103 protein-coding genes and 2 pseudogenes (1 of these 105 only partly in view) are annotated in these 114,696 nt (G+C 62.5%); 42 read left to right on the top strand and 63 right to left on the bottom strand.

From position 1 onward, the window contains the following. The 6 genes from pgsA to LU684_RS14040 all read right to left on the bottom strand — a co-directional run. Nucleotides 1-497, bottom strand: the 5' portion of a protein-coding gene (pgsA, locus tag LU684_RS14065) for a CDP-diacylglycerol--glycerol-3-phosphate 3-phosphatidyltransferase (protein WP_016488197.1). It extends 64 nt beyond the left edge of the window; the window shows 497 of its 561 coding nt (coding positions 1-497); its start codon is at nt 495-497; its stop codon lies beyond the left edge, outside the window. A gap of 33 nt (nt 498-530) precedes the next feature. Next, a complete protein-coding gene (uvrC, locus tag LU684_RS14060; RefSeq protein ID WP_060516982.1) occupies nt 531-2,354 on the bottom strand; it encodes an excinuclease ABC subunit UvrC in 1,824 nt (607 codons plus the stop codon). 6 nt (nt 2,355-2,360) lie between these two features. Continuing rightward, the gene (gene gacA, locus LU684_RS14055) at nt 2,361-2,999 is read right to left on the bottom strand and encodes a response regulator transcription factor GacA (protein WP_023047491.1); all 639 of its coding nucleotides are present in this window, start codon (nt 2,997-2,999) and stop codon (nt 2,361-2,363) included. Nucleotides 3,000-3,062: 63 nt separating this feature from the next. After that, nucleotides 3,063-3,452: a helix-turn-helix domain-containing protein gene (locus tag LU684_RS14050; RefSeq protein ID WP_016488200.1), complete on the bottom strand. Its 390-nt coding sequence runs from the start codon at nt 3,450-3,452 to the stop codon at nt 3,063-3,065. 120 nt (nt 3,453-3,572) lie between these two features. Then, nucleotides 3,573-4,004 carry a GNAT family N-acetyltransferase gene (locus tag LU684_RS14045; protein WP_016488201.1) on the bottom strand — a complete coding sequence of 144 codons (432 nt, stop codon included), beginning with the start codon at nt 4,002-4,004 and terminating at the stop codon, nt 3,573-3,575. Between the two features lie 60 nt (nt 4,005-4,064). Then, nucleotides 4,065-4,451 (bottom strand): DUF488 domain-containing protein, encoded by a 387-nt coding sequence (locus LU684_RS14040; RefSeq protein WP_023047493.1) that lies wholly within the window; start codon nt 4,449-4,451, stop codon nt 4,065-4,067. Nucleotides 4,452-4,578: 127 nt separating this feature from the next. Here LU684_RS14040 and LU684_RS14035 point away from each other — a divergent pair, with 127 nt between their 5' ends. Next, the gene (locus LU684_RS14035) at nt 4,579-6,195 is read left to right on the top strand and encodes an inorganic phosphate transporter (protein ID WP_232894744.1); all 1,617 of its coding nucleotides are present in this window, start codon (nt 4,579-4,581) and stop codon (nt 6,193-6,195) included. Nucleotides 6,196-6,272: 77 nt separating this feature from the next. Here LU684_RS14035 and LU684_RS14030 read toward each other — a convergent pair whose 3' ends face one another. From LU684_RS14030 to LU684_RS14020, 3 genes are all read right to left on the bottom strand, one after another. Beyond that, the gene (locus LU684_RS14030) at nt 6,273-6,968 is read right to left on the bottom strand and encodes a glutathione S-transferase N-terminal domain-containing protein (protein WP_016488204.1); all 696 of its coding nucleotides are present in this window, start codon (nt 6,966-6,968) and stop codon (nt 6,273-6,275) included. Nucleotides 6,969-7,055: 87 nt separating this feature from the next. Then, nucleotides 7,056-7,553, bottom strand: coding sequence for a PaaI family thioesterase (locus LU684_RS14025; protein WP_016488205.1), 498 nt, complete (start codon nt 7,551-7,553; stop codon nt 7,056-7,058). 57 nt (nt 7,554-7,610) lie between these two features. Further along, the gene (locus LU684_RS14020) at nt 7,611-8,993 is read right to left on the bottom strand and encodes an amino acid permease (RefSeq protein WP_016488206.1); all 1,383 of its coding nucleotides are present in this window, start codon (nt 8,991-8,993) and stop codon (nt 7,611-7,613) included. Between the two features lie 256 nt (nt 8,994-9,249). Between LU684_RS14020 and gcvA the strand changes: the two genes are divergently transcribed. Further along, nucleotides 9,250-10,146, top strand: coding sequence for a transcriptional regulator GcvA (gene gcvA / locus LU684_RS14015; RefSeq protein WP_016488207.1), 897 nt, complete (start codon nt 9,250-9,252; stop codon nt 10,144-10,146). A 235-nt stretch (nt 10,147-10,381) separates the two neighbouring features. Continuing rightward, nucleotides 10,382-11,632, top strand: coding sequence for a 2-aminoadipate transaminase (locus tag LU684_RS14010; RefSeq protein ID WP_095115672.1), 1,251 nt, complete (start codon nt 10,382-10,384; stop codon nt 11,630-11,632). Nucleotides 11,633-11,635: 3 nt separating this feature from the next. Here the strand turns inward: LU684_RS14010 and LU684_RS14005 are convergent, their stop codons facing one another. Continuing rightward, a complete protein-coding gene (locus LU684_RS14005; protein ID WP_016488209.1) occupies nt 11,636-11,938 on the bottom strand; it encodes a hypothetical protein in 303 nt (100 codons plus the stop codon). Between the two features lie 140 nt (nt 11,939-12,078). Between LU684_RS14005 and LU684_RS14000 the strand changes: the two genes are divergently transcribed. Together LU684_RS14000 and fusA are read left to right on the top strand one after the other, a co-directional pair. Continuing rightward, entirely contained in the window at nt 12,079-12,504 is a 426-nt protein-coding gene (locus tag LU684_RS14000) for a hypothetical protein (RefSeq protein ID WP_023047497.1), read from the top strand. 73 nt (nt 12,505-12,577) lie between these two features. Then, a complete protein-coding gene (gene fusA, locus LU684_RS13995; RefSeq protein ID WP_095115673.1) occupies nt 12,578-14,689 on the top strand; it encodes an elongation factor G in 2,112 nt (703 codons plus the stop codon). A 112-nt stretch (nt 14,690-14,801) separates the two neighbouring features. Here fusA and LU684_RS13990 read toward each other — a convergent pair whose 3' ends face one another. Both LU684_RS13990 and LU684_RS13985 read right to left on the bottom strand, forming a co-directional pair. Continuing rightward, complete coding sequence (locus tag LU684_RS13990) at nt 14,802-16,244, bottom strand: SulP family inorganic anion transporter (RefSeq protein WP_016488212.1); 1,443 nt, start codon at nt 16,242-16,244, stop codon at nt 14,802-14,804. A 74-nt stretch (nt 16,245-16,318) separates the two neighbouring features. Continuing rightward, complete coding sequence (locus LU684_RS13985) at nt 16,319-18,028, bottom strand: S8/S53 family peptidase (RefSeq protein ID WP_096426554.1); 1,710 nt, start codon at nt 18,026-18,028, stop codon at nt 16,319-16,321. Nucleotides 18,029-18,140: 112 nt separating this feature from the next. Between LU684_RS13985 and LU684_RS13980 the strand changes: the two genes are divergently transcribed. Beyond that, entirely contained in the window at nt 18,141-18,905 is a 765-nt protein-coding gene (locus LU684_RS13980; RefSeq protein WP_232894756.1) for a secretin N-terminal domain-containing protein, read from the top strand. Between the two features lie 493 nt (nt 18,906-19,398). Beyond that, nucleotides 19,399-20,724, top strand: coding sequence for an isocitrate lyase (aceA, locus tag LU684_RS13975; RefSeq protein WP_016488214.1), 1,326 nt, complete (start codon nt 19,399-19,401; stop codon nt 20,722-20,724). A 131-nt stretch (nt 20,725-20,855) separates the two neighbouring features. Here the strand turns inward: aceA and LU684_RS13970 are convergent. Continuing rightward, nucleotides 20,856-21,115, bottom strand: a pseudogene (locus LU684_RS13970) (DUF3077 domain-containing protein); the annotation flags it as partial. Nucleotides 21,116-21,211: 96 nt separating this feature from the next. Further along, nucleotides 21,212-21,454, bottom strand: coding sequence for a hypothetical protein (locus LU684_RS13965; RefSeq protein WP_232894743.1), 243 nt, complete (start codon nt 21,452-21,454; stop codon nt 21,212-21,214). A gap of 411 nt (nt 21,455-21,865) precedes the next feature. Here LU684_RS13965 and LU684_RS13960 point away from each other — a divergent pair, with 411 nt between their 5' ends. From LU684_RS13960 to nuoN, 14 genes are all read left to right on the top strand, one after another. Continuing rightward, entirely contained in the window at nt 21,866-22,528 is a 663-nt protein-coding gene (locus LU684_RS13960) for a lysoplasmalogenase (RefSeq protein ID WP_232894742.1), read from the top strand. A 381-nt stretch (nt 22,529-22,909) separates the two neighbouring features. Beyond that, a complete protein-coding gene (locus LU684_RS13955; RefSeq protein ID WP_003251427.1) occupies nt 22,910-23,323 on the top strand; it encodes an NADH-quinone oxidoreductase subunit A in 414 nt (137 codons plus the stop codon). A gap of 10 nt (nt 23,324-23,333) precedes the next feature. Continuing rightward, nucleotides 23,334-24,011 (top strand): NuoB/complex I 20 kDa subunit family protein, encoded by a 678-nt coding sequence (locus LU684_RS13950; protein ID WP_012313769.1) that lies wholly within the window; start codon nt 23,334-23,336, stop codon nt 24,009-24,011. 79 nt (nt 24,012-24,090) lie between these two features. Continuing rightward, complete coding sequence (gene nuoC, locus LU684_RS13945) at nt 24,091-25,872, top strand: NADH-quinone oxidoreductase subunit C/D (RefSeq protein WP_016488218.1); 1,782 nt, start codon at nt 24,091-24,093, stop codon at nt 25,870-25,872. 2 nt (nt 25,873-25,874) lie between these two features. Continuing rightward, nucleotides 25,875-26,372 carry an NADH-quinone oxidoreductase subunit NuoE gene (nuoE, locus tag LU684_RS13940; RefSeq protein WP_016488219.1) on the top strand — a complete coding sequence of 166 codons (498 nt, stop codon included), beginning with the start codon at nt 25,875-25,877 and terminating at the stop codon, nt 26,370-26,372. Beyond that, nucleotides 26,369-27,730, top strand: coding sequence for an NADH-quinone oxidoreductase subunit NuoF (gene nuoF, locus LU684_RS13935; RefSeq protein WP_016488220.1), 1,362 nt, complete (start codon nt 26,369-26,371; stop codon nt 27,728-27,730). The genes nuoE and nuoF overlap by 4 nt, the downstream gene beginning before the upstream one ends. Nucleotides 27,731-27,862: 132 nt before the next feature. Continuing rightward, a complete protein-coding gene (gene nuoG / locus LU684_RS13930; RefSeq protein ID WP_191086805.1) occupies nt 27,863-30,577 on the top strand; it encodes an NADH-quinone oxidoreductase subunit NuoG in 2,715 nt (904 codons plus the stop codon). After that, the gene (gene nuoH / locus LU684_RS13925; RefSeq protein ID WP_016488222.1) at nt 30,574-31,581 is read left to right on the top strand and encodes an NADH-quinone oxidoreductase subunit NuoH; all 1,008 of its coding nucleotides are present in this window, start codon (nt 30,574-30,576) and stop codon (nt 31,579-31,581) included. Before nuoG ends, nuoH begins: the two co-directional genes overlap by 4 nt. Nucleotides 31,582-31,592: 11 nt before the next feature. Next, nucleotides 31,593-32,141, top strand: coding sequence for an NADH-quinone oxidoreductase subunit NuoI (gene nuoI / locus LU684_RS13920; protein ID WP_016488223.1), 549 nt, complete (start codon nt 31,593-31,595; stop codon nt 32,139-32,141). A gap of 10 nt (nt 32,142-32,151) precedes the next feature. Continuing rightward, nucleotides 32,152-32,652: an NADH-quinone oxidoreductase subunit J gene (gene nuoJ, locus LU684_RS13915; RefSeq protein ID WP_016488224.1), complete on the top strand. Its 501-nt coding sequence runs from the start codon at nt 32,152-32,154 to the stop codon at nt 32,650-32,652. A 3-nt stretch (nt 32,653-32,655) separates the two neighbouring features. Further along, a complete protein-coding gene (gene nuoK, locus LU684_RS13910) occupies nt 32,656-32,964 on the top strand; it encodes an NADH-quinone oxidoreductase subunit NuoK (RefSeq protein WP_003251446.1) in 309 nt (102 codons plus the stop codon). Continuing rightward, on the top strand, nt 32,961-34,814 hold the full coding sequence (gene nuoL / locus LU684_RS13905) for an NADH-quinone oxidoreductase subunit L (protein ID WP_016488225.1): 1,854 nt from the start codon (nt 32,961-32,963) through the stop codon (nt 34,812-34,814). The genes nuoK and nuoL overlap by 4 nt, the downstream gene beginning before the upstream one ends. Before the next feature lie 40 nt (nt 34,815-34,854). Next, nucleotides 34,855-36,387 carry an NADH-quinone oxidoreductase subunit M gene (gene nuoM / locus LU684_RS13900; RefSeq protein ID WP_016488226.1) on the top strand — a complete coding sequence of 511 codons (1,533 nt, stop codon included), beginning with the start codon at nt 34,855-34,857 and terminating at the stop codon, nt 36,385-36,387. Nucleotides 36,388-36,394: 7 nt separating this feature from the next. Next, nucleotides 36,395-37,864 (top strand): NADH-quinone oxidoreductase subunit NuoN, encoded by a 1,470-nt coding sequence (gene nuoN, locus LU684_RS13895; RefSeq protein WP_016488227.1) that lies wholly within the window; start codon nt 36,395-36,397, stop codon nt 37,862-37,864. Between the two features lie 80 nt (nt 37,865-37,944). On the opposite strand, the gene LU684_RS13890 is transcribed toward nuoN, so the two are convergent. Next, a complete protein-coding gene (locus tag LU684_RS13890) occupies nt 37,945-38,208 on the bottom strand; it encodes an ogr/Delta-like zinc finger family protein (protein WP_016488228.1) in 264 nt (87 codons plus the stop codon). Between the two features lie 179 nt (nt 38,209-38,387). Between LU684_RS13890 and LU684_RS13885 the strand changes: the two genes are divergently transcribed. Beyond that, the gene (locus LU684_RS13885; RefSeq protein ID WP_232894740.1) at nt 38,388-38,756 is read left to right on the top strand and encodes a helix-turn-helix domain-containing protein; all 369 of its coding nucleotides are present in this window, start codon (nt 38,388-38,390) and stop codon (nt 38,754-38,756) included. On the opposite strand, the gene LU684_RS13880 is transcribed toward LU684_RS13885, so the two are convergent. From LU684_RS13880 to LU684_RS13870, 3 genes are read right to left on the bottom strand one after another with little or no spacing between them, the layout of a single operon-like run. After that, on the bottom strand, nt 38,753-39,115 hold the full coding sequence (locus LU684_RS13880) for a hypothetical protein (RefSeq protein WP_016488230.1): 363 nt from the start codon (nt 39,113-39,115) through the stop codon (nt 38,753-38,755). The genes LU684_RS13885 and LU684_RS13880 overlap by 4 nt on opposite strands. Next, complete coding sequence (locus LU684_RS13875; RefSeq protein WP_016488231.1) at nt 39,108-39,455, bottom strand: head completion/stabilization protein; 348 nt, start codon at nt 39,453-39,455, stop codon at nt 39,108-39,110. Before LU684_RS13875 ends, LU684_RS13880 begins: the two co-directional genes overlap by 8 nt. 11 nt (nt 39,456-39,466) lie before the next feature. Further along, a complete protein-coding gene (locus LU684_RS13870; RefSeq protein WP_024717878.1) occupies nt 39,467-39,715 on the bottom strand; it encodes a helix-turn-helix domain-containing protein in 249 nt (82 codons plus the stop codon). A gap of 220 nt (nt 39,716-39,935) precedes the next feature. Here LU684_RS13870 and LU684_RS13865 point away from each other — a divergent pair, with 220 nt between their 5' ends. Continuing rightward, entirely contained in the window at nt 39,936-42,008 is a 2,073-nt protein-coding gene (locus tag LU684_RS13865) for a TonB-dependent receptor family protein (RefSeq protein ID WP_096426556.1), read from the top strand. Between the two features lie 77 nt (nt 42,009-42,085). Here the strand turns inward: LU684_RS13865 and chrR are convergent, their stop codons facing one another. After that, nucleotides 42,086-42,646 (bottom strand): class I chromate reductase ChrR, encoded by a 561-nt coding sequence (gene chrR / locus LU684_RS13860; protein ID WP_016488234.1) that lies wholly within the window; start codon nt 42,644-42,646, stop codon nt 42,086-42,088. Nucleotides 42,647-42,803: 157 nt separating this feature from the next. Between chrR and LU684_RS13855 the strand changes: the two genes are divergently transcribed. Further along, the gene (locus tag LU684_RS13855; RefSeq protein WP_016488235.1) at nt 42,804-43,022 is read left to right on the top strand and encodes a hypothetical protein; all 219 of its coding nucleotides are present in this window, start codon (nt 42,804-42,806) and stop codon (nt 43,020-43,022) included. On the opposite strand, the gene LU684_RS13850 is transcribed toward LU684_RS13855, so the two are convergent. The 4 genes from LU684_RS13850 to LU684_RS13835 form a co-directional block, all read right to left on the bottom strand. Further along, nucleotides 43,006-45,255, bottom strand: a complete 2,250-nt coding sequence (locus LU684_RS13850; RefSeq protein WP_232894755.1) for an Orn/Lys/Arg decarboxylase N-terminal domain-containing protein — start codon at nt 45,253-45,255, stop codon at nt 43,006-43,008. The two genes, LU684_RS13855 and LU684_RS13850, sit on opposite strands and share 17 nt — an antisense overlap. A gap of 146 nt (nt 45,256-45,401) precedes the next feature. Further along, entirely contained in the window at nt 45,402-46,160 is a 759-nt protein-coding gene (gene dnaQ, locus LU684_RS13845) for a DNA polymerase III subunit epsilon (protein WP_016488237.1), read from the bottom strand. Between the two features lie 51 nt (nt 46,161-46,211). Beyond that, nucleotides 46,212-46,658 carry a ribonuclease HI gene (gene rnhA, locus LU684_RS13840; protein ID WP_016488238.1) on the bottom strand — a complete coding sequence of 149 codons (447 nt, stop codon included), beginning with the start codon at nt 46,656-46,658 and terminating at the stop codon, nt 46,212-46,214. 15 nt (nt 46,659-46,673) lie between these two features. After that, complete coding sequence (locus LU684_RS13835; RefSeq protein ID WP_016488239.1) at nt 46,674-47,447, bottom strand: class I SAM-dependent methyltransferase; 774 nt, start codon at nt 47,445-47,447, stop codon at nt 46,674-46,676. Nucleotides 47,448-47,532: 85 nt separating this feature from the next. Between LU684_RS13835 and gloB the strand changes: the two genes are divergently transcribed. From gloB to LU684_RS13795, 8 genes are all read left to right on the top strand, one after another. Continuing rightward, the gene (gene gloB, locus LU684_RS13830) at nt 47,533-48,312 is read left to right on the top strand and encodes a hydroxyacylglutathione hydrolase (RefSeq protein WP_232894739.1); all 780 of its coding nucleotides are present in this window, start codon (nt 47,533-47,535) and stop codon (nt 48,310-48,312) included. A 100-nt stretch (nt 48,313-48,412) separates the two neighbouring features. Beyond that, entirely contained in the window at nt 48,413-49,843 is a 1,431-nt protein-coding gene (locus tag LU684_RS13825; RefSeq protein WP_016488241.1) for a lytic transglycosylase domain-containing protein, read from the top strand. Between the two features lie 106 nt (nt 49,844-49,949). Further along, on the top strand, nt 49,950-50,459 hold the full coding sequence (locus tag LU684_RS13820; protein WP_016488242.1) for a hypothetical protein: 510 nt from the start codon (nt 49,950-49,952) through the stop codon (nt 50,457-50,459). Between the two features lie 98 nt (nt 50,460-50,557). Continuing rightward, entirely contained in the window at nt 50,558-52,387 is a 1,830-nt protein-coding gene (locus tag LU684_RS13815) for an extracellular solute-binding protein (RefSeq protein WP_207268618.1), read from the top strand. Then, entirely contained in the window at nt 52,384-54,219 is a 1,836-nt protein-coding gene (locus LU684_RS13810; RefSeq protein WP_016488244.1) for an extracellular solute-binding protein, read from the top strand. Before LU684_RS13815 ends, LU684_RS13810 begins: the two co-directional genes overlap by 4 nt. 1 nt (nt 54,220) lies before the next feature. Beyond that, nucleotides 54,221-55,294, top strand: a complete 1,074-nt coding sequence (locus tag LU684_RS13805; RefSeq protein ID WP_016488245.1) for a microcin C ABC transporter permease YejB — start codon at nt 54,221-54,223, stop codon at nt 55,292-55,294. A 1-nt stretch (nt 55,295) separates the two neighbouring features. Continuing rightward, on the top strand, nt 55,296-56,315 hold the full coding sequence (locus LU684_RS13800) for an ABC transporter permease (protein ID WP_016488246.1): 1,020 nt from the start codon (nt 55,296-55,298) through the stop codon (nt 56,313-56,315). 1 nt (nt 56,316) lies between these two features. Then, on the top strand, nt 56,317-57,924 hold the full coding sequence (locus LU684_RS13795; RefSeq protein WP_016488247.1) for an ABC transporter ATP-binding protein: 1,608 nt from the start codon (nt 56,317-56,319) through the stop codon (nt 57,922-57,924). 99 nt (nt 57,925-58,023) lie between these two features. Here the strand turns inward: LU684_RS13795 and LU684_RS13790 are convergent, their stop codons facing one another. Continuing rightward, nucleotides 58,024-60,213, bottom strand: a complete 2,190-nt coding sequence (locus tag LU684_RS13790; RefSeq protein ID WP_232894738.1) for a TonB-dependent receptor — start codon at nt 60,211-60,213, stop codon at nt 58,024-58,026. Between the two features lie 191 nt (nt 60,214-60,404). Here LU684_RS13790 and LU684_RS13785 point away from each other — a divergent pair, with 191 nt between their 5' ends. After that, nucleotides 60,405-63,335, top strand: coding sequence for an aminotransferase (locus tag LU684_RS13785; RefSeq protein ID WP_232894737.1), 2,931 nt, complete (start codon nt 60,405-60,407; stop codon nt 63,333-63,335). A 3-nt stretch (nt 63,336-63,338) separates the two neighbouring features. Here LU684_RS13785 and LU684_RS13780 read toward each other — a convergent pair whose 3' ends face one another. Continuing rightward, a complete protein-coding gene (locus LU684_RS13780) occupies nt 63,339-64,574 on the bottom strand; it encodes a flavin monoamine oxidase family protein (protein WP_016488250.1) in 1,236 nt (411 codons plus the stop codon). Between the two features lie 77 nt (nt 64,575-64,651). Here LU684_RS13780 and LU684_RS13775 point away from each other — a divergent pair, with 77 nt between their 5' ends. After that, nucleotides 64,652-65,557 (top strand): LysR family transcriptional regulator, encoded by a 906-nt coding sequence (locus LU684_RS13775; protein ID WP_016488251.1) that lies wholly within the window; start codon nt 64,652-64,654, stop codon nt 65,555-65,557. Between the two features lie 64 nt (nt 65,558-65,621). Here the strand turns inward: LU684_RS13775 and LU684_RS13770 are convergent, their stop codons facing one another. From LU684_RS13770 to LU684_RS13705, 14 genes are all read right to left on the bottom strand, one after another. Further along, nucleotides 65,622-66,317, bottom strand: coding sequence for a response regulator (locus LU684_RS13770; protein ID WP_016488252.1), 696 nt, complete (start codon nt 66,315-66,317; stop codon nt 65,622-65,624). Further along, on the bottom strand, nt 66,314-68,968 hold the full coding sequence (locus LU684_RS13765; RefSeq protein WP_016488253.1) for a sensor histidine kinase: 2,655 nt from the start codon (nt 68,966-68,968) through the stop codon (nt 66,314-66,316). The genes LU684_RS13770 and LU684_RS13765 overlap by 4 nt, the downstream gene beginning before the upstream one ends. A 132-nt stretch (nt 68,969-69,100) precedes the next feature. Continuing rightward, entirely contained in the window at nt 69,101-69,658 is a 558-nt protein-coding gene (gene kdpC / locus LU684_RS13760; protein WP_023048236.1) for a potassium-transporting ATPase subunit KdpC, read from the bottom strand. A 10-nt stretch (nt 69,659-69,668) separates the two neighbouring features. Next, nucleotides 69,669-71,723 carry a potassium-transporting ATPase subunit KdpB gene (gene kdpB, locus LU684_RS13755; RefSeq protein WP_016488255.1) on the bottom strand — a complete coding sequence of 685 codons (2,055 nt, stop codon included), beginning with the start codon at nt 71,721-71,723 and terminating at the stop codon, nt 69,669-69,671. 9 nt (nt 71,724-71,732) lie between these two features. Then, complete coding sequence (kdpA, locus tag LU684_RS13750) at nt 71,733-73,427, bottom strand: potassium-transporting ATPase subunit KdpA (protein ID WP_016488256.1); 1,695 nt, start codon at nt 73,425-73,427, stop codon at nt 71,733-71,735. A 9-nt stretch (nt 73,428-73,436) separates the two neighbouring features. Then, nucleotides 73,437-73,526 (bottom strand): K(+)-transporting ATPase subunit F, encoded by a 90-nt coding sequence (kdpF, locus tag LU684_RS13745; RefSeq protein ID WP_003251485.1) that lies wholly within the window; start codon nt 73,524-73,526, stop codon nt 73,437-73,439. A 175-nt stretch (nt 73,527-73,701) separates the two neighbouring features. Next, nucleotides 73,702-74,754, bottom strand: a complete 1,053-nt coding sequence (locus LU684_RS13740) for an AI-2E family transporter (protein WP_016488257.1) — start codon at nt 74,752-74,754, stop codon at nt 73,702-73,704. A 12-nt stretch (nt 74,755-74,766) separates the two neighbouring features. Further along, nucleotides 74,767-75,561: a DUF4892 domain-containing protein gene (locus LU684_RS13735; protein ID WP_016488258.1), complete on the bottom strand. Its 795-nt coding sequence runs from the start codon at nt 75,559-75,561 to the stop codon at nt 74,767-74,769. A gap of 109 nt (nt 75,562-75,670) precedes the next feature. Beyond that, a complete protein-coding gene (locus LU684_RS13730) occupies nt 75,671-76,525 on the bottom strand; it encodes an alpha/beta hydrolase (RefSeq protein WP_191086811.1) in 855 nt (284 codons plus the stop codon). Further along, nucleotides 76,522-77,310: an alpha/beta fold hydrolase gene (locus LU684_RS13725; protein WP_016488260.1), complete on the bottom strand. Its 789-nt coding sequence runs from the start codon at nt 77,308-77,310 to the stop codon at nt 76,522-76,524. The genes LU684_RS13730 and LU684_RS13725 overlap by 4 nt, the downstream gene beginning before the upstream one ends. A 93-nt stretch (nt 77,311-77,403) precedes the next feature. After that, the gene (locus LU684_RS13720; protein ID WP_023048239.1) at nt 77,404-77,790 is read right to left on the bottom strand and encodes a hypothetical protein; all 387 of its coding nucleotides are present in this window, start codon (nt 77,788-77,790) and stop codon (nt 77,404-77,406) included. A gap of 101 nt (nt 77,791-77,891) precedes the next feature. Beyond that, nucleotides 77,892-78,350, bottom strand: a complete 459-nt coding sequence (gene sixA, locus LU684_RS13715) for a phosphohistidine phosphatase SixA (protein WP_016488262.1) — start codon at nt 78,348-78,350, stop codon at nt 77,892-77,894. Beyond that, nucleotides 78,347-78,694, bottom strand: coding sequence for a DUF4389 domain-containing protein (locus tag LU684_RS13710; protein WP_016498711.1), 348 nt, complete (start codon nt 78,692-78,694; stop codon nt 78,347-78,349). Before LU684_RS13710 ends, sixA begins: the two co-directional genes overlap by 4 nt. Nucleotides 78,695-78,730: 36 nt before the next feature. Continuing rightward, nucleotides 78,731-79,756 (bottom strand): NAD(P)H-dependent glycerol-3-phosphate dehydrogenase, encoded by a 1,026-nt coding sequence (locus tag LU684_RS13705; protein WP_096426560.1) that lies wholly within the window; start codon nt 79,754-79,756, stop codon nt 78,731-78,733. 241 nt (nt 79,757-79,997) lie between these two features. Between LU684_RS13705 and LU684_RS13700 the strand changes: the two genes are divergently transcribed. The 5 genes from LU684_RS13700 (at nt 79,998) to fabB (ending at nt 86,918) form a co-directional block, all read left to right on the top strand. Further along, nucleotides 79,998-82,145, top strand: a complete 2,148-nt coding sequence (locus LU684_RS13700; RefSeq protein ID WP_232894736.1) for a TonB-dependent receptor plug domain-containing protein — start codon at nt 79,998-80,000, stop codon at nt 82,143-82,145. Continuing rightward, nucleotides 82,145-83,035 carry an ABC transporter substrate-binding protein gene (locus LU684_RS13695; RefSeq protein WP_016488265.1) on the top strand — a complete coding sequence of 297 codons (891 nt, stop codon included), beginning with the start codon at nt 82,145-82,147 and terminating at the stop codon, nt 83,033-83,035. The genes LU684_RS13700 and LU684_RS13695 overlap by 1 nt, the downstream gene beginning before the upstream one ends. Next, complete coding sequence (locus tag LU684_RS13690; protein WP_023048071.1) at nt 83,032-84,963, top strand: ATP-binding protein; 1,932 nt, start codon at nt 83,032-83,034, stop codon at nt 84,961-84,963. The genes LU684_RS13695 and LU684_RS13690 overlap by 4 nt, the downstream gene beginning before the upstream one ends. A gap of 207 nt (nt 84,964-85,170) precedes the next feature. After that, complete coding sequence (fabA, locus tag LU684_RS13685) at nt 85,171-85,686, top strand: 3-hydroxyacyl-[acyl-carrier-protein] dehydratase FabA (RefSeq protein WP_232894735.1); 516 nt, start codon at nt 85,171-85,173, stop codon at nt 85,684-85,686. 11 nt (nt 85,687-85,697) lie between these two features. Next, on the top strand, nt 85,698-86,918 hold the full coding sequence (gene fabB, locus LU684_RS13680; protein WP_232894734.1) for a beta-ketoacyl-ACP synthase I: 1,221 nt from the start codon (nt 85,698-85,700) through the stop codon (nt 86,916-86,918). A 73-nt stretch (nt 86,919-86,991) separates the two neighbouring features. Here the strand turns inward: fabB and LU684_RS13675 are convergent, their stop codons facing one another. Then, the gene (locus LU684_RS13675; protein ID WP_145913930.1) at nt 86,992-87,996 is read right to left on the bottom strand and encodes an amidohydrolase family protein; all 1,005 of its coding nucleotides are present in this window, start codon (nt 87,994-87,996) and stop codon (nt 86,992-86,994) included. Between the two features lie 117 nt (nt 87,997-88,113). On the opposite strand from LU684_RS13675, the gene LU684_RS13670 reads away from it, so the two are divergent. Then, nucleotides 88,114-88,977 carry a pirin family protein gene (locus tag LU684_RS13670; protein WP_060516953.1) on the top strand — a complete coding sequence of 288 codons (864 nt, stop codon included), beginning with the start codon at nt 88,114-88,116 and terminating at the stop codon, nt 88,975-88,977. 115 nt (nt 88,978-89,092) lie between these two features. Here LU684_RS13670 and LU684_RS13665 read toward each other — a convergent pair whose 3' ends face one another. From LU684_RS13665 to LU684_RS13650, 4 genes are all read right to left on the bottom strand, one after another. Further along, nucleotides 89,093-89,818, bottom strand: a complete 726-nt coding sequence (locus LU684_RS13665; protein ID WP_016488271.1) for a dienelactone hydrolase family protein — start codon at nt 89,816-89,818, stop codon at nt 89,093-89,095. 78 nt (nt 89,819-89,896) lie between these two features. Continuing rightward, nucleotides 89,897-91,801, bottom strand: a complete 1,905-nt coding sequence (gene htpG, locus LU684_RS13660; RefSeq protein WP_070086416.1) for a molecular chaperone HtpG — start codon at nt 91,799-91,801, stop codon at nt 89,897-89,899. 69 nt (nt 91,802-91,870) lie between these two features. After that, nucleotides 91,871-92,353 carry a PaaI family thioesterase gene (locus LU684_RS13655; protein WP_016488273.1) on the bottom strand — a complete coding sequence of 161 codons (483 nt, stop codon included), beginning with the start codon at nt 92,351-92,353 and terminating at the stop codon, nt 91,871-91,873. Then, complete coding sequence (locus LU684_RS13650) at nt 92,350-92,826, bottom strand: PaaI family thioesterase (RefSeq protein WP_016488274.1); 477 nt, start codon at nt 92,824-92,826, stop codon at nt 92,350-92,352. Before LU684_RS13650 ends, LU684_RS13655 begins: the two co-directional genes overlap by 4 nt. Before the next feature lie 154 nt (nt 92,827-92,980). On the opposite strand from LU684_RS13650, the gene LU684_RS13645 reads away from it, so the two are divergent. Further along, nucleotides 92,981-93,265, top strand: coding sequence for a hypothetical protein (locus tag LU684_RS13645; RefSeq protein ID WP_016488275.1), 285 nt, complete (start codon nt 92,981-92,983; stop codon nt 93,263-93,265). A gap of 67 nt (nt 93,266-93,332) precedes the next feature. On the opposite strand, the gene LU684_RS13640 is transcribed toward LU684_RS13645, so the two are convergent. From LU684_RS13640 to sdhC, 11 genes are all read right to left on the bottom strand, one after another. Beyond that, nucleotides 93,333-94,082, bottom strand: coding sequence for a DUF599 domain-containing protein (locus tag LU684_RS13640; protein WP_060516951.1), 750 nt, complete (start codon nt 94,080-94,082; stop codon nt 93,333-93,335). A 233-nt stretch (nt 94,083-94,315) separates the two neighbouring features. Then, on the bottom strand, nt 94,316-95,629 hold the full coding sequence (brnQ, locus tag LU684_RS13635; RefSeq protein WP_016488277.1) for a branched-chain amino acid transport system II carrier protein: 1,314 nt from the start codon (nt 95,627-95,629) through the stop codon (nt 94,316-94,318). Between the two features lie 393 nt (nt 95,630-96,022). Next, nucleotides 96,023-96,907, bottom strand: a complete 885-nt coding sequence (gene sucD / locus LU684_RS13630; RefSeq protein WP_003254203.1) for a succinate--CoA ligase subunit alpha — start codon at nt 96,905-96,907, stop codon at nt 96,023-96,025. Further along, the gene (sucC, locus tag LU684_RS13625) at nt 96,907-98,073 is read right to left on the bottom strand and encodes an ADP-forming succinate--CoA ligase subunit beta (protein ID WP_008091914.1); all 1,167 of its coding nucleotides are present in this window, start codon (nt 98,071-98,073) and stop codon (nt 96,907-96,909) included. The genes sucD and sucC overlap by 1 nt, the downstream gene beginning before the upstream one ends. A 172-nt stretch (nt 98,074-98,245) precedes the next feature. Further along, nucleotides 98,246-99,682, bottom strand: a complete 1,437-nt coding sequence (gene lpdA / locus LU684_RS13620; RefSeq protein WP_016488278.1) for a dihydrolipoyl dehydrogenase — start codon at nt 99,680-99,682, stop codon at nt 98,246-98,248. Nucleotides 99,683-99,778: 96 nt separating this feature from the next. Continuing rightward, a complete protein-coding gene (odhB, locus tag LU684_RS13615) occupies nt 99,779-101,038 on the bottom strand; it encodes a 2-oxoglutarate dehydrogenase complex dihydrolipoyllysine-residue succinyltransferase (RefSeq protein WP_232894733.1) in 1,260 nt (419 codons plus the stop codon). Between the two features lie 42 nt (nt 101,039-101,080). Further along, the gene (locus tag LU684_RS13610; RefSeq protein ID WP_016488280.1) at nt 101,081-103,912 is read right to left on the bottom strand and encodes a 2-oxoglutarate dehydrogenase E1 component; all 2,832 of its coding nucleotides are present in this window, start codon (nt 103,910-103,912) and stop codon (nt 101,081-101,083) included. 245 nt (nt 103,913-104,157) lie between these two features. Further along, entirely contained in the window at nt 104,158-104,862 is a 705-nt protein-coding gene (locus tag LU684_RS13605) for a succinate dehydrogenase iron-sulfur subunit (RefSeq protein WP_008091906.1), read from the bottom strand. Between the two features lie 11 nt (nt 104,863-104,873). Beyond that, nucleotides 104,874-106,646: a succinate dehydrogenase flavoprotein subunit gene (gene sdhA / locus LU684_RS13600; protein WP_016488281.1), complete on the bottom strand. Its 1,773-nt coding sequence runs from the start codon at nt 106,644-106,646 to the stop codon at nt 104,874-104,876. 3 nt (nt 106,647-106,649) lie between these two features. Beyond that, nucleotides 106,650-107,018: a succinate dehydrogenase, hydrophobic membrane anchor protein gene (gene sdhD / locus LU684_RS13595; protein WP_003254214.1), complete on the bottom strand. Its 369-nt coding sequence runs from the start codon at nt 107,016-107,018 to the stop codon at nt 106,650-106,652. Then, entirely contained in the window at nt 107,012-107,398 is a 387-nt protein-coding gene (sdhC, locus tag LU684_RS13590; RefSeq protein WP_008091902.1) for a succinate dehydrogenase, cytochrome b556 subunit, read from the bottom strand. Before sdhC ends, sdhD begins: the two co-directional genes overlap by 7 nt. 352 nt (nt 107,399-107,750) lie before the next feature. Between sdhC and gltA the strand changes: the two genes are divergently transcribed. Continuing rightward, on the top strand, nt 107,751-109,040 hold the full coding sequence (gene gltA, locus LU684_RS13585; protein WP_016488282.1) for a citrate synthase: 1,290 nt from the start codon (nt 107,751-107,753) through the stop codon (nt 109,038-109,040). A 103-nt stretch (nt 109,041-109,143) separates the two neighbouring features. On the opposite strand, the gene LU684_RS13580 is transcribed toward gltA, so the two are convergent. The 8 genes and pseudogenes from LU684_RS13580 to LU684_RS13545 form a co-directional block, all read right to left on the bottom strand. Continuing rightward, the gene (locus LU684_RS13580; RefSeq protein WP_031312010.1) at nt 109,144-109,749 is read right to left on the bottom strand and encodes an START domain-containing protein; all 606 of its coding nucleotides are present in this window, start codon (nt 109,747-109,749) and stop codon (nt 109,144-109,146) included. A gap of 33 nt (nt 109,750-109,782) precedes the next feature. Next, the gene (locus LU684_RS13575; protein WP_009684718.1) at nt 109,783-110,037 is read right to left on the bottom strand and encodes a YkgJ family cysteine cluster protein; all 255 of its coding nucleotides are present in this window, start codon (nt 110,035-110,037) and stop codon (nt 109,783-109,785) included. 129 nt (nt 110,038-110,166) lie between these two features. Beyond that, a complete protein-coding gene (locus LU684_RS13570) occupies nt 110,167-110,646 on the bottom strand; it encodes a hypothetical protein (RefSeq protein WP_095115700.1) in 480 nt (159 codons plus the stop codon). Between the two features lie 64 nt (nt 110,647-110,710). Then, a complete protein-coding gene (locus tag LU684_RS13565; protein ID WP_016488285.1) occupies nt 110,711-112,153 on the bottom strand; it encodes an aminotransferase-like domain-containing protein in 1,443 nt (480 codons plus the stop codon). Nucleotides 112,154-112,492: 339 nt separating this feature from the next. Next, a complete protein-coding gene (locus tag LU684_RS13560) occupies nt 112,493-113,305 on the bottom strand; it encodes an OmpA family protein (protein WP_016488286.1) in 813 nt (270 codons plus the stop codon). After that, nucleotides 113,302-113,655: a DUF4398 domain-containing protein gene (locus LU684_RS13555; RefSeq protein ID WP_016488287.1), complete on the bottom strand. Its 354-nt coding sequence runs from the start codon at nt 113,653-113,655 to the stop codon at nt 113,302-113,304. Before LU684_RS13555 ends, LU684_RS13560 begins: the two co-directional genes overlap by 4 nt. 9 nt (nt 113,656-113,664) lie before the next feature. Further along, complete coding sequence (locus LU684_RS13550) at nt 113,665-114,486, bottom strand: substrate-binding periplasmic protein (RefSeq protein WP_023048067.1); 822 nt, start codon at nt 114,484-114,486, stop codon at nt 113,665-113,667. Nucleotides 114,487-114,561: 75 nt separating this feature from the next. After that, nucleotides 114,562-114,696, bottom strand: a pseudogene (locus LU684_RS13545) (hypothetical protein); the annotation flags it as partial.

Below are 114,696 nucleotides of genomic sequence, written 5' to 3'. Positions count from 1 at the left end.
CACAGCGTCAGCCCCGCCGCCACCAGCAGCAGCCCGTAGCCCAGGATCACCCAGAACGTTACCGCTGGCGGGTTGCCCAGCAGGATCACCAGCGCCAGCATCTGCGCGGCGGTCTTCCACTTGCCAAGGTTGGACACCGCCACGTGCGCCCGCGCGCCCAGCTCAGCCATCCACTCGCGCAGCGCCGACACCACGATTTCGCGGCCGATGATGACCGCCGCCGGCAGGGTCAGCCAGAAGTTGGCGTGGGTCTGCACCAGCAGTACCAGGGCCACCGCCACCATCAGCTTGTCGGCCACCGGGTCCAGAAAGGCACCGAACGGCGTGCTCTGCTGCAGGCGACGCGCCAGGTAGCCGTCCAGCCAGTCAGTGGCGGCGGCAACGGCAAACACGCTGCTGGCGGCCATGTAGCTCCACTGATAAGGCATATAGAACAGCAGAATGAAGCACGGAATGAGCAGGACGCGTAGAACGGTGAGCAGGTTTGGAATATTCATCGGTACGACTGGCTGCAAGTTGAGCCCGGCATTCTACTCGCTATGCAGGCTGGCATAAATCGACTCGGCAAGCTTTTTACTGATGCCGGGGGCTTTGGCGATTTCATCGATACTGGCGCGGTTGAGCTCCTGCAGGCCGCCGAAATGTTTCAGCAGGTCGCGCCGGCGCTTGGGCCCTACCCCGGCCACATCCTCCAGGCTCGACACCCGGCGGGCCTTGCCGCGGCGAGCGCGGTGGCCGGTAATGGCAAAACGGTGGGCTTCGTCGCGGATCTGCTGGATCAGGTGCAGGGCCGGTGAATCACCCTTTAGTGTGAACTCGTGGTGCACGTCGTTCAGGTACAGGGTTTCGAAACCGGCCTTGCGGGTGACGCCCTTGGCCACACCCAGCAGGGTCAGGTCGGTGAAGCCCAATTCCTGCATCACATCCCGGGCCATGTTCAACTGCCCCTTGCCGCCATCCACCAGCAACACGTCGGGCAGCTTGCCCTCACCATCCTTGATACGCCCGTAACGGCGGGTCAGGGCCTGGTGCATGGCGGCGTAGTCATCGCCGGCTGTGACGCCTTCGATGTTGAAGCGGCGATAGTCGGACTTCAGCGCACCTTCGGGGCCGAACACCACGCAACTGGCCACGGTGGCTTCACCACTGGAATGGCTGATGTCGTAGCATTCCAGCCGCTGCGGTACTTCGTCCAGGCCCAGCACTTCGGCCAAGGCCTCGAAACGTGCGGCCATGTGCTGGCGGTTGGCCAGGCGAGCGTTCAGCGCCTGCTCGGCGTTGGTCACTGCCAGCTGCTGCCAGCGGGCGCGCGTGCCGCGTACCCGGTGGCTGATGGTCAGCTCGCGGCCACGCAGCGTGTGCAGCGCTGCGGTGATGGCATCGAAGTCTTCGTGAACAACGTTGACGATCAACTCGCTGGGCAATTCCCGTTCTGCGTTGCCCAGGTAGTACTGGGAAAGGAATGCGGCCATGACCTCGGCCACCTCCTCCTCGATGCCCACCTGCGGGAAGAAGTTCTTGCTGCCCAGCACCCGGCCGCCGCGCACGCTGATCAGGTGCACGCAGGCGCCACCGGGGTTGACGAAAGCGGCGATGACATCGACGTCGCCACTGCCGCCTTCGATGTACTGCTGGTCCTGCACGCGGCGCAACAAGGCGATCTGGTCGCGCAACTCAGCGGCCTTCTCGAAGTCGAGGGCCATGGCGGCCTTCTCCATCTCGGCATTGAGCTCGTTGCCCAGTTGCTGGCTGCGGCCTTCCAGAAACATCACCGAGTGGCGCACATCCTCGGCGTATTCTTCGGGGGTGACCAGGTCGGTGCAGGGCCCTTTGCAGCGTTTGATCTGGTACTGCAGGCACGGCCGGGTGCGGTTGGCGTAGTAACTGTCTTCACACTGGCGCACCGAAAAAGCCTTTTGCAGCAAGCTTAGGCTTTCGCGGATGGCGCCAGCACTGGGGTACGGGCCAAAGTAGCGGCCCTTGGCCTTCTTCGCCCCACGGTGAATGCCCAGCCGCGGGAACTCACCGTCGGACAGGAACACGTAGGGGTAGGATTTGTCGTCGCGCAGCAGGATGTTGTACGGCGGCCGCCATTCCTTGATCAGGTTCTGCTCCAGCAGCAACGCCTCGGTTTCGTTGGCGGTGATGGTGGTTTCGACCTGGGCGATGCGCGCGACCAGCGCGGCGGTCTTGGGCGCCAGGCCGGTCTTGCGGAAATAGCTGGCCAGGCGTTTCTTGAGGTTCTTGGCCTTGCCCACGTAAAGCAGGCGGGCTTCGCCGTCGAACATCCGGTAAACGCCCGGGCGACCACTGCAGGTGGCCAGGAATGCGCTGGCATCAAACACTTGGGACATGAGGTTCTACAGGCTTGCGTCGACCATGCCGTGGCGAACGGCCAGCAAGGTCAGTTCGACGTCGCTGGTGACCGAGAGTTTTTCAAAGATCCGATAACGGTAAGTATTGACGGTCTTGGGCGAGAGGCACAACTTGTCAGAGATGATCTGCACTTTCTGACAGCCAACGATCATCAGGGCAATCTGGATTTCCCGCTCCGACAGTGTATCGAACGGTGAGCCCTGTGGCTGGAAAGGTTTCAGCGCCAACTGCTGGGCGATTTGCGGGCTGATGTAGCGCTGGCCGGCAAAAGCCAGACGGATGGCCTGAACCATCTCGTCAAGGCCTGCGCCCTTGGTCAAGTAACCGGCGGCACCGGCTTGCAACAGGCGGGTGGGGAACGGGTCTTCCTCGCACACGGTCACGGCCACTACCTTGATATCCGGGTGGCTGCGCAGCAGTTTGCGGGTGGCCTCAAGGCCGCCGATGCCGGGCATTTTCACGTCCATCAGCACCACGTCCGGCTTCAGCTCGCGGGCCAGTTTGAGCGCGGATTCACCCGAGTCCCCCTCACCCACCACCTGCAAGCCGTCGATGTCGGCCAGCATGCGGGTAATACCGGTTCGTACCAGATCGTGATCGTCGACCACTAAGACCCTAATCAAGCACACACCTCGTCAGCAGGGCGATTGGATCCCGCCACCTTAACAAAATTTTTCCAGGCGGGTCTAACGCATTGCTTCTGTAAGAAACGCCTGACGCACAACAGTGACAGGCCTCACTGTTTGCCTGGGCTTGATATCGCTGCTCAAGCGGCCAAGCAGGTGCCAGATGGCCGCCTGGTCGTCGATCGGCAATTGCCGGAAGGCGCCCAGCAGCCCTGACTCATCCGTACTCAACCCTTCTAGCGGGGCCGGCGTGCGCATGCCACTAAGCACGTACAGTGCATCCACCCCCCTGGCCGCCAGTGCTGCCAGGTAATCGACCCGCGGCGTACGCTCGCCACTTTCGTACTTGCCCTGGGCATTGGGTTCGACCCCACCGATATCGCCAAACACGCGCTGGGTCATGCCCAAGCGCTCACGTTCTTCCCGCAGCCGCGGACCAATCCCGTTCATTGTGGGCTTCTCCTTATCCCTGATCACGCTCATCCTCTGCCGCCCCGTCTACGGGCGACCGTGAGCGTCTGGGCTCACTATGCCGCTGCGCTTCGGTCGCGACAAGCCATCATTACGCTACTAGCCAATCGTACGTTGCATGCGCACAAAGCACTCATCCTCACCCATTTCGACAAAACCATGGCGTTGGTACAACAGGCGCGCCGGGTTGCTGCGAAACACCATCAGCCTGAGCAACGGCAGGCGCCGCTGCCCGGCCCACAGCGCCAGCTCTTCCAATACCCAGCTGCCGACACCGCGCCCGCGATGTTCGGGCAACAGGTGCAACTCGCGGATAAACAGCGCCTGGCGGTCCTGGCTGAGGCTGCAGAAACCCAACAGGCTGTCGCCTTCGCTGATCAACCACTGCTCGCGCCAACCCCAGGCCTGGTCGAACGCGTCCTCGATCCAGAGCAGGTCAAATTCACGGTAATACCGCAGCATGGCGCGCCGCGTGAGGTCGCGGGCGAACGTACGGTGACTGTCGTTGGCGGGAATCAAATGTAGCGGCATCGCACAATGGGCTCTGGAGATTGGCAGGGCCGGCGATGAGGCCGGTGCAGCAAATGTCACTCACTGGGCATAGCATACGGGTGAACTGCCAGGCCCATGCCGGTCCAGTTCGCTTTCCAGCCATTCGGCCAGCACCCGGGCGTTATTGTGCTCGGTGTCCTTGCCTGCATAAAGCAGGGTTAGCAACCCCTTTCCGGCCAAGTCCAGCAGGGGGTACCAATGCTCTGGATGGGCAGCCAATTCTTCCTGGTAGCACTGGGTAAAACCGGTAAAGTCGACCGCCCCCTGGTGAAACGCCTTGCGCAATTCATTGGAGGGTGCCACTTCGCGCAACCACTGCCCGTGCAGGTTTTCCTTGCGCAGGTGGCGCGGCCACAGGCGGTCGACCAGCACTCGCTGGCCATCGTCGCTCGCGACCGCATCGTAGACACGCTTGCAGCGGATCATGGCTGTCTCCGGCATTTACCGTCCGTCTTGAGCCTAGATAATTCATTGATCGAGGTCACGGCCGGGTTGCGAATTGTTTCTATGCTCAAGGCCTTCGGCAACTTGCCCAATGCCAACCGGAGCCATCATGGCAACCCCGCTACTGGCCAGCCAGCCGCACCTGGCCCAACGCGACGCCCGCCCGCCACTTGCCCACAAGCCTGGGCGCGCCACCCTCGTGTTGTTCTTCGGCCTGCTGCTGGCGGGTATCGCCTACACCGCCTGGAGCCTGAAACAGGATGTCAGCGCCAGCGGCACGGTCATCACCACGTTCACGCCGTTTCTGCTGCTGGGCCTGGCACTGCTGGTTGCCCTGGGCTTCGAATTCGTCAATGGCTTCCACGACACCGCCAACGCGGTAGCCACCGTGATCTATACCCATGCGCTGCCGGCACCGGTCGCAGTGGTATGGTCCGGGCTGTGCAACTTCCTGGGCGTGCTGCTTTCCAGTGGCGCGGTGGCATTCGGCATCATCGCCCTGCTGCCCGTGGAACTGATTCTACAGGTAGGCTCCTCGGCCGGCTTCGCGATGGTTTTTGCCTTGCTGTTGGCGGCGATCATCTGGAACCTCGGCACCTGGTGGCTGGGGCTACCGGCGTCATCCTCGCACACCCTGATCGGCTCGATCATCGGTGTGGGGGTGGCCAATGCGCTGATGCATGGGCGTGACGGCACCAGCGGCGTGGACTGGGCCCAGGCCAGCAAGGTGGGTTACGCCCTGCTGTTCTCCCCCCTGATCGGCTTTGCCTGCGCCGCCCTGTTGTTGCTCGCCTTGCGTGCACTGGTCAAGCGTCAAGCTTTGTATCAGGCGCCACAAGGCCAGACACCGCCGCCTTGGTGGATTCGCGGTGTACTGATCCTGACGTGTACCGGGGTGTCCTTCGCCCACGGCTCCAACGATGGCCAGAAAGGCATGGGCCTGATCATGTTGATCCTTGTCGGCACCCTGCCAATGGCGTATGCGCTGAACAAAACCATGCCCAATGAGCAGGCCTTGCAGTTTTCCACCGTCGCCGAAGTGACCCGCCAGGCACTGGTGCGCAGCGCCCCACATGCGGCCACGGCCGATCCGCGCCAGACCCTGACCGCGTTCATTGGCGAGCCCAAGGCCAGCGCGCAACTGGTACCGGCACTGGCGGCGTTGACCGGGATGATCGGCGAAGAGGTCAAAAGCTACGGCTCGCTCAAGCGCATACCTGCCGAGGCTATGGCCAACGTGCGCAATGATATGTACCTGACCAGCGAAGCCATCCGCCTGATCGAGAAAAACCGCCTGGTGGCATTCAATGCCGATACCCGCAGCCAGGTGCAACTGTTCAAGACTCAACTGGACGACGCCACCCGCTACATTCCGCTATGGGTCAAGGTGGCTGTGGCCATCGCGCTGGGGCTGGGGACGATGGTTGGCTGGCGGCGCATCGTGGTGACAGTGGGCGAGAAGATCGGCAAGACCCACCTGAGCTATGCCCAAGGTGCCTCGGCGGAGGTCGTTGCCATGTGCACCATTGGCGCAGCGGACATGTTCGGGTTGCCGGTTTCGACCACCCATGTGCTGAGCTCGGGGGTGGCGGGGACCATGGTCGCGAATGGGTCGGGGATTCAGAAGCGCACGCTGTTCAACTTGCTGATGGCCTGGGTGCTGACCTTGCCGGCGGCGATGCTGTTGGCTGGCAGCCTGTACTGGCTGCTGAACCACATTTTCTAAACCTGAACTGCGCCCTTTGCAGGAGCGGCCTTGTGCCACTCCTGCAGGGACCGGTGTACGTGACGGGTTCTGCGTTATCAGCCCGGGATTTTCAGGCCGCGTTGCACCGCCGGCCGTTCGAGGAAATTCGCCAGTACCCGCTGCACTTCCTTGAACTGGTCGAAGCCCACCAACTCACGCGCGTTGTAGCGATCCACCAGGTTACGCACCCAAGGGAAGATGGCGATGTCGGCGATGCTGTACTCGTCAGCCATCCACTCCCGACCTTTCAAATGCCGATCCAGCACACCCAGCAGCCGCTTGGACTCGTTGACGTAGCGGTCACGCGGGCGCTTGTCTTCATATTCCTTGCCAGCGAAGAAATGGAAGAACCCGACCTGGCCGAACATCGGCCCGATGCCGCCCATCTGGAACATCAGCCACTGCAGCGTCTGGTAACGCTGGGCAGGGTCCTGGCTGAGCAGTTGTCCACTTTTTTCCGCCAGGTACTGCAAGATCGCCCCGGATTCGAACAGCGGCAATGGCTGGCCGCCAGGCCCGTCCGGGTCAAGGATGGCGGGGATCTTGTTGTTGGCGCTGAGCGAAATGAATTCGGGGCTCAACTGGTCATCGTTATCGAAGCTGACCTTGTGCGCCTCGTAGGCCAGGCCGATTTCTTCGAGCATGATCGACACCTTGACGCCATTGGGCGTCGGCAGCGAATACAGCTGCAGGCGTTCAGGGTGTTTGGCGGGCCACTTGCGGGTGATGGGGAAAGCACTGAGATCGGTCATGATCAACCTTGCCTGGGGAATGAACCTGTCACTCTAGAGACATCCCCGGCCGCTGACCATCACCGACCACTCATCCGGGCCGGCAACTCAAGCCTGGCCATGGGCCTTGAGTTTGAGCTTTTCGGTATCGACACGGACAAACACCGAGTCGGCCGTCACCGTCAGCACATCCTCGGCCCAGACCTCGCAAATCACCCGGCTTTTGCGCCCCACCTCCCCTTCGACTCGGGCTTTGAGCAAAAGCTCCACACCCATCGGGGTAGGTTTCAGGTAAGTCAGGTTGAGTGTGCCAGTCACGCAATCGATACGCGGCAGGCTGCCTGGCTCGCGGCCTTCGTTGCGGTAGTGGTAGGCCATGGCCGCCCAGTTGGAATGGCAGTCGACCAGCATCGCCAGCAGGCCGCCGTAAACCAGGCCGGGCCAGCCGATAAAGGTGCTGTCGGGTGCGTGCCGGCATACCAGGTGGATGCCGTCGGTGTCCCAGTGGCTTTGCAGGTGCAGCCCACTGGGGTGGGCGCAGCCGCAGCCGTAGCAGGTGCCTTCAGGCGCCGCAAGGGCCTGAAGGGAGAGTGGGTGGTCAGTCATACGCTTCCTGTGCTTGTTGGAATGGGGGCGCGCAACGCCCCCATTAAAGCAGAAACATCAGGCGGCTTGGGCAACCCCCTGGGCACGCCGTTGGGTCAGCGAAACCAGCAGGATGAATGCTGTCACCCCAGCGGTCATCAGGGTTTCATAGCGGTAGGCATCGCTGAACAGCATGTAGCCCAGCACCATGACGATGGTGCCGATCACCAGCCAGGTCAGCCAGGGGAACAGCCACATCTTCAGCTCCAGCGGGCGCCCTTCGCGGTCCGCACGCGCACGCATGCGCAGCTGCGACACGGCAATCACCAGGTACACCAGCAAGGCGATGGCGCCGGTGGTGGACAGCAAGAAGCCGAACACCTTACCCGGGAACACATAGTTGACCAGGCACCCGGCAAAACCGGCCAGCGTCGAGAAGATGACCGCCACGGTCGGCACGCCCGAGCCGGAGATACGCTTGGTCATGCTCAGTGCCTGGCCACGGGCGCCCAGCGAATACAGCATGCGCGACGCGGTGTACAGGCCCGAGTTCATGCAACTGGTCACTGCAACCAGCACCACCAGGTCGACCAACAGCTTGGCGCCTGGCACGTTCAGCACTTCCAGCACGCGCTGGAACGAACCGACTGCTTTCAGCGCAGGGTCATTCCAGGCTACCAGCGACACCACCAGGAAGATCGACGCCAGGTAGAAGATGGCAATGCGGTACACCACCAGGTTGGTGGCACGGCGGATCTTGTCTTTCGGGTTTGCGGTTTCGTCAGCGGCAATGGTGACGATTTCGGCGCCGAAGAACGAGAAGATGGTGATCAGCACACCACCGAGCACCGTGCCGAACCCGTTGGGCATGAAGCCGCCGTTGTCCCACAGCCGGCTGACTCCGGACACCTCGGCCAGCGGCCAGAAGCCGAATACCGCCAGGCTGCAGACCACAATGAAGGCAATGATCGCCACCACCTTGACCAGTGCGAACCAGTACTCGAAGGCACCAAAGTTCTTCACGCTGATCAGGTTTGTGCACGACAGCACCAGCATGATCAGGAAGGCGAACAACCAGGACGGTACGCCGGGGAAGTAAGCATGCAGGATGTCGGCGCCAGCGATGGCCTCCACCGGAATGATCAGCACCCAGAACCACCAGTACAACCAGCCGATGGTAAAGCCCGCCCAAGGGCCGATGGCTTCTGAGGCATAGGTGGAGAACGAGCCGCTGTTAGGGTTGGCGATGGCCATTTCGCCCAGCATGCGCATCACCAGCAATACCAGCAGGCCGGTCATGGCGTAGGAAATGAGGATGGCCGGGCCGGCGGTGGCGATGGCATTCGACGAGCCGATGAACAGGCCGGCGCCGATGATGCCGGCAATGGAGATCATGGACACCTGACGGGAAGTCAGGCCGTGCTGCAGGGAACGCTGTTTCTTGTTGTCTTGCGAAGCCATGAAGAACCCTCGAATGGGTCGGCCGCGACAAAGCGGCTGAAGGTCGGAGCAGAATTCTTGTAAATTTCTGATAGTCGTTTTTGTTGTTTTGCAGATGCCGGAAGCGGGTACTGACCTCCTCTTCACATGACCGGTTGTAATCGTTGATCCAGGTCAGTATTAATCTATAGGCCGGGGTCAACAAACGACCTTTTCGAACCACATGATTCCGCTTTGGAATGAACTCCTTCCTTTTTTTGCTCGGTATTTGCCCGTCATGTCCAAACGCCTGATGCCTTCGACCACCGCCCTTCAGTGCTTCGAAGCGGCTGCCCGCCACCTCAGCTTCACCCGCGCGGCCCAGGAACTGCACCTGACGCAAAGCGCCGTCAGCAAGCAGGTGGCGCAGCTCGAAGACATGCTCTCGCACTCCCTGTTCCAGCGCATTCGTCGGCGCCTGCACCTGACCCCGGCGGGTGCGCTGTACCTCACCGAAGTGAACAAGATCCTCACCCAGATCGATATTTCCAGCCGCTACATCCTCAGCTACGGCGACGAAACCGAAGTGCTGCGTATTGCTACCCAGCCTACCTTCGGCGCGCGCTGGCTAGTGCCCAAGCTCAAGGGTTTCGGCGACCGCTACCCCCGCATTCACCTGGACGTGCGCAACGAGCTGGAGCCATTCGACCTGGTGCAGGCCAAGGCCGACGTGGCTTTTTTCTTCGGCCAGGGCACCTGGCCTGGGGCCACTTGCATCGAGCTGTTCAGCGAAGAAGTGGTACCGGTATGCAGCCCGCAGCTGCTGGCCAACCACCCCTTTGAAAGCGCCCAGGCGCTTACCGAGCACCGCCTGCTGCAATGCGTGTCGCGCCCGGAGGCCTGGCATGAATGGTTCCTGGGGTTGGGGCTACACAGCCAGAACAGCTACCACGGGCCGCGTTTCGACACGTTCTACCTGTGCATCCGCGCAGCGATCGCCGGTTGCGGCATAGCCCTGATTCCGCGCTACCTGGTGGCCGAGGAGCTGAGCGAGGGCAAGCTGGTGGTGGCCTGGGACCACCCGGTGGCGAGCAACGGCAAGCACTTTATCGCGCATGCCGAGCATGCGGCCGAAGTGCCCAAGATCAGGGCCTTTGTGCAGTGGATTCGGGAGCGGGTGGCTGAGGGGGACTGACTTAACCTATACCGGCCTCTTCGCGGGCTTGCCCGCTCCCACAGGATCACCACAGGTTCGAACACTGTGCATAACCTGTGGGAGCGGGCAAGCCCGCGAAGAGGCCGGCACAGGCAACACACATACCGGCCAGTTCACGAATTCAGGGAATGACCGCAATCGAATAATTCGTTTGCGGAATAACCCCCCAACACGCTTGGATAATAAGAAACTTGAACAAAGGTCCCGCGTGCCCATGAACCAGGAAAGTATCAGCCCATCCATCGCCATCGTTCACCCGATCACACTTTCCCATGGCCGTAATGCCGAAGTCTGGGACACCGACGGCAAACGTTACATCGACTTTGTCGGCGGTATCGGCGTGCTCAACCTGGGCCACTGCAACCCCGCCGTGGTCGAAGCCATCCAGGCGCAAGCCACCCGTCTGACCCACTATGCCTTCAACGCCGCACCCCACGGTCCATACCTGGCGCTGATGGAACAGCTGAGCCAGTTCGTACCGGTCAGCTACCCGTTGGCCGGCATGCTCACCAATAGCGGTGCGGAAGCTGCAGAAAACGCCCTGAAAGTCGCCCGCGGTGCTACAGGCAAACGCGCCATCATTGCCTTCGACGGCGGCTTCCACGGCCGTACCCTGGCCACCCTGAACCTCAATGGCAAGGTAGCCCCTTACAAGCAACGGGTCGGCGAGCTGCCCGGACCGGTGTACCACCTGCCCTACCCCAGCGTGGATACCGGGGTTACCTGCGAGCAGGCGCTCAAGGCCATGGAGCGCCTGTTCAGCGTGGAGCTGGCCGTGGAAGACGTGGCAGCGTTCATCCTCGAACCGGTTCAGGGCGAAGGCGGTTTCCTCGCCCTCGACCCGGCCTTCGCCCAGGCCTTGCGCCGCTTCTGCGACCAACACGGCATCCTGATCATCATCGACGAGATCCAGTCCGGCTTCGGCCGCACCGGCCAGCGCTTCGCCTTCCCGCGCCTTGGCATCGAGCCCGACCTGCTGCTGCTGGCCAAGAGCATTGCCGGCGGTATGCCACTGGGTGCGGTGGTAGGCCGCAAGGCATTGATGGCGGCGCTGCCCAAGGGCGGCCTGGGCGGCACCTATTCGGGCAACCCGATTGCCTGTGCGGCAGCGTTGGCCAGCCTGGCGCAGATGACCGACGAAAACATCGCCACCTGGGGTGAGCGCCAGGAGCAGGCCATCGTCAGCCGCCACCAGCGCTGGAAGGCTTCGGGCCTGAGCCCGTACATCGGCCGATTGACCGGCGTTGGCGCCATGCGCGGCATCGAATTCGTCAATGCCGACGGCAGCCCGGCGCCGGCGCAACTGGCCAAGGTAATGGAGTCGGCACGGGCCAAGGGCTTGCTGCTGATGCCCAGCGGCAAGGCGCGACACATCATCCGCCTGCTGGCCCCCTTGACCATCGAAGCCGAGGTGCTCGAGGAAGGGCTGGATATCCTCGAGCAGTGCCTGGTGGAGCTGAACTGAGGCTTACAGGCCCAGTTCTTCGGGGGTCAGCATGTCGGATTCGAAGGCGATCCAGCCGCCTTCGAGTTCGGCGTGGCCGTTGACGATCGGGCCGTAGTAGGTCAGGCCGTTCTCCAGGGTCACGCAGATGTGCGTGGCCTGTTTTTCAGGTGCCGCGAGCGTACCGACGAAATGCACCTTCTTCAGGGTTTCGGTCACCGCTTCCAGGCCCACCCGCATGCTGGGGTTTTCCGAAGCTTCGGTATCTCCGCCACGGTCTTCGGCGCTGATGGTCACGGTGGCGGTGTACGGGTACTTGGTGCTCAAACGGGGTTACCTCAGTGGGTGTGTAGGCGTAAGGGCGCGTAGAGTACGGCAGGTGGTCTCTGTTGTCTCTACAGGTGATCTGAATGCCCCGATCTGTTAGGGTGCCCGCCGATGCACGCCACACCACACGAGGATCCCGAGTGAGCGCCGAAGAACCCCTGATCGCCGACCTGTTCGATGTCGATAAACGCCTGTCCCTCAAGCCCGTCGTGGACTTCAACAGCTACCTGCGCAACGCCTTCGGCGAAGGCCCGTGCCGCTGCCACCGCTGCACTGAAGGGGGTGACGAAGGCACCTACAGCCACGCCCACACCTTCACTTTTGCAAGCCGCCAGTGCCATCGCCGCTTCGCCAGTACATCAGGCAGCGATGTCGCCCAGGTATTGAAAAAGGCCTGGCTGTCGTACACCAAGGCCGACCTCAACCTGGTCGGCCCACTGGACCTGGCCACCCTCAAGACCTTCACCGAAGCGGACCTGCACCCGCGCCTGCTGGCGCTGCTCACGGCCAGTGGCCTGGCCCGTGAAGTGGATGGCCAATGGATGCTGCAAGCCCAGGCCGACTGACGGCCCGGCGGCAGGGCAGGATTCCACCGGTCTGCTAACGTGGTGGAATCCGCCCATCCGCAGGTAGTCCGCCATGGCCCGCACAACCCCCATCGAGCTATACCGCAATATCGGCATCGTCGCCCACGTGGACGCCGGCAAGACGACCACTACCGAGCGGATCCTGTTCTACACCGGGGTCAACCACAAGATGGGTGAGGTGCACGATGGTGCCGCGACCATGGACTGGATGGCCCAGGAGCAGGAACGCGGCATCACCATCACGTCGGCGGCCACCACGGCATTCTGGCAAGGCTCGACCAAACAGTTCGCGCACAAATACCGCTTCAACATCATCGATACCCCCGGCCACGTCGACTTCACCATCGAGGTGGAGCGTTCATTGCGCGTGCTCGATGGCGCGGTGGTGGTGTTCAGCGGCGCTGACGGGGTAGAGCCTCAGTCCGAGACGGTCTGGCGCCAGGCCAACAAATACCATGTGCCTCGCCTGGCCTACATCAACAAGATGGATCGCCAGGGCGCCGACTTCCTGCGGGTGGTCAAGCAGATCGACCAGCGCCTGGGGCACCACCCGGTGCCGATCCAGCTGGCCATCGGCAGCGAAGAAAACTTCATTGGCCAGATCGACCTGGTAAAGATGAAGGCCATCTACTGGAACGACGCCGACAATGGCACCAGCTACCGCGAAGAAGAAATTCCGGATGACCTGCGCGCGCTCGCTGACGAATGGCGCGCTCACCTGGTGGAAGCCGCTGCCGAAGCCAACGATGAGCTGACCCTGAAGTTTCTCGATGGTGAGGAGCTGAGCGTCGAAGAAATCAAGGCTGCCCTGCGCCAACGCACCATTGCCAACGAAATCGTCCCGACCATTCTCGGCTCATCGTTCAAGAACAAGGGTGTACCGCTGATGCTGGATGCGGTAATCGACTACCTGCCCGCCCCCTCGGAAATTCCTGCCATCCGCGGCACCGACCCGGACGACGAACAAAAGCACCTGGAACGGCACGCCGACGACAAAGAGCCGTTTTCAGCCTTGGCTTTCAAGATTGCCACCGACCCGTTCGTCGGCACCCTCACCTTCGCCCGCGTGTATTCCGGCGTGCTCAGTTCCGGCAACGCGGTACTCAACTCGGTCAAAGGCAAGAAGGAACGCATCGGCCGCATGGTGCAGATGCATGCCAATCAGCGTGCCGAAATCAAGGACGTGTGCGCAGGCGACATCGCCGCGCTGATCGGCATGAAGGACGTGACCACCGGCGACACCCTGTGCGACCTGGACAAACCGATCATCCTCGAACGCATGGATTTCCCTGACCCGGTGATTTCCGTGGCCGTGGAGCCGAAGACCAAGGCCGACCAGGAAAAAATGGGCATCGCCCTGGGCAAGCTGGCCCAGGAGGACCCGTCATTCCGCGTACGTACCGACGAAGAGACCGGCCAGACCATCATCTCGGGCATGGGCGAGTTGCACCTGGACATCATCGTCGACCGCATGCGCCGCGAGTTCAACGTCGAGGCCAACATCGGCAAGCCGCAGGTGGCTTACCGGGAAAAAATCCGCAATACCTGCGAGATCGAGGGCCGTTTTGTGCGCCAGTCCGGCGGCCGTGGCCAATACGGCCATTGCTGGATCCGTTTCGCCCCCGGCGACGAGGGCAAGGAAGGCCTGGAGTTCATCAACGAGATCGTCGGCGGCGTGGTACCGCGCGAGTACATACCCGCGATCCAGAAGGGCATCGAAGAGCAGATGAAGAACGGCGTGCTTGCCGGCTACCCGCTGATCAGCCTCAAGGCTGCCGTGTTCGACGGCTCGTACCACGATGTCGACTCCAACGAGATGGCCTACAAGATCGCTGCTTCAATGGCCACCAAGCAGCTGTCGCAGAAAGGCGGCGCGGTGTTGCTGGAACCGGTGATGAAGGTGGAGGTGGTGACGCCGGAGGAATACCAGGGCGACATTCTGGGCGACCTCAGCCGGCGCCGCGGGATGATCCAGGACGGTGACGAAACACCGGCTGGCAAGGTGATCCGCGCCGAGGTGCCGTTGGGCGAGATGTTCGGCTACGCCACCTCGATGCGGTCGATGACCCAGGGCCGGGCCAGCTTCTCGATGGAGTTCACCCGCTATGCCGAGGCCCCGGCGAGCATTGCCGATGGCATCGTCAAGAAAAATCGCGGGGAGTAAGTGGCTCTCCTGTTCCGGCCCCTTCGCGGCTAAAGCCGCTCCCACAAGGGATCGCATACCCCTGTGGGAGCGGCTTTAGCCGAAGGGGCCGGAACAGGCAGCCACAATTTTTTCAATGCTGCTCGCCAGCCCGCTTCAACAGCTTCTTGCACCGCTCCGACAAATGCACAACGCGCAAATGCTTGCCCGCCTTGGCATAGCGCTCGCGCAGGGTCTTGAGCGCCGCAATTGCCGAATAATCGACAAAGCTCAAATGCTGGCAATCCAGCGTGACCTGGGCCGGGTCCTGGGCCGGGTCGAACTGGTTGAGGAACGAGGCGGTCGAGGCAAAGAACAGGGTGCCATGTACCTGATAACGCTTGCCACCTTCAGCGTCCTCATGGCTGTCGGCGTACAGCTCTCGCGCATGCTGCCAGGCAAAGTTGAGCGCCGCGATGACGATGCCGAACAGCACCGCCATGGCCAGGTCGGTAAATACCGTCACCACGGTCACCGCAATGATCGCCAGCACATCGTTCACCGGCACCTTGTGCAGCACCCGCAGCGACGCCCAGGCGAAGGTCTGCTGGGCCACCACGAACATCACCCCGACCAGCGCTGCCAGCGGAATACGCTCGATCAGCGGCGACAGGAACAACACGAACAGCAAGATCATCACCCCGGCCACTACCCCGGACAGCCGGCCGCGCCCGTTGGAACTGAGGTTGATCACCGTCTGGCCAATCATTGCGCAACCGCCCATGCCACCGCACAGGCCCGAAACCATGTTCGCCGCACCCAGCGCCACGCATTCGCGGTCCGGGAAACCACGGCTCTCGGTCACTTCATCGGTCAGGTTGAGGGTGAGCAAGGTCTCCAGCAGGCCGACCATCGCCATCAGCACCGCGTAGGGGGCGATGATCTTCAGGGTGTCCAGATTCCAGGGTACATCCGGCAGCGCCAGCCCCGGCAGACCGCCTGCGATGTGCGCCATGTCGCCCAAGGTGCGGGTGGGCAGGTCGAGCAGGTACACCAGCAAGCCAACGCCCAGGATCGCCACCAGCGCCGGGGGTACCGCACGGGTCAATTTCGGCAGCACGTAGACCACCGCCATGGTCAGTGCCACCAAGCCGATCATCAGGTACAGCGGCGCGCCGCTGAGCCAGTGCTCACCCGCCTTGAAGTGCTCAAGCTGCGCCATGGCGATGACGATGGCCAGGCCATTGACGAAGCCGAGCATGACCGGGTACGGCACCAGGCGTACCAGCTTGCCCAGCCGTAGCAGGCCGAACAGGATCATCACCACGCCACCCAGCAGCACCGTGGCCAGCAGATACTGCGCGCCGTGCTGCACCACCAGCGCGACGATCACCACCGCCATGGACCCGGCAGCGCCGGAAATCATCCCCGGTCGACCGCCAAAGAGCGCCGTCAGCGTACAAATGATAAACGCGCCATACAGGCCCATCAGCGGGTTGAGGTGCGCCACCAGGGCAAAGGCGATGCACTCGGGCACCAGGGCGAACGAGGTGGTCAGGCCGGCGAGCAGGTCGGCGCGTATTCGGGCGGGCTTCATGGGTTTCCTGTGATGCGGGACATTACAAAAACGAGGGCGCGATGTTACGGAATTTGTCTGACAGCGGCCACCGTTCAGCGCACCCGCTCCCGGCTCTGCACTGCCAGGTCCAGCGCACGCTGCATATCCAGCCGCGCTGAACGCCCCAGGTCAGGGTGGTTCAGGCGCCCTCCACGTTCCGAAGGCAGGATCGGCGCCGTCAGGTCTTCGGCATCCATCGCCTCGAAATCCTGCTCGGTGCCCAGGGTCAGGGCACTGCGCCGCAACAGCATGCGCACCTGTTCCGGGGTCAGGGCCGGGTTGATCGACAGCATCGTTGCAACGGTGGCAGTCACCAAGGGTGTTGCGTACGACGTGCCGCAATGCGCAGCAGCGGCAGCCGCTGGGCGAATGCAGGCAGCGGCACTGACATCCACGCGCATGTCGATGTTGGAACTGTGGCGCTTGCGCACATGCTCGGGGGCTTCGACCGCAGTCGCCTTGTCGCTGCGCTGGTGCCCGCCCACCACCAGCAGTTGTTCGGTGATGAACGACGACGGCAGGCGGTATTCGTCGGTACCTGACCACGACGCACCGTTACCCGCCGAATTCACCACCATCACATCTGGATGCTCTTTGCGCAGCCAGAGAAAGAACTCCTCAAGCAATTCCTCGTAACCACTCATCGCCAGCCCGGAACGCACCAGCGAATCGACCTCATCACCGTTGACATCGCGTGCGCCTACCCGGTGGATGCCCCAGCTCCAGTTCAGCACCCGCACGCCATCCTCGACCAGGTTTACCGATGCAGCGATGTTGGCGGTGATGCCTGCATCGGAGTTGCGCTCTACAATCACCTCGAAGCCAGGGCTGTGCTTGCCCAGCCCCGGCAAAAAACCCTCACCCTGTGCGGCGAGAATGCCTGCGACATGGCTGCCGTGGCTGGTCGCGCGATCCCCGTCGCGCGCGTACAGGCAGGTCTGGCCCTGTTCGCAGCCGCCTCGGTATTGGCTGAACGCGGGGGCATCAAAATCCACTTCACGCTCGACTACCCCAACCCGCACGGGGTGCACCGGCAAGTGCGAAGCGCCAATCCGTCGCTGGTAGAAATACAGCGCATCCATGAACCGGTTGGCGGCCCATTCGTCCGCCTGGTCGATGGCCCGAGCGTCGCGGCCGCTGCCTTCTTCACCGCGCTCCGGTGCAGACTCCTCGACAACCACGGCATCCACGCTGAGTTCACTGCCCATGCGCAGGATCATCGCGTCACGCTGCACCAGGTCAGCCACCGGCAAGCGCAACTGGTAGACATTCAGCGGCGGTATCGCACCGACAACCTGGGCGCCGTATTTATCGGCAATACGCCGGGCCTCTCCAAGACCTTCGTGTTTCTCCTCAATCAACAGGCTGACCAGGTCGACATAGGTGGTCAGGCCATCCATGTTCTTCGCCACCTCATCAGGCCTTGCGGCGACCACATGACTGCGCTGGCGGGTCAGCCATACAGGGTTGCTGGTACTGCTGCCAGACTCCAGCCAAAGCGGCGCGCTGCGCTGGGCTTGCTTCGCCAGCTTCAGCGTGAGTCGGTCACCTTGACGCTCGATATCCGCCGTTGGCAGCCGCACACCGCCCAGCCATACCTTTGGCACATCTGCCCCGAGCCCCTCGGCACGCAGGCACCATTGCTGCTGGCTATCGCCGAACAAGTCGCCGCATCGCTGCAGCTGCTTGATCCGCAGCGTATCCGCTGCAGCCTGTGCACCAAGGCTGCAAAGCCATAACAGCAGGATCAGACTACCCTTCATGTAATCACCCCACGCGCTCACTGTGAGTGCGACTGACGGCGCAGCTTAAAGGTTCATCTGCCCACCCCGGAGCGTGATCCAGATCCAGCAGGACATCCGCAAATTTGCCATCATGTTGATTCCACCTGCGGAGATCATGGACATGCCGCTACGCCCCTTTTTCGCCTCCCTGCTGCTCGTTGCCAGCCTCGCCGCCCAGGCGGCCACCGAGGTGGTGCCGCTGCAGCACCGCGCCAGCGCCGAACTGCTGCCTGCCGCACAGGCATTCATTGGCAAGGACGGCACGGTCAGCGCTTTCGAAAACAAGCTGATCGTCAACGCCAGCCCCGAGCGCATCAGCGACCTGCGCACTTTGCTGCAGCAACTGGACACCGCTCCCAAACGCCTGCTGATCAGCGTTGACAACAACGACAGCAACTTCCAGGACAACCGCGGTGACGCACGCGTCATCCACTACGGCACCAGCAACCGTGACGGCGGCATGCAGCAGGTTCAGGCCAGCGAAGGCCAGCCTGCACTCATTCAGGTTGGCCAGAGCATCCCGATTACCAGCACCAGCACCGACGGTTATGGGCGCATCCAGAGCAACACCGAATACCGCAATGTGACCCAGGGCTTTTATGTCACGCCCAGTTTGAGCGGTGACACGGTTCGTCTGCAAATCAGCACTAATAATGACCGCATCAGCCAGGAACGTGCAGATGTAGTGAAAGTGCAAAGCACCGACACGACCGTGACCGGCAAGCTCGGCGAGTGGATCACCCTGGCAGGCTACAACCAGCAGAGCCAAGCCGAGCGCAGCGCGTCAAGCCGCAGTTACAGCACCCAGCGCGGTGAAAACATGACTTTGCGGGTGAAAGTCGACCTTCTGGACTGATCCCAGGCAATTCAAGGCCTCGACCAAAGGCCTTGAAACTGACTGACAAGTCGCATTAGACCAAAGATGTAGTAAGTGAAAAAATCCACTACAAAACATTTGACAGGGTCTTTTTCCCAAGGGCATGATGGCCTCGCTCCCGCTAATCAGGGGCCCTGGCAAGGGCCTTCGAGGCGTGCTCCTCCCACCCCCGGAGGCGCCTCGTGTCTATACGGCCCACAAGGCGGTTCGACGGGATTGCGACTGCAACGAAGAAGTTGTCCCGAGGGACGGAAGCGCCTCACCGCAGTACTGGCAATCGCGTAGCACCGCAGCAAGGCAACCACGAGCCGACCTGCCGGAGCACACCTTCGCCCGGCCTGCCCACCCTTCCCCCTTCGAGCCTTCGCGTTCGCCGCCGCACTCCCGCGAACAGGACAGCCGCCAAGCGCCCTGATCTGCACCCGAGCATCAGCACAATTAACCCAAGATCGATGCGACGAGGTTTATTTCCATGGCACTGACACGCGAACAGCAAATTGCAGCCCTCGAGAAAGATTGGGCCGAGAACCCGCGCTGGAAAGGCGTGACCCGTACCTACACCGCCGCTGATGTCGTTCGCCTGCGTGGCTCCCTGCAGCCAGAGCACACCCTGGCCCGCCAGGGTGCAGAAAAACTGTGGAAGCTGGTCACCCAAGGTGCCCACCCGTCCTTCCGCCCAGACAAAGATTTCGTCAACTGCATGGGCGCCCTGACCGGTGGCCAGGCAGTGCAACAGGTCAAGGCCGGCATCCAGGCCATTTACCTGTCCGGCTGGCAGGTTGCCGCCGACAACAACTCGGCCGAGTCGATGTACCCTGACCAGTCGCTGTACCCGGTTGACTCGGTACCGACCGTGGTCAAGCGCATCAACAACTCGTTCCGCCGCGCCGACCAGATCCAGTGGAAAGCCGGCAAGAACCCGGGCGACGAAGGCTACATCGACTACTTCGCCCCAATCGTGGCTGACGCCGAAGCCGGTTTCGGTGGCGTGTTGAACGCCTATGAGCTGATGAAGAACATGATCGAAGCAGGCGCCGCCGGCGTGCACTTCGAAGACCAGCTGGCCTCGGTCAAAAAATGCGGCCACATGGGCGGCAAGGTACTGGTACCGACGCAGGAAGCCGTACAGAAGCTGGTGGCCGCGCGCCTGGCAGCTGACGTTTCCGGCGTGCCGACTATCATTCTGGCCCGTACAGACGCCAACGCCGCTGACCTGCTGACCAGCGACTGCGACCCGTACGATCAGCCGTTCGTGATTGGCGAGCGTACCCGTGAGGGCTTCTACAAGGTCCGCGCCGGCCTCGACCAGGCCATCTCTCGCGGTCTGGCTTATGCGCCATATGCCGACCTGATCTGGTGCGAAACCGCCAAGCCAGACCTGGACGAAGCCCGTCGCTTCGCCGAGGCCATCAAGAAGGAGTACCCGGACCAGATCCTGTCGTACAACTGCTCGCCGTCCTTCAACTGGAAGAAGAACCTGGACGACGCCACCATCGCCAAGTTCCAGCGCGAACTGTCGGCCATGGGCTACAAGCACCAGTTCATCACCCTGGCGGGTATCCACAACATGTGGCACGGCATGTTCAACCTGGCGCACGACTACGCCCGCAACGACATGACCGCCTACGTGAAGCTGCAAGAGCAGGAATTCGCTGACGCCAGCAAAGGCTACACCTTCGTGGCGCACCAGCAAGAAGTGGGCACTGGCTACTTCGACGACATGACCACTGTGATTCAGGGTGGCGCATCGTCGGTGACTGCCCTGACCGGCTCGACCGAGGAAGAGCAGTTCCACTGATGGTGGGTTGCCACTGAAGAAAGGCCCAGAGCTGCGGAAGCCCTGGGCCTTTCTTTTTGTCGATACCAGACCGACCAGAAATGCACGAAACCTGTAGGGGCGGCCCCGTGTCGCGAAAGGGCTGCGGTATGTCAGTGCTTCATGCCCAGCTCTGCATCATCCTCAGCGCCTTGGCCATTGCACTCAGGTAGTGAGCAGCCCAGATCATCATGGGCTTCTCCTCCTTCAGGCCAGTGATGGTCAGTTCACGGACATAGCCCATCAATTCCGAAGATTGCTCGCGGGCGTCCCGACAGGGGATGCCGGGTTCGATGCGGAACAGTGGATGGGTGCCGTTTTCGCCTTGATAGAAAGTGGTCTTGCCGACGGTGAGCTGGGTGTCTTCTGTTGTCTTTGTTCAATTCCCTGAAAATTCTCTAATGCCTGGGCCGGCCCCTTCGCGGGCACGCCCGCGAAGGGGCCGGCCCTGACAACACATTAAGCAGCCTTAGTGGGAAGTCCTGCGCTCACTGGGCGCCTGCACCTGAACCAAAGCGGACTCAGGCAAAGCCCGTAGCGCCTCCAGCTCGTGCATGGAGGTCATCATCAGGATCGAAACTGGGGACTTGGGCTGAAGCAGCAACGCCTGATGCACCACGGTGGCTGCGCATAGTGCGTAGTCGGTGGCCTGGATCAGGGTGTCTTCGAGGGAGTGGGGGTTGTGGGGTGGGTCGGGGACAACTTTCAGCATGACTCGCTCCTTTCTTTCCTGTTTGGCTGCCATCCGCCCGCTGTCTGTCAGGTGTTCTGCGCCCGATTGCGTCAGGGCGGCGAGGCGCCCGGCTTGATTGTTGCGGCGCTCCTCAAATCGAGCGCCGCCCGCGCGGCGCTTCGCGGCACAAGGCCGCTCCCACATTTGTTTCGGGCCAATTATTCCTGTGCCATAGGCGCGCGCACCCTGGGTGCATGGCTGGAGATTAATTAAGAGCAGTGATGCAACCTTCAATATCGAAGGGGACAGACAAGGCGGGCGGCGCTCGATCTCACAGGCGCCGCATTCCATTCGCCAAGCCCATGCCAGCCCTAACACAATCCAAAGGCATCACCAGCAAAACCCACAATCACGTCTATGCTTGAGGCAGCACAGCAGCAAGGACCGCCCATGCCTCGTCCAAGCCACCTGATGATTCTGGCCCTGGCCGCCGCCGCCCTCTATATATATGCACTGGCCAGCGACAATACCCTGCTCGGCCTGCTGGCCAAACCCGTCCCCGTCCTGGCGCTTGTCGCCTGGCTGAGCGGCGCCCCCGCCACACCGTATGGCAGGTGGATCTCGATCGGCCTGGGCTTCTCGGTCATCGGCGACATACTGCTGGCCATCCCCGCCGACCTGTTCGTGTTCGGCCTGGCCGCCTTCCTCTGTGCCCACCTGGCTTACCTGCGCGGCTATTGCCGCATTACCCTGCGCCCCGCCCTGCCCGCACTGATCTTCAGCGCCATCACCGGCATCGCGCTGCTCGGCGTACTGGCCAGCCACGGCCTCGGCCCGTTGCTGATCCCTGTCGCGTTGTACGCCCTGGCCATCAGCGCCATGCTCTGGCGCGCCCTGGCCTGTGGCGGGCTGGTCGCAATCGGCGCCGGCCTGTTCGTGCTCTCCGACAGCATGATCGGCATCGACCGCTTCGTCAGCCCGTTCGCCGCCGCGCCGTACCTGATCATCCTCACCTACTGGCTCGGCCAGTGGGCGATTGCGGCATCAGCGAGTCAACGCTCAACCGATAAAGTATTGACCCAGAGCGGTGCGCGCAGCGTCGGAAGCTGTTAGAACAGGAGTCTTTCGCATTTGCAAGTAGGGGGAGTCGCCAGATGAACTTTACAAGGCACAGAACAGCCAAATTACATGGCACCAGGTCAAATGATATTAATTATCATTACGAAACTTGTAATTCGTTACCAGTCGCAAGAAACATAATTAACAAAACCGCACGCAATGCCCGAATATCAAGGCTTTCAGCCATTTACGACTGCCTTTTGTTCTTAATCCTACGAATAAATTTGCGACAGAAATTTTACTTGCACCGGGTTTACCCATAAAATCAGCGCGATTGATTCAGCTGCGACATTTGGTCACTGCACCTGCGACACCACGTCGCCGCTCTACTTATTTCAGACTGCAGAGCTGGGTCTCTGTATAAGGATCTCTAGCATGTCCGATTCGGCAGGACTCATCGCCCACAACTGGGGCTTTGCCATCTTCCTCCTGGGTGTCGTCGGCCTGTGTGCCTTCATGCTCGGCCTGTCCAGCCTGCTCGGTAGCAAGGCCTGGGGCCGCGCCAAGAACGAACCCTTCGAATCCGGCATGCTGCCCGTCGGCAGCGCCCGCCTGCGCCTGTCCGCCAAATTCTATCTGGTCGCGATGCTGTTCGTGATCTTCGATATCGAAGCCCTCTTTCTCTTTGCATGGTCTGTGTCCGTCCGCGAAAGCGGCTGGACCGGGTTCGTCGAAGCACTCGTTTTCATAGCAATTCTGTTGGCAGGTCTTGTCTACCTATGGCGCGTCGGTGCTCTTGATTGGGCTCCCGAAGGTCGCCGCAAGCGGCAAGCGAAGCTGAAACAATGAGGCTTTGGCAATGCAATACAATCTCACCAGAATCGATCCGGATGCGCCTAACGAGCAGTACCCGGTAGGTGAACGGGAAACCGTCACCGACCAACTGCTGGAGGACCAGGTCCACAAGAACATCTACATGGGGAAACTCGAAGATGTGCTGCGTGGCGCGGTCAACTGGGGTCGCAAGAACTCCCTCTGGCCGTACAACTTCGGCCTGTCCTGCTGCTACGTGGAAATGACCACGGCATTCACGGCACCCCACGACATCGCCCGCTTCGGCGCCGAAGTCATCCGGGCCTCGCCGCGTCAGGCCGACTTCATGGTCATCGCCGGTACCTGCTTCATCAAGATGGCGCCGATCATCCAGCGCCTGTATGAGCAGATGCTCGAACCGAAATGGGTCATTTCCATGGGTTCGTGCGCCAACTCCGGTGGCATGTACGACATCTACTCGGTCGTTCAGGGGGTCGACAAGTTCCTCCCTGTGGACGTCTATGTGCCTGGCTGCCCGCCACGCCCTGAGGCTTTCCTGCAAGGCTTGATGCTGTTGCAGGAGTCGATCGGCCAAGAACGACGCCCGCTTTCCTGGGTTGTTGGTGATCAAGGTATTTACCGTGCCGAGATGCCAGCCCAGAAAGACCTGCGTCGTGAGCAGCGCATTGCAGTAACCAACCTGCGCAGCCCCGACGAAGTCTGATCCAGCGACCTGCCGCCCGCTCCCCCTGGAGCCGGCGGCCTGGCTTCATTCTTAACGTTGACCCAAAGCGACCGAGACCATGACAGCGGACAACGCTATTTATATTCCGCCCTACAAGGCTGACGACCAGGATGTGGTCGTCGAACTGAACAACCGTTTTGGCGCCGAAGCATTCGTCGCCCAGGAAACCCGCACCGGCATGCCCGTGCTGTGGGTCAAGCGCGCCCAGCTCAAAGAGGTGCTCAGCTTCCTGCGCGGTGTCGCCAAGCCTTACAGCATGCTGTACGACCTGCACGGCGTGGACGAACGCCTGCGCACCCAGCGCCGTGGCCTGCCGGCCGCCGACTTCAGTGTGTTCTACCACCTGCTGTCGATCGAGCGTAACAGTGACGTGATGATCAAGGTGTCGCTGAGCGAAGGCGACCTGAACCTGCCGACCGTGACCGGTATCTGGCCAAACGCCAACTGGTACGAGCGCGAAGTGTGGGACATGTTCGGCATCGACTTTGCCGGCCACCCGCACCTCAGCCGCATCATGATGCCGCCCACCTGGGAAGGTCACCCGCTGCGCAAGGACTACCCGGCCCGTGCCACCGAGTTCGACCCCTACAGCCTGACCCTGGCCAAGCAACAGCTTGAAGAAGAGTCGGCGCGCTTCAACCCGGAAGCCTGGGGCATGAAGCGTCAGGGCGCCAACGAGGACTACATGTTCCTCAACCTCGGCCCTAACCACCCTTCGGCGCACGGTGCGTTCCGTATCGTTCTGCAGCTGGACGGTGAAGAGATCGTCGACTGCGTACCGGACATCGGCTACCACCACCGTGGTGCCGAAAAAATGGCCGAGCGCCAGTCCTGGCACAGCTTCATCCCCTACACCGACCGTATCGACTACCTCGGCGGGGTGATGAACAACCTGCCGTACGTACTGGCGGTGGAAAAGCTGGCGGGCATCAAGGTGCCGCAGAAGGTCGACGTTATCCGCGTGATGCTGGCCGAGTTCTTCCGCATCACCAGCCACCTGCTGTTCCTGGGTACCTACATCCAGGACGTTGGCGCCATGACCCCGGTATTCTTCACCTTCACCGACCGCCAGCGCGCCTACACCGTGATCGAAGCGATCACCGGTTTCCGCCTGCACCCGGCCTGGTACCGCATCGGCGGCGTCGCCCACGACCTGCCGCGCGGCTGGGAGAAACTGGTCAAGGACTTCGTTGAATGGCTGCCCAAGCGCCTCGACGAGTACACCAAGGCTGCCCTGCAGAACAGCATCCTCAAGGGCCGTACCATTGGCGTTGCTGCATACAACACCAAGGAAGCCCTGGAATGGGGCACCACCGGTGCCGGCCTGCGCTCCACCGGTTGCGATTTCGACCTGCGCAAAGCCCGCCCCTACTCCGGCTACGAGAACTTCGAGTTCGAAGTACCGCTGGCCCACAACGGCGATGCCTACGATCGCTGCATGGTCCGTGTCGAGGAGATGCGCCAGAGTATCCGCATCATCGACCAGTGCCTGCGCAACATGCCGGAAGGCCCGTACAAGGCGGATCACCCGCTGACCACGCCGCCACCGAAAGAGCGCACCCTGCAGCACATCGAGACCCTGATCACGCACTTCCTGCAAGTCTCGTGGGGCCCGGTCATGCCGGCCAACGAGTCGTTCCAGATGATCGAGGCGACCAAGGGCATCAACAGTTACTACCTGACGAGCGATGGCGGCACCATGAGCTACCGCACCCGGATCCGTACCCCGAGCTACCCGCACCTGCAGCAGATCCCTTCGGTGATCAAAGGCAGCATGGTCGCCGACCTCATTGCGTACCTGGGCAGTATCGACTTCGTTATGGCTGACGTGGACCGCTAAGCATGAACAGCACGCTTATCCAGACAGACCGTTTCGCCCTGAGCGAAACAGAGCGCTCGGCCATCGAGCACGAAATGCATCACTACGAAGACCCGCGCGCGGCGTCCATCGAAGCCCTGAAGATCGTCCAGAAGGAACGTGGCTGGGTGCCGGACGGCGCCATCCACGCCATCGGCGAGGTGCTGGGCATCCCGGCCAGCGACGTGGAGGGTGTAGCCACCTTCTACAGCCAGATCTTCCGCCAGCCCGTTGGCCGCCACATCATCCGCGTGTGCGACAGCATGGTCTGCTACATCGGCGGCCATGAATCGGTCGTCAGCCAGATCCAGAGCGAGCTGGGCATCGGCCTCGGCCAGACCACCGCCGACGGCCGCTTCACCCTGCTGCCAGTGTGCTGCCTGGGCAACTGCGACAAGGCCCCGGCGCTGATGATCGACGACGACACCTTTGGCGACGTGCAGCCCGCTGGCGTCACCCAATTGCTGGAGGGTTACGTATGACCATTACTTCCTTCGGCCCGGCCAACCGCATTGCGCGCTCGGCCGAAACCCACCCGCTGACCTGGCGCCTGCGTGACGACGGCGAGCCTGTTTGGCTGGCCGAATACCAGGCCAAGAACGGCTACGCTGCTGCCCGCAAGGCGCTGGGCGAGATGTCGCAAGACGATATCGTGCAGAGCGTCAAGGACTCCGGCCTCAAGGGCCGTGGTGGCGCAGGCTTCCCCACTGGCGTGAAGTGGGGCCTGATGCCCAAAGACGAATCCATGAACATCCGCTACCTGCTGTGCAACGCGGACGAAATGGAGCCCAACACCTGGAAGGACCGCATGCTGATGGAGCAACAGCCCCATCTGCTGGTCGAGGGCATGCTGATCAGCGCCCGCGCCCTGAAGGCCTACCGTGGCTACATCTTCCTGCGTGGCGAATACACCACGGCGGCGAAAAACCTCAACCGCGCCATTGATGAAGCCAAGGCCGCCGGCCTGCTGGGCAAGAACATCCTGGGCTCCGGTTTCGATTTCGAGCTGTTCGTGCACACCGGTGCCGGCCGTTACATCTGCGGTGAAGAAACTGCACTGATCAACTCGCTGGAAGGCCGCCGCGCCAACCCGCGCTCCAAGCCGCCCTTCCCTGCCGCCGTCGGCGTGTGGGGCAAGCCGACGTGCGTGAACAACGTCGAAACCCTGTGCAACGTGCCAGCCATCGTGGCCAACGGCAACGACTGGTACAAGTCGCTGGCCCGCGAAGGCAGCGAAGACCACGGCACCAAGCTGATGGGCTTCTCCGGCAAGGTGAAGAACCCAGGCCTGTGGGAACTGCCGTTTGGCGTCACCGCCCGCGAGCTGTTCGAAGACTATGCCGGTGGCATGCGTGATGGCTTCAAGCTCAAGTGCTGGCAGCCAGGCGGCGCCGGTACCGGCTTCCTGCTGCCCGAGCACCTCGACGCGCAGATGTACGCCGGAGGCATCGCCAAGGTCGGTACCCGTATGGGTACTGGCCTGGCCATGGCGGTGGACGACAGCATCAACATGGTGTCGCTGCTGCGCAACATGGAAGAGTTCTTCGCCCGCGAGTCTTGCGGCTGGTGCACCCCATGCCGTGACGGCCTGCCGTGGAGCGTGAAGATGCTGCGCGCACTGGAAAACGGCCAGGGCCGCGCCGAAGACATCGAGACGCTGCTGGGCCTGGTCAACTTCCTCGGCCCCGGCCGTACCTTCTGTGCTCACGCACCGGGGGCGGTGGAGCCGTTGGGCAGTGCCATCAAATACTTCCGCTCGGAGTTCGAGGCCGGTGTAGCACCGGAAAGCGCTGGCACCCTGCGCCCGAACCTGGCGAAGCCCATTGTGGTAGGCGCATAACAAGATAGAACGCGGGTGGTCCGTGCCACCCGCCAGCCTGTCGGCCGGCCCGCATGAAGTGTGGCGTGCCGCAGGCATACAGATTTCCATTAGCCACGCCCGCTCACGCGGGCCAACGAAGAACTTTGAACAATGGCCACTATCCACGTAGACGGCAAAGCGCTCGAAGTCAACGGTGCAGATAACCTGTTACAGGCGTGTCTGTCGCTAGGCCTCGACATCCCTTATTTCTGCTGGCACCCGGCGCTTGGTAGCGTTGGTGCCTGCCGGCAGTGCGCGGTCAAGCAGTACACCGACGAGAACGACACCCGTGGTCGTATCGTCATGTCCTGCATGACCCCAGCCTCCGACGGCACCTGGATTTCCATCGAAGATGACGAGTCCAAGGCGTTTCGCGCCAGCGTCGTCGAATGGCTGATGACCAACCACCCGCACGACTGCCCGGTGTGCGAGGAAGGCGGTCACTGCCACCTGCAAGACATGACGGTGATGACCGGCCACAACGAGCGCCGCTACCGTTTCACCAAGCGTACCCACCAGAACCAGGACCTCGGCCCGTTCATTGCCCATGAGATGAACCGCTGCATCGCCTGCTATCGCTGCGTGCGCTACTACAAGGACTACGCCGGTGGTACCGACCTGGGCGTCTACGGCGCCCACGATAACGTGTACTTCGGCCGTGTCGAAGACGGCGTGCTGGAAAGCGAGTTCTCCGGCAACCTGACCGAGGTCTGCCCGACCGGTGTGTTCACCGACAAGACCCACTCCGAGCGCTACAACCGCAAGTGGGACATGCAGTTTGCCCCAAGCATCTGCCATGGCTGCTCCAGCGGCTGCAACATCAGTCCGGGCGAGCGCTACGGTGAACTGCGCCGGATCGAAAACCGCTTCAACGGCTCGGTCAACCAGTACTTCCTGTGCGACCGCGGCCGCTTCGGTTACGGCTACGTCAACCGCAAGGATCGCCCACGCCAGCCACACCTGGCCGATGGCACCAAGCTGGGCCTGGACGCCGCCCTGGACAAGGCTGCCGACCTGCTGCGCGGCCGTACCATCGTCGGTATCGGCTCGCCACGCGCCAGCCTTGAAAGCAACTACGGCCTGCGTGAGCTGGTCGGTGCCGAGTACTTCTACTCCGGCATGGAAGCGGGCGAACTGGCCCGCGTGCGCCTGGCCCTGAACGTGCTGAACAACAGCCCGCTGCCGGTGCCGACCCTGCGCGACATCGAAGACCACGACGCCGTGTTCGTGCTCGGTGAAGACCTGACCCAGACCGCTGCCCGCGTGGCCCTCGCCGTGCGCCAGGCCACCAAGGGCAAGGCCGAGGCCATGGCCGAAGCGATGAAAGTGCAGCCATGGCTCGACGCCGCCGTGAAGAACATCGGCCAGCACGCGCTGTACCCGCTGTTCATTGCCTCGCTGGCTGAAACCAAGCTGGACGACGTTGCCGAAGAATGCGTGCACGCCGCGCCTGCCGACCTGGCCCGCATCGGTTTCGCAGTGGCTCACGCCATCGACCCGAGCGCACCCGCCGTCGCCGGCCTGGACGACGAAGCCAAGGCCCTGGCCCAACGCATCGCCGACGCGCTGGTTGCCGCCAAGCGCCCACTGGTTGTCGCCGGTACTTCGCTGGCCGACCCGGCACTGATCGAAGCCGCCGCCAACATCGCCAAGGCCCTAAAGCTGCGCGAGAAGGACGGTTCGCTGAGCCTGGTGGTACCTGAGGCCAACAGCATCGGCCTGGCCATGCTCGGTGGCGAGTCCGTGGATGCCGCGCTGGACGCGGTCATCAGCGGCAAGGCCGACGCCATCGTCGTGCTGGAAAACGACCTGTACGCCCGCGTGCCGGCCGCCAAGGTTGACGCAGCCCTGGCTGCGGCCAAGGTGGTGATCGTTGCCGACCACTCGAAAACGCCGACGGTCGACCGCGCCCATCTGGTACTGCCGGCCGCCTCGTTCGCCGAAGGCGACGGAACCCTCGTCAGCCAGGAAGGCCGCGCCCAGCGCTTCTTCCAGGTGTTCGACCCGCAGTACCTGGACAGCAGCATCCAGATCCACGAAGGCTGGCGCTGGATGCACGCCCTGCGTGCCACCCTGCTCAACAAGCCGGTCGACTGGACCCAGCTGGACCACGTTACCAGCGCCTGCGCCGAAGCCGCCCCGCAACTGGCCGGCATCGTCAACGCTGCACCAAGCGCCGCCTTCCGCATCAAGGGCATGAAGCTGGCCCGTGAGCCGCTGCGCTACTCCGGCCGTACTGCCATGCGCGCCAACATCAGCGTGCACGAACCGCGCACCCCGCAAGACAAGGACACCGCGTTCGCCTTCTCCATGGAAGGTTACTCGGGCTCCGCCGAACCGCGCCAGCAGGTGCCGTTCGCCTGGTCGCCGGGCTGGAACTCGCCGCAAGCCTGGAACAAGTTCCAGGACGAGGTCGGTGGCCACCTGCGTGCCGGTGACCCTGGCGTACGCCTGATCGAGTCGCAAGGCGATCGCCTGAACTGGTTCAACGCCATTCCGGGCGCCTTCAACCCGGCCCGTGGCACCTGGACCGCGGTACCGTTCTTCCACCTCTTCGGCAGCGAAGAAAGCTCCTCGCGGGCCGCGCCGGTACAAGAACGTATCCCGGCTGCCTACGTGGCCCTGGCCAAGTCCGAAGCCGACCGCCTGGGTGTCAACGAGGGCGCCCTGCTGAGCCTGAACGTGGCCGGTGTGGCCCTGCGCCTGCCGCTGCGCATCAATGAAGAGCTGGGCGCTGGCCTGGTCGCGCTGCCGAAAGGCCTGGCCGGCATCCCGCCTGCCATCTTCGGTGCACCCGTCGAAGGTCTGCAGGAGGCAGCACAATGAGCTGGTTCACCCCCGAAGTGATCGATGTGATCATCCAGGTCGTCAAGGCTATCGTGGTGCTGCTGGCCGTAGTGGTCTGCGGCGCCCTGCTCAGCTTCGTCGAGCGCCGCCTGCTGGGCTGGTGGCAGGACCGCTACGGTCCTAACCGTGTCGGCCCGTTCGGCATGTTCCAGATCGCCGCCGACATGCTGAAGATGTTCTTCAAGGAAGACTGGAACCCACCCTTCGTCGACAAGATGATCTTCACCCTGGCGCCGGTCGTGGCCATGAGCGCCCTGCTGATCGGCTTCTCGATCATCCCGATCACACCGGGCTGGGGCGTTGCCGACCTGAACATCGGTCTGCTGTTCTTCTTCGCCATGGCTGGCCTGTCAGTCTACGCGGTACTGTTCGCCGGCTGGTCGTCGAACAACAAGTACGCCCTGCTGGGCAGCTTGCGTGCTTCGGCACAGACGGTGTCGTACGAAGTGTTCCTGGGCTTGGCGCTGATGGGCGTTGTGGTGCAGGTAGGCTCGTTCAACATGCGCGACATCGTCGAGTACCAGGCGCAGAACCTGTGGTTCATCATTCCGCAGTTCTTCGGCTTCTGCACCTTCTTCATCGCTGGCGTCGCCGTGACTCACCGTCACCCGTTCGACCAGCCAGAAGCAGAACAGGAACTGGCCGACGGCTACCACATCGAGTATGCCGGCATGAAATGGGGCATGTTCTTTGTCGGTGAGTACATCGGCATCATCCTCATCTCGGCGCTGCTGGTAACCCTGTTCTTCGGTGGCTGGCACGGCCCGTTCGGCATCCTGCCGCAACTGCCGTTCCTGTGGTTCGCCCTGAAGACCGCGTTCTTCATCATGCTGTTCATTCTGCTGCGCGCCTCGATTCCGCGCCCACGTTATGACCAGGTGATGGACTTCAGCTGGAAGTTCTGCCTGCCGCTGACCCTGATCAATTTGCTGGTGACCGCTGCGATCGTGCTCTACAACACGCCAGCCGTCGCGGCCCAGTGAGGATTTGACCCATGTTCAAGTATATCGGCGACATCGTTAAGGGCACCGGCACACAGCTGCGCAGCCTGGCCATGGTGTTCTCCCACGGGTTCCGCAAGCGCGACACCCTGCAATACCCCGAAGAACCCGTGTACCTGCCGCCGCGCTACCGCGGCCGCATCGTCCTCACCCGCGACCCCGATGGCGAGGAGCGCTGCGTAGCGTGCAACCTCTGCGCGGTGGCCTGCCCGGTCGGCTGCATCTCGTTGCAGAAGGCCGAGACCGAGGATGGTCGCTGGTACCCGGAGTTCTTCCGCATCAACTTCTCGCGTTGCATTTTCTGCGGCCTGTGTGAAGAAGCGTGCCCGACCACCGCAATCCAGCTGACCCCGGATTTCGAAATGGCCGAGTTCAAGCGTCAGGACCTGGTGTACGAGAAAGAAGATCTGCTGATCTCCGGCCCCGGCAAAAACCCTGACTACAACTTCTACCGTGTTGCGGGTATGGCGATCGCTGGCAAGCCGAAAGGCGCTGCGCAGAACGAAGCCGAGCCGATCAACGTGAAGAGCTTGCTCCCATAAGGACAGAAAGATGGAATTCGCTTTCTACTTCGCATCCGGGATCGCCGTGGTCTCCACCCTTCGGGTGGTGACCGGCACAAACCCCGTGCACGCCTTGCTTTACCTGATCATTTCACTGATTTCCGTGGCCATGATCTTCTTCTCACTGGGTGCGCCGTTCGCCGGTGCCCTGGAAGTGATCGCCTACGCCGGCGCCATCATGGTGCTGTTCGTGTTCGTGGTGATGATGCTCAACCTGGGGCCGGCTTCGGTCGCCCAGGAACGGGGCTGGCTCAAGCCCGGCATCTGGGCAGGGCCGGTGATCCTCGGCACCCTGCTGCTGCTGGAACTGCTGTACGTGCTGTTCGTCGCCCCGAGCGGCGCTGGCATCAGCGGCACCACCGTGGGCCCGAAAGAAGTGGGCATCAGCCTGTTCGGGCCGTACCTGCTGGTGGTCGAACTGGCCTCGATGCTGCTGCTGGCTGCAGCCGTCACCGCCTTCCACCTGGGCCGCAACGAGGCGAAGGAGTAAATCATGGGTGCTATCCCTCTCGAGCATGGCCTGGCGGTCGCCGGTATCCTGTTCTGCTTAGGTCTGGTTGGCCTGATGGTCCGCCGCAACATCCTCTTCGTGCTCATGAGCCTGGAAGTCATGATGAACGCCTCTGCCCTGGCGTTCGTCGTCGCCGGGGCCCGTTGGGTCCAGCCCGACGGCCAGGTGATGTTCATTCTGGTGATCAGCCTGGCAGCCGCCGAGGCCAGTATTGGCCTGGCCATCCTGCTGCAGCTGTATCGCCGCTTCCACACTCTCGACATCGATGCTGCCAGTGAGATGCGCGGATGAACCTTCTCTTCCTGACTTTCGTCTTCCCCCTCGTCGGCTTCCTGCTGCTGTCGTTCTCGCGCGGGCGGTTCTCGGAGAACCTGTCCGCCCTGATCGGCGTCGGCTCGGTGGGCCTTTCGGCCGCCACCGCCGCCTATGTCATCTGGCAGTTCAATGTCGCACCACCTGAAGGTGGCGCGTACAGCCAACTGCTGTGGCAGTGGATGTCGGTGGACGGCTTTGCGCCGAACTTCACCCTGTATCTGGACGGCCTGTCGGTCACCATGCTCGGCGTGGTCACCGGTGTCGGCTTCCTGATCCACCTGTTCGCGTCCTGGTACATGCGGGGCGAAGCCGGCTACTCGCGCTTCTTCTCGTACACCAACCTGTTCATCGCCAGCATGCTGTTCCTGATCCTCGGCGATAACCTGCTGTTCATCTACTTCGGCTGGGAAGGTGTAGGCCTGTGCTCGTACCTGCTGATCGGTTTCTACTACAGCAACCGCAACAACGGTAACGCGGCGCTCAAGGCATTCATCGTTACCCGTATCGGCGACGTGTTCCTGGCCATCGGCCTGTTCATCCTGTTCGCCCAGCTGGGTACCCTGAACGTGCAGGAACTGCTGGTGCTGGCACCGCAGAAGTTCCAGGCGGGCGACACCTGGATGGTGCTGGCAACGCTGATGCTGCTGGGCGGTGCGGTCGGTAAATCGGCCCAGCTGCCACTGCAGACCTGGCTGGCCGACGCAATGGCGGGCCCAACCCCGGTTTCGGCACTGATCCACGCGGCAACCATGGTGACTGCGGGCGTGTACCTGATCGCCCGTACCAATGGCCTGTTCCTGCTGGCACCGGACATCCTGCACCTGGTAGGTGTTGTCGGTGGCGTGACCCTGGTACTGGCCGGCTTCGCCGCGCTGGTACAGACCGACATCAAGCGTATCCTCGCCTACTCGACCATGAGCCAGATCGGCTACATGTTCCTGGCCTTGGGCGTTGGCGCCTGGGATGCGGCGATCTTCCACCTGATGACCCACGCCTTCTTCAAGGCCCTGCTGTTCCTTGCCTCCGGTGCGGTGATCGTTGCCTGCCACCACGAGCAGAACATCTTCAAGATGGGCGGCCTGTGGAAGAAACTGCCCCTGGCCTACGCCAGCTTCGTGGTCGGTGGTGCTGCCCTGGCCGCCCTGCCGATCGTGACCGTGGGCTTCTACTCCAAGGACGAAATCCTCTGGGAAGCGTTTGCCAGCGGTAACACCGGCCTGCTGTACGCCGGCCTGGTCGGTGCGTTCATGACCTCGCTGTACACCTTCCGCCTGATCTTCATCGCCTTCCACGGCGAAGCCAAGACCGAAGCTCACGCGGGTCACGGCATCAGCCACTGGCTGCCGCTGGGTGTGCTGATCGTGCTGTCGACCTTCGTGGGTGCCTGGATCACCCCGCCGCTGGCAGGCGTGCTGCCTGAGAGCGCCGGCCACGCCGGTGGTGAAGCCAAGCATGCGCTGGAGATCACCTCGGGTGCCATCGCCATCGCTGGTATCCTGCTGTCGGCCCTGCTGTTCCTGGGCAAGCGCAGCTTCGTCAGCGCAGTCGCCAACAGCGGCATCGGCCGCGTCCTGTCGGCCTGGTGGTTCGCCGCCTGGGGCTTCGACTGGATCTACGACAAGCTTTTCGTCAAACCGTACCTGTTGATCTGCCACATCCTGCGCAAGGACCCGGTAGACCGCAGCATCGGCCTGATTCCTCGGATGGCGCGTGGCGGTCATGTCGCCATGAGCAAGACCGAGACTGGCCAACTGCGCTGGTACACCGCCTCTATCGCCGTGGGTGCCGTGCTGGTGCTCGGTGCCGTGTTAGTGGCTGCGGTATGACAATGAATCTTGCGACTTTGCCAAAGGAAACCAACCCGTCATGATTTTGCCTTGGCTGATCCTGATCCCCTTCATCGGCGGCTTCCTGTGCTGGCTGGGTGAGCGCTTCGGCGCCACCTTGCCGCGCTGGATCGCGCTGCTGACCATGTCCCTGCTGCTCGGCATCGGCCTGTGGCTGTGGGCGACCGGCGACTACACCCTCGCCCCCGCTCCAGGCGCCGAACCTGCCTGGGCCCTGGAATACAAACTCCAGTGGATCCAGCGCTTCGGCATCAGCATCCACCTGGCCCTCGACGGCCTGTCGCTGCTGATGATCCTACTCACCGGCCTGCTCGGTGTGCTGTCGGTACTGTGCTCCTGGAAAGAGATCCAGCGCCACGTCGGCTTCTTCCACCTCAACCTGATGTGGATTCTCGGCGGCGTGGTCGGTGTGTTCCTGGCCCTGGACCTGTTCCTGTTCTTCTTCTTCTGGGAAATGATGCTGGTGCCGATGTACTTCCTCATCGCGCTCTGGGGTCATAGCTCGGCAGACGGCAAGAAGACCCGGATCTACGCGGCGACCAAGTTCTTCATCTTCACCCAGGCCAGCGGCCTGATCATGCTGGTGGCGATCCTGGGCCTGGTGCTGGTCAACTACAACACCACCGGCGTGCTCACCTTCAACTACAGCGACCTGCTCAAAGCCGAGCTGCCAGCCGGTGTCGAGTACCTGCTGATGCTGGGCTTCTTCATCGCCTTCGCGGTGAAGCTGCCAGTGGTACCGTTCCACTCCTGGCTGCCTGATGCCCACGCCCAGGCACCGACCGCAGGTTCCGTGGACCTGGCGGGTATCTTGCTGAAGACCGCGGCCTACGGCCTGCTGCGCTTCGCCCTGCCGCTGTTCCCGAACGCCTCGGCCGAGTTCGCGCCCATCGCCATGACCCTGGGCCTGATCGGTATCTTCTACGGTGCCTTCCTGGCCTTTGCGCAAACCGACATCAAGCGCCTGATCGCCTTCTCCAGCGTCTCGCACATGGGCTTCGTGCTGATCGGCATCTACTCCGGCAGCCAGCAGGCACTGCAAGGCGCGGTGATCCAGATGCTGGCCCACGGCCTGTCGGCTGCGGCGCTGTTCATCCTGTCCGGCCAGCTGTACGAGCGCCTGCACACCCGTGACATGCGTCAGATGGGTGGCCTGTGGCACCGCATCGCCTACCTCCCGGCGATCAGCCTGTTCTTCGCCGCTGCCTCCCTGGGCCTGCCAGGTACCGGCAACTTCGTCGGCGAGTTCCTGATCCTGATCGGCAGCTTCGCGCATGTACCATGGATCACCGTGATCGCCACCACCGGCCTGGTATTCGGTTCGGTCTACTCGCTGATCATGATCCACCGCGCCTACTTCGGCCCGGCCAAGGCCGACACCGTGCTGGCTGGCATGGATGGTCGCGAGCTGATCATGGTGCTGGGCCTGGCGGGACTGCTGATTCTGCTGGGCGTGTATCCGCAGCCGTTCCTCGACACCTCTGCCGCCACCATGAGTGGTGTGCAGCAGTGGCTCGGTTCCGCTTTCACTCAACTCGCTTCGGCCCGGTAAGAGCGCTATGGAATTCACCACTCAACACTTCATCGCATTGGCGCCGATGCTGATCACCACCATCACCACGGTGGTGGTGATGCTGGCGATCGCCTGGAAGCGCAACCACTCGCAGACCTTCCTGCTGTCCACCGTGGGCCTGAACCTGGCCCTGCTGTCGATCCTGCCGGCGCTGAAGGTAGCGCCGCTGGCCGTCACCGCGCTGATCACCATCGACAAGTTCGCCTGCCTGTACATGGCGATCATCCTGGTGGCGACGCTGGCGTGCGTCACCTTGGCCCACGCCTACCTTGGCGAAGGCTCCAAGGGCTTCCCGGGCAACCGTGAAGAACTGTACCTGCTGCTGCTGATGTCGGCACTCGGTGGCCTGGTACTGGTCAGCGCCAACCACCTGGCCGGCCTGTTCATTGGCCTGGAGCTGCTGTCGGTACCGGTCTACGGCCTGGTGGCGTATGCGTTCTTCAACAAGCGTTCACTGGAAGCCGGTATCAAGTACATGGTGCTGTCGGCTGCAGGCTCGGCTTTCCTGCTGTTCGGCATGGCCCTGCTGTACGCGGATGCAGGTAGCCTGAGCTTTGACCAGATCGGCAAAGCCCTGGCGACCACCAGCATGCCAAGCCTGGTGGCCCAACTGGGCCTGGGCATGATGCTGGTCGGCCTGGCCTTCAAGCTGTCGCTGGTACCGTTCCACCTGTGGACCCCGGACGTGTACGAAGGCGCCCCGGCGCCGGTCGCCGCGTTCCTGGCCACCGCCAGCAAGGTCGCGGTGTTCGCTGTGGTCGTGCGCCTGTTCATGCTCTCCCCTGCTGCCAGCAGCGGCGCGCTGAGCACCGTACTGGCGGTGATTGCCGTGGCCTCGATCCTTATTGGCAACCTGCTGGCGCTGACCCAGAGCAACCTCAAGCGCCTGCTGGGTTACTCGTCCATCGCCCACTTCGGCTACCTGGTCATTGCCCTGGTTGCCAGCAAGGGCCTGGCCCTGGAAGCCATGGGCGTTTATCTGGTCACCTACGTGATCACCAGCCTGGGTGCCTTCGGTGTCATCACCCTGATGTCCTCGCCTTACGGCGGCCGTGACGCCGATGCACTGTATGAGTACCGCGGCCTGTTCTGGCGCCGTCCGTACCTGACGGCCGTACTGACCGTGATGATGCTGTCGCTGGCGGGCATCCCGCTGACCGCTGGCTTCATCGGCAAGTTCTACATCATCGCCACTGGCGTAGAGTCGCACCTGTGGTGGCTGGTCGGTGCCCTGGTGATCGGTAGCGCCATCGGCGTTTACTACTACTTGCGCGTCATGGTCACCCTGTACCTGGTCGAGCCGAACCTGCGTCGCCACGACGCCCCGCTGAAGTGGGAACAGCGCACCGGTGGCGTCATGCTGCTGGCCATCGCCATTCTTGCCTTCGTACTCGGCGTCTACCCGCAACCGCTGCTGGAGCTGGTCCAGCAAGCCGGCCTGCAACTGATAGGCTGATTGCCCCGGCAACACAAAACACCCCGCCTATGCGGGGTGTTTTTTTATCGGCGCATTTTTGGCCTGCCCCCAGTGACGCCTCACTCAACCCGGCTGGGCTGGCCTGCTCCAGGCAGGGCGGCCTGGCGCAAATCACCATTGGCCGAAGGCAGGTACACTTCCGGATTGGGCATCCCGCTAGGGGACAGTTCATGGGTCATTTCGAATTCGGCACGTACTGACCAGCCACACGCCTCGGTGGTGCATTGCAAATAAGCGATACGCAGGAAAATATGGCGCCCCTCGCTAGTACGTATGCGCATCCGGCTGTGGCAATGCGGGCAAACCAGCTTGTAAGTACTCACGGCAAGTACCTGCTAGCATTGCCCAAGCCAGCCTGTGTGTAAGTATTGGCTGCAACTGTGGGTGTATTCTTCAATTGGGTGGTTCTCATTGCAGAAGTGCTCCTTAAAACGCAGGGCTGTATTCATAACGAGTAGTTTAAGCCCATGGAATATCATTAAACCAGTCATGGATATTTGTTATGAGTACTCACGTACTTGCTGCGGTGCTCACGCGCCTTAAACTGCTGACCGGCTCAGAGTCCGATGCCGAGCTGTCCCGGGCACTTTCGGTGAGCCCACAAACGCTGAGCAGCTGGAAGACGCGCGACAGCATTCCATACTCACTTTGCATAGATATCGCCAGGCAGTATGACTGCTCACTGGACTGGCTGTTGCTGGGCCAGGCCGATCAGCCCCCCGCAGGCCCTGATGAAGCAGGCTGGGAATGCGACATGCTTGAGCGCCTGCGTACGCTATCGCCCAGTGATCGCCAGGCCATCCTGCTGTTCATCAAGGACAAGCAGCGTATCCAGCAACTGGAGCGGCAGTTGAGTGAGCTTGGTGGCTAACCCCGCCGGCGCCAGCGCTGGATCAGCTCACGCGGGTCAAGCGTGTCCACCAGCACCATGACCTTGAGGCTGATGGGGATCACCACCACGGCAGCCACGAATGCCGCCATGCCACGGGTCAACAGTGGCACCAGTGACGAAACCAGTGGTTCGAATAAATGGCCCACACCCACGGTGATGAATACCAACAGCAATTTCTTGCTCAGCGTCAGGCGCCTGGCTGTATTGGTAATCAACCGATCGCGCGCCGCACTGACCAGCAATGCCCCCAGCAGCGCAGCGAACAGTACATTGCCATCCACACCGAGCAGCGCCAAGAAGGCCGATGCCAGGTTATCCAGCACAGATTGCTCAGGCATGGGACTGCCCTCGTCGCGGCACAGAAAGGCAGGCCGTCGAACGCAGGCTGTACATGACCGCCGCTTCGACGAACCGGATGTAGCACACCCGCAAGGCACGCCCATGGTCATGCCCGGCGACATCTTCGAGGCGCTTGTAGCCGCGCTCTCTCAATACTGCCCGCCAGCGAGCGAATTCGCGTGCCGCGTCGATGGCCGCACAGCGGGCAGCTACTTCAAGTGCAACCTCACTGACAGGCGCTTGCAGTTGCAGGCGCTCACGCAGCCTGCCCAGGTCCACCCGCGGCCAGAACGGGTCGTGGCTATCGGCAAAGCGCGGCAGCCGAGGATCGTTATCCATGCATCACCCCCTCACTGCCCGGCCAGCATGCCGTAGCGGATGGCTTTGATCACTGCCGCCACCCGTGTAGGCACATCGAACTTGCGCAGGATGTTGGACACATGAAAGTTCACGGTCGACTCCTTGCACGCCAGGATCTGGCCTATCTCCCAGGAACTTTTGCCATAGGCACACCACAACAGCACCTGCTGTTCACGTGGCGTCAAGCGAACCGGAGCGTCAGCGGGGTGTTGCAGCAAATGTCGGGCATTGTCAGTCATGTTTGAACTCCGCAGCTGGTTGAGCGAGGCATCGCTGCCAATTTGCAGCCACCTTACGAAGCGCACGCCACCGCTCTCCACCGATGCGGCTTGTAAAGAACTTTCGTACAAAACCATCTGATGAAGGCTTCACGAAATTTGCTGAGTTCCTGCGTGCTCCAAGCGGCATTTCGCTCGTCTCAACGCCGTTATCCATCCGTTTTTCGCCTGGAGTCGTACAATGCGTTCCGTTTTCCCCCCATCGCACTGCCTTGGCCTGCTGGCTGCCTTTGCTGCCACCCAGCCGGCCCTGGCAGCAACCTCGGTCGAATTAGGCCAGGTGCTGATCACCGATGAGGAGCAGAACGACCTGTCAGCTGCCAGCGAACGCCTGCGCGAGGTGCCAGGCGCCAGTAATCTGGTAGACATGCAACGCGCAGGGCAAGGCCGGGTTGCCAGCAACCAGGATGTGCTGGCCTACCAGCCCGGCGTTTATGCCCAATCGGCGGGCAACGATGGCATCAAACTGTCGATCCGCGGCTCGGGCATCAACCGCGCTCCAGGGGCCCACGGCTCCGGGGTTTACACGATGTTCGACGGCCTGCCCCTGACGGGCCCGGGCGGTACCCCCTACGAGCTGTTCGAGCCGCTGTGGCTGAGCCGTGCCGAAGTGCTGCGCGGCGCCAACGGTTTCGACCAGGGAGCCCTTGCGCTGGGCGGTGCGATCAACTATGTCACCCACACCGGCTACGACGCCGCACCGCTACAGGTGCGCTACGAGGTCGGCAGCCGCGGTTACCAGCACCGGCACATCAGCTCAGGTCAAGTGCTGGGCAATCTCGACTACTACGTGGCCCTGACCGATTCGGAATATGACGGTTATCAGGCTCACAGCAGCGGCAGCGCCAAGGGCATTGCCGCCAATGTCGGCTACCGCTTCAACCCGAACCTTGAAACCCGCTTCTACCTGCGTTACCGGGAGACCGAAAACGAACTGGCCGGGCGCCTGACCAAAGACCAGATCAAGCACCACCCCCGCGCGGCCAATCCCGCCTATCTGGCGCGCGACGACAGCCGCCCGCAGCCAGGCAGCACCTGGGTGGGCAACAAAACCACCTTCTACCTCGACGACGATACGCGCCTGGAAGCCGGCCTGGTCTACCACGACTACCCGATGGACCTGCGCGAAGGCCCGATGCGCCTGAAAGTGGCCTACACCGATGTCAGCGGTACGCTGAACTATTTCCGCCGCGACACCTTGTTCGGTCATGAGAGCAAGACCACCATCGGCTGGCGCACCACCAAGCACCTGCCCAACAGCGGAGCCTCGCAGTTCGCGCGCAATGGCGATGTGTTCGGCGCACGTACCCGCGATTTCACTTACCAGGGGTCGGACACCGTTGTGCATGCAGGTAATGACCTGGAGCTGGTGCCCAACCTCTGGCTGACCACCGGCCTGGCCATGATCTACACGCGCCGCGAAAGTGACGTGACCTACCCGGCCGAAGGCGGCAAGGTGAGCATGCATGACTGGGACTTTGCACCGCGCCTGGGGTTGCGCTACGACATCCGCCCGGACCTGCAGGTGTATGGCAATCTCAGCCGCTCGGTAGAGCCGCCACACCCGTGGTCGCTGATCTGGAGCGCCCCCAGCACAGGCGGCAAGCAGATCCAGCCGATCGAGATGCAGAACCAGACCGCCACTACCCTTGAGCTGGGGGCGCGTGGCGACTCGGCGTTTGGCCACTGGGACCTTGCCTGGTACTACTCGCAAGTGCGCCACGAACTGCTGGCCGTGGAAGTGGTGCCGAACTTCACCTCGGAGTTCAACGCCAGCGCCACCGTGCATCAAGGCGTGGAAGCCGGCCTCGACAGCACCCTGTGGGAACGCGCCGGTACCGGCAAGCTGAGCGTACGCCAAGCCTACACCTTCAGCGACTTCCACTACCGTGATGACGACAAGTTTGGCGACAACCGCCTGCCCGGCATCCCCATGCACTACTACCAGGCCGAACTGCGCTATGACTGGCCGAGCGGCTTCTACGCCGGGGTCAACACGCAAATGGCGTCGAAAGTGCAGGTGGACTATGCCAACAGCTATCACGCCGATGCATATGCCTTGCTAGGCGCGCGCCTGGGCTGGAATTCACCCAAACAGGACTGGCAGACGTGGCTGGACCTGCGCAACCTGACCAACAAGCGCTATGCGGCGACAGTGACACCCACCTACAACGATGCCGGCCAGGACAACGCCCGTTCGACGCCGGGCGAAGGGTTTGGCGTTTACGCCGGTGTTTCCTACAGCTTCCGCTAGAACATGCAGCGCAGTGTTTCTGCAGGAGCAGCTTTGTGCTGCTCCTACAAAGACCGCGCTCACCCAATGATTGCGGATCAAACCGCCCTGTTCAACTTCACCCACGAAGCAAACTTGTCGACAAACGCCTGCAAGAATGGCCGGGTCTTGTCGTTGAGCTTGCCCGAGTCCTCGAACAGGCTTGCTGCCCCGCCAATGTAGGCCTCGGGCATTTGCATGCATGGCATGTCCAGAAACACCAGCGACTGGCGCACGGCATGGTTGGCGCCAAAGCCTCCAATGGCCCCGGGCGATACACTCACCACCGCCGTCGGCTTGCCACCCCAGGCACTTTGCCCGTAGGGCCGCGAACCCACGTCGATGGCATTTTTCAGGCAACCAGGCACCGAGCGGTTGTATTCCGGGGTAACGAACAGCACCGCATCACTGCGGCGGATCTCCTCGCGAAAACGCCTCCACGCCTCTGGCGGCGCTTCGGCCTCGACGTCCTCGTTGTACAACGGCAAATCGCCAATTTCGACGATCTTCAGGGCAAGGCTGGACGGCGCCAGCTCCGAAAGTGCGCGGGCGACCTTGCGGTTGTACGACTCCTTGCGCAAGCTACCCACGACAACCGCTACCGAATACACCTGGCTCATGGCAATTTCCAACCTTTGCTGGGTAAAGGGACGTTGTAGTTATAGATGACCGTTGCTCGGCGCTTTGGTTTTTTTTCCTCAGGGTGAAAACTTCCGAGGCTGTTGCACGGTCTATGCCTTCAGACATTTTCTACGTAATTCAGAGGTTTCCACCCAAATGGCAGCAGTAATGGTCGGCCAATTCCACGCCCGTGACGCCGAAGGCCGTATCTACCCCGTGCACGAGTTCCAGGAGTCCACCTTGCAACTTGACGGCAGCACGCTGGGCGCCCCCATCACCACTTACCGCCTGGCCATCGGCGACAAGGTCAACCACCTCGGTGAAAACCGCTTCGAACTGGCGCGCAGCGGCGTCGAGATCATTCGCATTCCGTGATGCAGTCCACGGTGTAACGGCCGCTCTCGTTCTGCAGGCCATGCACGTCGGCGACAAAACCGGGGAAGCCCTGGTTGAATGCCCGGGCGAAGGCCAGGTAGTCGAGTATCGAGCGGGTCGCCTCGGTGAACCGCTCGCCCGGCATGATCAATGGAATACCGGGCGGATACGGCACCAGCATCACCGCTGCCACACGCCCCAGCAGCGCCTCGATCGGCACCGCCTCCACGTCCCCACGCACCATCTGGTCATAGGCACGGGCCGGGCTCACGGCCACCTCCGGCAAACGCGTGAACAGCCGCTTCAGTTGCTTGGCCGTGGCATTGGCGCGGTAGCAGTCATGCAACTGGTCACACAGGTCGCGCAACCCCATCCTCTGGTAGCGTGAAGCATCAGCTGCCACCACGCTCGGCAGACAACTGCTCAGGGCTGTGTTGCCATCATAGTGGCGTTTGAATTCCAGCAACTCCGTCAGCAAAGTGCTCCACTTGCCTTTGGTAATGCCCATGGAAAACAGCACCAGGAAGCTGTACAGGCCGGTGTTCTCCACCACCAGCCCCCGCTCCCAGAGAAATTTGCTGACCACCGCCGCCGGGATGCCATGCTCGCCCAGCACACCACCCGCACTCAGGCCCGGCATTACCAATGTGACCTTGAGCGGGTCGAGCAGCACGTAGTCGTCCACCACTTCGCCAAAGCCATGCCACTCGGCACCCGGTTGCAGCAACCAGTCCTGCGCGGCCAGGCGCTGGATACCTTCGGTGCCCGGCGGCTGCCAGATACTGAACCACCAGTCATCCGCAGCAATGTGCTCGCGCAAGTTGGCCAGGGCACGACGAAAACTCAACGCTTCGTCGAACATCTCTTGCAGCAGTGAATGCCCCGCCGGCCCTTCCATCATGCTCGAGGCTACATCCAGCGAGGCAAGGATGCTGTACTGCGGCGAGGTCGAGATATGCATCATGAACGCTTCGTTGAAGCGGTCTCGGTCCAGTTGCCGCCTGGCCCCGTCCTGCACATGGATCATCGAGGCCTGGCTGAACGCGGCCAGCAATTTGTGGGTGGAATGGGTACTGAACACCAGCGGGCTGCCCGCCGTGCAGGCCGTGCCCATGGCATAGCGCCCGGTGAAGAAATCATGAAACGCCGCATAGGCAAACCAGGCTTCGTCGAAGTGCAGCACCTCTACACTCGCACCCAAGCACTGCTTGATCATCCCGGCGTGGTAACACAGCCCGTCGTAGGTGGAGTTGGTCACCACCGCCAGCTTGATGCGCCGCCCGCGATCACGGGCAAGGGGGTTGGCCTGGATCTTCGCCTCGATAGCCTCGGGGCTGAATTCGCTGAGCGGGATCGGGCCGATGATACCCAGCTCGTTGCGCTCCGGGCACAGGTACAGCGGAACGGCGCCAGTCATGATAATTGCGTGAACCACCGACTTGTGGCAGTTGCGGTCCACCAGCACCAGGTCGTCACGGCCGACCATGGCGTGCCAGACGATCTTGTTGGCCGTGGAAGTACCATTGATGACGAAGAAGGTGTGGTCAGCACCGAAGTTACGCGCCGCCCTGGCTTCAGCCTCGGCCAAGGGGCCGGTGTGGTCGAGCAGCGAGCCGAGTTCCGGCACGGATACGGAGAGGTCCGAGCGCAGGGTGTTTTCCCCGAAGAACTGATGAAACGCCTGGCCCACCGGGCTTTTGTGGTAGGCCACGCCACCGCCGTGGCCCGGGGTGTGCCAAGAATAGTTGGACTGCGCGGTATGCTGCACCAAGGCTTTGAAAAACGGCGGCAGCAAGCCGTCAAGGTAGGTATGTGCGGCACGCGCCACCTGGCGGGCGAGGAACGGCACGGTGTCTTCGAACAGGTAAAGAATGCCACGCAGCTGGTTAAGCTCGCTCATGGCTTCGGCGGGGGCGTTTTCCAGGGTTACCTGCTCACCCAGGGCGAAAATCGGCAGATCGGGTGCGCGCAGGCGGGCCAGGCGGATCAGTTCGGCCATGTTCTGCAGCAGGTGGGTATTCTCACCCACGCCTTCGGCAGCGATCAGCATGCAGGCCAGGCCGTGGTGAGTGGCGGCGACCAGACGGGCTTCGGCGTGGTCAGCGGCGGCGAGAATGGCGAAGCCATCCTGGCGCAGTTCCTCGGCGATACCCCGCACGCGCTCGCCAGCGACACTGTCGGCCTTGATGGCGCGGTGGACGATGAGGATCGGGAACTTGAGGTCCTTGTACATCAGGTGGCTACCTCCGAAGGACATGGCGTCCACTTCAGGGTAGTTGACGGGCCGGTCTTGAGCGTTGAGGTGACGCGTAGATCGAGCGCCGCCCGCGCGGCGCTCGATCTCAAAGGCGCCACACAACCCACGGCAAGCAGAAAAAATTACCCTGTTGGCGTCTCGGTAAGGACCTGCCACATGGAGGGCCCACCCGCCGACTTGGCAACGGCGGCCAGCCGCTCGGCATGCGCCTCCAGTTCCTCGGTACTGGCCATGATCACCCGCCCCGGCGTACGCCCGACAATGCGGCGGATCTCGCTGCCGCCAGCGCCCTGCCCGTCATCTTCGGCATCCGCCCCATGGCCAGCCAGCGACAGGCTGGTCTGGCCACCGGTCATCGCCAGGTAGACGTCAGCCAGCAGTTCCGAGTCGAGCAATGCGCCGTGCAACTCACGGCCCGAGTTGTCGATGTCGTAGCGTTTACAGAGCGCATCGAGGCTGTTGCGCTGCCCCGGGTGGCGCGAGCGCGCCAGCAACAGGGTGTCGAGGATGGTGCAATGTTGCGAAATGTCAGCGCGATGCTGCTGGCCCAGCAAGGCGAATTCGTTGTTGATGAAGCCAACGTCAAACGCCGCGTTATGGATGACCAGCGTGGCGCCCTGGATGAATTCGAAGAATTCCTCGGCTACATCGCCAAAGCGTGGCTTGCCGACCAGGAAGGTATCGGTGATGCCGTGGACGTTGATAGCGCCCTCGTCACTCTCGCGGTCCGGCTGCAGGTAGACGTGGAAGTGCCGCCCGGTGAGGCGCCGGCCGATGACCTCGACACAGCCAATCTCGATGATGCGGTGGCCTTCGCTGACCGGCATACCCGTGGTTTCGGTATCGAGAATGACGAAGCGTTTATCTTGCTGCTGCTCCACGCGGGGCGCTCCAACTTGCATCAGTTACAAAGGCCGCAATTGTACCCCAGCTCAACGCTGGGCGCGCACCTCATCGACCCCACGGTTGGCCAGTTGGTCGGCGCGCTCGTTCCCGGGGTGACCAATGTGGCCGCGCACCCACTTCCAGCTCACCTTGTGGCGGTTGACCTGTTCATCGAGCTGCTGCCACAGGTCGGCATTTTTCACCGGCTCTTTGGCTGCGGTTTTCCAGCCGCGCTTCTTCCAGTTGACCATCCACTCGTTGATACCCTTCATCACGTACTGCGAGTCAGTGGTCAGCACCACGTCGCACTCACGCTTGAGCGACATCAGCCCCTGGATGGCCGCCATCAGTTCCATGCGGTTGTTGGTGGTTTCACGTTCGCCGCCCCACAGTTCCTTCTCGACGCCCTTGTAGATCATCAGGACGCCCCAGCCACCCGGGCCAGGATTGCCTTTGCAGGCACCATCGGTAAACATTTCGACGCTATCGCTCATGTACCACTCTTGAATTCAGTGCTTGTCAGTTTCAGGGTTGGCCGCCGTGCGGTTCACCTTGGCCAGCGGCAGCGGCAGCAACTTGCCCATCGGCTCGCGGCGCTCCGGGCGCAACGGCCGCAGGCCCACCACCATCTTGCGCGCCACCAGCAGGTACACCCCGCCACCAGAGGTCTGCCAGCCGCCAGCCACCCGTTCCCAGCCCGCCAGGCGCTGCTGCCAGGCCGGTGAGGCAAGCGGCGGACGATAGCACCCGAAGCGGCGTTTCTCCAGCGCGAAGCCCAGCAGGTTGAGCCAGTCGCCTACCCGCGACGGCGAGATACAGCGGGCCTTGCGCAGGGCATCATGGCTGAAGAAGTGGCGCATGCCCCAACTGCTCCACGGGTTGATCCCGACGATCAGCAAGTGCCCGCCCGGGCGTACGGCGCTGGCGGCCTCGCGCAGCAAACCGTGAGGCGACAGGCTGAAATCCAGGCCATGTTGCAGCACCACCACATCGGCGGCGTGCTCGCTCAATGGCCAGGCCTGTTCTTCACAGGCAATCTCCACCCCCGGTAGCGGCGCCCCAAGGCGCACGTTGCGCTGCACCTGGGGAGCGCTGGGCGGCGGCTCCGCGCAGGGGCCGTAGTGCACGAGGTAACCCCCGAAGAAGCGCCCGAGCTCTTCTTCCAGCAGTTTTTCCTCTTCCTTGAGCATCAGCTGGCCGAGCGGGCCATTGAACCACTCACGGGCCAGGCTGATCAGCTTGACCCAGTCCGGGTCGGCCTGGGCAAAGGCTTGGTCGGTCATTGCGCTCTCCCTCGAAGGTTCTCCCACCGCGCCATCGCGGCTAAGATGCCTTCATGTGCCACGCTTGGCGAATCGGATCCGCACCATGATACAGATCGATGCTCTCCCCGCTTTCTCCGACAACTACATCTGGTTGTTACAGGATACTGCCAAACGCCACTGCGCGGTGGTCGACCCCGGAGATGCCGGCCCAGTGGAACGCTGGCTGTCGGCCAACCCAGACTGGGTGCTCAGCGACATCCTGATTACCCACCACCACAACGACCATGTCGGCGGCGTGCAACGGCTCAAGCAACTGACCGACGCACGGGTCTGCGGCCCGGCCAACGAGCACATTCCCTGCCGCGACCTGGCGCTGGACGACGGCGACCCAGTGACGGTGCTTGGCGTGACGTTTCAGGTCCTGGCGGTGCCTGGCCACACCTTGGGGCATATCGCGTTCTTCAGCGATCAGCCGCCGACGCCAGTATTGTTCAGTGGCGACACCCTGTTCGCCGCCGGGTGCGGGCGAATGTTCGAGGGTACACCCGAACAGATGCAACCGGCCCTCGCCCGCCTGGCGGCGCTGCCGCCACAAACTGAAGTGTACTGCGCCCACGAATACACCCTCAGCAACCTGCGCTTTGCCAAGGCGGTGGACCCCACCAACCCGCACGTTCTTGAGCGGTTCGAGGACGTTACCCGTTTGCGCGCCGACAATCGCATCACCTTGCCATCAACGATTGGCCTGGAACGCCTCACCAACCCCTTCCTGCGCACCTCTGAAACATTAGTTAAACAAAAAGCAGACGAATGGAAGGGACATTCAAACGACTCGCAGGTCACTGTTTTTGCTGCCTTGAGGTCTTGGAAGGACACCTTCTGATAACCTCAAGATATATCGCAAAGCGCTGACAACGGTTGACCCGGCCGGGAGCGGTTTCTAGAATCGCCGAAATTTTTTGCCCGGATACCTGTCCCAGCCGATGTCTTCCCGTAGCCGCAGAACCGCTCATTCAGTCGCCTTGACGCGCCTGGCCCAAATCAGTGCGCTGGCGCTGGCCGCCACCCTGGTGGGCTGCCAGAGCACCCGTCAGCTTGACGACTCCGAAAGCGTTCGCGCGCACAATTACCAGGCGCGGATCAAGCACAAGCCTGCACCGCTGCTGGTCAAGCCGGTTGAGAAAACGCCGCAGGACGTTTGGGAGCGCATGCGCCAGGGCTTCGCCCTGCAGGACAGCATCGACGTCAACCCGCGCATCGAGCAGCAGCGCCTGTGGTTCGCCAGCAACCCCACCTTCATCGAAAGCGCCGGTGAGCGCGGCAGCCTCTACCTGCACTACATTGTCGAGCGTCTTGAAGAGCGCGACATGCCGCTGGAGCTGGCGCTGCTGCCCGCCATCGAGAGCGCCTACAACCCGATGGCCTATTCACGTGCCAGCGCTGCCGGCATGTGGCAGTTCATGCCAGCGACAGGTCGCCACTTCAACCTGCGCCAGACCAACTTCTACGATGGCCGCCGCGATATCACCGCGTCGACCAACGCAGCACTGGATTACCTGACCCGCCTGCACGACATGTTCAACGGCGACTGGCTGCTGGCCCTGGCCGCTTACAACGCCGGCGAAGGCACGGTCAGCCGCGCCATGGAACGCAACGAAAGGCTCGGCCTGCCAACCGACTACTGGAACCTGCCGCTGCCGCAGGAAACCCGCGACTATGTGCCCAAGCTGCTGGCCTTGTCGCAGGTGGTACTCACGCCTGAAGCCTATGGCGTCAACCTGAACCCGATCGCCAACGAGCCCTACTTCGAAGCGGTAGCCATCAATGATCGCCTGGACCTGTCGCGGGTGGCGGCCTTTGCCAATATCGACGAAGACGAGCTGATCCAGCTCAACCCGGCCTTCAAGAAGCGCATGACCGTGGACGGCCCGCAGCAGCTGTTGGTACCAACCGCCAAAGCGCAGTTGCTGAGCGATAGCCTGTCCAACCTCAAGCCCGAGCAACTGGTCAGCCTGCAACCAAACAAGGCCGTGTTCGCCCGCGCTGTGGCCGAAGCCAAGGCGCCGGTAGCGGCACGCAGCTACCGGGTCAAGCGTGGCGACAACCTGGGCGCCATCGCCAAGGCCAACCGCGTTTCGGTCAGTGACATCAAGCGCTGGAACCGCCTGTCCGGCAACAGCCTGCGTGCCGGCCAGGTGCTGGCCCTGCGCGGTGGCAATGGGCCGAGCGCCGCCGGCAATCGGGTTGCTGCTTCCGGCAAGCGCTCTACCCAGTACAAAGTACGCAAGGGCGACTCGCTGTACCTGGTGGCCAAGCGTTTCAACGTTGAGATGCAGCACCTCAAGCGCTGGAACCCGCGCAGCGGGCATGCATTGAAGCCCGGGCAGACACTGACCGTTTACTTGTCGCATTGATCTGAAGCTCCGGGTACACCTGCCATGGTGTGGTAATCGGCTAATACCTCGCGCAACCTCCAACAGCTGAAGCTGCAGCCTCCACTCCATCAAAGAGGCTGCACCCATGGCACCGTCTCAAAACAGCCAGCTCCAACGCTTCGAAGCCAACATTCATGATGTCTTCAGCTTTACCCGGGCGGAGTACCTGATCAACGATGATGGCGACTTCGACCTCTATACCTTGCGTTTTATCGATCCCCAGTACCAGATCACCAAATCTGCGCAACATGACAGAGGCGACCATAGGCGCTTGAAGCCGGCCGTGGCGCCTATCCTGGTAGCCTATTCAGACCATTTCATGAGGGGTACTTTCTCCTCTCACATTTCGTATCTTCATTTTGTATATCCTGCTGGAAAGCAGCTGACGCACAAAGTGCTCAACACCGACATAACCGTCAATCAGGTACCTGGGCAGATGAACGCGCTGCGCTTTCGCCAAGAGCGGGATGTGCCGGACAATTGGGTTGCGAACACGTACTGGGTTCTGACCGACCAGCACGGCACCGAATACAAAATCCAATTCACTTCAGAAGATAACGCCAACTTGATCGGCATCGCCCGTTATCCAGGTTGAGATCAAGATGGAGCGTCCATTCGGACGCTCTTTTTCCAATCTCACCAAGCTGTTACTGTACCCGATCAAAGCCCAACGCCTCTGGATCGGATGCCGACTTGATACGTCCCCTCCTGCTGTCACTCAGCCTGGCCTTGAGCTTTCCCGTAGCCGCGATGGTGAGCGAAAGCCACGGATACGCGCAGTTCGGCACGCTCAAGTACCCAGCCACATTCACCCATTTCGACTGGGTCAACCCGCAAGCGCCCAAGGGCGGTACCTTGCGCGCCATGGCTTTTGGCACCTTCGATACCCTCAACCCCTACACCTTCAAGGGGTCGAGCCCGATCACCACGCCCAATTTCCAGCAGTACGGCATCAGCGAGCTGAACGAGCCGCTGATGGTCGGCACCGGCCAGTACGACCCGTCGGGTGACGAGCCGACCTCCAGCTACGGCCTGATCGCCCGTTCGGTCGAATACAGCGAGGACCGCAGCTGGGTGGTGTTCAACCTGCGCCCGGAAGCCCGCTGGCATGACGGCCAGCCGATCACTTCGGCAGACGTGGCCTTTTCCTACCGCACGTTGCTCAAGGACGGCCACCCGATCTACCGCACCAACCTGCAGGAAGTGCAGCGGGTAGACATCCTCGGCCCGCTGCGCATCCGTTTCGTGTTCAAGCGCGCCGGCAACCCGCTGCTGATCCTGCGCCTGGGCGAAATGCCGGTGCTGCCCAAGCACTACTGGCAAAAGCGCGACTTCAAAGCCACTACCTTCGAGCCACCCTTGGGCAGCGGCCCCTACCGCATCACCCAGGTACAACCCGGGCGCCGGCTGGTGTTCGAACGGGTGAAGAACTATTGGGGCAAGGACCTCGCGGTCAACCGTGGCAAGTACAACTTCAAGCGCGTGGAATACGAGTTCTACCGCGACGCCACGGTCGCGTTCGAAGCGTTCAAGGCTGGCGAATTCGACATCTACATCGAGCACCAGGCGAAGAACTGGGCCAACGGCTACAACTTCCCGGCCGTGCGCCGCGGCGAGGTGATCAAGGCGCAGATCCCGCACCGCATCCCCACGCAAACCCAGGGCCTGTTCATGAACAGCCGTCGGGCCACCTTCAGCGACCCACGGGTACGCCAGGCGCTGGGCCTGATGCTGGACTTCGAGTGGACCAACCGCGCCCTGTTCAGCAGCGCCTACCGCCGCTCGACCAGTTACTACCCCAACAGCGAGTTCGCCGCCAGCGGCGTGCCTACCGGTAAGGAATGGCTGTTACTGGCGCCGTTCCGCGACCAGTTGCCGGCCAAGCTGTTCAGCGAACCCTACAAGGTCAGCCAGACCGATGGCCGCGGCATCAACCGCCAGACCCTGCGCCAGGCCTTGGGCCTGCTTGCCGAGGCTGGCTGGAAGCTGAACGGCCAGCGCCTGCTCGACAGCAAGGGCCAGCAACTGCGCATGGAACTGCTGCTGGTTAACCCCAACCTTGAACGCATCCTGCAACCTTATGTCGAAAACCTGGCCAGCATCGGCATCGATGCACGCTTGCGCACCGTGGACCGTGCCCAGTACAAACAACGTCTGGACCAGTTCGATTTCGACATGATTCTGATGACCTTGAACCAGACCCTGAGCCCCGGCCTGGAGCAGTGGCTGTACTTCCATTCCAGCCAGGCCGCGACCAAGGGCAGCAAGAACTATGCTGGGGTCAAGGACCCGGTGGTCGATCACCTGCTCGACACCCTGCTGGCCGCACGCACCCGCGACGATCAGGTCGCCGCCGCCCGCGCCCTGGACCGCGTGCTCTCATGGCAGTACTACATGATCCCCAACTGGTACCTCGACAACCATCGCCTGGCCTACCGCAACCGGTTCGCCTTCGTCACCACGCCGCCCTATACCCTCGGGCTGAACAGCTGGTGGATCAAGACTTCGGAGAAAGCCCAATGACGCCAACGCACCGCCTGCGCCGGCTGGCATGCAGCCTGTTGCTCGCCTGCCTGAGCCTTCCCACCCTGGCCGCACCGCAGCACGCGCTCACCCTGTACGACGAGCCACCCAAGTACCCTGCCGACTTCAAGCACTTCGACTACGTCAACCCCGACGCGCCCAAGGGCGGCACCTTCCGCCAGTCCAGCTTCGGCGGCTTCGACAGCCTCAACCCGTTCATCAACAAAGGCGTATCGGCCGAGAACATCGCCAGCATCTACGACACGCTGATGCGCCAGAGCCAGGACGAGCCGTTCACCGAATACGGCTTGGTGGCCGGCAAAATCGAGAAAGCCCCGGACAACAGCTGGGTGCGCTTCTACCTGCGCCCCGAAGCCCGCTTCCACGACGGCCACCCGATGCGCGCCGAGGACGTGGTGTTCACTTTCAACGCCCTGATCAAGGACGGTGCACCGCTGTACCGCCAGTACTACGCCGACGTCGCTGAGGTGGTCGCCGAAGACCCGCTGAAGGTGCTGTTCAGGTTCAAGCACAAGGGCAACCGCGAGCTGCCGCTGATTCTCGGCCAACTGCCCGTGCTGCCCAAGCACTGGTATGAAAACCGCGACTTCAACCGTGGCAACCTGGAAATCCCCCTGGGCAGCGGCCCGTACAAGGTCGCCGAGGTCAAGGCCGGCCGCTCGGTGCGCTACGAGCGGGTCAAGGACTACTGGGCGAAGGACCTGCCGATCAACCGTGGCTTCTACAACTTCGACGTCATGACCTTCGATTCCTACCGCGACACCACCGTCGCCCTGGAAGCGCTCAAGGCCGGGGCGTTCGACTATGCACTGGAAGTCAGCGCGAAGAACTGGGCCACCGCCTACAACGTGCCCGCCGTGCGCGAAGGCCGCCTGATCAAGGAAGAGCTGCCCAATGGCAACCCCACCGGCATGCAAGGTTTCGTCTTCAACATCCGCCGCCCGGTGTTCCAGGACATTCGCGTGCGAAAGGCACTGAGCCTTCTGCTGGACTACGAGTGGACCAACAAGCAGCTGTTCAACGGCGCCTACACCCGCACCGGCAGCTACTTCGAGAATTCGGAAATGGCCGCCCATGGCTTGCCTGGCCCCAACGAGCTGAACATCCTCGAGCCGCTGCGGGGCAAAATCCCCGATCAGGTATTCACCGAGGCTTACAAGAACCCGGTCAGCGACGGCAGCGGCATGATCCGCGAGCAGCAGCGCCAGGCCTACAAGCTGCTGCAGGACGCCGGCTGGAAAATCGTCGATGACAAGATGGTCGACGCCCAAGGCAAGCCGGTAACCATCGAGTTCTTGCTGGCGCAGACCGAGTTCGAACGCATTCTGCTGCCGTTCAAGCGGAACCTCGCCGACCTCGGCATTGACCTGAGCATCCGCCGGGTCGACGTTTCCCAGTACATCACCCGCCTGCGTTCACGTGACTACGACATGATCGTCGGCGGCTACCCACAGTCCAACTCGCCGGGTAACGAACAGCGCGAGTTCTGGTCCAGTGCCGCCGCCGACAACCCCGGCAGCCGCAACTTCATCGGCCTGCGCGATCCGGCCATCGACCAGTTGGTGGAACAACTGATCAACGCCGACTCTCGCCAGAGCCTGATCGACCACTGCCGTGCCCTCGACCGCGTGTTGCTATGGGGCTACTACGTGATCCCCAACTGGCACATCAAGACCTGGCGCGTGGCCTACTGGAACCACATCGGCCACCCGAAAGTGTCGCCCAAATACGACATCGGCATCGACACCTGGTGGATCAAGCCCGGGGTAACCCCGGCGGTCAGCGAAGCCCCTGCGGACGAGGCCAACTAAGATGCTGGCCTACATCCTGCGCCGCCTGCTGCTGATCATCCCGACCCTGTTCGGTATCCTCATCATCAACTTCATCATCGTCCAGGCCGCCCCCGGTGGCCCGGTCGAGCAGATGATCGCCAAGCTCGAAGGCTTCGAAGGCGCCACCAGCCGCATTGCCGGTGGTGGCGCCGAGGTTTCCGTGGCCGGCTCCAACTACCGTGGCGCCCAGGGCCTGGACCCGGCGCTGATCGCCGAAATCGAGCGCATGTACGGCTTCGACAAGTCGCCGCCCGAGCGCCTGTGGATCATGATCAAGAACTACGCCCGGCTGGACTTCGGCGACAGTTTCTTCCGCGATGCCAAGGTAATCGACCTGATCGTGGAGAAGATGCCGGTGTCGATCTCGCTGGGGCTGTGGAGCACGCTGATCATGTACCTGGTGTCAATCCCGCTGGGCATCGCCAAAGCCGTGCGCCACGGCAGCCACTTCGACGTGTGGACCAGCTCGGCGATCATCGTCGGCTATGCCATCCCGGCGTTCCTGTTCGCCATCCTGCTGATCGTGCTGTTCGCCGGTGGCAGCTACTTCGACTGGTTCCCGCTGCGTGGCCTCACCTCCAACAACTTCGACGAACTGAGCACCACCGGCAAGGTGCTGGACTACTTCTGGCACCTGGTGCTGCCGATCACCGCACTGGTCATCGGCAACTTCGCCACCATGACCCTGCTGACCAAAAACAGCTTCCTCGACGAGATCAACAAGCAATATGTGGTCACCGCCAAGGCCAAGGGCCTCAGCCGGCCAAGGGTGCTGTACGGCCACGTATTCCGTAACGCCATGCTGCTGGTGATTGCCGGGTTCCCGTCGGCGTTCATCGGCATCTTCTTCACCGGGTCGTTGCTGATCGAGGTCATCTTCAGCCTCGACGGCCTGGGCCTGATGAGTTTCGAAGCGGCCATCAACCGCGACTACCCGGTGGTCTTCGGCACCCTGTTCATCTTCACCCTGTTAGGGCTGGTGGTGAAACTGATCGGCGACCTGACCTACACCCTGGTCGATCCACGCATCGACTTCGCCAGCCGGGAGCACTGACATGGCCTTGTCCCCCCTCAACCGCCGGCGCTTCGAGCGTTTCAAGGCAAACCGCCGTGGCTGGTGGTCGCTGTGGCTGTTCCTGATCCTGTTCGGCCTGAGCCTGGGCGCTGAGCTGATCGCCAATGACAAGCCCGTTGCCGTGCGTTACGACGGTGAATGGTACTTCCCGGCGTTCAAGCGCTACCCGGAAACCACCTTCGGCGGCGAATTCCCGCTGGAGGCCAACTACAAAAGCCCGTACATCCGCGAACTGCTGGCGAAGAAAGACAGCTTCGTGCTGTGGGCGCCAATCCCGTTCAGCTATCAAAGCATCAACTACGACCTGCGCGTGCCCGCCCCCGCTCCGCCCTCGACCGATAACTGGCTGGGTACCGACGACCAGGGCCGAGACGTGCTGGCGCGGGTAATCTACGGCTTTCGCATTTCGGTACTGTTCGCCCTCACCTTGACGGTGGCCAGCTCCATCGTCGGCGTCATCGCCGGCGCCTTGCAGGGCTTCTATGGCGGCTGGGTCGACCTGGCCGGGCAGCGCTTCCTGGAAATCTGGTCGGGCCTGCCGGTGCTGTACCTGCTGATCATCCTGGCCAGCTTCGTGCAGCCTAACTTCTGGTGGCTGCTGGGTATCATGCTGCTGTTCTCGTGGATGAGCCTGGTGGATGTGGTCCGCGCCGAGTTCCTGCGCGGGCGCAACCTGGAATACGTGCGCGCCGCCCGTGCCCTGGGCATGCGCAACGGCGCAATCATGTACCGCCATATCCTGCCCAACGCCATGATCTCGACGATGACCTTCATGCCGTTCATTCTCACCGGCGCTATCGGCACCCTCACTGCCCTGGACTTCCTCGGCTTCGGCCTGCCCGCCGGTTCGCCATCGCTGGGCGAACTGGTAGCCCAGGGCAAGTCCAACCTGCAAGCGCCATGGCTGGGCATCAGCGCCTTTGCGGTGCTGGCGCTGATGCTGAGCCTGCTGGTGTTCATCGGCGAATCCGCCCGCGATGCCTTCGACCCGAGGAAGTGACATGAGTGAACAGAACCTGATCGAAGTGCGGGACCTGGCAGTGGAGTTCGTGACCGGGGACCAGATCAACCGGGTGGTAGACGGCATCAGCTTCGATATCCGCAAAGGCGAGACACTGGCGCTGGTGGGCGAAAGCGGCTCGGGCAAATCGGTCACCGCGCACTCGATCCTGCGCCTGCTGCCCTACCCCTTGGCCCGCCACCCCAGCGGCAGCATCCGTTACCAGGACAAGGACCTGCTGCAGCAGAACGAGAAGACCTTGCAGCGAATCCGAGGCAACCGCATCGCGATGATCTTCCAGGAGCCGATGACCTCGCTCAACCCGCTGCACTGCATCGAGAAGCAGATCAACGAAATCCTTTTGCTGCACAAGGGCCTGAGCGGCAAGGAAGCGACCGCTCGCACCCTGGAGCTACTGGATCTGGTCGGCATTCCCGAGCCGCACAAGCGCTTGAAGGCCCTGCCCCATGAGCTGTCGGGCGGGCAACGCCAACGGGTGATGATCGCCATGGCACTGGCCAACGAGCCGGAACTGCTGATTGCAGATGAGCCGACCACGGCGCTCGACGTGACCGTGCAGTTGAAAATTCTCGACCTGCTCAAGGAACTGCAGGCGCGCCTGGGCATGGCGCTGCTGCTGATCAGCCATGACCTGAACCTGGTGCGTCGCATCGCCCACCGCGTGTGCGTGATGCAGCGCGGGCAAATTGTCGAGCAAGCCGAATGTGCCACGCTGTTCAGCGCGCCACAGCACCACTACACACAGATGCTGATCAATGCTGAGCCCAGCGGGCTGCCGGCCCACAACCCGGTCGGCGCGCCACTGCTGGAGGTGGATGATCTCAAGGTGTGGTTCCCGATCAAGAAGGGGCTGCTGCGGCGCACGGTTGACCATGTAAAGGCCGTGGACGGGGTCAACTTCAGCTTGCCCCAAGGGCAAACGCTGGGGATTGTCGGGGAGTCCGGGTCGGGCAAGTCAACGCTCGGTCTGGCGATCCTGCGGCTGATTTCCAGCCAGGGAGGCATCCGTTTCCATGGGCAGGACTTGCAAGGGCTGAACCAGAAGGCCGTGCGGCCGCTGCGGCGGGAAATGCAGGTGGTGTTCCAGGATCCGTTTGGCAGCCTGAGCCCGCGTATGTGCGTGGCGGACATTGTGGGCGAAGGGCTGCGCATTCACGGCATTGGCACCGCGCAGGAACAGGAAGCAGCGATTATCGCGGCCCTGGAGGAGGTAGGCCTGGACCCCCGCACACGCCACCGCTACCCCCATGAGTTTTCCGGCGGCCAGCGCCAGCGCATCGCCATTGCCCGGGCGCTGGTGTTGAAACCAGCACTGATTCTGCTGGATGAACCCACGTCAGCGCTGGACCGTACCGTGCAGCGGCAGGTGGTCGAGTTGCTGCGCAGTCTGCAGCAGAAGTACAACCTGACCTACCTGTTCATCAGCCATGACCTGGCGGTGGTCAAGGCGCTGAGCCACCAGTTGATGGTGATCAAGCATGGGCAGGTGGTTGAACAAGGGGATGCGCAGGCGATCTTCCATGCGCCGCAGCACCCGTACACGCGACAGTTGCTGGAGGCGGCGTTTTTAGAGGTTGAAGTTTCGTAGGGGTGCGTGTTTGCCTCGCTCCTTGTTGCACGTTGCAGATCCAGCGCCGCGCGGGCGGCGCTCGATTTACGCGACACCGCACCACCACCGCCCGGATTATCAGAAGTCAATGGTGCCGGAGAACTTCAGCAGTCGCGGATCGCCCTGGGTCAGGTAACCACCGTTAGCCGAGGCCCAGTAGTTCTTGTTGGTCAGGTTTTCCACATTCACCCGCAGGGTCAGGTCTTTCTCCGCTACCTTCAACTTGTAACGGGCACCGGCATCGAAACGGTTCCAGGTCGGCAAACTGACGTTGTTCGCCGCATCGACGAACTGGCCACCGGTGCGCAGCATCCTCGCATTCAGCGCCAGCCCAGGTACACCAGGCACGTCCCAGTCGACGCTGGCATTGAGTTGGAACGTCGGCACGCCAATGGCATGGTTGCCATCGTTGCTGCCGTTGGCAGTTTTTTTCTGCTCCGAGGTCATGCGCGTGCCGCCAGCCATCAGGCGCAGACCCTGGACCGGCTCGCCGAACAGGCTCAACTCCAGGCCTTTGTTGACCTGTTCACCGTCGCGAATGAAGACATTGTTCAACGTATAGCCGTCTGAAGGCTTCTCGATACGGAATACGCCCAGGTTCGCACCAAAGGTCTGTCGGTCGAACTTGATACCAGCCTCAAGCTGCTTGGTGCGGCCTGGCGGGAACATCTCGTTGGCATTGGACACATTGGCTGGCGCCGTTGGCCCCTGAGCCAGGCCTTCGATGCGGTTGGCATACAAGGAAATGCTGTCGGTGGCCTTGAACACGATGCCATATACCGGTGTGGTGATCGACTCCTCATACGGGTCGCCTTTGCGGCTGCCGTCATTCGCCAGGTTGGCCTGCCCTTGAGAGGTCGTGCCATCGTAAGTATAGCTTTCCACCCGCAGCTGCTGCCGTCGCAAGCCGTAAGTCAGCAACAGGCGATCATCGAAGACGCCAATGGTGTCGGAAATGGCGATGCTCCGCGCGCGGGTCTTGCCGGTAACACCGGGGTCACCCATTTCGCCACCCGTGCTGGTGACAGTGCCCGGCTTGGCCTTTTGCACGCCGTCGTAGATGTTGGTGCTGACCGGCGAATAGAAGGTGTAGGCGTTTTCCGCCTGGGTCCACATGGTATTGGCCCCCAAGGCGATCTGGTGGCTGATCGGCCCGGTCTGCAGGCGCCCATTCAGGCCAGTACTGAAGCTGGTGTTGTCTTCACCGTGCACGATGTCCGAAGGGGTCATCGTCGCTGCACCGCTGTTGCCGACCAGTACCGGGGTACCGTAGGTGCCCTGCTCGCGCGTGTGCCGGGCGCCGCCGGCGAGGTAGGCGGTCCAGTTGTCGCTCAGGTCCCATTCGCCACGGACCATGCCGAAGGTATCTTCCGACTCGCTGTAGCTCCAGCTCTGGCCATAGTTGTGGCTGGCGTCCGGCGCGGTCGGGGCCTTGGTCGTGGTACTGCCCAGGCGCACGGAATTGCGCAAATGGTTGATGCGCTGTTTCTGGTAGCCGATGTCAGTCGCCACGCGGAAGTTGTCGCCACGGTAGTCCAGGCCAGCGGTGAACAGCTTGGTGCGCTGGTCCTGGTCATCCACGGCAGTTTCACCTTCGCGCTGGCTGAGGTTCAGGCGCGCGCCGAAACGGTTGTCCTCACCGAAGCGCTGGCCAATATCCAGGTGCTCGCCAATACGGCCATCGGCGCTGATGTCCTGGGTGTAGCGGCGGGTCGGCTCATCACCGGCGCGCTTGGGCTGCAGGTTGACGTTGCCGCCCAGGCCCGTGCCGGTCGGGCTCACGCCATTGAGGAAGGCATTGGGCCCCTTGAACACTTCGACCCGCTCGACGCCGTCGGTGGACATGATCTGCCGCGGCAAGATGCCGTACAGGCCATTGAAGGAAATATCATCGCCGGCCAGCGGCAAGCCCCGGATCACGAAGACTTTGGACTGGTTACCGAAGCCGAATGATTCACGCACCGAGGGGTCGTTGGCCAGGACGTCACCGATGTCTTCCGCCTGCTGGTCTTCGATCACCTTGGCGGTATAGCTGGTCATGGTAAAGGGCACATCCATGTAGTCCTGGTTACCCAGCACGCCCATTCGCCCGCCACGGGCCACCTGGCCGCCGGCAAACTCGTCGGGCAATGCGTCGGGGCGCGCTTTCAGGGCATCGGCGCTGACATCGGTCGCCTCCAGCTGGATCGGTTCGGCAGCCTGCGCCATCAGGGTTACGGAACAGCAGATCGCCAGTAATGCGGGACGCGAGGGGACATGGGAAGGCATGGGATAATTCCTGACAGCGCGGAGGATGTGAAACAGAACGCAAATGGTAATGCTTACCAAACACAAACATCAACCTGCGGCTGTGGCAAAGGGCCGCCACTTATCAGGATTTCTGATCACGATCGTCTTTCATCATCAGTCAGATCGGGCATACAGTCGCTGCTGTCACTCCTGCTTCAACGGTAGAGCCCATGCCCAGTCATCCACAAAAGAACGTCTCCCCTGCCCTTGAGCAGATGATCCAGCGCGCCAGCCTGCCCGGCCCCACGCTCAGCGAAACCCAGGCACATGCCTTGTTGCAGATGCACTACGGCGTTGCCGGTGGGTTGTCGGCACTGGGCAGCCAGCAGGACCTGAACTTCCGGGTCGATACGGCCCAAGGGCAGTTCGTACTCAAGGCCTGCCATGGCAGCTACGCAAAGCTGGAGCTGGAGGCGCAGCATGCCGCCCTCGCCTATTTGCGTGAGCACGGCCTGTCGGTGCCTGCCGTACGTGCGGCGCACAGCGGCGAAAACTTGCTGGCCGTGGAGATTGATGGCCAACCACTGCGCGTGCGCCTGCTCGACTACATCGAAGGTCAACCGTTGACGCGCCTCAAGCACATGCCGGCGCAGCTGATGGCCGAAATGGGCAGGCTGTGTGCGCGGCTCGACAGCACCCTGGCCGACTTCGACCACCCCGGCCTTGCGCGCACCCTGCAATGGGACCCGCAACACGCCCAGGCGTTGATCCAGCACCTGCTGCCCGTACTGGACAACAGCGAGCAACGCGCCCGCATCGAACAGGCCACCGGCGTCGCCGCCCAACACCTCGCCCCGCTTGCCGAGCAACTGCCAAGCCAGGCCGTGCATCTGGACATCACCGACGACAACACCGTGTGGGCCCTTGACGGCGAGCGCCAGTGGCAGTTGCAAGGGGTGATCGACTTCGGCGACCTGCTGCGCACCTGGCGCATCGCCGACCTGTCAGTGACCTGTGCAGCACTGCTGCACCACGCCGAAGGCGACCCGCTGCGGGTCCTGCCGGCGGTCAGCGCCTACCAGGCGCTCAACCCGCTGACCGACGCCGAGCTGCGTGCCCTGTGGCCTCTGGTACTAAACCGCGCGGCAGTGTTGGTGCTGAGCAGCGCGCAGCAACTGGCCGTGGACCCGGGTAACCAGTACACCCGCGACAACGTGGCCCATGAGTGGGAAATTTTCGACACCGCTACCGCCGTGCCTTTCGCACTCATGCAAGCGGCCATCCTGCAGGCTGCCGGCGTGCAACCCGCCACGCCAGACCTGAACGGCTGCACGCCCCTGCTGCCCGAACTGGCGGGGCAACCTGTGACGCGCATCGACCTCGGTGTGCTCAGCAAGCATTGTGAAGCGGGCAACTGGGAGCAACCCGGCTTCGACCAACGCCTGCTAACCCTGCACCCTGCCCCGGCCTGCAGCCTGCACGGGCAGTATCGCCTGTCGCAAACCCATATCGACCGCCCCGAGGAGCCAGCCACCTGCGCCCTTGGCGTAGAGCTGCATGTAGCCAACGGTAGCGCGGTGCAAGCGCCGGCAGCGGGCACCTGGCATCGCCATGGGGATGGCCGTGGCTGCCTGCGCACCGCGCACTGGGCCTTGTGGCTGCAGGGTCTGGAAAATGCCCCGGCAAATGGCCTGGCCGTTGAACAAGGCCAGTCGCTGGGCATCAGCTGCGGTTTCCTCACCGTGCAGCTGTGCCTGGACAACAGCATCCAGCCGCCATTGTTCGCCACCCCGTCCCAGGCTGCCGCCTGGCTGGCGCTGTGCCCGTCACCAGCCGCACTGCTGGGCTTCGATTGCGATGCCGATCCGCTGCCTGATCCGCAGGCCCTGCTGGCACGCCGCGATGCCAGCTTCGCCCGTTCGCAGAAGCACTACTACGCGCAGCCACCCCACATCGAACGCGGCTGGCGCAACTACCTCATCGACATGCAGGGTCGCTCTTACCTCGACATGCTGAACAACGTCGCGGTACTGGGCCATGGCCACCCCCGCATGGTCGCCGAGTCGGCACGACAGTGGTCACTGCTGAACACCAACTCGCGGTTTCACTACGCAGCCATCACCGAGTTCTCCGAACGGCTGCTGGACTTGGCCCCCGAAGGTTTCGACCGGGTGTTCATGGTCAACAGCGGTACCGAAGCCAACGACCTGGCAATCCGCCTGGCCTGGGCCTACAGCGGCGGGCGTGACCTGCTCAGTGTGCTGGAGGCCTACCACGGCTGGTCGGTGGCCACCGATGCCATCTCCACGTCGATCGCCGACAACCCGCAAGCCCTGGAAACCCGCCCGGACTGGGTACACCCGGTCGAAGCGCCGAACACCTTCCGCGGCCGCTTCCGCGGGCCCGACAGCGCCGCCGACTACCTGCAGGACGTCGACGCCAAACTGGCTGACCTTGATGCCCGTAACCGCCAGCTGGCGGGTATCATCTGCGAGCCGGTGTACGGCAATGCCGGGGGCATCTCGTTACCGGCCGGCTACTTGCGCGATGCCTACGCCAAGGTCCGCGCCCGTGGCGGGGTGTGCATCGCCGACGAAGTACAGGTGGGTTATGGTCGCCTGGGCGAATACTTCTGGGGTTTCGAGGAACAGGGTGTGGTGCCCGACATCATCACCATGGCCAAGGGCATGGGCAACGGCCAGCCACTGGGCGTGGTCATCACCCGCCGTGAAATCGCCGAGGCGCTGGAAGCCGAGGGCTACTTCTTCTCCTCGGCCGGTGGCAGCCCCGTCAGCTGCCGCATTGGCATGGCGGTGCTGGATGTGATGCAGGAAGAAGGCCTGTGGGACAACGCCCGCGACACCGGCCGCTACTTCAAGGCCCGCCTGCAGGCGCTGGTCGACAAGCACCCGCTGGCTGGCGCGGCACATGGCTCGGGCTTCTACCTGGGGCTGGAGCTGGTGCGCGATCGCACAACCCTGGAGCCTGCCACCGCAGAAACCATGACGCTGTGCAATCGCCTGCGTGACCTGGGCATCTTCATGCAGCCGACCGGCGACTACCTGAACATCCTCAAGATCAAGCCACCAATGTGCACCACCCGGGCGAGCGTGGACTACTTTGTCGACAGCATTGACCGGGTGCTGGGCGAAGGGCTGTAACTATCACGGCGTGGGCCCGATGGCTGCGGCCCACGCCTGCAATGCCTCAGTGGCTGCCATGGCGATCTGTTCGTCCGTGCGCCCGCTGAACTGCCGCTCGATCGCGTCGGCGGCGATCAGGCCGGCAATGGTGGGCTTGCCTACGGCATCGGTCAGGTCCAGCCACTCCCCCCAACTGGCAGGTACGTCATACCAGCGCAGGTAGCCAGAGGGTGAACAAGGCCACCAACGCTCATCGAACTGCAGAATCACCTTCTCCAGCTTGCCCATGCCCAGATGTACCAGGGCTTGCTGCTGTGTTTCAGGTAATGCAGGGGTGAAGTGCAATGCTTTCAACACCCCCACAGGGACTGTGCAAATGCAGAAGTCGCACACCTCTCCATTCACTTTGACGCGCGCGCTCGACCAGTCGATGTGGGTTACCGGCGTGTTCAGGCGGATATCCAGATTTTTTGCCAGCAAGTCGACAAGCTCGCTGTAACCACCTGGCAGCATGCGATCGCCGTGCCCGACCCCCTCTTCGTCCAGCGCACTGACCGACAGCTGCTCCACTGGCAAACACGCCTCCAGTACAAGGTTGGCGTCGATGGCGAACTGCGTGGCGCGCGTGCGCGCAGGGTCGAGTGTGGCCATGTAGCCGGTGATCGCTTCAGACAAGGGCAGCCGCCGATCAATACTTTGGGTCAAGGCAATCCAGGCAGCGTCGACATCGGGCAGTACCCCGCCTCTTGCGGCTGCAAGCGGGCGGCTGAAGTCGGTCTCGACACAAGCCAACCCATGTTGCTGCGCAAAAGCGGCCAACGGGTTTTCAGCGAAATGCTGAAGCCATGCAGCACCTTCATCCGCCTTCACACCACCCAGATCGACAGAATGCGTACGCCCACCTGTTCGCCCCCGTGCCTCCAGCACAGTGCAATCGATAGCCTGCGCCCGCAGGCGTTGTGCGGCAGCCAGGCCTGCACATCCCGCCCCGATCACGATCACCTTGCGCGCGCCAGCACTCAAGGCTGCCTCGGCGGCACGCAGGCCATCATTCCAGGCACCATGCGCCATGGCTGGCGCGCGGGTGTTACAGGCTTCTCCGGCAATGACCAGGCGCTCTTGCAGTACGTGGCCCAGGGCACTTCGATGCTGCGGCGTTCCTCCTGCCAGCAGCGCGCTGTAGGCACCGAGGCTGAACGGGTCTGTACGCCAGTGAGTGACATGCCACGCGGTTGGTCTCTGCATGCTCATCTCCATTGAGGGGCTGTCCTGTACGCGCATTAATGTTCATAATTTTCAGCAACAAAAGCTGATCATCATCAGGTTTACTGACAATGGCCTTTACCAGCGACTCCCTGGCAACTTTCCTCGCGGTGCTGGATGCCGGCTCGTTCTCCGCCGCAGCGCGCAAGCTGGGCCGTGTGCCTTCGGCCGTGAGCATGGCAATCGCCCAACTGGAAGCCGAGCTGGACCTGCCGCTGTTCGACCGGGCCACACGCAAAGCCTTGCCCACCAGCGCCGCCCTGGCGCTGGAGCCCCAGGCCAGGCAGGTGATCTGCCAGCTCAACCTGCTGGATGCCCAAGCCCTGCAATTGCACCAAGGCCTGGAAAAGCGCCTGACCATCGCCATGGCGCCCGAGCTGCAGACCGGCCGCTGGAGCCAGCCACTGGAGACCCTCGCCCAAGCGTTTCCCAGCCTGGAAATCGAGGTACGTTCGGCCACCCAGACCGAAGCCATTCGCCTTTTGCATGACGGCAGTGTGCAACTGGCACTGGTGTTCGAGCGGCCTGGCATCGACGAACGTGAGTCGTTCCTCGAAGCCGGTAGCCAACTGCTGGTGGCCGTCGCTTCACCACGCCATCCGGCCGGGCAGAATAGCGGCACGCCATTGCCTGAGGAGGCCTTTGCCGAACAACGGCAGATCATCGTAGCCTCAGGCAAGGCCACCGGCTCGGACCCACGCATGGTGCTGTCGCGGCGCATCTGGCTGACCGACAGCTACCTGGCCACGCTGGACCTGGTGCAGTCCGGGTTGGGCTGGGCCTACCTGCCGCAGCCGTTGGTTGAACCGCTGATTGCTTCGGGTGCACTGGCAGAAGTGAGGTTCGACAACATGGCCAGCCGCCTGCGCTTATGGGTGGACATCATCTGGATCAAGTCACGGCCGCTGGGCCTCGGTGCCAGGCGTTACCTGGAGGTCACGCGCCAGCTCTTCGAGAAGGAGCCACCCAGAGCCTGACGCCCCTTGCGGACGTAACTGCCCGCGATCAACGGCACAGCCAGTATGCTGCCGCAAGGGGGAGTTAGATGGGCGGCGCCACCAACCTGTACCCCACCCCTGCCTCGGTGATGATAAACCGTGGCGCCGTGGGGTCATCGCCCAGCTTCTGCCGCAGATGCCCGACCACGATCCGAAGGTAGTGGGTATTCTCCACATGGGTAGGCCCCCAGACATCCTTGAGCAGTTGCTGCTGGGTAATCACCCGCCCTGGGTGCCCGGCCAATAGCGCCAGCAAGGCATACTCCTTGCGCGTCAACGCCACCTCCACACCGTCGAGGGTTACCCGGCGAAAGGCAAAATCCACGGTCAACGGCCCAAAGCTGGCTGCCACTTCCGAGCCCCCGGCCTGTGGCACCTGGCGTAGCAAGGCCCGCACCCGCGCCAAAAATTCCTGGATGCCAAACGGCTTGGTCACGTAATCGTTGGCCCCGCCGTCCAGCGCATCCACCTTCTGCACCTCACTGGCGCGCACCGACAGCACCATCACCGGCACCGCGCTCCATTCGCGCAGCTCTCGCAGCACCTGCTGGCCGTCCATGTCCGGCAGGCCCAGGTCGAGCACCACCAGGTCCGGCTTGCCCAGAGCAGCCTGGGCCAGCCCTTCCTGGCCGGTAGCAGCTTCGAGCACCTTGTAGCCCTGCGAGGCCAGGCTGATGCGCAGGAACTTGCGGATCTGCGGTTCATCGTCGATGACCAACAGCGTGGCGGACTGGCTCATGGGGTTTCGCTTTCGGCTTCAGGTTGAGGGGGTAGCGGCAAGCATAAAGTGATGCCGGTGCCCTGGCCATCGATGCCTTCGCCCACCAGAATCTGCCCGCCATGGGCGCCGATCATGCCCTGGCAGATTGCCAGGCCCAGGCCTGTGCCCTGCCCGCCGCGGTCACCACGGGCAGCGGTATAGAACATGTCGAAGATCTTCTCGCGGTCGGCGACCGGAATGCCAGGGCCCTGGTCGCTGACGGTAAAGCGCAACTGGTCTTCATGCACGGCCACTTGCAGCTCAAGCCGACCATTGCCCGGGGAGAAGCGTGCGGCGTTTTCCAGCACGTTGACCAGCGCCTGTTCGATCAGCGCCGCATGCACGAACAGCAAGGGCAGCTCGGCCGGCACGTCGGTGTGCACCCGCAGCGGCGCCAGCACCACGCGCAAGCGGTTGAGCGCACTGCCAACGATGTCGGCCGGGGCTACCCAGTCGCGTGCAAGCTTGAGGCCACCATGGCCCAGGCGGGTCATGTCCAGCAGGTTCTGGATATAGCGGTCGAGGCGTTCGGCCTCGTTGCGTGTGCCCTCCAACAGCTCGCGGCGGTCTTCAGGCGGGATCGCTTCGCCCAAGGCCAGCAGGCTGTCGATACTGCCGCGCATGGCGGTCAACGGCGTGCGCAGGTCGTGGGAGACAGACGCCAGCAAGGCGCTGCGCAGCTGCTCGGTTTCGCCATGCAGGCGCGCAGCCTCCAACTGCTCGGCCAGGCGGGCGCGGGCCAGGGCCTGAGCCAGTGGCTGGCCAAGGGCCGTCAGCAGGCGCCGGCGTGGGTCGTTGAGCGGCTGCCCGTTGCGCGGGCGCACCCCCAGCAGTGCCAAAGGCTGTTCGTCCACCGCCAGCGGCCACCACCACCAGCGGCCATTGGGCAAGGTGTCGCTGCCATGGCCAGCGGCCTGGCCGTGCTGCCAGGCCCAATCGGCGGCAGCCCGTTCGGTGTCGCTGAAGGCGTGGGCTTCGCCGCTGGCCACCTGCAGCTGGCCTTCGGGGTTGCGCTCCAGCAGGCACACCTGCATGTCCTGCCAGCCGTCCAGGTGCTGGCCCGCAGCGCTGAACACGGCCTGGCGGTCGGTGGCCACGGTCAGTCGGCGCGACAGGTCGAGCAACTGGCTGGTCTGCGCCTGGGTTTCGCGTAGCGCCTGCAACTGCCGGCGCTGGCGTGCAGCCAGATTGCCGGTAAGCGCGGCCATCAGCAGGAAGAACACCAGGGTCAGCACGTCTTCTTCGCGCTGGATGCTGAACGAGAAATTGGGTGGAATGAACAAAAAATCGTATGTCAGGAACGATAGCGCGGCGCACGCCAGCGCAGGCCCCAGGCTGCTGCGCACCGCCACCAGCAACACCGCAGCCAGAAACACCAGCGAGATGTTGGGCAGCGCCAACACACTCGACACCGCCCAGGCCAGCCCCGCCGCCATGACCGTGGCCAGCAGCGCCAGCAGGTAGTGGCGCCACACCCACACCCGCCGCACCGCCGACCGCGGTGCTTGCGGCTGCACGTCGCGGTCCAGCACGTTGATTTCCAGCCCATGGCTTTCGCGCAGCAGCCGCGCAGCCACACCGGCACCGAACAGGCGACGACGCAGGCGGTCACGGGACTGCCCCACCAGCACCAGGCTGGCCCGCCGTTCGGCGGCATGCTGGATCAACGTGCGCGCCACTTCGCCAGCCCTTAGCAGCACCACCTCGCCGCCCAGGCGCTCGGCCAGCTGCTGCGCGGCCTGCAAGCGGTGACGCGCGGTTTCGTCGCGCAAGCGGCCGTTGTCCACATGCACCAGGCTCCAGGGCAGGTGACGGCGTTGCGCCACGCGGCTGGCATGGCGCACCAGGCGTTCGGCCTGGTCGTCGCCGTCCACGCCTACCAGAAGCCGCCCGCGCAAGGCCGGGGCCTCTTGGCCACGCTGGCGATAGCCGTCGGCGAGGTCGGCATCGACCTGTGCGGCGGCAGTTTGCATGGCCAGTTCGCGCAAGGCGGTGAGGTTGGTTTGCGAGAAGTACGCATCGATGGCCGCCCGCGCTTGCTCGGGCACGTAAACCTTGCCTTCACGCAGGCGTTCGAGCAGTTCGCGGGGTGGCAGGTCGATCAGCACCAGTTCGAAGGCTTCCTGCAGCACCCAGTCCGGCAGGGTTTCACGCACCTGTACGCCAGTGATGTCACGCACCTTGTCGTTGAGGCTTTCCAGATGCTGGACGTTGACCGTGGTGTACACGTCGATGCCAGCGGCCAGCAGTTCCTGTACGTCCTGCCAGCGCTTGGCGTGGCGGCTGCCGGGGGCATTGGTGTGGGCCAGTTCGTCCACCAGGGCCAGTTTTGGCGCGGCCTTGAGCAGGCCGTCGAGGTCCATTTCTTCAAGGGTGACGTCGCGGTACTGGCTGCGCAGCAGAGGTTGCTGCTGGAGACCTGCAAGCAGCGCTTCGGTTTCCGCGCGGCCGTGGGTTTCGACAACGCCTGCCAGTACCTGCACGCCCTGGCGTTGCTGGGCGTGGGCGGCCTGGAGCATGGCGAAGGTCTTGCCCACGCCGGGCGCGGCGCCAAGAAACACCTTCAGCCGGCCCCGGCCGGTGCGCGGGAGGTTAGCCAACAGCGCATCTGCGCGGGCGGAATCACTCATGTTTCATCCTTTGCTATTTCAGGGGCAAGCACCGTACCTGTGGGAGCGGGTTCACCCGCGAATGCGTTGCTGGCAGCACCATCGCATTCGCGGGTGAACCCGCTCCCACAGGGTCCCTGCTACCGCTTCAATTCATTTGGTAATTGCGAGCTTTTCCAAGGCCTGGTTCAACGCCAGCACATTGACCACCGGTGGGCCGATCATTGGGTGGAGGGTGGCCTCTTCCTGCAAGGCTTGCAAGCGTTCCACCGGCAGTTGACGCGCCGCCGCCACCCGTGGGATCTGATAGGCCACGGCCTCCGGTGGCAGGTGCGGGTCGAGGCCGCTGCCCGAGGTGGTCAACAACGCCTGCGGCACCGGCCCCTGCTGCGCCTGGTACAGGCTAGCCGCCTCCCCTTTGACCCGCTCGGCCAGCGCCGGGTTGCTAGGCGAAAGGTTGCTGGCACTGCTGGCCACCGTGGCAAAAGCGCCTGCCGAAGGCCGCGCATGGAACCAGCCATCCCCCTTGAAATCCTGCGCGATCAACGCCGAACCGCGCACCTGGCCCTGGTCATCCCGCACCAGGCTGCCATTGGCCTGTTCCGGAAAAACAACCTGGGCGATGCCGGTTACTGCCAGCGGATACAGTGCGCCGGTCACCAGCGTCATCAACAGGGCCAGGCTTAAAGCCGGGCGTACATAAGCATTCATGGCGGCCTCCTCAGACCAGGTTCAGGGCATTGAGCAGCAGGTCGATCAGCTTGATCCCGGCAAACGGCACCACAATGCCGCCCAGCCCGTAGATCAGCAGGTTGCGCCGCAACAGGTGCGCCGCACTGGCCGCCTGCACGCGTACGCCACGCAACGCCAGCGGGATCAGCACGATGATGATCAGTGCATTGAACACGATGGCCGACAGGATCGCGCTCTGCGGACTGGCCAGCTGCATCAGGTTGAGCACGCCCAACTGTGGGTAGATGGCGGCGAACAGCGCTGGCAGGATGGCGAAGTACTTGGCCACGTCGTTGGCAATGGAGAACGTGGTCAACGCACCACGGGTCACCAGCAATTCCTTGCCCACCTGCACCACATCCAGCAGTTTGGTCGGGTCGCTGTCCAGGTCGACCATGTTGGCCGCCTCGCGCGCGGCCTGGGTGCCGTCGTTCATGGCCATACCCACATCGGCCTGGGCCAGTGCCGGGGCGTCGTTGGCGCCGTCGCCGCACATGGCCACCAGGCGGCCGTCGTTCTGCTCCTGGCGGATACGCGCCAGCTTCTTCTCGGGGGTGGCCTCTGCCAATACGTCATCCACGCCCGCTTCTGCGGCGATGGCGGCGGCAGTCAACGGGTTGTCGCCGGTCACCATCACCGTGCGGATGCCCAGCTTGCGCAGCTCGGCGAAGCGCTCGCGGATGCCGGGCTTTACCACATCCTTGAGGTGGATCACGCCAAGCAGGCGCTTGTCGATACACACCAGCAGCGGCGTACCACCGCTCTGGGCAATCCGCTCCACTTCGCGGGCCAACGCCGGGGGCATTTCCAGGCGTTGCATGCCGACAAATGCCAGCACGGCATCGACGGCACCCTTGCGGTAGCGGTGCTGCTGGTAGTCGATGCCTGACAGGCGTGTCTCGGCACTGAAGGCCACAGCGTCGAACTGCCCGGCCGCCGGTTCGACAAACTCATGGAGCTGGCGCAGGTATTCGACAATCGACTTGCCTTCGGCGGTGTCGTCGGCCAGAGAGGCCAGCAAGGCGCCCTCACCCAATTCGCGAGCGGTGATACCTGGCGCAGCATGCAGCGCGCTGCAGCGGCGGTTGCCGAAGGTGATGGTGCCGGTCTTGTCGAGCATCAGTGTATGCACGTCACCGGCGGCCTCGACCGCGCGACCCGAGCGGGCGATGACGTTCAGCCGCACCAGCCGGTCCATACCGGCAATGCCGATGGCCGACAGCAGGCCGCCGATGGTGGTGGGAATCAGCGTCACCAGCAGCGCGGCCAGGAAGATCAACGGCAGGCTGCCACCCGCAAAGTGGGCGAACGGCTGCAAAGTCACCACCACGATCAGGAAGATCAGCGTCAGGCCGATCAGCAGGATGTCGAGGGCGATCTCGTTGGGGGTCTTTTGCCGCTTGGCACCTTCGACCAGGGCAATCATGCGGTCCAGGGTCGACTCGCCCGGGTTGCTGGTAATGCGGATCAGCAGCCAGTCGGAGACCAGCCGCGTATTGCCGGTCACCGCCGAGCGGTCGCCGCCGGACTCGCGGATCACGGGGGCGGACTCGCCGGTAATGGCGGCCTCGTTGACGGCCGCGATGCCTTCAAGCACCTCGCCGTCACCGGGGATCATCTCGCCGGCGACCACGCGCACAACGTCGTCCTTGCGCAGCGCGCTGGCAGCAACCGTCTCGTAACTGCCATCCCGCTGGCGACGCTGGGCAGTCAGGCCTTGGCTACCGGCCTTGAGGCTGTCGGCGCGGGCCTTGCCACGGCCTTCGGCCAGGGCCTCGGCGAAGTTGGCGAACAGCACGGTAAACCACAGCCACAGTGCGATCTGCACGGCAACACCCGTGCTCACGCCATTGCCAGGGGCGAAGCACAGTACGGTGGTGAGCACTGCGGTCAGGGCCACCACCAGCATCACCGGCGAGCGCTTGAGCTGGCGCGGGTCGAGTTTGACAAACGCCTGCACCAGCGCCGGGCGCCACAGCGCGGCAAAGCGCGTCTGGTCCTTGGCAGTGTGCCGGGTATTCACTTCAGGAATGGGCATGTTCATGATCGGTCCTCAAAAACCCAGGCTCAGGTGTTCGGCGATTGGCCCAAGGGCCAGGGTCGGCAGGAAGGTCAGGCCGCCGACCAGCAAGATGGTCACCAGCAGCAGGCCGGTGAACAGCGGGCCGTGGGTGGGGAAGCTGTTTTGCCCCTGTGGCGCACTCTTCTTGGCCGCCAGGCTGCCGGCCAGGGCCAGGATTGGCAGGATGTAGCCGAAGCGGCCAATGAGCATGGCCAGGCCGATCATCAGGTTGTGGTACACCGTGTTGGCACCGAAACCGGCGAAGGCCGAGCCATTGTTGGCAGTGCCCGAGGTGTAGGCGTACAGCAGTTGGCTGAAACCGTGCGCCCCCGGGTTGCTGACCGCCCCCGCCGGGCCTGGCAGGCTGGCGGCAATGGCGCCGAGTATCAGGACGCCGACCGGCATCACCAGCAGGGTCGCCACCAGCAACTGCACCTCACGGGCCTGCAGCTTTTTACCCAGGTACTCCGGGGTGCGGCCAATCATCAGCCCGGCCAGGAATACCGCGATCAGGACGAACAGCAGCATCCCGTAGAGACCCGCGCCGACGCCGCCGAATATCACCTCGCCGACCATCATGTTGACCATCGCCACCATGCCGGTCAGCGGGTTCAGGCTGTCGTGCATGGCATTGACCGAACCGTTGGAGGCCGCGGTGGTAGTGACCGTCCACAGCACCGAACCGGTGGTGCCGAAGCGGCTTTCCTTGCCCTCCAGGGGTGCAGTCTGCTGCACCTGTGGGCTCTGCAGCGCCGGGTTGGGTTGATGCTCGGACCACAACGCCGTGCTGCCACCGATCAGGAACAGGGCAAGCATGCAGGCCAGGATGGCGCGGCTCTGGCGCAAGTCCTTCACGTAGTGGCCGAAGGTGAACACCAGGGCCACCGGAATGAGAATGATCGAAGCCACCTCGAACAGGTTGCTCCAGGCCGTAGGGTTTTCGAACGGATGCGCCGAGTTGACGCCGAAGAAGCCGCCGCCATTGGTACCCAATTGCTTGATAGCGATCTGGCTGGCGGCCGGGCCCAGTGGAATGGTCTGGTCAGTACCTTGCAAGGTCAGCGCATGGGCATAGTCGGCAAAGGTCTGCGGTACGCCCTGCCAGACCAGCAACAGCGCCAGCAGCACGCACAGCGGCAGCAAGCCGTAGAGGGTGGCACGGGTCATGTCGACCCAGAAGTTGCCCAGCGTCGACGCGCTGCGCCGGGCAATGCCACGGCACAGCGCCACCAGCACGGCCAGGCCGGTGGCAGCACTGACAAAGTTCTGCACGGTCAGGCCGAGCATCTGGCTGAGGTAGCTGACCGACGCTTCACCGCTGTAGGCCTGCCAGTTGGTGTTGGTCACGAAACTGACGGCGGTGTTGAACGCCAGCGACCATTCCTGGCCTGGCAGGTGCTGCGGGTTGAGCGGCAGGTACCCCTGCAACAGCAGCACGGCGAACAGCAGCAGGAACCCGACCAGGTTGAAGGCCAGCAGGGCCAGGGTGTACTGCCGCCAGTTCTGCTCCTGGATGGCGTTCACGCCCGCCAGCCGGTAGCAGGCTTGCTCGACCGGGCCGAGTAGCGGCGACAGCCAGGTGCGCTGGCCTTCCATGACCTTGAAGTAGAACCGCCCAAGCCAGGGTGCGGGTAGCAGCACGATGGCAAAGAACGCCAGGAGCAAGGCGAAATCGTAACTGTGCATGGCCGCTCCCTAGCTGCGATCGGCGCGCAGCAGCGCCACCAGCAGATAAAACGCCAAGGCCACTGCCAGCAGCAGTGACAGCCCGTCGAGCATGTTCATGTGTGGATCTCCCCGTGGTACGGCTTGGGCCGCTTTGGGGAAATTGTCCGAGGGAGGGGCGTAAAGGGGCGAGATCGGGGGATGGGCGTGGGGATAAAGAATGCGTAAAGATCAGCGCTGGGTCTGCCTGTAACGGCCTCTTCGCGGGCACGCCCGCAAAGAGGCCGGCGCGGACTTACTGTTGTGGCGGCTGTTGCGCCGCGTTACGGCTCCAGTCCAGCAGCAGGCTGTAACCTACCGCCAGCAAGGTCGGGCCGATGAACAGGCCAATGAAGCCAAAGGCAAGCAAGCCTCCGAATACGCCCAGCAGCACGATCACCAGCGGCAGGTTGCCGCCACGGCTGATCAGGTAGGGCTTGAGCACGTTGTCCACGCCGCTGATGACGAAGGTGCCCCAGATACCCAGGAACACCGCCATGCCGTATTCGCCCTTCCACACCAGCCAGGCAGTGGCCGGGATCCAGGCCAGTGGCGGGCCCATGGGGATCAGGCTGAGCATGAAGGTCACCAGGCCCAGCACGATCGCGCCGGGTACCCCCGCGATCAGAAAGCCGATCAGCGCCAGCGCGGCCTGCGCAGCCGCCGTGCCGATTACCCCGTTGACCACCCGCTGAACGGTACCGGCTACCAGTTCCAGGTAATACTCGGCGCGCTCGCCCACCAGGCGGTGCAGCAAGCGCAGCACGAATGCTGCCAGGCGCGGCCCGTCGCGGTAGAAGAAGAACACGAACACCAGGCTCAGGGTCAGTTCCAGCACGCCGCTGCCAATCTGCGCACTGCGCGCCAGCAACCAGTTGCCCACTTGCCCGAAGTAGGGCTTGGCCGAGGCCAGCAGGGCTGCGCCCTGCTGGTCCAGGGATTGCCACCCGTTGACCAGGCGCTCGCCCACAAATGGAATGCCACCCAGCCAGGCCGGCGCATCGGGCAGCCCGTCGACCTGCACGTCACGCACAAACGCCGTAGCATCGCGAATATGATCGGCCAGGTTGAACCCCAGCCACACCAGCGGCAGTGCCACGATCAGTATCCAGGCCGTGGTCAGCAGGCTGGCCGCCAGGGTTTCACGGCCGCCCAGCACACGCGTCAGCAAGCGCATCAACGGCCAGCTGGCAAAAGCCAGGATAGCCCCCCACAGCAATGCAGAAATGAACGGTGCCATCACCCAAAGGCCGGCACCCAGCAAGGCCAGCAGCAGAATCTGGATCAGCAGGCGGTCATTGTTAACCATGGTGGCGCTCGTTCAACGGATCAATTCAAGGTGCAGGCCATCGGTGGGTGCGCTGCCGACTTCAAGGCGGCCATTGCGTACGCCTGCCTTGACCAGCGCCTCACGCCAGGCTTCAGCCTGGGCGCCGCTTAGGCTGGCGCGCAAGGTGCTGTCGAGGTTCAGGCTGCGGGCCAGCAGGTTCACCCAGGCGTCTTGCGGCGCCGCAAGGTCAGGGTAGTCGAGCTTGCCGGTGTCGCGCATTTCGCGCAGCACCGTGGCGGCGGTTGGCAGAAGCTCGCCCAGCGGGCTGGCGGCGACGAACTCCTCCACATGCAGGTAGGCGCGGCGGTTGCCGCGGGTAACGCTGTACAGCGCGACCAGCGTGTCGGCCTCGGCTGCCGAGCGGCGTAGCAGGATGAACGCCTGCTGCTCGTCACCACCGTTGAGGCGGGCATTGGCGAACACATCGTTGCCCCACAGGCTGGCCTCGCCGCAATCGCGACCCTGGCACCAGAACAATGGGTAACCCCCATCACGCTGCAGTGCTTCGCGGGCACTGGTGAAGGCTTCACGGGCTGTACGTTCGACCGGCAGTTCGTAGGTGACCGAGCTGACCTGCCCCCGGCTCTCGACTTTGTTATCGACCCGCAGACGACCGCTGATCTTGCGCAGCGGGCCCATGGGGTAGACGCGTTCCTGCTCCACGGCCGGGCGCTGGTCAACAACCTTTGCGTCCACCGGCACCGGCAGGCTGCCGGCCCACAATACCGGGCTGGCAAGCGCCAGGCAGGCGACGACAGCATTACGGATGGCAACAGGCGCGCTCATTGGCGAACCAGGCGGCGCGCGGCGCCGAAATGAAGCTCCAGGATGTCTGGCAGTTGCATGGTTGTCTCCCTGTTCAACCCGCCAAGCCTCGACACTTGTCCGGTGCAAGTCAAGCAAAGCCAAAGAAGCGATTGATACAGTCTGCGACAAGGGCCGCGCCCTGCTGGTCATTCAGGTGCAGGTGATGGCCACCGGGCAGCGTCGCCTGCTCAAAGGGTAGCTGCTCCAGCAACGCGGCGTGGCGCGCCAGCATACCTTCAGCGGCCACCACCAACAGCGCCGGGCAACGCACCCGGCGCACATGGGCCATGGCCTGGGCTTCACTCAGGCGCACCGGCGATGGCAGGGTGAGGCGGCTGTCACTGCGCCAGCTGTAACCCCCGGGCACTGGCATCAGGCCACGTTGCGCCAGCAATTCGGCAGCCTCACGGCTGACCGCGACCATGCCTTTCATCCGGGCATGCACGCCTTCTTCCAGGGTGGCGTACACCGACTTGCGTTTGCCATCCAGCCGCAGCTGGGCTTGCAGGGCCATCCCTAACCGTTCGCCAGCGTCCTGCTCGGCACCGGTTGGCGGGATGACCCCGTCGATCAGCGCCAGGTGGCTGACCCGGTCGGGCAAGGCGCCGGCCAGTTGTACGGAAATGATTGCGCCCAGCGAATGGCCTAGCAAGCCGAAACGCTGCCAACCCAGCTGCTCGGCAACCCGCAGCACGTCGTGGGCATAGTCGGCCAAGGCATAGCCGGCGCCAGGCGGGCGATGCTCCGAGTAACCGTGCCCGGCCAGGTCCAGGGCGACGATCCGCACGCCCTTCAGTTGCGGCGCCAGGCGGGCGAAGCTATTGGCGTTATCCAGCCAGCCATGCAGGGCAATCACCGGCAGCCCGTCTTCGGGGCCGAACAGGTGAGCCGCCAGTTCGATATGGCCCAGGCTCAGACGGACTTCCTCCACCTGCGCGCTCATACCTGGCTCCAGCGGTCGAACAGGCCCTTGATCAGGCTGGCGGTGTCGGTCGGGCGCTCCAACGGGAACATGTGCCCGCCGGGCACACTGTGATATTCGCCTTTGGGCATGCCGCGCACCGCCAGGGTGTGGTGACGGCGAATGACGTTGCTGCGCTGGCCGCGCACCATGGCCAGCGGCACCTGCAACTGCCGGGCAGGCGCGGGGCTGGTGTGCGGGATGCTGCGGTAGATACTGATTTCGGTGGCGGGATCGAAGCGCAATTGCAGTCCCTGCTCCATCGCCTGCAAGCCATGTTCGACATAGGCTTCAAGGCAGTCTGGGTCAAAATGGCGAAACAGTGATTTGCCGGCAAAGTAGTCCCGGGCACTGTCGCGGTCACTAAAGACTTCGCGTCGCCCCAGCGTGCGCCCGGCGGGCGTGATGCGGTCAATGAAGCCAAAACGCTTGGCGGTGCGCAGCAGCCACTGGTCAGCACGGGTAAGCACCGGCGAGTCGAGCATTACCACCCCGCGGTAGTACTCAGGACGACGCAATGCAGCGTGCAGGTGCAACACCCCGCCCAGCGAGTGCCCGACCCCCCAGATGGGCTGGTCCTGCTGTGCCAGGTGATGCAGCAGTTCATCGACCAGGCTCTGCCAGTTGTCGTCTACCGGAAAGCGCGGATCGTGCCCATGCTGGGCCAGGTGCTGCACCTGGTAGTCCGGCGCCAGGGCAGCGAACAGCTTGCCATACGTGGCCGAAGGGAAACCGTTGGCATGAGCGAAGAAGATCTGCTGCGACATGGCGCCTGGTCCAGACGGAAGATGATGGCTCATTGTCGGCATCGGGACGCCATTGAGCAACATCCGGAAAGGTCATCGACGAGGGCTATCAGGTCACGCCGAGCGGTCAAAGCTGGCCAGAGACCGGCGCAAGCAGGCCTGCATGTAGGCCAACTGGCTTTCCAACGCCTCACGGGCCAGGCGCTGGTCCTGAAAGTCCAGCTGCAGGCGGCGCAACGCCAGACAACTGGTTTGCAGCAGGTGGGAGACTCGCAGGCAGGCGTCCTGAAGCGTGCGCAGGTCTTGCTCGCTTTGCTGCCTGGTAGCAGGTTCCAGCTTGCCGTTGCCGTTGACCTTGTGCAGCAGTTGGTAGAGCTTGGCGTCGGCCGAATCGCGCAGCAGGCTGTACTGGGCAAAGTCCAGCGCAATACCTTGCCCCACTTTGTCTACGGTGGGTTGCAGGTCAAGGGAACTCAACAGCTCCCGCATGTCACCGCTCATCCGTTGCTCCCTGCCTGATTGCTTTGAGGCAACGCTAGCAAGAGGCCATCAAGTGCGACAACTGACAAAAATGCCAGTTGCCTTGTCGATCTGCGGGGGCATCACACCGGTGGGTTGATCGCCCGGAGGGTCATCAGCCCGGCCAGTGGCCAATCCCCTTCCAGCTCCGCCAGGCTGGCAGTGCTCATGGCCGCCGGTTGCTGCTGATGACCATGCTCCAGCGCGCCAACCAAGGTGCCTACCAGCGGCTGGTGGCTGACCAGCAGTACATGCTCCAGGCCCAGCCGTTCGATTTCGCCGATCACCTGCTGCACATCATGCTCTGGCGTCAGCCAGGGCACGGTGCGCACCGGCTCCCTGAAACCCAGCGTGTCATGCACCAGCGCGGCCGTTTGCTGGGCGCGCACGTAGGGGCTGGCGATGATCGCCTGCAACGGCTGCCCCAACAGGCGAGCAGCGCTGTGCAGCACCTGCTCGCGGCCATGGGCGGTCAGGCGGCGCTCGGCATCGGTATTGGCCCGCGGCTCTGCCTCACCGTGGCGCAGCACCCACAGCTTCACAGCTTGGGTTCCTCGTCCCGCACCGGGTGCGGGGCCGGGGCCACGGCATGCGGCGCCTCGCCTTCCGGAGCACGCGGTGCTGGCCAGTCGGCAAACGGCCAGGGCTTCTGCTCAGTGTGGAAGCTGCCATAGCGGCCGATCTGCGCCAGGTATTGGCTCAGGCTGTCGCCGAAGTTCATCAGGCTGGCGCTGGGCGCGCCATACACCAGGCGGTAGATCAGTTGCACCAGCACCAGGCCGCCGAGCAGCAATTCGGCCAGTTGCCAGACTACCAGGAACACCAGCATCCACAGGACCCGCAGGATGATCGACTCACGCTGGGCGCGTTCGGGCGTATCGTTCATGTGTTGCTCCTTGCTCGTGTCAGAGCCGCCAAGGGCTCAGTTGAAACCGCTGATGGAAATGAAATCGACATCGGTCTTGGGCTCGGCGCGCATCAGGTGCTCGATCACCTGGTTCAACGTGCGGCCTTCGAACAGGATGGCATGCAGGCCGGCCACCAGCGGCATGTACACCTGCACCTCCTGCGCCTTGGCCTTGAGCACCTTGAGGGTGTTGACGCCTTCGGCCACTTCGCCCAGGCGGTTGACCGCCTGCTCCAGGCTCAGGCCCTGACCCAGCGCATGGCCCACCTGGTAGTTGCGGCTCTTGGGCGAGGAGCAGGTGACGATCAGGTCACCCACACCGGCCAGGCCAAGGAAGGTCATGGGGTTGGCACCCTGGCTGACGGCAAAGCGGGTCATCTCGGCCAAGGCCCGGGTAATCAGCATGCTCTTGGTGTTCTCGCCCATGCCCAAGGCCACGGCCATGCCCGCGATAATGGCATAGACGTTTTTCAGCGCCCCGCCCAGCTCGACGCCGAAGCGGTCGGCGCTGGCGTAGACACGGAAGGTACGCCCATGCAGTACGGCCTGCACTTGCTGGCAGAGCTGTTCGTCCTCACTGGCGACCACCGTGGCAGTCAGCGCATGTTCGGCGATCTCGCGGGCCAGGTTGGGGCCCGACAGCACGCCGATGCGGGCATCGGGGGCGATCTCTTCAAGGATCTGGCTCATCAGTTTGAAGCTTTGCGCCTCGATCCCCTTGGTCAGGCTGACCAGGCCCTTGCCCCGCAACAGCTCGGCGTGGGGCGCCAGCACACTGCGCAAGGCGCTGGATGGCAGGGCGACAAAAATCAACGCGCTGGCCTGCAAGGTGCCCAGCAGGTCGTTGACCGGCTCCACGCCATCATGCAGGCGGATGCCCTTGAGGTAGCGCGGGTTTTCGCGGTTGACGCGCATGGCCTCGGCCTGCGCCGGGTCGCGCATCCATTGGCGCACCGGCACACCGTTTTGCGCCAGCAGGTTCGCCACGGCGGTGCCAAAGCTGCCGCCTCCCAGAACTGCAACAGGTTGCTGTTCAGTCATATCCAATCCGTTAAAGCCAAAAGTTAAGTGGCGACCCCGTCATTATACGGCTCGCCTGCCTTGCGCCAAGGCCAGCAACGCAGATGACACTGTCATGGCCACGTTGCAACCCCTGCAGGCGCGAGCTGGCTCGCGATGCGCCGCCCGGGCGGCGCTCGATTTTCGCCCCCATAAAAGCGTCAGGACAGACACGCTGCAAAACCGCCGCAGATCACTGGAAAATACGCCAAGGTCAGTTACCATGCCTGTTCCATTCCTGATACAAGGCCCCCCCGTGTTCCCTGGCACGCCCCCGTTCCCGCGCCTGCTGATACTGACTGCCTTGCTCGGTGGCCCGGCCATGGGCGACGACCTGTTCATCGACAACAGTGACCTGCCGCAGGTTCTGACCGCCACGCGCCTGAAACAATCCCCGGCGGCAGTCCCGGGCAGCATGACCGTGCTCGACAGCGAACTGATCCGCGCCAGCGGCGCACGTGACATCCCCGAACTGCTGCGCCTGGTACCGGGCATGATGATCGGCTACGGTGCCGGCAACCAGCCGACGGTCAACTACCACGGCAGCAACGCCAGCGAAGCACGGCGCATGCAGGTGCTGATCGATGGCCGCTCGGTGTACCGTGCAGGCCTGGCCACGGTAGACTGGAGCGACATCCCCCTGGCCATGGAAGACATCGAGCGCATCGAGGTGTTCCGCGGCCCCAACACGGTCAGCTACGGCGCCAACGCGCTGATGGCGGTGGTCAACATTCTCACCCGCAACCCTGCCGACAGCCACGGCACACGGCTGAAGGTGACCCGAGGTGAGGACGGCATCAATGACTTCTATGCCAGCCACGGCTTCGGCTGGGAGGGCGGCGACATGCGCCTGTCACTGTCGGGCCAGCAGGACGACGGTTTCGACCACGACCCGTTCGGCCAGGATTACCGGGACAGCCGCCGGCTGACCCGTTTCAACCTCAGTGCCAGCCACAATCTGTCGCTGAACCAGACCCTGGAATGGCAACTGGCGGCAAAAGAAGGCAGCAACCAGCGGCCTTACACCTACCAACCTGTCTTCCCCTACGTCACCCAGCGCGGCGACAATGCCGACGTCAATGCCAAGGACTACGCAGGGTCGGTACGCTGGAACATCGATTTCAACCCCGATCACAGCCTGTATGTGCAGGGTTCTGCCCAACACTTTGACCGCCAACAGGTCTGGCGGGCCTGTGATGCCGCGTTGTCGTTCAGCCCCGAACTGACCCGGCTGTGGCAGATGAACCCCAACTACGCCGAGCGGGTGGCACGCGGTGCCAACAACCCGCCGCCCAGCAACAACCCTGCTGAACAAGCGCTGGTCGATGCCATCAAGGATCAGTGGAACAACCAGGGCGGCAGCAGTGCGGTGTGCGGCGATGTCGACCAGAGCACGCGCGAAACCCGCTATGACCTGGAAATCCAGGACACCCTCAGCCTCACCGACAGCCTGCGCCTGCTCAGTGGGGTGAATTACCGCTATGATCGTGCCGACTCGCAGACTTACTTCAACGGCAGCATCGATGACCAGACCTGGCGCCTGTTCGGCCAGCTGGAATGGCGCGCCGACGAGCACTGGATCTTGCAGGGCGGGGCCATGCTCGAAGATTCGCGTCTGTCGGGCAGTTCGCTGACGCCGCGCGTAGCGGTCAACTACCTGATCACCCCGCGCCACGGCCTGCGCGCAGTGTATTCCGAGGCGGTGCGCTCGCCCGACATGTTCGAGAACAACATCAACTGGAGCTACACGGTCAAAAACCTCAGCCGCGACGTGTTCGGCCAGCAGCACGGCGAGTATTTCGTCAAGACCCGCGGCCCAGGCGACCTCGACCAGGAGCGCATGCGCTCGCGCGAACTGGGCTACAACGGCTACTTCAGCGACATCGACCTGAGCATGGATGTGAAGCTGTTCTATGACGAGATCACCGGCATGATCAGCGAGCCCCTGAAGAACAACCAGTACATCGCCAGCAACGCCAACAAGGCCCGGTTCAGCGGCAGCGAGACGCAACTGGACTGGCGCCCCACCCTGCGTGACCGCCTGCGCCTGACCTATGCCTATGTCGATGTCTGGGCCAGCAACCCCGACGACCGCCGCCTCACCGCCCGCAACAGCGGCTCGGTCGGCTGGATGCGCGAATGGGGCGATGGCTGGTCGAGTGCGCTGTTCTACTACGGTGACGATGCGCTCAACCAGTACCGCTACGAGCGCCTGGACCTGCGCGTGGCCAAACGCTTTCGGGTGCAGGGCAGCAACCTGGAACTGGCGGCGCTCTGGCAGCAGCGCTTGGACGACGAACCGACCACGACCGTGCAGAACCGCTACGACAGCCGCCACCGCCTCAGCTTCAGCGCGGAGCTGGCGTTCTGATGGCCTTGGTGCTGCGCCTGTTGCTGCTGTGCCTGTGGCCCTTGGGGCCGTTGTCCGCCAGCGAAATTCTGCTGGTAGGCGCGCAAGACCAGCCTGGCATCCGCAGTTTCGTCGCCGCACTCGAAAGCCGTCGGCCGGGCGATCATGTGCATTTCCAGACCACAGCCGACCTGCCAAGCCCTGGCAAGCTCAAAACTGGCCAGCGCCTGATTCTGATGGACAATGCCGCCCTGGAATGGCGGCTGGGTGAAAACGCCGGCCCGCCAGCGCTGGCCATGCGCATAAGCCGGGTACAGGCTGAGCAGCGCCTGGGAAAGTCGCGCCCAGCGTTCCTCACCCTGCTGTGGAGTGACCCGCCGTTGGGCCGGCAACTGCGCCTTGCGCGCTACCTGCTGCCGCAGGCACAGCGCATTGGAGTGCTGTACGGCGAGCACAGTGGGTTCCTGCTTGAAGAGCTGCGCCATGCGGCTCGACCGTTAGGCCTGGAGATCATTGCCCAGGCCTGGCCCGACCTGCGTGACAGCCGCCCCCTGCAGCACCTGCTGGGTAACAGTGATGTATTGCTGGGCCTGGATGACCCGGACCTGTACAACTCCAAGACTGCAAAGAACCTGCTGTTGAGCAGTTATGGCCGTCAGATGGCGCTGATCGGCCCGAACGCCGGCTTTGTTCGCGCCGGCGCCTTGGCCAGCACCTACAGCGACCAGGAGGACTGGCTGGCAGTACTTGACCAGTTGCTCGACCAGCCGCCAGGGCGCTGGCCGCGCAGCCTGTACCCGGCACGCTTCGGCGTCAGCGGCAACCAGCAGGTGGCGCGCGCCCTGGGCCTGCAACCGATCGATCCGAACGCCGCCGCCAAGGCCCTGGCAGAAGGAGAGCCCACCCCATGAGCAAAGGCCTGAGCTGGGACATCCACACCCGCACGCAAATCATCAGCCTGGGCCCTGCCCTGCTGCTGACCTTGCTGCTGATCAGCTTCTTCACCTTCGTGCGGATCCAGGACCTGCGCCAGGAGCTTAACCACACCGGGCAACTGATCGCCAACCAGCTGGCCCCAGCCTCGGAGTACGGGGTGATCTCAGGCAACAACGAAGTGCTCGAAGGCCTGATGCGTGCCACCCTCAGTATCCCGCACGTGCGCTTTCTCGAGGTGCAGGACAGCCGCAACCACATCCTTGTGTACGTCGAGCAGTCCGACGAGAGCGCTAACCGCGCGCAACGTGTCGAGGTGTTCCAGGCGCCCATACGCCTGCAGCAAATCCGCCTGGACAGCGACTTCCTGCAGCAGGGCAAGGCCGCCTCACCCGCCATTGGCGATGATTATCTGGGCCGGGTGATCGTCGGCATGTCTGATGACGCCTTCAGCCAACGCCAACAGGAAATCGTGATCAAGGCCGGCATCCTGGCGCTGTTCGCCCTGCTGTTCACCTTTATATTGGCGCGTCGCCTGGCCTTGAGCCTGGCCAAGCCGATCAGCGACATGGGGCATGCGGTCAAGGCAATCCAGCAAGGCGAGTACAACACCCCCTTGCCAGTGGTCGACGACAGCGAACTGGGCCACCTGGCGCGCCACATCAACAACCTGGCCAGCGCCTTGGAGCAGGCCAGTGACGAACAGAAGCAGGCCATTGCCGAGCTGATCCAGGCCCGTGAGGAGGCCGAACAGGCCAACCGTGCCAAATCGGACTTCCTGGCGATGATGAGCCATGAGCTGCGCACCCCGATGAATGGCGTGCTGGGCATGCTGCAATTGCTGGAAACCACGCCACTGAGCAACGAACAGGCCGACTACACCGCAGTGGCCAGCGAATCCACCGGGCATTTGCTGAAAGTCATCAATGACATCCTCGACTTCTCGCGCATCGAGCGCGCCGCGCTGCAACTGGAACACATCGACTTCAACCTCGCCGAGCTGATCACCAGCAGTGTCCAGTCGTTCCAGCACAGCGCCCAGCAGCGCGGCCTGGGCCTGCACCTGCAACTGCCGCCCGGTATCGGGCAACTGCAGGTGAACGGCGACCCCACGCGCATCCGCCAGATCCTGCTGAACCTGATCGGCAACGCCCTGAAATTCACCGAACGCGGGCAAGTGCAGGTGGAGGCGCGCTGGCAGGTACTCGACCGGCAGCTGATCTGGCTGACCTGCAGCGTGCGCGACACCGGTATCGGCATTGACAGCGCCCGCCTGGAGATGATGTTCGTTGCGTTCCAGCAGGCTGACAGCTCGATTTCCCGCCGGTATGGCGGTACCGGGCTAGGGCTGTCCATCGCCCGCACCCTTGCCGAGCGCATGGGCGGCAAGCTGCGCGGTGAAAGCCGTGAAGGCCTGGGTTCCACCTTTACCCTGGAGATGCCGCTGGCCCTCGCCAGCCCTGCCCCCGTCGCGCTGACGCCGCCAGCAGCTGCGCCAACCACGGTGTCTGACAACGATCAGGTACTGCTGGTAGAGGACAATCCGGTCAACCAAAGTGTCATCGAAGCCATGCTGCGCAGTCTGGGCCTGGCGGTATGCACGGCCGAAGACGGCCTGGAGGCGGTCGACCTGGTTGGCCGGCAGCGCTTTGCCGCTGTGCTGATGGACTGCCGCCTGCCGCACCTGGATGGCTACGAAGCTACCCGGCGCATACGCCAGCTGCCCAACGGCGCCGGCCTACCGATCATCGCCTTGACCGCCAATGCCTTGCAGGGCGACCGCGAGCGTTGCATGGCCGCCGGCATGGACGACTACCTGAGCAAACCCTTGCGTCGCACCGAACTGCAGCGGGTGCTGCAACGCTGGTTGCCCGGTCAGACAACCGCGACTGGCGATAAATGCTAAAGTGCGGCAGTCTTAAACACTGGACAGGACCTTCATCGGACCTGAAAATAGACGTTTCAGTGCACACCTGTACTTCTTTCGGCAGGTGCGCTGTGACTTTCACCACAACGCAATAGTCTACCTGTAGGCTGCCGTCTCGAAGCCGTTGGTTTTCGGGCCGGCCGGGAAGATTCATCCCCTGCCACAGGGGGTTATTGAGGAGCTCGCATGACCAAACAACACGCCTTTACTCGGGAAGACCTGCTGCGCTGCAGTCGCGGTGAGCTGTTCGGCCCAGGTAATGCGCAACTGCCCGCGCCGAACATGCTGATGGTCGATCGCATCACCCATATCAGCGAAGAAGGCGGCAAGCACGGCAAAGGTGAATTGGTCGCCGAGCTGGATATCACCCCGGACCTGTGGTTCTTCGCCTGCCACTTCGAAGGCGATCCGGTCATGCCGGGCTGCCTGGGCCTCGACGCCATGTGGCAGCTGGTTGGCTTCTTCCTCGGTTGGCAAGGCCTGCCGGGCCGCGGCCGCGCCCTGGGCTCGGGCGAGGTGAAGTTCTTCGGTCAGGTACTGCCCGAAGCCAAGAAAGTCACCTACAACATTCAGATCAAGCGTGTCCTGAAGGGCAAGCTGAACATGGCCATCGCCGATGGCTCGGTCAGCGTCGACGGCCGTGAGATCTACACTGCCGAAGGCCTGCGGGTCGGCGTGTTCACTTCCACTGACAATTTCTAAGGGTTATTCGCATGCGCCGCGTCGTTATCACTGGTCTGGGCATCGTATCGTGCCTGGGCAATGACAAAGCTACCGTCACCGAAAACCTGCGCAACAGCCGTCCGGGTATCCGTTTCAACCCGGATTACAAGGAAATGGGGCTGCGTAGCCAGGTTTCCGGGTCGATCGACCTCAACCTCGAAGAACTGATCGACCGCAAGGTCTACCGCTTCGTCGGCCATGCCGCTGCCTACGCCTACCTGGCAATGCAGGACGCGATCAAGGACGCCGGCCTGACCGAAGAGCAGGTTTCCAGCCCGCGTACTGGCCTGGTGGCTGGCTCCGGCGGCGCCTCGACCCTGAACCAGATGGAAGCGCTGGACACCCTGCGCGAGAAAGGCGTCAAGCGCGTCGGCCCATACCGCGTTACCCGCACCATGGGCAGCACCGTTTCGGCATGCCTGGCCACCCCGTTCAAGATCAAGGGCATCAACTACTCGATCTCGTCGGCTTGCGCCACCTCGGCACACTGCATCGGTACCGCCCTGGAGCAGATCCAGTGGGGCAAGCAGGACATCGTCTTCGCCGGTGGCGGTGAAGAAGAGCACTGGAGCCAGTCGTTCCTGTTCGATGCCATGGGCGCCCTGTCGACCAAGCGCAACGAAACCCCGGAACTGGCCTCTCGCGCCTACGACGCTGACCGTGATGGCTTCGTCATCGCTGGCGGTGGCGGCATGGTGGTGGTCGAGGAGCTGGAACACGCCCTGGCCCGTGGCGCCAAGATCTACGCTGAAATCGTTGGCTACGGCGCCACTTCCGACGGCTACGACATGGTTGCCCCGAGTGGCGAAGGTGCCATCCGCTGCATGCAGCAGGCATTGTCCACCGTCGACACCCCGATCAACTACCTGAACACCCACGGCACCTCGACCCCGGTCGGTGACGTTGCCGAGATCAAGGGCGTTCGCGCAGTATTCGGCGACAAGGCACCGAAGATCAGCTCGACCAAGAGCCTGTCGGGTCACTCGCTGGGCGCTGCTGGCGTGCACGAGGCGATCTACTGCCTGCTGATGATGGAAAACAACTTCATCGCCGGCTCTGCCAACATCGACGAGCTGGACCCGGAGGTCGCTGACCTGCCGATCCTGCGCAAAACCGAAGAAAACGCCAAGATCGACACGGTCATGAGCAACAGCTTCGGCTTCGGCGGCACCAACGCCACCCTGGTGCTCAAGCGCTGGGAAGGCAAGTAAGACGCTGATGCGGTAATCGAAAACGCCCCGACTGGTTCGGGGCGTTTTCATGTGTAGCCCGTACGGGCAACCCCTATTTTTGCCTGGGCAGCACAGCCAGAAAGTTATCGCGGGCTACTTTGTTCGCTACATGCTCAGGCAAAGCATCCAGAAACGGCCTGAACCCGTGCATCTGCTCCCCCAGGCTGCCAAACCGCCCCACCACATCCGACCCCAGCATAAACCGCTCCGGGAACCGCCCGACCAACGCCAGCCATTCCTTGCGCGGCACACCCTTGTCGTCCAGCAGGTAGGGCTGCAACACACTCCACGACAGGTCGACATAGAGGTTCGGGTAATCCTCCAGCAACCGCGTCAGCACCGGCAGTAAAAAGTCCATCTGTGTCTGGTGCCGGTGGATCTCCATGCTGCTGCCGGCGTGCGCCCAGATAAAGCGCGTATGCGGGTGATTGCGCAGCGGCTCTTCGATCTCCGCCAGGTACAGTGGATTGCGCTCGCGCTTGGAGGTGATGTTGGAATGCAGGAGCACCGGCAGGTCACGCTCCGCCGCCAGGTGGTAGATACGCGTCATGGCTTCGTTGTTGGCCCGTGGCGTGTCCCCACTGGTCAGCGCCGTGAGGTCATCGTGGCGGGTGAAGACCTCGCCAATGCCCTGCCACAGCCCTGGGTACAGATCGAGCATGCGCTCAATATGGCTGACGGCATTCTTGTCCACCGGGTTGAAACCGGTCAGGAACGGATGAAAGCGCTTGCGCTGCTCGACCGGCAACTGCTGCAGGGCTGCGGCCACGTAAGTGTCGGTGGCGCTGTACCAGTAGGCATCGGCGTCGTCACCCGCGTAATAGCGCGGGCGCTTGGGCTCGTCTTCATGCCATTTCTTGGCCACCGGGATGCCGGAAATCATCGACTGCTCGACGCCCGCAGCATCCATCGCCTTAAGCAACGCCGGCATGCCTTCGCTTTCCTGGAAGAAGTCGACATAGTGCAGGTGAGCATCGCTGTAGCGGTAGTCGCGCGCCAGTGCCGCGTGGCACAAACTGCCAGACAACAACACGCAGGCCAGCGCTCGGGCAATCATGGGCAGCTTCCTTCTCCGGTGATGAAAACAGTAGACCCGCCGGCGATCCAGACGGTTCAGCCACAGCGGGCAAACCGCTATGCTTGAGGCATTTCCACCGCGCCTGGAGCCCACCGCATGAGCAGCCCCCTGATCATCCGCCCACGTGCCGAATCGGTCGAGGGCCAGCCGATCCTGCGCCCGCTGCCGGCAGCCCAGTGCCGTAGCGTCGGCCCATTCGTGTTTTTCGACCACATGCTCGAAACCGACTATGCCCCAGGGCATGGCATGGACATCCGCCAGCACCCGCACATCGGCCTGTCGACCCTGACCTACCTGTTCGAGGGAGCGATCCTGCACAAGGACAGCCTCGGCTCGGAGCAGCGGGTACTCCCCGGCGATGTCAGCTGGATGACGGCTGGCAGCGGCGTGGCCCATGTCGAGCGCACACCCGCAGATGCCCTGGCCCATGGCTCGTGCCTGCACGGCTTGCAAGTGTGGCTAGCCTCGCCACAGGAGCACGAGCAAGGCCCGGCGAGCTACAGCCACTACCCGGCGGCGAGCCTGCCGGTGAGTGACAACCTGGGGGTGCGCATTTGCATGATTGCCGGCACCGGGTTCTGCCTGGCGTCACCGGTGCCGGTGCTCTCCCCCACTCTTTATGCGCATGTACAGATGCAACCAGCGACGACGCTGCTGATACCGAGTGAGCACGTCCAGCGGGCGCTTTACCTGCTGGATGGCGAGCTGTTGCTGAACGATGAGGACGTGGAGCCTTGCAGCCTGGTGGTGCTGCCAGAGGGCGAGGACATGACCCTGTATGCAGAGGGGGAGTGCCAGCTGGTGCTGATTGGCGGGGCACCACTGGATGGGCCGCGGCGGATGAACTGGAATTTCGTGGCCAGTGACCCGGAACTGATCGAACAAGCCAGGGCGCGGTGGGCTGCGGGGGATTGGCCGGTGGTGCCGGGGGAAACCTCAAGGATCGAGTTGCCCCGGTAAATCTGGGGCTGCTCTGCAGCCCATCGCCGGCAAGCCAGTTCCCACCAAGAGCGGCGTACGCTGTACTGTGGGAGCTGGCTTGCCGGCGATGGGGCGCAAAGCGCCCCCTGCTATATCAGCGCTGGAACACTTCAGTCAGCAGGTTGTGCATCGAGCGGAACGCCCGCTCGGAAGTGCGGCGGTCATACTGCATCTTGCCTGGTACGTTGGCATTCGGGTCGGTAAACGAGTGCACCGCTCCGCCATAGCTCAGCAACTGCCAGTCGACCTTGGCCGCGTTCATCTCGTCCTCGAATGCTGGCAACTGCTCTTTCGGCACCAACGGGTCGGAGGCGCCATGCAACACCAGCACCGATCCCTTGATATGCTTGGCATCTTCAGGGTTCGGCGTGTCCAGCGTGCCGTGGAACGACACCGCCGCACGCAGGTCGGCGCCAGAACGGGCCAGCTCCAGGGCACAGCAACCACCGAAGCAGAAGCCGAACGTGGCAACTTTGCCAGGCTCCAGCAGCGCCTTCGACTGCCCCAGCAGTTGCGCCAGGGCTTCTTGCATACGCTTGCGCAGCTCGCCACGGTCGTTCTTCAACGGCATCATCGCCGCACCGGCCTCGTCGGCATTGGACGGGCGTACAGATTGGCCGTACAGGTCGGCAATCAGCACCACATAACCCTTCTCGGCCACTTCCTTGGCGATGCGTTCGGCACCTTCGCCAATACCCATCCAGTTCGGCGCCATCACCAGGCCTGGGCGGCCCAGCGCACCTGGCTCAAAGACCAGCCGGCTTTCGTAAGCCTTGCCGGACAGGTGATAAACCAGCGATTCGACGATTACCTTGCTCATCAAGCACTCCTTAGGCACTTTCTATGAAAAGCGCGCCATGAAAAAAGCCCGCCGAAGCGGGCTTTCCTTTGCATCAACTCAAGCAGACAGCTCGACCAACAGCTTGTTCAGGCGACGAACGTAAGCCGCCGGGTCCTTCAAGCTGTCACCGGCCGCCAAGGCCGCCTGATCGAACAGAATATGCGAGAGCTCGGCGAAGCGGTCTTCGCTCTGTTCGTTGTCCAGCTTCTCGATCAGCGGGTGGCTCGGGTTGAACTCGAAGATCGGCTTGGACTCCGGTACCTTCTGCCCACTGGCCTCCAGAATCTGGCGCATTTGCAAGCCCAGGTCCTGCTCGCCAATCGCCAGGATCGCCGGCGAGTCGGTCAGGCGGTGCGACACGCGCACTTCGGCAACACTGTCACCCAGCGCGCCTTTCAGGCGCTCGACCAGGCCTTCCTTGTCCTTGGCGACTGCTTCCTGGGCTTTCTTGTCCTCTTCCGAATCCAGGTTGCCCAGGTCCAGGTCGCCACGGGCGACGTCGACGAAAGCCTTGCCGTCGAACTCGTTGAGGTAGCTCATCAGCCACTCATCGATACGGTCGGTCAGCAGCAGCACTTCGATGCCTTTCTTGCGGAAGACTTCCAGGTGCGGGCTGTTCTTGACCTGCGCGTACGACTCGCCGGTGAGGTAGTAGATCTTGTCCTGGCCCTCTTTGGCACGGGCCAGGTAGTCGGCCAAGGCAACGCTCTGCTCGCCGCTGTCGTCGTGGGTGGAAGCAAAGCGCAACAGGCCGGCGATCTTCTCCTTGTTGGCGAAATCTTCGGCCGGGCCTTCCTTCAGCACCTGGCCGAAGTTCTTCCAGAAGCCCTTGTACTGCTCGGGTTCGTTTTTCGCGAGCTTCTCCAGCATGTCCAGCACGCGCTTGGTCAGCGCGGTCTTCATCGACTCGATGATCGGGTCTTTCTGCAGGATTTCCCGAGACACGTTCAGCGACAGGTCGTTGGAGTCGACCACACCTTTGATGAAGCGCAGGTACAGCGGCAAGAACGATTCGGCCTGCTCCATGATGAACACGCGCTGCACGTACAGCTTCAAGCCGCGCGACGCTTCGCGCTGATACAGGTCGAACGGTGCGCGGGCCGGCACATACAGCAGCGAGTTGTACTCGAGCTTGCCTTCGACCTTGTTGTGGCTCCAGGTCAGCGGGTTTTCAAAGTCATGGCCAATGTGCTTGTAGAACTCCTGGTATTCCTCGTCCTTGATCTCGGTACGCGGACGGGTCCACAGGGCACTGGCGCGGTTGACGGTTTCCCACTCTTCGGCCGGCTGCTCTTCACCTTCGGCGGCAGCCTGCTCCTTCGGCAGCTGGATAGGCAGGGCGATGTGGTCGGAGTATTTCTTGACCACATTGCGCAGGCGCCAGCCATCGGCGAACTCTTTCTCTTCCTGCTTCAGGTGCAGGACAATGCGGGTACCGCGCTGTGGCTTGTCGATGGTGGCGACCTCGAACTCGCCCTCGCCTTTCGACGACCAGTGCACGCCCTCGGCAGCAGGCTGACCGGCGCGACGGCTGTAAACGTCGACCTTGTCGGCCACGATGAACGCGGAGTAGAAGCCCACGCCGAACTGACCGATCAGGTGCGAGTCCTTCTTCTGGTCACCGGTGAGGTTCTTCATGAAGTCGGCGGTGCCAGACTTGGCGATGGTGCCCAGGTGGGCGATGACGTCTTCGCGGCTCATGCCGATGCCGTTGTCCTCGAGGGTAACGGTACCGGCGTCCTTGTCGAAGCTCAGGCGAATTTTCAGTTCATCGCCACCCTCAAGCAACTCTGGCTTGGCCAGGGCTTCGAAGCGCAGTTTGTCCACGGCATCGGAAGCGTTGGAAATCAGTTCCCGCAGGAAGATTTCCTTGTTCGAGTACAGCGAATGAATCATGAGGTGCAGCAGTTGCTTTACCTCGGTCTGGAAGCCCAACGTTTCCTTTTGTGTTTCCACAGTCATGGTCTTCGAAACTCCGATCTGATGGCAGTGGCGCCTGGCAAGCGATTTGGCCTGCGTTAATGGCGGATGTCATTCAGATGGGGGCTGAGCGGATGATTTCAAGGGCTTTTCCGGCTCGATCTTGAAATGCGCACGGGCGGTGGCAATGGGTGCCTGCCTGTCGCCTTGCCAGGCGGTAATGGCAACGTTGGTCACCCGGCGGCCCTGGCGCCACAGCTGGCACTGGGCATAGGTATCGCGAAAATGCCCGGCGCGCAGGTAGTCGATGGAAAAATCGATGATCTTCGGAATACTCGCGCTTTCGCTGTAGATCAGCAGGTACAGCGCGGCGGACAACTCCATGAACCCCGCTATCACGCCACCATGGATAGCGGGCAGCAACGGGTTGCCGATGTTGTCCGCACTCGCCGGCAGGCGGAACAGAAGGTCATCGCCCTGGCGCTCGCATTCGATGCCGATAAGCCCTGCGTAGGGAATCAGCGCCAGCAATGGCCGGTAATCACCGACCGCGTGGGCAGCGTTGAGTTGCTGGCGAACCGCATGCGGAATCATGCGCCGCCCTCCTTCAGGCCATTGCCGAAACGGATACCGCCCTTGATCTCCTGCCCCAGGCGCATGAACGTCCCCACCACCTGGCAGATGGGCTGGTCGGGGTTGTCCTGATAGGCTGTGCCCCGGGTGAAGATCACGTCGCGGGTAACCCGGTAGCATTGGGCGTGACCGTAGATGTCCTTGCCAGCTTCGGCCGGGTGCATGTAGTCGATGCGCAGGTCCAGCGTGGGGCACACTTCGAAGCGGGGCAGCACGCACAGCGTGGCCATGCCACAAGTGGTGTCCATCAGCGTAGTCAGCGCACCGCCATGCACGGCGCCGGTCTGGGGGTTGCCGACGATGGCTGCTGACCAGGGCAGGACCAAGGTCATGCCATCGCCATCAGCCTGCGCCACACGCATCTGCAACAGCTGGCAATGTTTTAACGCCGAGAGAAACCGCTCGGCCATTGCCATCAAGGTTGAATCGCTCATAGGCTGTTCCCGCCCGCCGCCACGCGGCGGCATGAGTTCGTTAAAAAGTCCATGTAGAACACGGCGTTATATATCTGTAATCTGCGTGGAACTTATTCCGCATAGTTGCACTCGAAGGAACAAGTCACTTATTCCACCAAGGAGAAACACACCCATGCGTAAACCTTTTGCTTTTGCTCTGATGCTGGCTGCTGCCATGGGCCTGGCCGCTTGCGATAAAGCGAGCGAAGACAAAGCCCAAGACGCACAGGAACACGCCGAGCAAGCCCAGGAAAAAATGGGCGAAGCTCAGGATAAAATGAACGACGCTGCCAAGGAAAACGCCGAAGCCGCCAAAGATCAGGCCGAAGCCGAGCAGAAGGCTGCCGAAGAAGCCGCACCGGCTACTCCGGCTCCGCAAGCCGCGCCAGCTACTCCGGCTGAACCTGCCAAACAGTAATTGTTTAAAACAAAAAAACCCGACATTGTCGGGTTTTTTTGTGCCTGAAAGTTTTCGATTAAACGTTTCAGTTGCCGACCACGGGGCTTTCCTTGACAGGCTCTGCCGGTACACTTTCGGTGGGTGTGAACACCATCACATCCAGCACATCCGAGTGGAACTCACGACGGTACAGAATAAACACGACACCCACACTCATCGCCATGAACAACCACGGGCTGATAAACCAGCTCAACATGGCCATGCCGAAGTAATAGGAACGCAAGCCCAGGTTGAACTGGTTGGCGGCAAGCGACAATACCCGTGCCGCCCGCGACGCGAACGCCTTGCGCTCCAGCTCATTGACCAGCCGTTCCCCGATCATGGGCGCCGAACCCACCAGCACCGCGGCAAAGTTGTACTGGCGCATGCACCAGCTGAACGTGAAAAAAGCGTAGACGAAGACCGTGGCCAGGCACAGCAGCTTGATCTCCGACATGCCCTGGGAGGTCTGTTGCACCAGCGGCAGGTCTGCCAGCAGCGAGAGCGCACGGTCGGAGGCACCGAGCACGGTAAGAATGCCAGCAAGGATGATCAGGGTGCTGGAGGCAAAGAACGACGCGTTGCGTTCAAGGTTGCCGATCACGCTGGCATCAGCAATGCGGTTGTCGCGCAGCAGCATGCGGCGCATCCAGTCTTCACGGTAAAGGTGCAACACGCTGGCCAGGCACGCAGTGTCGCGGCCCTTCCAGATGGCATAGCGGGTATAACCACCCCAGCACAGGGCAAACCATGCGATGGCCAGCAGGTTATTGAAGTTGCTTTGGATGAAGTTCATGCAGGGTTCCCGAAAGCGCCAGAGGCCTAGAGGATAGGGACCAGGTTTCGACGCTGGCAAGCGGCAAAAGACACAGCTGTGCAGAGAAATAGGCGTGGCTCCCACAAAGACCGCACCGGGCAAAGGGACCGCACAAAAAAGCCCCGCATCCTTCCGGATACGGGGCTTTCGAGTCTAGACCTCTGGCGAGCACCCTTCGGCTTGTGGCCGGTGCCGCCCTCAGGCTTCAACCATCAGGCCAACGCCTCGCGTGGCTTGCCGAGCATGCGGTCGCAGGCCACGGCGCCAACCAGGGTCACCACCGAAGGCACCAGCCAGGCAAGGCCTTGGTCGCTCAACGGTAAGTGCGCCATGAAGTCCGGCAGCACGTGGGCGATGCTGCTGCCCTTGATTGCATCGACCATGCCGAACAGCAACGAAACCAGCATCACCGGTGCGAGGATGCGGGTCGGCGAGTTCCACAAGTCTTTCACGAAGCTCAGGCCGACCACCACGATGCAGGGTGGGTAGATGGCGGTGAGCACCGGGATCGAGAACATGATCAGCTTGGTCAGGCCCAGGTTGGAGATCAGCAGCGAGAAGCCCGCAAGGATCACCACCAGCGCACGGTAAGACAGCGGCAGAACCTGGCTGAAGTACTCGGCACAGGCGCAGGTCAGGCCAACTGCCGTCACCAGGCAAGCCAGCGCGATGAGTACAGCGAGGAAGCCGCTGCCCAGCGAACCAAAGGTGTGCTGCACGTAGGCATGCAGTACCGCCGCACCGTTGGTGGCGTCAGCCGCGATGTCGTGGCTGCCGGCACCCAGACGGAACAGGCTGATGTACACCAGGGCCAGGCCGACACCCGCGATCAGGCCGGCGATGATGGCATAGCGGGTGATCAGCTTCGGCGACTCGACGCCGCGCGAGCGGATGGCGTTGACGATGACAATACCGAACACCAAGGCACCCAGGGTATCCATGGTCAGGTAGCCATCGGAGAAGCCCTTGGAGAACGCGGCAGCGGCATAGGCCGGCTGTGCCTCACCAATGGTGCCCGCTGGCAGCGCGAAGGCAGCAATCCCCAGCACGGCCAGGGCGATGATCTTCAGCGGTGCCAGGAAGCGGCCGACGGTGTCGAGCAGCTTGCCCGGGTACATGGACACGGCCAGCACCACGACGAAGTACACGAGGCTGTAGATGAACAGTGCCAGCGGGCTTTCACCGGTCAGCGGTGCAACGCCCACTTCGAACGACACGGTCGCCGTACGCGGGGTGGCGAACAGCGGGCCGACCGACAGGTAACACACCGCCGCCAGCAGGCCGCCGAAGAACTTGCCGATCGGGCTGCTAAGTGCATCCATGCCGCCACCGACCTTGGCCAGAGCGACCACGGTAATGACCGGCAGGCCCACGGCGGTCACCAGGAAGCCCAGTGCTGCCATCCATACGTGCGGGCCAGACTGCAGACCGACGATAGGCGGGAAGATGATATTGCCCGCGCCAACGAAAAGCGCAAACGTCATAAAGCCAAGCGCCAGGATATCCTGGCCTTTGAGAACTTTCATTTAAGGTAGTACCACACTGCTGAAATCGGGATTCGAGAGGGGATTTCCCTTTGGATGAGGGGAAATGCTGCCCGGCTTGATAGGCCAGACCCGTTTAGCGTGTCGTTCCCTTTTGGGGTACGGGCACAGAGTGAACGCGTAATGTAACTGTTTTGTCAGTCAAACGCACTGGCACAGTGCTGCTTGTCCGATGTGCGTACATGTTTGTCGTCTGTGCGACCGAGGACAGTAGGAATTATCCTCGGATTGAAACATTGGTCTGTGTGAAAAATCCTATCAAACCCATCGAAAAATCTTTTTAGCCTGCGAAGAGCCCCAAACGGGAAACCCAGGCGCATTAACGACAAAGGCCACCCGAAGGTGGCCTCTGTGCGCGTGGGGGGTGTAGCAGTATTACTTCTTGGCTTCCCAGCCAGTCAGCTCGGCCAGGGCCTTGCCGATGTCAGCCAGCGAACGCACGGTCTTCACACCAGCGTCCTGCAGGGCGGCGAACTTTTCGTCCGCAGTGCCCTTGCCGCCGGAGATGATGGCGCCAGCGTGGCCCATGCGCTTGCCCGCAGGTGCAGTAACACCGGCGATGTAGGAAACGACTGGCTTGGTCACGTGGGCCTTGATGTAGGCCGCAGCTTCTTCTTCAGCCGAACCGCCGATCTCACCGATCATGACGATCGCTTCGGTCTTCGGGTCTTCCTGGAACAGCTTCAGGATGTCGATGAAGTTGGAACCCGGGATCGGGTCACCGCCGATGCCGACGCAGGTCGACTGGCCGAAGCCGGCGTCGGTGGTCTGCTTCACAGCTTCGTAGGTCAGGGTGCCGGAACGCGAAACGATACCGACCTTGCCTGGCAGGTGAATGTGGCCTGGCATGATGCCGATCTTGCACTCGCCCGGGGTGATCACACCTGGGCAGTTAGGACCGATCAGGGTCACGCCCAGCTCGTCGCACTTGACCTTGGCATCGAGCATGTCCAGGGTAGGAATGCCTTCGGTGATGCAGACGATCAGCTTGATGCCGCCGAAGGCCGCTTCCAGGATCGAGTCTTTGCAGAACGGAGCCGGTACGTAGATGACCGAAGCGTCAGCGCCGGTAGCTTCCACGGCTTCCTTGACGGTGTTGAACACCGGCAGGCCCAGGTGGGTGGTGCCACCCTTGCCTGGGGTTACGCCGCCGACCATCTTGGTGCCGTAGGCGATGGCTTGTTCGGAGTGGAAAGTACCCTGCGAGCCGGTGAAGCCCTGGCAGATGACTTTGGTGTCTTTATTGATCAGGACGCTCATTACTTGCCCTCCGCAGCTTTGACAACTTGTTGAGCAGCGTCGGTCAGGCTGGTTGCCGCAATGATGTTCAAACCGCTTTCTGCCAGTACTTTAGCGCCCAGTTCGGCGTTGTTGCCTTCGAGGCGAACTACAACCGGAACTTTAACGCCGACTTCTTTCACCGCGCCGATGATGCCTTCGGCAATCATGTCGCAGCGAACGATGCCGCCGAAGATATTGACCAGAACGGCCGCGACATTGCTGTCGGACAGAATGATCTTGAAGGCTTCGGTAACGCGCTCTTTGGTAGCACCGCCGCCAACGTCGAGGAAGTTGGCTGGCTTGCCGCCATGCAGGTTGACGATGTCCATGGTACCCATGGCCAGGCCGGCACCGTTGACCATGCAGCCGATGTTGCCTTCCAGGGCCACGTAGTTCAGCTCGAAGCTGGCAGCGTGGGCTTCACGAGGATCGTCCTGCGACGGGTCGTGGAAGGTTTTCAGCTTAGGCTGACGGTACATGGCGTTCGCGTCGATGTTGATCTTCGCGTCCAGGCAGTGCAGGTCGCCGTCGGCCTTGATGACCAGCGGGTTGACTTCCAGCAGGGCCAGGTCGTGTTCTTTGAACAGCTTGGCCAGGCCTACGAAAATCTTGGCGAACTGTGCAACTTGCTTGCCTTCCAGACCCAGCTGGAATGCCAGTTCACGACCCTGGAACGGCTGAGCGCCGACCAGTGGATCGATAGTAGCCTTGATGATCTTCTCAGGAGTTTCGTGAGCGACTTTCTCGATGTCCACGCCACCTTCGGTGGAGGCCATGAACACGATACGGCGGCTCGAGCGATCGACTACAGCGCCCAGGTACAGCTCTTTGGCGATGTCAGTGCAGGATTCGACCAGGATCTTGGTCACTGGCTGACCGTTGGCGTCGGTCTGGTAGGTTACCAGGCGCTTGCCCAACCATTGCGCAGCGAACGCCTTGGCGTCTTCTTTGCTGCGAACCAGCTTGACGCCGCCCGCTTTACCGCGACCACCTGCGTGAACCTGGGCTTTTACAACCCACTCGGAACCGCCGATCTTGTCGCAAGCTTCTGCTGCAGCTTCAGGGGTATCGACTGCGAAACCCTTGGAAACTGGCAGGCCGTATTCAGCGAACAGCTGCTTACCCTGATACTCGTGAAGATTCATGCTTTTTACCGTCTTCGTTAGGTACTGCGCTTCGGCGCTGCGCCATTACTGGCGCCGCACCACCTGTGACCGTTGACCCCGGGTTTTCCCGTGTGATCCGGTCCGGCGGACGTTCCGCGGTGAGTCATGCACGCAAGACTCACGACGGGCTGCCCGCCGTGGTTTCTTATAATTAACGCTTCTTACGGTTGGCCACGTGAATGGCGCCGCCATTCACCGCCAGCGCTGCTTCATGCAACGCTTCGGACAGGGTTGGATGGCTGAAGACCATCATGCCCAGATCCTCGGCACTGGTGCCGAATTCCATTGCGATTGCACCCTGCTGCACCAGTTCGGCAGCCGACGGGCCAATCACGTGTACACCCAGCACGCGGTCGGTCTTGGCATCGGCGATGACCTTGACGAAACCACCGGTATCGTTGGCGGCCATCGCACGGCCGCTGGCCGCGAACGGGAAGGTGCCTACGTTAACCTCAACACCCTCGGCCTTCAAGGACTGTTCGGTCTTGCCGACCCATGCAATTTCCGGGTGGGTGTAGATAACCGACGGGATCAGGTCGTAGTTCATCTGGGCCTTGTGGCCCTTGATGCGCTCGACGACCATGATGCCCTCTTCCGAAGCCTTGTGGGCCAGCATCATGCCGCGCACCACGTCACCGATGGCGAACACGCCCGGCACGCTGGTGGCGCAATGATCGTCGACGAAGATGTAGCCGCGCTCGTCGATGGTCACGCCGCTGTCGGAAGCCAGCAGGTCGGTGGTTACAGGGCGACGGCCGACCGCAACGATCAGCTTGTCGAAGGTGATCTTCTGCTCGCCTTCGGCGTTGGTGTAGGTCACTTCAACTTCGTTGCCATTGACTTTCGAGCCGGTGACGCGAGCGCCCAGCTTGATGTCCAGGCCTTGCTTGGTCAGGGTCTTCTGGGCTTCTTTCGACACGGCAGTGTCAGCAGCCATCAGGAAGGTGTCCAGGGCTTCCAGCACGGTGACTTCAGCACCCAGGCGAGCCCATACCGAGCCCAGCTCCAGGCCGATCACGCCGGCACCGATAACGCCCAGGCGCTTCGGTACGGTCTGGAATTCCAGGGCGCCGGTGGAGTCGACGATGACGTTCTGGTCAACCGGAGCCGGCGGAATGTCGATCGGGCGCGAGCCGGAAGCCAGGATGACGTTCTCGGCTTCGATGACTTCGGTGGTGCCGTCAGCCTTGGTGACTTCGACTTTCTTGCCAGCCAGCAGCTTGCCGTGGCCCTGGATCGAAGTAACGCCGTTGGCCTTGAACAGGGTGGCAACGCCACCGGTCAGGTTCTTGACGATGCCAGCCTTGCGGCCAACCATCGCGGCGACGTCCATCTTCACTTCGCCAGTGGAGATACCGTGGACGTTGAAGCTCTCTTTGGCTTCCTTGTACTTCCAGGAGCTGTCCAGCAGCGCCTTGGACGGAATGCAACCTACGTTCAGGCAGGTGCCGCCCAGGGCCAGTTTGCCCTCGGCGTCGGTGTATTTCTCGATACAGGCAGTCTTCAGACCAAGTTGGGCAGCCTTGATGGCAGCTACATAGCCGCCAGGACCTGCACCAATCACCACTACGTCGAATTTCTGGGTCATAAAAGATTCCTTTTTAGCTTCAAGCGGCAAGCCGCAAGCCGCAAGACCAGCAGGCTTCGGCTTGAAGCTTGCGGCTTGCAGCTTACAGCTGCGCGATTAGATGTCCAGCAGCAGGCGGGACGGATCTTCCAGCAGGTTCTTGATAGTGACCAGGAAGGTTACCGCTTCCTTGCCGTCGATCAGGCGGTGATCGTACGACAGCGCCAGGTACATCATCGGGCGAATCACGACCTGGCCATTGATGGCCATCGGGCGCTGGATAATGTTGTGCATGCCCAGGATGGCGGCCTGCGGCGGGTTGACGATCGGGGTCGACATCATCGAACCGAAGGTACCACCGTTGGTGATGGTGAAGGTGCCACCGGTCATCTCTTCGATGGACAGTTTGCCGTCACGGGCCTTCTTGCCGAAGGTGGCGATGCCGTTCTCGATTTCAGCCAGGCTCATCGACTCGGCGTTACGCAGCACCGGTACCACCAGGCCACGGTCGCTGGACACGGCAACCCCGACGTCGGCGAAGCCGTGGTAGACGATGTCGTTGCCGTCGATCGAGGCGTTGACAGCCGGGAAGCGTTTCAGCGCTTCGGTAGCTGCCTTGACGAAGAACGACATGAAGCCCAGGCGCACGCCGTTGTGGGTCTTCTCGAACAGGTCCTTGTACTTCGAACGCAGGGCCATGACTTCGGTCATGTCCACTTCGTTGAAGGTGGTCAGCATCGCCATGTTGGACTGGGCTTCGACCAGACGCTCGGCGATCTTGGCACGCAGACGGGTCATCGGCACGCGCTTCTCGGTGCGGTCGCCAGCAGCGACGACAACCGGGGCAGCAGCGGCAGCAGCAGGCTTGGCAGCCGGGGCAGCGGCAGGGGCCGACTTCTTGTTGGCAACAGCAGCAACCACGTCTTCCTTGGTGATACGACCGCCTTTACCGGTACCGGCAACAGAGGCCAGGTCGATGCCGTTTTCTTCAGCCAGCTTACGCGCGGCCGGTGCAGCAACCGGGTCATCCTCGCCAGCGTCAGCGGCAGCAGCCGGAGCTGCAGCAGGCGCGGCTGCTGCGGCAGGAGCAGCCGGAGCTGCAGCAGGCGCGGCTGCTGCGGCAGGAGCAGCGGCAGCACCGCCTTCAACGATCGAACCCAGCAATTCGTCGGACAGGACAGTGTCGCCCTCACCCTTGACGATGTCGCCCAGCACGCCATCGGCAGTCGCCAGTACTTCCAGGACAACCTTGTCGGTCTCGATGTCGACGATCAGCTCGTCACGCTTGACGGCTTCGCCCGGCTTCTTGTGCCAGGTGGCAACGGTGCCATCGGCAACCGATTCCGGGAAGGTTGGGGCTTTGATCTCGATAGCCATTATCTGTGTTTCCTTAAATTCGGTTTCAGGTGCGCGAAGGCGTTAGACAGTGAAGGCGTCTTGCAGCAGTTTTTCCTGCTGTTCGGCGTGCTTCGAAGCGTAACCACAGGCGGGTGCGGCAGAAGCGTCGCGACCGGCATATTCCAGGGTCAGAGCCTTGTTGTGGCGGCCCAGGATACGGCGCATGTGGTGCTGACTGCTGTACCAGGCGCCCTGGTTCATCGGCTCTTCCTGGCACCATACGGCGTGCTTGAGGTTGCTGTATTGGGCCAGGATTTCGACCAGGTCGTCCTCCGGGAACGGGTACAGCTGCTCGAGACGCAGGATGGCGATGTCTTCGCGGCCTTCGGCACGGCGTTTTTCCAGCAGGTCGTAGTAGACCTTGCCGCTGCACAGCACCAGGCGCTCGACCTTGGCCGGATCGATTGCGTCGATTTCCGGGATCACGGTCTGGAACGAGCCTTCTGCCAGGTCTTCCAGCGTCGAAACGGCCAGTTTGTGGCGCAGCAGCGACTTCGGCGTCAGGACCACCAGCGGCTTGCGCAGCGGGCGGATGACCTGGCGACGCAGCAGGTGGTAGATCTGTGCCGGGGTAGTGGGTACGCAGACCTGGATGTTGTGCTCGGCGCACAGTTGCAGGTAACGCTCCAGACGCGCGGAGGAGTGCTCCGGGCCCTGCCCTTCGTAACCGTGTGGCAGCAGCATGGTCAGACCGCACAGGCGGCCCCACTTGTGCTCACCGCTGGTGATGAACTGGTCGATCACCACTTGCGCACCGTTGGCGAAGTCGCCGAACTGGGCTTCCCAGATCACCAGCGCGTTTGGCGTGGTGGTGGAGTAGCCGTATTCGAAGGCCAGTACCGCTTCCTCGGACAGGAACGAATCGTACAGGTCGAAACGTGGCTGGCCCGGGAACAGGTTCTGCAGCGGAATGTAGGTGCTGGCGTCCTTCTGGTTGTGCAGCACCGCGTGACGGTGCGAGAAGGTGCCACGGCCGATGTCCTGGCCGGTCATGCGGATCGGGTGACCTTCGAACTGCAGGGTGGCGTAGGCCATGGTCTCTGCATAACCCCAGTTGATCGGCAAGCCGCCGGCCTGCATCTTCTGACGGTCTTCGTAGATCTTCGACACCTGACGCTGGACCACGAAACCTTCTGGCAGCTCGAGCAGCTTGGCCGACAGGTCCTGCAGGGTCTTGAGGTCGAAACGGGTGTCGTGACGCGCGGTCCAGGCGTGACCCAGGTACGGACGCCAGTCGACGAACAGCTCGCGGTTCGGCTCCTTGACCAGGCTTTTTACCACGTGCAGGCCATTGTCCAGCGCGTTGCGGTACTCGTCGACCTTGGCCTGAGCACGCTCGGCGTCGATACGACCGGCCTGGATCAGCGCCTCGGCATACAGCTCACGGGTAGTGCGCTGCTTGCTGATCTGCTGGTACATCAGCGGCTGGGTGCCGTTCGGCTCGTCAGCCTCGTTGTGGCCACGACGACGGTAGCAGACCAGGTCGATCACTACGTCACGCTTGAACTGCATGCGGTAGTCGATGGCCAGCTGGGTAACGAACAGCACGGCTTCCGGGTCATCGCCGTTGACGTGCAGGATCGGCGCCTGGATCATCTTGGCAACGTCGGTGGCGTACTCGGTGGAGCGCGCGTCCAGCGGGTTGCTGATGGTGAAACCCACCTGGTTGTTGATCACGATGTGCACGGTACCGCCGGTCTTGAAACCGCGGGTCTGCGACATCTGGAAGGTTTCCATGACCACGCCCTGGCCGGCGAATGCGGCGTCGCCGTGGATCGAGATCGGCAGCACCTTGTCGCCAGCGGTATCGTTGCGGCGGTCCTGACGGGCGCGCACCGAACCCTCGACCACAGGCGAAACGATTTCCAGGTGGGACGGGTTGAACGCCATGGCCAGGTGAACTTCGCCACCGGTGGTCATCACGTTCGAAGAGAAGCCCTGGTGATACTTCACGTCACCGGAGCCCAGCTCGTTCATCTTCTTGCCTTCGAACTCGTCGAACAGCTCGCGCGGGTTCTTGCCGAAGGTGTTCACCAGCACGTTCAGACGGCCACGGTGGGCCATGCCGATGACGACTTCCTTGGTGCCGTACGAGCCGGAACGCTGGATCATTTCATCCAGCATCGGGATCAGGCTCTCGCCACCTTCAAGGCCGAAACGCTTGGTGCCCGGATACTTGGTACCCAGGTACTTTTCCAGGCCCTCACCGGCGGTCACGCGCTCCAGCAGGTGCGCCTGCACGTCAGCGGAAAACTCCGGACGGCCGCGTACGCTTTCCAGGCGCTGCTGGAACCAGCTGCGCTGCTCGGAATCGACGATGTGGGTGAATTCGGCGCCAATGGTGCGACAATATGTCTTCTGGAGTGCATCGAAGATGTCGCGTAGGCTCGCCTCCTCTTTGCCGATGAACAGGTCGCCGGCACGGAAGGTCGTATCAAGATCGGCATTGGTCAAGCCGTAGTGATTGATCGACAGGTCTACGGGCGCAGGGCGCTGCCACAACCCCAACGGGTCGAGCTTGGCAGCCTGATGGCCGCGCATACGATAGGCCTGGATCAGTCGCAGAACTTCAACCTGCTTCTTCTCGTGTTCACTGCTCACGCTCCCGGCGGATACCGGTTGGGCGCGGCGCTGGTTCTTTGCCAGCAGTACGAAATGGTCGCGGATTGTCGAGTGCGATACATCAGTAGCGGTGCTGCCGTCGGCTGGCAACTTCTGGAAGTAAGTGCGCCACTCTTCTGGCACAGCGTTAGGGTCGTGCAGGTAGAGTTCGTAGAGCTCTTCCACATATGCAGCGTTACCACCTGAAAGGTGGGCGCTATCCCACATGCGCTGCATCACGCTTTCTTGCATGCTTGGTCACCCTCGATTAGGGGACTGATCGGCGAGAGCCACAGCAAACCTGGAAAAGTCCGAATAAAGCGACTGAACCACGCCACTTGGATCCTGCTGATTTTCCGGGTACCAGCCCGGAAAGCCCCTGCTGGTCTCATATCTTCATAGGTATGAACGCGGGCTTTGTGGGCCCTTGTTCGGGTTTTACCTCAGTGCGGGCTCAACACCCGCACCTCGGCTTACTGCAGGTACAACAGGTTGTATCAGGTGCCGCTTTGCAGCAGCATGTTACGTACGTGACCGATTGCCTTGGTCGGGTTCAGACCTTTCGGGCAAACGTTTACGCAGTTCATGATCCCGCGGCAGCGGAATACGCTGAACGGGTCATCCAGGGACGCCAGGCGCTCCTGAGTCTTGGTGTCACGGCTGTCGGCCAGGAAGCGGTAGGCCTGCAACAGTGCGGCGGGGCCCAGGAACTTGTCCGGGTTCCACCAGAACGACGGGCAGGAGGTCGAGCAGCAAGCGCACAGGATGCACTCGTACAGACCGTCCAGCTTGTCACGCTCTTCAGGCGACTGCAGGCGCTCGATGGCCGGGGCCGGCGTGTCGTTCTGCAGGAATGGCTTCACCTTCTCGTACTGCTTGTAGAAGATGCTCATATCGACCACCAGGTCACGAATGACCGGCAGGCCTGGCAGCGGGCGCAGAACCAGCTTGTTGCCTTTGACCACACCCGACAGCGGGGTGATGCAGGCCAGGCCGTTCTTGCCGTTCATGTTCATGCCATCGGAACCGCACACGCCTTCACGGCAGGAGCGACGGTACGAGAAACCCTCGTCCTTTTCCTTGATCAGCGCCAATACATCGAGAACCATCAGGTCCTTGCCACCGGTATCGACGTCGAACGACTCCATCTTGGGCGCCGAGTCGGTGTCGGGGTTGTAACGATAAACTTCGACTTTCAACATAGCAGCCACCCTTAGTAAGTCCGGATTTTTGGCTCGAAGGCCGGTACGGTCTTCGGCGCAAAGTTGACGCCACGCTTGGCAACGCGCTTCTCACCCGGGTAGTACAGGGTGTGGCACAGCCAGTTTTCGTCGTCACGGTCTTCGAAGTCTTCACGGGCGTGAGCGCCGCGGGACTCTTTACGGGCTTCGGCCGCGATGGCGGTAGCTTCGGCGACTTCCAGCAGGTTCTGCAGCTCCAGCGCTTCGATACGCGCGGTGTTGAAGGCCTGGGACTTGTCGTTGATCTTGACGTTGGCGATGCGGTCACGCAGGCCGGCCAGCTGCTCGATACCCTTCAGCATGTATTCGCCAGTACGGAATACACCGAAGTAGTTCTGCATGCAGCTCTGCAGCTCGCGCTTGAGGCTGGCAACGTCTTCGCCAGTGGAGCGCTCGTTGAGCTTGTTCAGGCGGTTCAGGGCAACTTCGATGTCGGTGTCGCTGGCGTCGAGGTGCTCGATACCATCGCTCAGCGCCTTCTCCAGGTGCAGACCGGCTGCACGGCCGAACACCACCAGGTCGAGCAGCGAGTTGCCGCCCAGGCGGTTGGCACCGTGAACCGATACGCACGCCACTTCACCTACGGCGAACAGGCCAGGGATGATGTGATCCTTGCCTTCTTCGTCCATGGTGATGGCCTGGCCATGGATGTTGGTGGCAACGCCACCCATCATGTAGTGGCAGGTCGGAACGACCGGCACCGGCGCGACGACCGGGTCGACGTGGGCGAAGGTCTTGGACAGCTCGCAGATACCTGGCAGGCGGCTGTGCAGCACTTCCTCGCCCAAGTGGTCCAGCTTCAGCAGTACGTGGTCCTTGTTCGGGCCCACGCCGTTGCCGGCGATGATTTCCTTGACCATGGAACGGGCAACCACGTCGCGGCCGGCCAGGTCTTTCGCGTTCGGCGCGTAACGCTCCATGAAGCGCTCGCCGTGGGCGTTGATCAGGTAGCCACCCTCACCGCGGCAGCCTTCGGTGACCAGTACACCGGCGCCGGCGATGCCGGTCGGGTGGAACTGCCACATCTCGATGTCCTGCACCGGTACACCGGCACGCAGGGCCATACCGATACCGTCACCGGTATTGATCAGGGCGTTGGTGGTGGAGGCGTAGATACGGCCTGCACCGCCAGTGGCCAGAACGGTGGCCTTGGACTTGATGTACATGGTTTCGCCGGTTTCGATGCAGATCGCGATCACACCGACAAAAGCGCCTTCCTGGTTCTTTACCAGATCAACGGCGTAGTACTCGTTGAGGAAGGTGGTACCGGCTTTCAGGTTGCCCTGGTACAGGGTGTGCAGCAGCGCGTGACCGGTACGGTCGGAAGCGGCACAAGTACGGGCGGCCTGGCCACCTTTACCGAAGTCCTTGGACTGGCCACCGAACGGACGCTGGTAGATACGGCCGGTTTCGGTACGCGAGAACGGCAGGCCCATGTGGTCCAGTTCGAAGACCGCAGCCGGGCCTTCCTGACACATGTATTCGATAGCGTCCTGGTCACCGATGTAGTCGGAACCTTTGACGGTATCGTACATGTGCCAGCGCCAGTCGTCGTTCGGGTCAGCCGAAGCGATGGCGCAGGTGATGCCGCCCTGGGCGGATACAGTGTGCGAGCGGGTCGGGAAGACCTTGGTGACTACGGCAGTCTTGTGGCCGCCTTGAGCCAGTTGCAGCGCAGCACGCATGCCGGCGCCGCCGCCACCGATGATGATGGCGTCGAATGAGATGGTTGGAATGCTAGCCATGGATCAGATACCCCAGAGAATCTGCACACCCCAGACGAAGTAAGCGAACATCGCAACGCCGCATACCGCCTGGAACAGGAAACGAATCGCAGTTGCCGACTTGCCGAACGACATAGGCGTCAGGTAGTCGGTTGCAATGGTCCACATGCCGACCCAGGCGTGAGCGCCCAGGGCAACGAGGGCCAGCAGACTGAAGATCCGCATCGCGTTGTTGGAGAACAGACCATGCCACTGGGTGTAGTCGATGCCTGGGTGGGCGACCACGTAGCCGATCAGGAAGAGGAAGTAAGCCGCGAGAACGACCGCGGAGACGCGTTGCGCCATCCAGTCATAGAGGCCCGAACGCGACAGGTTCGTGACATTGGTTACCATACCCAAACTCCCACCAGAACGATCAGCACCACGGAGATGACAATCACGATTTTCGAGCCCAGCTTGCCGCCTTCCAGCGTCTCACCGATGCCCATGTCCATGATCAGGTGGCGTACACCTGCCACGAGGTGATAAAGCAGGGCGGACAACAGGCCCCAGGTCACGAATTTGGCCAGCGGGCTGGTCAGACACGCCTTCACCTCACCGAAGCCTTCCTCGGAGCCCAACGATTTGCCCAGTGCATAAAGCATGATGGCAAGGCCGATGAACAGGATGACGCCGGAGATACGGTGCAGAATGGACGTGTATGCAGTGACAGGGAGCTTGATGGTCCTTAGGTCTAGGTTTACAGGTCGTTGGCTTTTCACGGCTTTTTTCACACTGAAGAGCCCCTAGCGAATCAGGGCAAAGTTGTTGGTAAGTGTACTGGTCAGGTACCCACCACCCAGGGAACGGCGACCCCCAGCAGTTCGGGCTTGCAAGCCCCTGGCGGTCGGGTGCCGAGTATAGACAGTTAGGCTGCTTATGACAACGTGACGGGGTAGCCCAAATAGCGCATTGCCTTTAACGAACAAAAGGCGTAAATGGGCGAGAATTTCGGGAAAAATCAGGCTTGAATGCCTGATTCAACAAGCCTTTAGGCAAATTGACATCTGAATTTATCCCTCTATAGTGGTGCGGGCCCTGCGTGGGGGGTCTGTCTGATGATTTCAAGCATTAATAGGAGGCCACATGGCTGACAAAAAAGCGCAGTTGGTCATCGAGGGCGCTGCCCCCGTCGAGCTGCCCATTTTAACCGGCACCGTTGGTCCTGATGTAATCGACGTCCGCGGGTTAGGGGCCACTGGTCACTTCACCTTCGACCCCGGTTTCATGGCGACCGCCTCGTGCGAGTCGAAGATCACCTATATTGACGGCGACAAAGGTATCCTGCTGCACCGCGGCTACCCGATCGAGCAACTCGCCGAACAGTCCGACTACCTCGAAACGTGCTACCTGCTGCTCAACGGCGAACTGCCGAATGCCGAGCAGAAGGCCCAGTTCGTCAGCACCGTCAAGAACCACACCATGGTTCACGAGCAGCTGAAGTCCTTCTTCAACGGCTTCCGCCGCGACGCTCACCCGATGGCGGTGATGTGTGGCGTAGTCGGCGCCCTGTCGGCGTTCTATCACGACTCCCTGGACATCAATAACCCGCAACACCGCGAAATTTCCGCGGTGCGCCTGGTCGCCAAGATGCCGACCCTGGCCGCGATGGTTTACAAGTACTCCATGGGCCAGCCGATGATGTACCCGCGCAACGACCTGTCGTACGCGGAAAACTTCCTGCACATGATGTTCAACACCCCGTGCGAGATCAAACCGATCAGCCCGGTGCTGGCCAAGGCAATGGACCGGATCTTCATCCTCCATGCCGACCACGAGCAAAATGCCTCCACCTCTACCGTTCGCCTGGCCGGCTCGTCGGGTGCCAACCCGTTCGCCTGTATCGCCGCCGGTATCGCCGCACTGTGGGGCCCGGCCCATGGCGGTGCGAACGAAGCCGTACTGACCATGCTCGATGAAATCGGCGATGTCTCGAACATCGACACCTTCATCGCCAAGGCCAAGGACAAGAACGACCCGTTCAAGCTGATGGGCTTCGGTCACCGCGTGTACAAGAACCGCGACCCGCGTGCTACCGTCATGAAGCAGACCTGCGACGAAGTCCTGCGCGAGCTGGGCATCAAGAACGACCCGCAGCTGGAACTGGCCATGCGCCTCGAAGAGATCGCCCTGACCGATCCGTACTTCATCGAGCGCTCGCTGTACCCGAACGTCGACTTCTACTCGGGGATCATCCTCAAGGCGATCGGCATTCCGACCAGCATGTTCACCGTGATCTTCGCCCTGGCACGTACTGTCGGCTGGATCTCGCACTGGAAAGAAATGCTCTCCAGCCCGTACAAGATCGGCCGTCCGCGCCAGCTGTACACCGGCGAGCAAAAACGCGATATCACTGCACTGAAAGACCGCAAGTAAGCTTTTCTAGCCGAACGCAAAAGGCTGCCCTCGGGCAGCCTTTTTTCTTCCAGGTCCTGGTGGCCGCAGTTCGACCCTTGCGGGAGCGGCCTTGCGTTAAACCTCAGTTTTTCTCAGCCCGCTCCCGCAGCCCTTTCAGGGTATTGAACGGCGCGTCCACCACGAACTTGTTGGCCACCATCGCCGGCACGCTACCCCCCGGCTCGGTGTGCACCTGGTAGGTCACTTCCGTGCTGTCGCCCTTGGGTACCAGCTTCCAGAAGCCCTCAACCTTGGCCACCCGCACATAGCCCTTCTCTTCCGGCAGATAGGTCGGCTCTTCCTTCAGGTTACGCACCAGGCTGCCGTCCGCTCCCTTGACAGTGGTCACGTGCAGAATCGAATCTCGCGGCGTTACCGGCCAAGGGGTATTGAACTGGGTGTAGGTCCAGCTCTGATCACCTTCGTGCTTGAGCAGCTTCTGCGACTTGCACTCATGAATCCATGCGCAGGCCCCGGCCACGTCTTCCTGCAACGCCTGCACCTTGGCCAGCGGCGCCTTGATTACGGTGACGCCCTGATAAGCCTTGTACTTGGACCCGGCCACTTCACTGAGGGATACCTTGATGCCCTCCTCGTCCTTGGCCACCTGCCAGTTTTCGGCCCAGGCCGCAGGCGACAGCAGAACACCCACGCCACACAGCAGTGCAATTCGCTTGAACGATCTCATCATGTTTATCCTTGTTGTCGAAGATCCAGCCTGTCACGCCGCCGTCATCTGCTCCCACCAGCCAAGAATCCTGATTGCCTCATCACGGTCACTGCCGCACACCTCGACATCTGCCTTGAAGCCGCCACATACCGCCGGCCGCTCGGGCTTGCCGAACAGGTCGCACAGGTTGGCAGCCGTCAGGTGCAGGCAGCGCTCACCAGCCGGCTTGCCATTGGGCATGCGCGGCATCGCAGACGTGATGGACGGGGCGATGCAGCAAGCACCACAGCCTTCACGGCAGTTCATGGCTATTCACCAAAATCAGGACTCCCTGGAACAAAACGGGACGAACGTCCCTGGATAGTAACCGCTCAAACAGGCGTTTGAAATTGCTGGCACGATGAAATCTGCCGTGACCCGGCAGTCAGTTCCCGGCTACTGCCGATACTCGAAATCGATCGCCGCCCCCTCCACGTCATGACGGCTGTCATTACGCAACTGCAGCTGCATTTCGTTATTGATAAGCCGGCCATTGAGCTGGAACGGGCTGTCATTGGTTTCGGGCTTTTCGGTGAACATCGGCGGCAGCAAAGGTTTGCGCCGCTGGATGGGCGACGGGGTACCCACATCCGGCTCAAGGGTATTGACCATATCGACTGGCAGGCTGAGGTCCAGCTTTGCCTTGGGCAGTGGTTTGGCAACCGCTTTACTGACGGGTTTGTGCGCCTTGGTCTTGCTGTTGCCGGTTTTTTTCACCACCTGCTTCGGCGCGGGCTTGGCTGCCACTTTTTTTTGCACGGGCTTGCTCTGGGCTGCCTGCGCCTGTTGCGCCGGCTGCGCAGCCAAGGTTGGACCGCCCGGGTAGCAGAGCGGTGCAAGACACAAGATCAGGGCAAAACGGCGCAAAGCATTCATGGCAAATGGACAGATTGGCAAGAAAGGTGCGTATGCTCCATGTTCCACAAGCGCCTGGCAAGCCTTACAAAAGTGTGAGCGCAGGCTCTCTGCACAACTGCTGAGCCAGCAAACCCAGCGTCATCACTGCCCGCTCGGCCTCCTTGTTCCACGGGATGCCGCAATTAAGGCGAATGCAGTGATTGAACTGTTCTGTGTTACTGAATATTAACCCCGGCGCAATGCTGATGCCCTGCTCCAGCGCCCGCACATGCAGTTCCTGGGTATTGACCCGCCCGGGCAAGCTTATCCAGAGGATGAAACCGCCCGTCGGCCGAGTCATCTGGGTACCCTCCGGGAAGTGCTGCTGCACCGCCAACTGGTAGGCGCTGAGGTTCTTGCGATACTCCTGGCGTATGTAACGCAGGTGCCGGTCGTAGCCGCCATTTTCCAGGTAGGCCGCCACGCCCATCTGCGTCACGCTGCAGGCCGAATGAGTGGTGAAGGTCTGCAGGCGCTGTATCTCGTCCTGATAGCGCCCGGCGATCATCCAGCCAACGCGCACACCAGGGGACAAGGTTTTGGAGAAACTTGAACAGTAGATCACCCGGTCCAGCCGGTCGAATGCCTTCAGCGCCTTGGTCTTGCCTTGCTCGAACATCAACTCGCCATAGATGTCGTCCTCGACGATCTGGATGTCGAAGTCCGACGCCAGGCGCAGCAACTGCTTCTGCCGCTCTTCAGGAACAGTGCCGCCCAACGGGTTGCTCAGGCGGGCGGTCAGCACCAGGGCCTTGATCGACCACTGGTTGGCCGCCAGTTGCAAGGCTTCAAGGCTGATGCCGGTGGACGGGTCACTGGGGATTTCGATCACTTTCAGGCCCAGCAGGTCGGCCAGTTGCAGCAAGCCGTAATACGTCGGCGACTCGGCCGCAATCAGATCGCCCGGGCGGGTCAGCACGCGCAATGACATTTGCAGGGCATCGACGCAGCCATGGGTCACGATCACTTCACGGGGGTCGACCAGCACGCCAGCATCGCGCATGCGAATGGCGATCTGCCGGCGCAACGGCTCAAAGCCGGGGCTGAACATGTAGCTGAACGCGCGCGGGCTGTGAAAGCGGGTGACCTTGGCAATTTGCTGATGCAGGGCACGGACCGGCAGGTAGTCGACATGCGGCACCGCAGCACCAAACGGGAACACGCCATCACGGCGCGCCTCGGTCAGCACTTGCTGGATGATGCTGGCGCGGGTGACCAGACCGGGGCGCTCCACCCGGGCAATGTCCGGCGTTTGCGCAGTCAGGGCCGGCGTCTGGTGCACGTAGTAGCCCGACTGCGGCCGCGCGCGGATAAGCCCTTGGTCTTCGAGGTTGGCATAAGCCTGCAGCACCGTGGCATGGCTGACATTGAGCTGGGCACTCATCTTGCGCACGGAGGGTACACGCTCGCCTGGCTGGTAGACACCGCGACGGATGTCATCGGCCAGTTGCTGGGCGATACGCTGGTACAGCAGCAGGTTGGTCATGGCGGCAGGCTCGTTGTTCTTGTGCGGCTCAGTGACGGTAGAGGATACCGTAACAGTTGCAAAGTGTACTGGGACAGAATGCAACATAGTCGACAATACAACAGCGTGACAGCTATCGAAACGACTAAGCCGACAAAAAGCGGGGCTGCCTGGCGGCCCCCCGGCAATCCAGCCTCCTTTCAACAAAAACATGGCTTTTGATCTGGCAGGGACCTTGTGGGAGCGGGCTTGCCCCGCGAACACCGGAAAAGCCGGTGCCATGCACCGCGCGGCCCCCTTCGCGGGACAAGCCCGCTCCCACAATGACGCCTGACACGCATTCCCAGTGGGAGCTGTAACTCAGCGCGCCGGCGCGAGCTTGCCTTTGTCGTCGGAGAAGACGATCTCCACCCGGCGGTTCTGCGCCCTGCCCCGCTCAGAGGCATTGGCCTCGATCGGGTACTGGTCGCCATAGCCCTCGACCTGCAGGCGCTTTTCGTCGATGCCAAGGTCCACCAGCATGTCGGCCACGGCCTGCGCCCGGTCGCGGGACAGGTTCAGGTTGTCCTCGGCGGCGCCAGTGCTGTCGGTATAACCCTCGATACGCACCACCCGTCGCGGGTTCAGCTGAAGGAACTGCACCAGTTTGAGTACGGTACGGCTGGCCGAGTTTTTCAGGTCGGCACGCCCAGTATCGAACAGCACGTCACCCAGGGTCATCACCAGGCCACGGTCGGCTTGCTCCGAAGCCAGCGCCGCGATCTGCGACTCGACCCACTTGCCCTGCTGCTGCACGCTGGCCAGCTTGGCCTCGCGCAAAGCCAGCTGCAGGCGCTGACGCTCGAGGTCAAGCTTGGCCTGGCGCTCCTGGTTCAGCGCCAGCTTGGCATGCTCACTGGCAATCTCGCTGTAACGCTGGCTCAGGTAAGCGTAATGACGCACATCGGAACCGGTGCCGATGTAGCTGGACAGGCGCTCGGCACGGGCCAGCGACTCGCCCGCGCGGATCACGTCACGCGGCGCACTGCGCAGCACATCGGAATCATCCTTGACCTTGGCGAAAGTGGCACTGGCTTCCTCCAGCGCTGCAGAGCTGCGTTGGCTGGCGCAACCTTGCAAGGCTGCTGCCAGCGCCAGCAACGCCAACGCGGCCAATGGCGTACGGCGGATCATGGCTGCACCTCCAGCTGCTTGCGCAAGCGCTTGACCCGCGACTGCAGCAGCTGCAACTGCTCTTCGCTCTTCTGGTTCAGCACCTGGGCCTCGGCCAGGCGAGCATCCAGTTCGGCCTGCTCGGCGCGCATGCGCGCATCGCGGTAATCTTCGGTCAGCATGTTGGTCTTGGCCCGGGCCAGCTTGTCTTCAGCCATCTTCAGCGTCTCGACCTGCTCGGTGGCACCTACGGCCCTGGCCTGCTCCAGTGCCTGTTCGGAAATGCGCATCTGCTCGTCAGGGGCCGGATCATTGGCGCAGCCAGCCAGGCCGAGCACGGCCAAGGCAAGGATTAGTGGTTGGGTTCTCACGCAATCTTCCTAGTGTTTGGGGGCGTCCGCCGGCACCTGCAATTGCGCTTTCCAGCGCTCGACATTTCGTTGCAGGACGGCCTCGGACGCACCGGAGATCGGCAATTCTGTCAGTTTTTTTGCCAATTGCCCACGCAACCAGCTGTCATTGCATGCCGAGTTGTGGGAAAGGGCCAAATACAGACCTGGCCGGTCCACCGGCAGGCCGCGGGCGATCAGGTCATTGTTCATGCCCAGGCTCTGGGCCATGGCCATGCCCGAATAGCGGCCGGCGAGCACATAATCCACTTGGCCAAGCACCAGCTTCTGGAATGCCTGGGTCAGGTTCTGCGCCGGCACCAGCTTCAGCTGGGCCTTGGCAAACGCGGTAAAGGCCGGGGTCAGGCGCGCGCGTTCGGACAAGCTGCCCTGGTATTTGGCCAGGTCCGCCGGGCCATCGAACGTCAACTCGGCGTCATGGCGTGTCCACACCAGGTATTCGTTGAGCTGAAGGGGTGGGTGGATGTAGTCCAGCGCGGTGAGCTGTTCGACCTGCATGGGTGTATCGAGCAGCAGGTCCATACGCCCGCTGCGCACCTCTTCCAGGGCCTGGTCGCGACGGCCGGCATTCAGCACCTCCACCTTCACGCCCAGCTCGCCAGCCACCTGGCGCAACAGGTCCACGTTGGCACCGATCAAATGTTTCGGGTCTTTCGGGTCCTGCCAAGAGTAGGGCGGCGCATCGGGGCTGCCGGTTGCCACCAGGCGCTCACACTTGCCTGCTGCCATGGCCAGCGGCGACGCCAACGCCGCCATGCATACCAGCGCCCTGCCCGTTCCGCGCAACGTCATCCCTCACTCCTCAACCCATAAAAAAACCCGACCCTCAATGCGAGGGCCGGGTTCTTTATAAGTGAAGCAGGCGGATCAGACCAGCTTTTCCAGCTCCGGAACCGCTTCGAACAAGTCAGCGACCAAGCCGTAATCGGCCACCTGGAAGATCGGCGCTTCTTCGTCCTTGTTGATCGCAACGATCACTTTGGAGTCTTTCATGCCGGCCAG

This window comes from Pseudomonas sp. NMI542_15 (assembly GCF_021283425.1).
GTDB lineage: Bacteria > Pseudomonadota > Gammaproteobacteria > Pseudomonadales > Pseudomonadaceae > Aquipseudomonas > Aquipseudomonas fortuita.
The sequence above is the reverse complement of the archived record's forward strand: the minus strand, read 5'-3'. Positions and strand labels throughout refer to the sequence as shown.

What these genes read in the sequence shown, in the direction of transcription:
- LU684_RS13875 (WP_016488231.1), bottom strand. Translation starts at nt 39,455, where the DNA reads ATGGATAACGATCCTCGGCTGCCGCGCTTTGCCGATAGCCACGACCCG.
- LU684_RS13575 (WP_009684718.1), bottom strand. Translation starts at nt 110,037, where the DNA reads ATGAACTGCCGTGAAGGCTGTGGTGCTTGCTGCATCGCCCCGTCCATC.
- LU684_RS13775 (WP_016488251.1), top strand. Translation starts at nt 64,652, where the DNA reads ATGGCCTTTACCAGCGACTCCCTGGCAACTTTCCTCGCGGTGCTGGAT.
- lpdA (WP_016488278.1), bottom strand. Translation starts at nt 99,682, where the DNA reads ATGACCCAGAAATTCGACGTAGTGGTGATTGGTGCAGGTCCTGGCGGC.
- LU684_RS13740 (WP_016488257.1), bottom strand. Translation starts at nt 74,754, where the DNA reads ATGGTTAACAATGACCGCCTGCTGATCCAGATTCTGCTGCTGGCCTTG.
- LU684_RS14050 (WP_016488200.1), bottom strand. Translation starts at nt 3,452, where the DNA reads ATGAACGGGATTGGTCCGCGGCTGCGGGAAGAACGTGAGCGCTTGGGC.
- rnhA (WP_016488238.1), bottom strand. Translation starts at nt 46,658, where the DNA reads ATGAGCGATAGCGTCGAAATGTTTACCGATGGTGCCTGCAAAGGCAAT.
- LU684_RS13665 (WP_016488271.1), bottom strand. Translation starts at nt 89,818, where the DNA reads ATGAGCAAGGTAATCGTCGAATCGCTGGTTTATCACCTGTCCGGCAAG.
- LU684_RS14010 (WP_095115672.1), top strand. Translation starts at nt 10,382, where the DNA reads ATGAACCAGGAAAGTATCAGCCCATCCATCGCCATCGTTCACCCGATC.
- nuoC (WP_016488218.1), top strand. Translation starts at nt 24,091, where the DNA reads ATGACAGCGGACAACGCTATTTATATTCCGCCCTACAAGGCTGACGAC.
- fabB (WP_232894734.1), top strand. Translation starts at nt 85,698, where the DNA reads ATGCGCCGCGTCGTTATCACTGGTCTGGGCATCGTATCGTGCCTGGGC.
- gltA (WP_016488282.1), top strand. Translation starts at nt 107,751, where the DNA reads ATGGCTGACAAAAAAGCGCAGTTGGTCATCGAGGGCGCTGCCCCCGTC.
- LU684_RS13950 (WP_012313769.1), top strand. Translation starts at nt 23,334, where the DNA reads ATGCAATACAATCTCACCAGAATCGATCCGGATGCGCCTAACGAGCAG.
- LU684_RS13870 (WP_024717878.1), bottom strand. Translation starts at nt 39,715, where the DNA reads ATGACTGACAATGCCCGACATTTGCTGCAACACCCCGCTGACGCTCCG.
- LU684_RS13735 (WP_016488258.1), bottom strand. Translation starts at nt 75,561, where the DNA reads ATGAGCGCGCCTGTTGCCATCCGTAATGCTGTCGTCGCCTGCCTGGCG.
- LU684_RS14030 (WP_016488204.1), bottom strand. Translation starts at nt 6,968, where the DNA reads ATGACCGATCTCAGTGCTTTCCCCATCACCCGCAAGTGGCCCGCCAAA.
- LU684_RS13990 (WP_016488212.1), bottom strand. Translation starts at nt 16,244, where the DNA reads ATGAAGCCCGCCCGAATACGCGCCGACCTGCTCGCCGGCCTGACCACC.
- LU684_RS13825 (WP_016488241.1), top strand. Translation starts at nt 48,413, where the DNA reads ATGTCTTCCCGTAGCCGCAGAACCGCTCATTCAGTCGCCTTGACGCGC.
- LU684_RS13865 (WP_096426556.1), top strand. Translation starts at nt 39,936, where the DNA reads ATGCGTTCCGTTTTCCCCCCATCGCACTGCCTTGGCCTGCTGGCTGCC.
- sdhD (WP_003254214.1), bottom strand. Translation starts at nt 107,018, where the DNA reads ATGGTAACCAATGTCACGAACCTGTCGCGTTCGGGCCTCTATGACTGG.
- LU684_RS13965 (WP_232894743.1), bottom strand. Translation starts at nt 21,454, where the DNA reads ATGCTGAAAGTTGTCCCCGACCCACCCCACAACCCCCACTCCCTCGAA.
- LU684_RS13610 (WP_016488280.1), bottom strand. Translation starts at nt 103,912, where the DNA reads ATGCAAGAAAGCGTGATGCAGCGCATGTGGGATAGCGCCCACCTTTCA.
- nuoJ (WP_016488224.1), top strand. Translation starts at nt 32,152, where the DNA reads ATGGAATTCGCTTTCTACTTCGCATCCGGGATCGCCGTGGTCTCCACC.
- LU684_RS13655 (WP_016488273.1), bottom strand. Translation starts at nt 92,353, where the DNA reads ATGATTCCGCATGCGGTTCGCCAGCAACTCAACGCTGCCCACGCGGTC.
- chrR (WP_016488234.1), bottom strand. Translation starts at nt 42,646, where the DNA reads ATGAGCCAGGTGTATTCGGTAGCGGTTGTCGTGGGTAGCTTGCGCAAG.
- nuoK (WP_003251446.1), top strand. Translation starts at nt 32,656, where the DNA reads ATGGGTGCTATCCCTCTCGAGCATGGCCTGGCGGTCGCCGGTATCCTG.
- LU684_RS13795 (WP_016488247.1), top strand. Translation starts at nt 56,317, where the DNA reads ATGAGTGAACAGAACCTGATCGAAGTGCGGGACCTGGCAGTGGAGTTC.
- LU684_RS13730 (WP_191086811.1), bottom strand. Translation starts at nt 76,525, where the DNA reads ATGAGCGCGCAGGTGGAGGAAGTCCGTCTGAGCCTGGGCCATATCGAA.
- htpG (WP_070086416.1), bottom strand. Translation starts at nt 91,801, where the DNA reads ATGACTGTGGAAACACAAAAGGAAACGTTGGGCTTCCAGACCGAGGTA.
- LU684_RS13805 (WP_016488245.1), top strand. Translation starts at nt 54,221, where the DNA reads ATGCTGGCCTACATCCTGCGCCGCCTGCTGCTGATCATCCCGACCCTG.
- LU684_RS13765 (WP_016488253.1), bottom strand. Translation starts at nt 68,968, where the DNA reads ATGAGTGATTCCGCCCGCGCAGATGCGCTGTTGGCTAACCTCCCGCGC.
- LU684_RS13855 (WP_016488235.1), top strand. Translation starts at nt 42,804, where the DNA reads ATGGCAGCAGTAATGGTCGGCCAATTCCACGCCCGTGACGCCGAAGGC.
- LU684_RS13675 (WP_145913930.1), bottom strand. Translation starts at nt 87,996, where the DNA reads ATGATTGCCCGAGCGCTGGCCTGCGTGTTGTTGTCTGGCAGTTTGTGC.
- sucD (WP_003254203.1), bottom strand. Translation starts at nt 96,907, where the DNA reads ATGAGCGTCCTGATCAATAAAGACACCAAAGTCATCTGCCAGGGCTTC.
- LU684_RS13640 (WP_060516951.1), bottom strand. Translation starts at nt 94,082, where the DNA reads ATGAACTTCATCCAAAGCAACTTCAATAACCTGCTGGCCATCGCATGG.
- LU684_RS13695 (WP_016488265.1), top strand. Translation starts at nt 82,145, where the DNA reads ATGGCCTTGGTGCTGCGCCTGTTGCTGCTGTGCCTGTGGCCCTTGGGG.
- LU684_RS13650 (WP_016488274.1), bottom strand. Translation starts at nt 92,826, where the DNA reads ATGAGCGATTCAACCTTGATGGCAATGGCCGAGCGGTTTCTCTCGGCG.
- sucC (WP_008091914.1), bottom strand. Translation starts at nt 98,073, where the DNA reads ATGAATCTTCACGAGTATCAGGGTAAGCAGCTGTTCGCTGAATACGGC.
- gloB (WP_232894739.1), top strand. Translation starts at nt 47,533, where the DNA reads ATGATACAGATCGATGCTCTCCCCGCTTTCTCCGACAACTACATCTGG.
- LU684_RS13725 (WP_016488260.1), bottom strand. Translation starts at nt 77,310, where the DNA reads ATGTCGCAGCAGATCTTCTTCGCTCATGCCAACGGTTTCCCTTCGGCC.
- nuoF (WP_016488220.1), top strand. Translation starts at nt 26,369, where the DNA reads ATGACCATTACTTCCTTCGGCCCGGCCAACCGCATTGCGCGCTCGGCC.
- LU684_RS13565 (WP_016488285.1), bottom strand. Translation starts at nt 112,153, where the DNA reads ATGACCAACCTGCTGCTGTACCAGCGTATCGCCCAGCAACTGGCCGAT.
- brnQ (WP_016488277.1), bottom strand. Translation starts at nt 95,629, where the DNA reads ATGAAAGTTCTCAAAGGCCAGGATATCCTGGCGCTTGGCTTTATGACG.
- nuoE (WP_016488219.1), top strand. Translation starts at nt 25,875, where the DNA reads ATGAACAGCACGCTTATCCAGACAGACCGTTTCGCCCTGAGCGAAACA.
- LU684_RS13955 (WP_003251427.1), top strand. Translation starts at nt 22,910, where the DNA reads ATGTCCGATTCGGCAGGACTCATCGCCCACAACTGGGGCTTTGCCATC.
- kdpC (WP_023048236.1), bottom strand. Translation starts at nt 69,658, where the DNA reads ATGAATGCTTATGTACGCCCGGCTTTAAGCCTGGCCCTGTTGATGACG.
- fabA (WP_232894735.1), top strand. Translation starts at nt 85,171, where the DNA reads ATGACCAAACAACACGCCTTTACTCGGGAAGACCTGCTGCGCTGCAGT.
- kdpA (WP_016488256.1), bottom strand. Translation starts at nt 73,427, where the DNA reads ATGCACAGTTACGATTTCGCCTTGCTCCTGGCGTTCTTTGCCATCGTG.
- LU684_RS13835 (WP_016488239.1), bottom strand. Translation starts at nt 47,447, where the DNA reads ATGACCGACCAAGCCTTTGCCCAGGCCGACCCGGACTGGGTCAAGCTG.
- LU684_RS13670 (WP_060516953.1), top strand. Translation starts at nt 88,114, where the DNA reads ATGAGCAGCCCCCTGATCATCCGCCCACGTGCCGAATCGGTCGAGGGC.
- LU684_RS13985 (WP_096426554.1), bottom strand. Translation starts at nt 18,028, where the DNA reads ATGAAGGGTAGTCTGATCCTGCTGTTATGGCTTTGCAGCCTTGGTGCA.
- LU684_RS13850 (WP_232894755.1), bottom strand. Translation starts at nt 45,255, where the DNA reads ATGTACAAGGACCTCAAGTTCCCGATCCTCATCGTCCACCGCGCCATC.
- LU684_RS13770 (WP_016488252.1), bottom strand. Translation starts at nt 66,317, where the DNA reads ATGAGCCAGTCCGCCACGCTGTTGGTCATCGACGATGAACCGCAGATC.
- LU684_RS13800 (WP_016488246.1), top strand. Translation starts at nt 55,296, where the DNA reads ATGGCCTTGTCCCCCCTCAACCGCCGGCGCTTCGAGCGTTTCAAGGCA.
- LU684_RS13885 (WP_232894740.1), top strand. Translation starts at nt 38,388, where the DNA reads ATGAGTACTCACGTACTTGCTGCGGTGCTCACGCGCCTTAAACTGCTG.
- LU684_RS14035 (WP_232894744.1), top strand. Translation starts at nt 4,579, where the DNA reads ATGGCAACCCCGCTACTGGCCAGCCAGCCGCACCTGGCCCAACGCGAC.
- LU684_RS13810 (WP_016488244.1), top strand. Translation starts at nt 52,384, where the DNA reads ATGACGCCAACGCACCGCCTGCGCCGGCTGGCATGCAGCCTGTTGCTC.
- sdhA (WP_016488281.1), bottom strand. Translation starts at nt 106,646, where the DNA reads ATGGCTAGCATTCCAACCATCTCATTCGACGCCATCATCATCGGTGGC.
- LU684_RS13570 (WP_095115700.1), bottom strand. Translation starts at nt 110,646, where the DNA reads ATGAATGCTTTGCGCCGTTTTGCCCTGATCTTGTGTCTTGCACCGCTC.
- kdpB (WP_016488255.1), bottom strand. Translation starts at nt 71,723, where the DNA reads ATGAACATGCCCATTCCTGAAGTGAATACCCGGCACACTGCCAAGGAC.
- LU684_RS13720 (WP_023048239.1), bottom strand. Translation starts at nt 77,790, where the DNA reads ATGAGCGGTGACATGCGGGAGCTGTTGAGTTCCCTTGACCTGCAACCC.
- LU684_RS13880 (WP_016488230.1), bottom strand. Translation starts at nt 39,115, where the DNA reads ATGCCTGAGCAATCTGTGCTGGATAACCTGGCATCGGCCTTCTTGGCG.
- fusA (WP_095115673.1), top strand. Translation starts at nt 12,578, where the DNA reads ATGGCCCGCACAACCCCCATCGAGCTATACCGCAATATCGGCATCGTC.
- nuoI (WP_016488223.1), top strand. Translation starts at nt 31,593, where the DNA reads ATGTTCAAGTATATCGGCGACATCGTTAAGGGCACCGGCACACAGCTG.
- nuoM (WP_016488226.1), top strand. Translation starts at nt 34,855, where the DNA reads ATGATTTTGCCTTGGCTGATCCTGATCCCCTTCATCGGCGGCTTCCTG.
- LU684_RS13820 (WP_016488242.1), top strand. Translation starts at nt 49,950, where the DNA reads ATGGCACCGTCTCAAAACAGCCAGCTCCAACGCTTCGAAGCCAACATT.
- nuoN (WP_016488227.1), top strand. Translation starts at nt 36,395, where the DNA reads ATGGAATTCACCACTCAACACTTCATCGCATTGGCGCCGATGCTGATC.
- LU684_RS14040 (WP_023047493.1), bottom strand. Translation starts at nt 4,451, where the DNA reads ATGATCCGCTGCAAGCGTGTCTACGATGCGGTCGCGAGCGACGATGGC.
- LU684_RS13645 (WP_016488275.1), top strand. Translation starts at nt 92,981, where the DNA reads ATGCGTAAACCTTTTGCTTTTGCTCTGATGCTGGCTGCTGCCATGGGC.
- uvrC (WP_060516982.1), bottom strand. Translation starts at nt 2,354, where the DNA reads ATGTCCCAAGTGTTTGATGCCAGCGCATTCCTGGCCACCTGCAGTGGT.
- LU684_RS13790 (WP_232894738.1), bottom strand. Translation starts at nt 60,213, where the DNA reads ATGCCTTCCCATGTCCCCTCGCGTCCCGCATTACTGGCGATCTGCTGT.
- kdpF (WP_003251485.1), bottom strand. Translation starts at nt 73,526, where the DNA reads ATGAACATGCTCGACGGGCTGTCACTGCTGCTGGCAGTGGCCTTGGCG.
- LU684_RS13780 (WP_016488250.1), bottom strand. Translation starts at nt 64,574, where the DNA reads ATGGAGATGAGCATGCAGAGACCAACCGCGTGGCATGTCACTCACTGG.
- nuoH (WP_016488222.1), top strand. Translation starts at nt 30,574, where the DNA reads ATGAGCTGGTTCACCCCCGAAGTGATCGATGTGATCATCCAGGTCGTC.
- LU684_RS13980 (WP_232894756.1), top strand. Translation starts at nt 18,141, where the DNA reads ATGTTGATTCCACCTGCGGAGATCATGGACATGCCGCTACGCCCCTTT.
- nuoG (WP_191086805.1), top strand. Translation starts at nt 27,863, where the DNA reads ATGGCCACTATCCACGTAGACGGCAAAGCGCTCGAAGTCAACGGTGCA.
- LU684_RS14020 (WP_016488206.1), bottom strand. Translation starts at nt 8,993, where the DNA reads ATGGCTTCGCAAGACAACAAGAAACAGCGTTCCCTGCAGCACGGCCTG.
- LU684_RS13550 (WP_023048067.1), bottom strand. Translation starts at nt 114,486, where the DNA reads ATGACGTTGCGCGGAACGGGCAGGGCGCTGGTATGCATGGCGGCGTTG.
- aceA (WP_016488214.1), top strand. Translation starts at nt 19,399, where the DNA reads ATGGCACTGACACGCGAACAGCAAATTGCAGCCCTCGAGAAAGATTGG.
- LU684_RS13690 (WP_023048071.1), top strand. Translation starts at nt 83,032, where the DNA reads ATGAGCAAAGGCCTGAGCTGGGACATCCACACCCGCACGCAAATCATC.
- LU684_RS13560 (WP_016488286.1), bottom strand. Translation starts at nt 113,305, where the DNA reads ATGATCCGCCGTACGCCATTGGCCGCGTTGGCGTTGCTGGCGCTGGCA.
- LU684_RS13785 (WP_232894737.1), top strand. Translation starts at nt 60,405, where the DNA reads ATGCCCAGTCATCCACAAAAGAACGTCTCCCCTGCCCTTGAGCAGATG.
- LU684_RS13960 (WP_232894742.1), top strand. Translation starts at nt 21,866, where the DNA reads ATGCCTCGTCCAAGCCACCTGATGATTCTGGCCCTGGCCGCCGCCGCC.
- LU684_RS13605 (WP_008091906.1), bottom strand. Translation starts at nt 104,862, where the DNA reads ATGTTGAAAGTCGAAGTTTATCGTTACAACCCCGACACCGACTCGGCG.
- LU684_RS13705 (WP_096426560.1), bottom strand. Translation starts at nt 79,756, where the DNA reads ATGACTGAACAGCAACCTGTTGCAGTTCTGGGAGGCGGCAGCTTTGGC.
- LU684_RS13700 (WP_232894736.1), top strand. Translation starts at nt 79,998, where the DNA reads ATGCCTGTTCCATTCCTGATACAAGGCCCCCCCGTGTTCCCTGGCACG.
- LU684_RS13710 (WP_016498711.1), bottom strand. Translation starts at nt 78,694, where the DNA reads ATGAACGATACGCCCGAACGCGCCCAGCGTGAGTCGATCATCCTGCGG.
- odhB (WP_232894733.1), bottom strand. Translation starts at nt 101,038, where the DNA reads ATGGCTATCGAGATCAAAGCCCCAACCTTCCCGGAATCGGTTGCCGAT.
- LU684_RS14025 (WP_016488205.1), bottom strand. Translation starts at nt 7,553, where the DNA reads ATGACTGACCACCCACTCTCCCTTCAGGCCCTTGCGGCGCCTGAAGGC.
- gcvA (WP_016488207.1), top strand. Translation starts at nt 9,250, where the DNA reads ATGTCCAAACGCCTGATGCCTTCGACCACCGCCCTTCAGTGCTTCGAA.
- LU684_RS13580 (WP_031312010.1), bottom strand. Translation starts at nt 109,749, where the DNA reads ATGAGATCGTTCAAGCGAATTGCACTGCTGTGTGGCGTGGGTGTTCTG.
- nuoL (WP_016488225.1), top strand. Translation starts at nt 32,961, where the DNA reads ATGAACCTTCTCTTCCTGACTTTCGTCTTCCCCCTCGTCGGCTTCCTG.
- LU684_RS14045 (WP_016488201.1), bottom strand. Translation starts at nt 4,004, where the DNA reads ATGCCGCTACATTTGATTCCCGCCAACGACAGTCACCGTACGTTCGCC.